Raw genomic sequence first — 112,477 nt, forward strand, 5'->3', positions numbered from 1 at the left:
GCTTCTACAACCACCAGCGCCGACACAGCGCGGCGGGCATGATGAGCCCGATCAACTACGAGAACACCGCGGCCCCCGACCGGGAAGCCGCATAGGGAAGCCCTCCACGATTCGGGGGGAACCACAGTCCGCCCAACTGCTCGTAGGTGAAGAGCAGGTCCGTCGAACGTGTCCGGACTGAGGCTTCCGCGCCCTCACGGTTGTTGATGAGCAGTTCGAGCGGCTTCGGAGGCGCGCCGGTGACGTCCTCGCGCGTAGCGCCGGGGTGCGTGACAACCAATGAGTGCATCCGACGCTGACGGTTCGCAGCAATCGTCACCAGGTCCTGCACTGCGCTGGCGCGCCTCAGCAGTTGGTCGAGCGGTTGGAGGTCGTCGAACTGCAACTCGAACCGCCGCGTTTGATGAATGCTGTCCTGACTTGCGTCGTCGCCACCGTCGGTTCGCCATCCGTACCGAAGCGTGACCGAGCCGAACGGCGCATCGACCGTTTCGGTAGGTATTGGATTGAGGGTGAGCGAGTACTGCATGGCGTCGGCTGGCTCATGCCGCCAGTCGCGCTCAACCGCCGTTCGTCCAATCCACTCGGGCGCTCCATCGACCTCGAACGAGATTGAGTTGAACTCCAACTCCCCGTCGTCGTCAAAGCAAGCGCCCTTGACGACCATGCCAACCGAGAGACGTTGCGTTCCACCGAACATCTGCGTGTGGACGGGGAAGCACCTGTCCAACGTCACGTAGTCGTCGTCCAGCATGCCGACGACGCGACGCGTGCCGCTGTCAGGCTCAAGAAGATTCTCGGGGACGTCTGGATTCGCATGCAGGGTCAGTTCACCACCTCCCTCGGTCGAGAAGCGCAGCGTGCCCGGGAAGCGACGGGACTCGTCGGAGGGGAGCCAAAACCATCCGAACTCAGACAGTTCATTCACCTGACGACTCCTTCAGCACCTCCGCTCGGAAGCGATGAATCTGCTCCGGCAAGACGAATAGGTAGGTAATGAGGTAGTCCAGCAAGTCGACCATCCTCCGGGCATCGTCAATTGAGGTCTCTATCTCGTCCGAAAAGTGGGCACCGAGGTTGCCCCCCTCGCGGAGAGTGTCCGACAACTCCAGCAGCGGTCGCGCCAGGGCCTCACGTTCGTTCGTCAACGCTTCGATGCGCCGCGCCAAGTTGGTCGTCTGGACGTCGGCGGGCAGCACCTTGCGAGTGATGCCCTCAAGCACCCGACGACATGTGACGGCAGTCGCCTCAGGCTCACCGATTGCCAGCACGTTTAACGCTGATTGATAAGCCTTCTTGAGGGCCGGCGAGATGACGTCATCTGGCACCAGGTCAAGGTCGGCCACGGGCGGGCGAGCCGGGTCCTCGGCATCGAAGTAGAGCCGCACATCGCCGGCCGCGACGCCGCCCAGTCGTATCAGAGAAACGGTGTCCCCGCACCGCGGGCACCTCACGTTGAGCGGCTGGCCTCGGACGGCATGCAGATTCGAAGCGTCACCCGGCACGAACGTCACCGACTTGCGGCAGACGGGACACACACTGTCGATGGCGACGGGGACCACATGACCGGTGGGTCCGTTGGCCCAGGAGACGACCGAGGTCGCGGGTAGTTGGTACACCATCTGAACCCTAGAGGCCGCCTAGTTTGCCCGCCCCAGAATCGCCAAGCGTCGCGTCACGGATTCGCAAGCGCCGAGTAGAGCGTCTGCCGACTCACACCCAGGTCCCGAGCAACCGCAGCCTTGGGAATGCCCAACTCCACGCGCTCGCGAGCCTCGGTCACCTGTTCGGTGGTCAGGGCCGGCTTGCGACCCTTGTAGACGCCACGAGCCTTGGCGAGTGCGATGCCCTCAGCCTGGCGCTCGCGAATCAGCGACCGCTCGAACTCAGCGATACCTCCGAGGATGGTCAGCATGAGTTGGCCGATGTTGTCGGACCTGTCGCCCGAGAACGTCAGACGCTCTTTCAGGAACTCCACCGTGACCCCGCGCTCGGTCAGCGTCTTGACGAGCGTCAATAGGTCAACTGTGTTGCGTGCGAGTCGGTCCATGCTCGGGACACGCAACGTGTCACCTTGACGGACGTAGTCGAGGGCAGCGTTCAACTCAGGGCGATTGGCGTTCTTGCCGCTCGCTTTGTCGATGAACAGGCGGTCGCAACCTGCCAGCGACTCAACCTGTCGAGCCTCGTTCTGCGAAATGCTCGAAACCCGCCCGTAGCCAACAACCTGTCCAGTCATGTCTAGACCCTCCGACACTTGCGTCTAACAAGTCCTGACCAGACTCTTGTTAGACACTATTTCAGGCGGAGGTATGGTGTCAAGTTAGTGTGTACCTCAGTTAGACGGTCGAGGGGCCTTCCTTTGTGGAGCCGACCTGCCCGACGCGCTCTGCCGCTAACCAGCATCGTCGATGTCTTCGATGGCGTCCGCCAACGAGCGCAGGACGCTGACGGCATCCATGTCAGGAACCCCCTCAGCGGTTATAAGCCTCATCGGGACGTGAACATTGATGTTTGCCTCTGTGGTGTCGCCGATGACGTTTCGGTCTATCTGATAGTCCGTGAAGCCGACCAACTGCAACGCGCCTTCGATGCGTGAGTAGTCGACCACCTTGGGCCACGTGACGACTACGCCTGCGGTACCACCAAGCAAGTTCGCCATGGTTACCCCACCTCCCGAAGTCTGGCTGAGCGCCGCCCTGTGAATCAGCCCGGTTGCCACGTCACGCTATCGGAATGGCTGCGTGTATTGGCCTACCGCTGCGACGATGCGCGCATGACCGACCAAGACCTAACAGGGGAGCGGGAGCAGCGAGTCGCTGCGCTTCTCGAGGATTGCGTTCGCGAGGAGGTGCGAGTCGTCAACGGGATGTTCGACCTGAACCTCAGTAGCGAAGCCATGGAGGCTCTTGTGCGGGGAGTCGCGTCCGGAGTGCTGCACGGCTTCACTGTCGATTGGTCACCTGGGTGGGCGAAAGACCCAGGTCAGGTGCATCGGTGGGAGGAGGCCGGCCAGTTCTTTGCGCGGTGCGGTGTTTGTCTTTTGGACTCTCCGCCCTCGCCGAATGAACTAGCCGCTGTGACTTGGGCGCAGAATCACGAGGACTCTCACGGGACGCTCACGACCTCCCGATAGATGCTCGCTGTACCTCACCTGGCCACGCCCAACGCTTCAGCGAGCGACTACGAAGCGAACGCAGGTCGTGTGCTTGGCAGGCCGCGTCTCAGGATGGCGGAGGCTGAAACCGGCGATGCTGCTCCCGCTGCTGATGCTGCTGCTCCCATTGGTAACGCTGCTGTTCGCTCTGCCAGCGTTGAAAGCGCTCGCGTTCCTCACGCTCCCTGTCCGCTGCCGACGGACCGAGCAAGAGCATCAGTAAACCGCCAACCAAGGCCACTACGCCAACGAGACCGCCGATGCCGACTCGGACGACACTCTGCTCCTGGCACTGTTGGGACAGGTACAGGTCTGTGCCGTCGTCGTACCCGAACATGCCGATGACTGGCGGGCCGCAGTCTGCATCCGTCCCGAAGACGCTCACAGATGTCGGCAGAAGCAAGAGCACGAGACCCACGATGAAGCCCACGACGAGAGTCAAAGCGCCCGCGACCTTCACGCGACTCAGGCTATCTGTTGTTTTGGCTATGCCGCTCGGCGTGCTCCGTTCGGCGACCCTGAGCGACCGGACTGACTACGCTTCCGGGATGCGTCTCGGTGCTCTCTGTCTCGGTTTGGCCTTGCTTCTATACCCCTGCCGGCCTCTGCTCATCACGACCCATACTGGGGTGACACGTCGAGACAAGTCGCTAACCACATCGGCTGCAAGAGGTTCCATGGGCAGGAGCGAGGGGACGCGTACCACTACACAGGCGTCTGCTATCTGAGGGGCAAGCGTGTCAACGTCATCACGTTCAGTGGTGCCCGCCAGCAGCGCGCGTGGAACGACTTTGCGCGGGCCGCTTTCGGGTCGAGGTTCTACTGGGCCAACGGGACCGGCGCGGTAGTAGTGGCCAGGAACGGCAATCGGCCAGCGGCACGCATCGGTGCTCGCCGTCTACCTGGCGACGTTAGGCATGGCTAGCCGGCTTCGTCCTGGGTCGTCCTGTAACTGAGTTGGACGCCGCACGCCGTAACCCGGCGCCCCACTTTGTCTGCGCCTAGAGTGCGCTTGTGACAGCCCGAATCCCCGTGTTTTTGTCGGCTCCGACCGCGCTTAGCCCGGCACAACAGGCGTCCTACGACAGCGTACGACTGCTGCTCGGAGACGAGGACCTCGAACCTCGCGCGCTCGGCCGCACAGACTTCGGAGTCGACTACCCCCTCAAAGAGGTCTACGCCATAGCCAGGCATTGCTCCGGCGGCGTCATTCTCGGGTTCACTCAGATGCGTGCCGAGCGACTGACTGTGAAGCCGGGCACCAGCGCGAGCCATGTTCTGGAACACGTCCCGATGCCAACACCGTGGAACAACTTGGAAGCGGGCCTGCTGTTTGGCTTGAAGGTGCCACTCATGGTCTTTCGCGAGGACGGCATTCATGGCGGCATCTTCGACCCAGGCGTTAGCGAGGTGTTCGTACAGCAACTTCCCGGTGATACGCCGACTGACGATGAACTGGCGGTCATGAGGTCAACCGTCAAGAACTGGTCGGGCAAGGTTCGTCAGCACTACAAGCAGTACTGAGTCTGGTTCGGCGGTCTGTTGGTCGACACTTGCAAGATGGCGGACGACGACAGTTCAGACGACCGAAGGCAGCCCGCTGAGTTGCTGCGACTGATGAGCGAGCACCCCGGCATGGAGGCGGTCCAACTCGGTCAGGGCGTGCGTCGAAGCCTCGAAGCCGTGCGCGGCAACGCTGACGAGTTGGTGCGATGGATTGACCTGCTCAACCAGGGCAACGCCGGCATGCTCATCATGGCCCAGGGCGGCATCGTGGAGCCGGGGGATGGCATCACCGAGTACCTGGACGAGTTGAGCCGGCTCTGGCACAACTTCATCGCGTCAGCCATGACCCTCGTAACTCACGTGACCCGCGTGCGGAAAAAGCAGTCCGCCGAGTTCCAGGCTGCGTACGACCAGGCTCGGCAGGAGTTGCTGAGCGACCCCGTAGTTGCGTTCGTGCAGGGCTTGCGCAACTACTGGCTCCACAAGTGGACCCCGTCCAACTTCGTGCGGATGAAGTTCGGCCGCGACGCGCCCCTGACCTACGTGGTGGGCTGCGCGTCCGACGCGCTATTGGAGGAGTGGGAGTGGACAGCGCCGCAACGCGTCTACCTTCAAGAACGAGACGAGTTTGTACTTCGCGACTCAGTCATCGAGTACGTCGAGCACATCGACCACTTCTACGAATGGTTCAAGGAGGCGTACCACGCCGAGCATGCTGAGGCGTTCGAGTCGCTGACGGCGTTAGAGGGGGAGTATGACGAGCAAGTACCTCAGCCGGCGCCCGTGTTCGGTGACCACTTGCCCTACTCGGAGGAGACGCTGAGGGCGGTCCTGCTGGCGGGGCATGAGCCAGCGCCACGGCTCTGGAAGCGCGTTTCGATGCGGCTGCGTTCTAGAAGCAGGAGACGGCGAAAGTAGGCCCGAGCCGCGCATCGCTTGATGATGACACTCGGAGTCGTCTGCCGAATCTCAGAGCAGTAGAGAGGCCTCGCAGCGTCCTGGGAGGCCTCTCCCGGCCCGAGTCACCCTGTAGGGGGTAAGTCCGTCAGTCCATCTCGGCGTGACGACGTTCCACGATGACGAAGCCCGTCATGTAGGGACTCGGGTCGTCCAACTCATCAGGGTCGTAGTGCCAGACGTACTCGTCTGTTCGGTAGTCGGTGTAGATGAAGTCATCGACCACCCAGGAGTCCGGCCCGTCGGCTACGTCCTGCCATCCGACCACATTCTCCACAACCAACCGAGCCCCGTCGGACTCCCTGTTAAGGGCATCGGCCATGAACTCGTCTCGAGTTCGGTGCTCGCCTTCCCAGTCCCAAGGCTGGGGCATGCCTGCTGTTGTGCTCCTCATGACGCACCGACCACGGTGAACGCCACAACCCACTTGCCGGGAGCGACCTGCATGAGAGGTAAGCCCCTGCTCTCCACCAGAGCCTTGGCGGTGCTTCCTGGAGTGTCTGCCCACTCGGCGGTGTCTCCTGAGTGGAACAGCATGCAAACGTCGTTCGCGCTCAGGTGTCCCAGCGGCACTGACCTGCAGGCCTCTTCGTACTGTTTCTCTCGTAGGACCTCGGGCTTGTTGCCCTCAATCCATCTCTGTACTTCGTTCATCTGCGTTTCCTCTTTCTCCGCCTGCGGCGGTACCGGCTACGCCGGTAGTGATTTTTGGTTTTTCCATGTGTCTCCTTCTCTTAACTTTGTTCACTTGCTTAACAAGCCTGCGAAGCAGGCCCGCGCCGAAGGCGCGTCGTAGGAGGTGAATCTGTTTTTGGGTACGGCAATCTACGGGTGTCACCCTCAACGGTGAGGATGTTCGGACTCCACTCACAGAGCGCCCGGAATGCCAATCGGTCACTGTCTATGCTCTGCTGTCGCTCAGACCCTCTGGGACGCCATGCCGCCCAGCGGTTTCCTCACACCGGCTCTCGTAGTATCTCGCCGGAGGCAGACAGGCTCTTGCTGCTAGGGAGACAACCCCATCACCTGCCGTCGTCGTGGTCCTGCCGTTGCTGGCTCGCCACAATGCCCTCCGCCCAGGTGCAAGACCCAGGCTTCGCGCTGTCCTTCTCGGGACATGAAAATGCCCCTGCAGGGGAAACCGGACCTAGCAGGGGCTGGACGACTGATACGACGGTCAGTCGCGACTCGTGGGTGTCGTGCAGCAGCCTTTCGACTCGGTTTCAACTACTACTAACAATAGTAGCACACTGGTTTTACTTTGTCAACGGCGAACGCGCCCTCACGCGCGCGCGAGGGACCGTCCAGCGGGAGATGGCGCATCCTTGGGACGAGCCTCGTGCAGCCTGGTTTTTAGCGGCGGCACTCGGAGCCGTGCCCATTTTTCGAGGCCGGCCTGACGGCTGTGAAGGCGCCTCAGGCATGTCGACCACACCCCCTGGCTGTGCCCTCAGGACTCAACCGACGCCTGGCTGGTGATGATGCGTTCGTTCAGCATGTCGAGGATGTGCGTGTCGTCGGTCGGAAAAAACTTGGCGTAGGTGTTCAGAGTGAACGCAGCGTCCGTGTGGCCAGCCCATGCCTTAACTCGCGGTAGGTCTACGCCTGCACGAATCCAGTGACTGATGGCCGTATGCCTTAGGTCGTGCACTCGGCACGTGATGCCTGTCCTCCTCAGTGCCGTGGCGAACGGGCGACGATTGAAGGCTCGAGGATTTACCTGCGCCCCGGTAGTCGTGGTGAAAACCCAAGGCGCACTAAGTCCGGCTCTGTGACTTCTCAGCGCCTCCGTGACGTGGTGGGGGAGCGGCACCGTTCTGCGCGCGGCAGCGGTCTTCGGGACAGTCAATTGCAATCCGTGTCCTGCGACCTCCGACGCGGTGTGCGTGACGACGACTTGACTGCGGTCGGCGTCGACATTCGACCAGCGCAACGCGCATGCTTCGCCGATGCGAAGCCCTGAGTAAGCGAGAAAGATGACCAGAGCGCGGTACTGAGGATTGATGGCGTCAGCCAGCCGAGCAATCTCATCGTGGTCAAGCACCCGCATCGGGTCGCGCTCGACCTGAGGCAGATTGACGCCCACGCAGGGCGTCTCCCGTAGGTAGCGAGCGACGACGGCCGCTTTCATGGCGCTCGCGAAGTCCTTGTAGCAGGCGATGATGGTGCTGCTGCTAAGCCTGTCTTCCCGCACCTGCTCAGCAACCCAGGTCTGCACCTCGGGCTGGCGGATGCGGTCTAGAGTCCAGTCGTCCCATCGGCTGATGTGGTTGACGTACAGACTCCGAGAGGTAGCGAGCGTTGCAGGCTTCAAGTTGACCCGCCCACGCATCCAGATGGGCCACCACTCTCGGAAGAGGACGCGTCCCATCACGGGGTCAATCGCATTCCCTGCGCGAGTCTCCGCCTCTACCTTGGCCTTGTGGTCGAGAGCATGTGCGTGGACGGTGAACGTCTTCTGGCGGCTGCTGCCGCCCACACGCCAGCGCACGACCCACTTGCCCTTGCGCTTGTCGATTGACGCCATGTACTCATTGTCTCACGTCAAGGGGACTATGGCTGTACGCCGCAACACAAGTGCAACACGCCGTAGCCTTGACGGGAGCACGACACGTCACCTGGCGTCTGACCAGGGCGAACGTCCGTGATTATCACGAATATGCCTGTGACCTGCAAAAACGCGAACTTGTCCGCTCCTTTTTGATGGCCCTTCCAGAGCCTCTGAAGGCACGTACACATCTCTGGGGGTCAAGGGGTCGCAGGTTCAAATCCTGTCAGCCCGACCGATCGAACCGGCTCTGACCTGCGGAAACGCGGATCAGGGCCGGTTTCGCGTGCTACCCGAACAGGGTACGGCGGATCCGGGTCCGCAGGTCGGTGCCAGTGTCCTGGAGCTCGGCGATGCGGGCTGCTCGGCGCAGGAGGCGCGCCTCCATCACCTCCGCCAGCTCGTCGACCCACTCCGGGTGCGCCTGCACCAGTGGGAGGTACGCCTGGCGGCCGATCTCGAAGACCAGGGTCTCCTCCACCGAGCGCACGGTCGCGGCCCGCGGAGCGCCGGTCAGCAGCGCCATCTCGCCCACCACGTCACCAGGTCCCATCGTCTCCACCAGCCACTCGCGACCGTCGGGCTCGCGCCGGCGTACCTCGACCGCGCCCTCGGCGACGAGGAACAGGGAGGTCCCGCGGTGACCTTGGACGACGAACCGCTGCGTCGGTCCGAAGAAAAGCGGTCGGGCGCCGACGGCGAGCTCGTGCAGCTGGTCCCGGTCCAGCATCCGGAAGACCGCCACCTCGCCCAGCAGGTCTTCGATCTCCTGGGTGGTGGGGGCCTCGGCCACGGCCGGCTCAGGGATCAGCAGGTCAGGGCCGAGACCGTCCTGTCGCTGGAGGACGGCCACCCGAGCCGGGTCGGCCCCGAGACTGTGCAGGAGGCTCACCGCGCGAGGGATGCACTCGGGCCCGGCGTGGTCCATCAGCTCCCGCCCCTTGGCCCAGTCGGCGACCTGGTTCATCGAGGTGCGGTACTGGTCGCACGCGGTGGGGTAGACGCCGCTCGCCCCGGCGAACCCGAGGCGCCGCCACAGGACGGCTTCGCGCGCCGCCGCCGGCAGGAACCCGAGCTCGGGGAAGCCGGCCGCGACCGATCGGAGCACGGCCCGCTCGGCGTCCCTGAAGACTCGCTGCCACGTCTCCTGCGCGTTGAACCGGTTGGGTCCGGCCAGCTCGATCGCGTGCTTGAGGTCCTCGTGATGGGCGTGGAGGAACAGCAGGGTCGCGTCGCGCTTGCGCAGCAGGTTCAGACCCGAGACCGGTCCCAGCCGCGGCGTACCGAAGCGAGCGAAGCTGAGGTCGCGCTTCTTCCACACCGCTCGCCAGGCGCTCGGGTCGATCCGCGCACGAATCTCGGCGAAGTGCCCACCCGTCTCCAGGGCAGCGCGCTCGTCGGGTTCGAGCAGGTCGCCGACGTCGTCCTTGACGGCCTCGATGATCCCGAGGCAGGTGAGGAGCTCGAGGTAGACGCCCACACGCAGCAACCAGACGGGATCGGTCAGGTGGTCCTTCTTGCCGACGATGTCGGCCTCGAGAGCGTCGGCGTAGCTCGCGACCTTCTGGGTGCCGATGAGGAGGACCGGGTACCACGGGTGATAGTCGACGCCGGGGCTCGCGACGCCCGCGGCCCGGGCTTGCCGTTCGGTGTCCGGCCCCACCAGCCGGTCCATGATCCGCTGGTACAGCGACCCGAGCAGCCGGACGTCGCAGACGTCGAGGCAGGTGGCGTCGGCTGCCAGTAGCTTGCCCTGGTCCACGGCACGGACCGTGACCTGCGCCTGCCGGAGCAACCCTGCCGTGAAAGTGAGGTCGACGCCGGCGAAGTCGACGTCGGGATGCAGGACGACCCGCTCGCGGACCCCGCCCGAACGAGGCACCGGCCGACGGTCCCAGCGGCCGATCGGCGCGCCGTCGAGGGTGACGGTCGCCTCGAGGGACGTCGTCTCAGGCAGGTCGGAGGTCTCGACGAGGATGACGGCCGTGTTGGTACGCCGACCGTCGGTGACCAGGGCAGCCCGGTCGCTCGACCCGAAGCCGGGCCAGCGATCCTCGTCCGTGGGCCGGCGTCCCGGGAGGAACGGCACGACTGCCAGGTGCATGACCCGAGCGTTGCAGGCCCGGGGTCCGCGCGACCGGGGAACGCGAAAGTCAGCCGCTCTCAGCCCGGCCCAGCAGGCCCTTGGCGACGTGGGTGATCTGGACCTCGTTGCTGCCGGCGTAGATCATCAGCGACTTCGCATCCCGGGCGAGCTGCTCGACCGGGTACTCCGACATGTAGCCGTTGCCGCCGAAGAGCTGGACCGCCTCCATCGCCACCTCCGTTGCCGCCTGGGAGGAGTAGACCTTCATCGCCGACGCCTCGGCCAACGCGGGCTGCTTGCCGTCCTTGGCCATCTCGAGGGTCCGGAAGACCATGTTCTGCACGTTCACCCGAGCGATCTCCATGTGGGCGAGCTTCAGCTGGATCAGCTGGTAGTCGGCGATGGGGTGGCCGAACTGGATCCGCTCCTTGGCGTACCTCGTGCACACGTCGAGACACTCCTCGATGATGCCGAGGCTCATCGAGGCGACACCGGTGCGCTCGGCGACGAAGCCGTTCTTGGCCGAGTCGCGACCGTCGCCCCCTTCGTGGTCCTCGGTCTCCCCGAGCAGGCGGTCCCTGCCGAGCCGGACGTCGTCGAAGAAGAGCTCGCCGGTCGGGGAGGAGTGGAAGCCCATCTTGCGGAAGGGCTTGCCGCGGGTGAACCCCTCCATGCCGGCGTCCAGGACGAAGGTCAGGATCTTGCGGTCGTGCGTCTCCACCCCGGGCTCGTCGAGCTTGGCGTAGACGACGGTGGTGTCGGCGTACGGGCCGTTGGTGATGAACGTCTTCTGCCCGTTGAGGACGTACTCGTCACCGTCGCGCCGGACGTAGGTCTTCATCGCGCCGAACGCGTCGGAGCCGGATCCGGGCTCGGTGAGGGCCCAGGCGCCGATCTTCTCGAGGGTGACGAGCGCCGGCAGCCAGCGCTCCTTCTGGGCGAGGGTGCCGCGCGCCAGGATCGTCGCCGCGGCGAGGCCGAGGCTCACGCCGAAGCAGCCGACGAGACCGGGGGAGACCCGGCACAGCTCCTTGACGAGGATGACCCCCATCCCGCCCTGGTCGCCGCCACCGGTCAGCGAACCGGCTGCCCGGTCGCCGCCGGACCGCTCCTTGTCGAGCATCGTCGCCAGGGCGTCGGATGCCATCGCGTCGATTCCGAACGTCGTCCAGAGCTTGCGGAGCACGTCGTACGGCGGAGTGTCGCCGAACTCGAGCTCCTCGCGACGTGGCCGGACCTCGGCGTCGACGAACTGACGCACCGCGTCCTGGATCGCGAGCTCCGTCTCGTTCCAGGCGTACATGGCTGCTCCCTCGGCCAGGTCTACGGCGCCTGGCTGGTGCCACCCTGGACGACGAGGTGCCGCTGGTCAACGAGCACCCGCGCTCCGGAGCTGCGAAGCCGGTCGGGCGTACGGCGGCACGCGTCGGCCAGCCAGCTGACGGTCACCGCGATGACCGGGATCCAGATCGGGATGAGCATGAAGGCGTAGACGCCGACCAGGGTGATCATCGGGAGATCCCGTCGCGGGAGGAGAGGGTGATCTGTCGCTTGTCGGCGTCGCGGAGGATGCCCTGGATCGTGGCATTGCGTTCCGTCCGGCGATCGAGCAGCGGGTTCAGCAGGCCACGCAGGACCGAGTAGACCGTCCAGCGCCTGGGCGCGATGATCCGCGGTGCACGGTCCTCGATGCCGTCGGCGACCGCCTTGCCGGCCTGCGCCGCGGTGAGGCGTCGCCGTAGGAACGACGGGAAGGTCGCCTCGAAGCGCTGTGCGACCGAGCTCGCGAAGCCTTCCTGGACCATGGCCGTGTCGACGAAGCCGAAGTACGCGACGCTCGCCGAGGCCCCGTGCTGGGCAAGCTCCCCGCGCAACGCCCGGCCGAACTGCTCGACCGCCGCCTTGGACATGGCGTACGGCGCCAGCATCACGCCGTTCACGAACGCGTAGACCGACGCGACGACGATGACCTGGCCCTTGTTCTCGACGACCTGGGGCAGTGCGGCGTGCACGGTCCGGTAGACGCCGAGTGCATTGACATCGAGGACCCGTTCGAAGAGGGCTGGGTCCATCGCTCGCACGGTGGCGGGCGCGGGTGCGATACCGGCGTTGGCCATCACGATGTCGACCCGTCCGAACGCATCGACAGCGCGTGCGACCACGTCCTGCATGGCGCCGATGTCGGTGACGTCGGCGCCGATGCCGATGGCTCGGGCGCCGAGCTCCTCGGCCGCGAGGATCGTGGCCTCCGGGTCGAGGTCGACGAGCACGACGCTGGCGCCACGCTCGTAGAGGTGTCGCGCGGTGGCGAGACCGATGCCCTGGGCGCCGCCGGTGACCAGCGCGACCTTGTCGGCGAGGGAGTACTTGCTCACGAGGATGCCTTCTCGTTGGAGCGGTGGGAGGGGACGGCGAGGTGCCGGTCGAGGAACGCGAGCTGGTCGGACAGGAGCTGCTGCTGGACGGGGCCGTCGTAGACGTCGAAGTGGTCCGCGGGATAGGCGCGAGCCTCGCCGTGCCGCCCGGCGCGTGCGGCGGTCCGCATCGCCGACGCCGGCGGGACCACCGAGTCACGTTCGCCGACCTGCACCAGCAGCGGGGCGCGCAGCCGTTCGGCGAAGCGGATCGGGCGGTTGAAGGCCACCTCGAGGGCGACCCGTGCGCAGACCTCGTTGCGCCAGGTGGGACCCGCCAGTGCCATGTAGCCCTCGAGCGCCCCCGGCCCGGCCAGGACCGCGGTCGTCCCGGGCTCCCCGACCACGGGGATGTGGTGCGGGGCGCGGCCGAGCAGGGCACGCACGGCGTCGCGGAGGCCGTGCGTGACGAGCGGCGCCAGCCTGCGCACGCCGCCGTGCCGGAACATGGCAACCAGGGCGGCCAGGCCGTCCATGGCCGGCGTCATCGACACGATGGCTGCGATCCGCCCGTCCGCCACCGCCACCGGCACGACGTGCCCGCCGGAGTACGACGTGCCCCAGAGCACGAGCCGCTCGGGGTCGACGCCGTCGAGGTGCCGCGCCGCCGCGATGGCGGCGGCGTAGTCGGCGCGCTGTCGGCGGAAGGAGACGTGTTGTCGCGGCGTGCCGTCCGAGTCGCCGAATCCGCGGTAGTCGAAGAGCAGTACGTCGAGACCGGCGGCGGCGAACCCCTCGGCGAACCCGAGGAGCCCGGTGTCGCGGGTGCCTCCGAAGCCGTGGGCCATGACCACGCAGGGTCGGCCGCTCTCGGTGGCGAACGCGTCGCCGCGGCCGTTGAGGTGCCAGGCCGCGCACGCAACGTCGTCGCTGAAGAAGGTGACGGGGGACATGTCAGCCGACCCTGGCCAGTGCCGGCCGGCGCGCTTCGAACTGCAGGTGACCATCCTCGATGGGGTCGTCCTGGAGCATCTTGCAGTCGTGGCCGTAGTCCATCGTGACCTTCCACGGGCCGCGCGAGCCCTGGCGCGGAAGGGTGTGCTTGGCGCGCTGCACGTAGCCGGACTGAAGCGCGTCGAGGATGCCCCCGCCGTCCGCCGAGGCATCGTCGTCGCGGGGCGTCGCGACGGCGTACCCGTTGTCCTCCATGTGCGCCAGGAGCCGACAGATGTACTCGCCCGCGATGTCGGACTTCAGCGTCCACGGCGCGTTGGTGTAGCCGAAGATCCAGGCCAGGTTGGGAACGTCCTCGACGAGCACGGCCTTGTAGGTCAAGCCGTCGTGGAGCTCGCGCGGCTCACCGTCGACGGTCAGCTTCAGGCCGCCGAGCATCTGCACCTGCAGCCCGGTGGCGGTGACGATGATGTCCGCCTCGAGCTCCCGTCCGGACTTCAGCTTGATCCCGGTCTTGGTGAACGTGTCGATCTGGTCGGTGACGACCGACGCCTCGCCGGCCTTCAGGGCGTTGAACAGATCGCCGTCCGGGACGGCGCACAGCCGCTCGTCCCAGGGCATGTAGGCCGGCGTGAAGTTGGCCATGTCGACGCTGGGCCCGACCTGGCGGCGGACGTGCGCGAGCAGGAAGCGACGCATCATCGTGGGCCAGCGGCGGCAGGAGACGTAGATGGCGCGCTGGAGGGCGATGTTGCGCTTGCGGGCGAGCCGGTTCACCAGCTTCTCCGGGAGGAACCTGTTCAGCACCGCAGAGATCTTGTCGAACGCCGGCACCGCGAAGATGTACGACGGCGACCGCTGCAACATGGTCACGTGCTCCGCCGTACCGGCCATCGAGGGCACCAGGGTGACGGCGGTGGCGCCGCTTCCGATGACGACGACCTTCTTGCCCGCGTAGTCGAGGTCCTCCGGCCAGAACTGCGGGTGGATCTGCTGGCCGTCGAACTGGTCGGACCCGGGGAAGGTCGGCAGGAACCCGGCGTCGTGGTTGTAGTAGCCGGTGGCGCTCACCAGGAAGCCGCAGGTGTAGGTGAGCTTCTCGCCGGTCGCCTCCCGCACGGCGGTGACCGCCCAGCGGGCCTCGTCGCTCGACCAGTCGGCCGCCACGATCTTGAGGCCGTAGTGGACCTTCTCGTCGATGCCGTGCTCCGCCGCGGTGTCGGAGATGTAGTCGCGGATCGCCGCGCCGGGGGCCAACACCTTGTAGTCGACCCAGGGCCGGAACTTGTAGCCGAAGGTGAACATGTCGGAGTCCGACCGGATGCCGGGGTACCGGAACAGGTCCCAGGTTCCGCCCAGCCGCTCGCGGCGCTCGAGCACGGCGATGGTCTTGTCGGGGTGCTGGCTCGCGATCTGGCAGGCCGTGCCGATGCCGGACAGGCCGGCGCCGATGATGATGACGTCGAAGTCGTGGTTGGTCATGACTCCAGGGTCCGCGCCGAAGGCATTGCAGGTCTTGACGGACAAGGACATACTTTTGTCATTTCCGGACACGAGCGGAGGCGCGATGGGCAGCTTGCTCCGCGCCACCAACCTGTGGGGCTACCAGAGCCTCGTGCGGGAGCTCGGCGGCCAGCCGGAGTCCCTCCTCTCGCGCTTCCACATCCCGCCCGGCATCGAGAACGAGGAGGAGGAGGCGTTCATCTCGCTGGGCGCGGCACTCCGACTGCTGGCCGCCAGCGCCGAGGAGCTGTCATGCCCCGACTTGGGGCTGCGCCTGTCACGCTGGCAGGGCCTGGGCATCCTCGGGCCGGTCGCGGTGATCGCCAGGAATGCCGAGACCGTGCAGGACGGGATGGAGGCGGTGGCGCGCTACCTCTACGTGCACTCACCCGGCCTCAAGCTGACGGTGGAGCCGCACGGCCCCGGGACCGACGTCAGGTTCACCTACGAGATGGTCGAGCCGCACGTCCCCGACATGCGCCAGGGTTACGAGCTGAGCCTGGCCAATGCCAGCCAGATCATCCGGCTCCTGGGTGGGCCGGAGGCGCGCCTCGGCGCAGTGTCATTCCTGCACGACCGCCTCGGCCCGGCAGCGTCGTACGACGAAGCGCTCGGCTGTCCCGTGCAGTTCGGTCAGACCTGGTGCGGGTTCGTCGTACCCGCTGATCTGGCGGGCCGTCCGATCGACAGCGCTGACCCGGAGACCCGAAGGATCGCGACGAAGTACCTCGAAGCCAACTACCTGCCCGCCACCGCCGGCATGGCGGAGCGGGTGGCGGAGCTGGCCCGCCGGCTGCTGCCGACCGGACAGTGCACCGCGGACGCCATCGCCGACCAGCTCGGGATGCACGTGCGGACCCTCCGGCGCCACCTGACGGCGGATGGGATCGGCTGTCACGAGGTCATCGACCGGGAGCGTCGGGCGCAAGCGGCGCGGTACCTCGCGGAGCCCCGGCTCCAGATCAGCCAGGTCGCGGCCCTGCTCGGGTATGCCGAGCAGAGCACCCTCAACCGGTCGTGCCGACGATGGTTCGGGATGACCCCCCGTCAGTACCGCGCCATGCTCACCGGCGGTCCGAAGAGCGACACGTAGCGAAGGGCGACCTCGACCTTGGCGGCGTTGTCGGTCAGCGGATGGCCGAGCAGCTCCTCGGCCCGCGCGAGCCGGTAGCGCACCGTGTTCTTGTGGACGAAGAGCAGGTCTGCGGTGGCTTCGACGTTCTGCCGCTGGCTCAGGTAGGCCAGGGCGGTCTCTCGCACCGGAGCGAGGTTCTTGTCCGCGCCGAGCAGCGGCCCGACCTCCCGCTGGACCATCCGCGCGAGCATCGGCTCGTCGGTGGACAGCAGGCAGAGCAGCTCCACGTCGGCGAACTCGACGACGGCCGGTGCCCGGGCCGCGGCCAGGCAGAGGCGCTGTACGGCGGCCGCCTCGGCGTGACCCGCGCGGAACCCGGCGACGGCGGGCTGCGGCGTCCCCACGGCGACGTGGGCGTGCAGCTCCTCGACGTCGGCAGCCAGCTCCTTGAGCGCGGCGGCGTCGGGGCGGGTCGGCGTCGCGACCCAGCACCAGACGTCGTGGGTCGAGATGGGGAGTGCCAGCGGGCGGGGGGCGCCGAGCAGCTGCGCCGCCCGGGCCGCAAGGTCGAGGAGCGGCTGCGAGCCCTGCCCGCGCGCGTCGCTGTCCCAGAGCACCAGCGCGGTCTGCCACTGGTTCAGCGGGTGGGCGAGGTCCCGCGACGCCGCATCGCTGTCGGCGGCCGGGTCGTCGAGCACCTCCTTGATCAGCTGCGAACGACGGATGAGAGCGCCCTCGGCGAGCAGCTGTCGTTCCTCGTAATAGGTCGCGATCAGGGTCTCGACCGAGTCGTCCAACCACTGCACCGCGCGGTTCCACAGGAGCTTCAGCGCCTGGTCGGGGGGCGGGTCCTGGTCGCCGAGTCGGTCGGTGACGTCGGTGAAGATCTCGAACACGGTGGGGTAGACGGTCCGGTAGACCTTGAGCAGGACGCCGAGGTCCTGGCCGCGACGAGCGAGGGACCGGGCCAGGTTGCCGGCGGGCCCGGGCAGCTCGAACTCGTAGGAGCGCGGCAGCCGGGCGAGGAACGCTTCCCACTGGGAGAACGAGCTCGCGGCGAGGTCCCGCCGCAGGGTCGGGTCCGCCGCGATCTCGGGGATCGCCGCCACGATGCTCTCGTCGACCCGGCGCGCGAATCCGCGGACGACGTCGTCGGCGCCGACCGTGGCGGCGTACTCGCGCACCCACGCCTCGAGGTCGCTGGCGGAGAAGTCAGCCACCGTTCACCTCCCGCCGATCGGTGACGGTCGCCACGCTGGTTGGACCTGGACACAATGCTCCACCGCAACGGTGGACGCAACGCCAAGCGGCCGGGCGTTCCGGACCGGCAAGATCTGTCCCATCGTTCCGACGCCTGAGGAGTGCAGATGACGAGCTACGACTACATCGTGGTGGGATCCGGGTCAGCGGGAGCAGTCGTCGCCGGCAGGCTGTCCGAGGATCCAAGGGTGAGCGTGCTGCTCGTCGAGGCCGGCGCGGCCAGGAAGCCGATGAACGTCCGGATCCCCGCCGCCTTCCCGACCCAGTTCAAGACCAAGGGCGACTGGGAGGTCTACACCGAGCCCGAGCCGCACCTGGACGGTCGGTCGATCTACCACCCACGGGCCAAGGTGCTCGGCGGCTGCAGCGCGATGAACGCCATGATCTACATCCGCGGCAACCGGGCCGACTACGACACCTGGGCCAAGGACGGCGCCACCGGTTGGTCGTACGACGAGGTGCTCCCGCTGTTCCGGCGGTCCGAGCACAACTCGCGCGGGGCCGGCGACTACCACGGCACCGACGGCCCCCTGTTCATCGAGGACCAGCGCAACCCCAGCCCGTTCACCGAGACCATGGTCGACGCGATGGTGACCGCCGGCCTCCCGCGCAACGGCGACTTCAACGGGGCCGAGCAGGAGGGTGTCGGTCACTACCAGGTCACGCACCGTCGCGGCATGCGCTGGACGACGGCCGACGGCTTCGTGCGCCCTGCGATGAAGCGGCCCAACTTCACCCTGCTGGCGGACGCCCAGGTCATGAAGGTGCGGATCAGCGACGGCCGCGCGGACGGGGTCGAGGTCGAGCACCACGGCCGCCGCGAGCTCCACCGGGCCGAGCGTGAGGTCATCCTCTCCGCCGGTGCCTTCAACACGCCGCAGCTGCTGATGCTCTCGGGCATCGGACCGGCCGACCACCTTGTCGAGCACGGCATCGACGTGGTGGTGGACAACCCGAACGTCGGCCAGCACCTGATGGACCACCCGCTCTACGTCTCCAACTTCGAGACCTCCGCGGCCGGCACCCTGGCGGAGGCGCAGTCGCCGGTGCACCTGGTGAAGTACCTCGCCGCCCGGCGCGGCCTCCTCACCTCCAACGTCGGCGAGGCCGGGGGGTTCTTCCACACCCGGTCGGGCGAGGAGGCACCGGACATGCAGCTGATCGGCGGACCGGCGTACTTCTGGGACAACGGGTTCGCGACCCACGACAAGCCGGCCTACACGCTCGGCCTCTCCCTCGTCGGCTCGAAGAGCCGTGGCCAGGTCCGCCTGCGCAGCGCGGACCCGCGGGACAGCGTCCGAACGACCTTCAACTACTTCGCCGAGCGCGCCGACATGGACTCGATGGTGGCCGGGATCGAGCGGGCTCGTGAGATCGCCGGTTCCGCCGGGCTGCGCGACCTCACGACCAGGGAGCTCCACCCGGGGCCCGGCGTCGGCAGCCGCGCGGACCTCGAGGCCGAGGTACGGCGCAACGTGATCCACACCTACCACCCGTCGTGCACGGCCCGGATCGGCACGGAGGCCGACGGCGTCGTCGACCCCGAGCTCTTCGTGCACGGCGTCGGCGGGCTCCGGGTGGCGGACACGTCGGTGTTCCCGACGATCCCGCACGGCAACACCCACGCCCCGGCCGTGATGGTGGGCGAGAAGGCTGCTGCGATGATCTCCGGGTGACCAAGCGGGGACTCGTCATCGGCGCCGGCGGCGTGACCGGCCTGGCGTGGTCCAGCGGCACCCTGGCTGCGCTCGAGGCCGCCACCGACTGGGACCCGAGGACGGCCGACCTCCTGCTCGGCACGTCGCAGGGAGCGTTCCTCTCCGGGCTGCTCGCCAGCGGGGTCGGGACCGACGATCTGCTCCGGTGGTACCGCCAGGAGCTTCCGGACACGCACCCGCTGCGGTCCCGAGCGGTCCGCCGGGAGCAGCCGGAGCGCCGACGGAAGGTTCCCGTCCCGGCATCGCCGACGCTCCTCGCCCGCGCGGTCGGACCGGGGCGGATCACACCGCTCGCCGCGATGTCCGGGCTGCTGCCTGCGGGCAGCGGATCCCTCGACTCCTTCCTCGCCCCGCTGGCCGCCGTCGTCGGCACCGACGACTGGGTAGGGCACCCCGCGACCTGGGTCACCGCACTCGACTACGACTCGGGCCGCCGCGTGTGCTTCGGCGCGCAGGGGCAGCCGCGGCCACCGATCCTCGAAGCAGTGCGCGCGTCCTGTACCGTCCCCGGCCAGTTCCCGCCGGTCCGGATCGACGGACGCCGCTACATCGACGGCGGCGCGCACTCGACCACGAACGCCGACCTGGTGGTCGACGCCGGCCTGGACGAGGTCGTCGTACTCGCTCCGATGGCGGGGGAGGGCGGCCTGTTCCGCCGGGTGGCACAACGACAGCTGCGGACCGAGTGCCGGCGGTTGGAGCGCGCGGGTGTGAAGGTGCAGGCCTTCATGCCGACGTACGACGACCGCGCATTGATGGAGGCCCGGCCGCTGGACGTGGCCGCGCGGATGGCGATCTTCGAGAACGCGTTCGCCAGCAGGTAGTGGCAGCCCCGGCCTAGTCTTGGATCGGAGGGGGTACGCATGCGACTCGGCATCGCTGTCCTGGTGCTGGCACTGGGAGCGTGCGCGGCCAGCGAGCCGGATCGGTCCGCGGCCACGCCGGAGCCTGCCCTCGCCCCGGTTGCCGGGTGCCCGGTCTTCCCGTCCGACAACTGGTGGCACGCGGACGTCTCCGACCTGCCCGTGCACGAGCGGAGCGCCGCCTGGCTCGCGCGGATGTCGCCGGCCAGCGAGCTGCATCCCGACTTCGGCCCGTCGTACGGCGACGGCCCCCCGTACGGCATCCCGGTCACCGTCGTCCGCAGCGACCACCGCAAGGTGCGGGTCCGGTTCACGTACGCCGACGAGAGCGACCGGGTGCGCTACCCCCTCGGCCGCGACACCCGGATCGAGGGCGGACGCCGGAGCGACGGCGACCGGCACGCGATCGTCGTCGACCGGGACCGCTGCCGGCTCTTCGAGACGTTCGCGACTCGGGTGCGCGACGGTCGCTGGCGGGCCGGGTCGGGCGCCGTGTGGAGCCTGCGGTCCAACGCCCTGCGCCCGGACGGCTGGACGTCCGCCGATGCCGCGGGCCTGCCGATCCTCCCCGGGCTGCTGCGGTGGCGCGAGGTCCGCGACGACACGATCGACCACGCGATCCGCTTCACCACCGACGAGACCAGCAGGTGGCACCTGTGGCCGGCCCGCCACGACGCCGGCGCGCACACGGACCGGCGCTACCCACCGATGGGCGCCCGGTTCCGGCTCGACGCCGGCTTCGACACGACGGGGTACGGCGGCTACGCGCGCCGGGTGATCCGGGCGATGCAGACCTATGGCCTGGTCCTGGCCGACAACGGCAGCCCCTGGTACTTCCAGGGGGAGCAGCACCGGAGGTGGCCGGAGCGGCTCATCGCGGACCTGAAGCGGATCCCGGCGGACGCGTTCGTCGCCGTCGACACCTCGTCGCTCCAGGTCGACCCCGACAGCGGGGCCGTGGGCTGATCCCGCGGTTCTCGCCCGATCGGCGGTAGTAAAGGGTCATTCTGGGGGCCTAGCATGCAAACGGCCGATCGGGCGGCTCTCCTGCGACTCCCCACGCCTTCAGGAGGCGACCCTGATGAGCCTGCCCGGATTCTTCGACGCTCTTTCCGACGAACACCGGGAGACCGTGGCGAAGCTCCTGACCGAGGTCGAGTTCGAGCCCGGCACCCGGATCTTCACCGAGGGCGACGAGGGCGACGCGGCGTACTTCATCGACGAGGGTGACGTGCGCATCGAGCTCGAGCTTCCCGAGGTCGACACCGAGTCGGTGCTCCGTTACGAGGGACCCGGCGCGACGCTCGGCGAGGTCGCGCTGCTCGACCGGCTCCCGCGGTCGGCGACCGCGATCGCCGAGACCCGGGTCCGGGCCCGGATGATCACGACGGCGGGACTCGACGAGCTGGCGGTGCGCGAGCCGGGCGCGGCGCTCGCCGTCACCCTCGAGCTCGCCCGCGACGCGACGGGCAAGCTCCGGCGCCTGACCGAGCAGGCGTCCGACCTGATGTTCGCCGCCGCGCCCGACCCCGTCGTCGACGAGCTGGTCAGCCGGTCGGTCGCCGCGCAGGCTGCGTTCGCGGACTGGCCCGAGCACCGGGTCGACGCCCTCCTCGGCCGGCTCACGACCAGCTTCGTCGAGCACGCCCAGGCGTTCGCCGACGCGACGGTCGAGGAGACCCACATCGGCAACGCCGTCGACAAGGGGCTCAAGAACTGGGTCGCTGCCCAGGGGGTCTACGACTCGCTCGTCGGCCAGGTCGGCTCCGGCCCGCTCGGTACCGACGAGCAGACGCAGGTCACCGAGATCGCCGAGGCGGTCGGCGTGATCTTCGGCCTGGTCCCGGTCACGAACCCGGTGGCCACCGCGTACTTCAAGACGCTGGTCAGCCTCAAGTCGCGCAACGCGATCATCCTCAGCTTCCACCACGCCGTGCTCGGTGTCGGCAGCCGCGTGGGCGAGCTCATCCACGAGGTCCTCGCGGCGGAAGGCGCTCCGGAGGACCTGGTGCTGTGGGTCAGGAAGCGGGGGAGCCGCAAGCTGACCCAGCAGTTCATGAGCCACCCCGACGTCGGGCTGGTCCTCGCCACCGGCGGCGCCGCGATGGTGCAGGCGGCCTACAGCTCCGGTACGCCGGCGCTCGGGGTCGGTCCCGGCAACGCCCCGTGCTGGATCGCGCCCGACGCCGACCTCACCGCTGCGGCGACCGCGATCGTGATGTCCAAGTCCTTCGACAACGGCGTCATCTGCGGGGCCGAGCACAACCTCGTCGTCGACACCTCGGTGCGCGACGACTTCGTGGCGCAGCTCGAGAGCCAGGGCGCCGCCGTACTCTCCCCGGTGGAGGCGGAGGGATTCCTGAAGCTCGCGGTCGACCCGGCGACCAACCGCTTCCGCGGCGAGACGATCGGCCAGTCGGCCGCGACCATCGCCGGGTTCACCGGCATCACCCGGCCGTTCGAGATCAAGGTGATCGTGGTCCCGGCCGCCTGGGACGGCGAGGACTCCCCGCTGGCCGGGGAGAAGATGACCCCGGTCCTGTCGCTGTTCGACGTCGCCGGCGACGACGAGGCGATCACCCTGTCCCGGCGGCTGCTGGACTTCATGGGCAGCGGCCACACGTCGATCGTGCACAGCCAGGACCCCGACAGGGTCGCCCGCTTCGGCGCAGCGATGCCGACCAGCCGGATCCTCGCGAACTCACCCGGTGCCCATGGGGTCTTCGGCGTGACCACGGGGCTGGTGCCCTCGCTGACGCTGGGGTGCGGCACATTCGGCGGTAACTCGACGACCGACAACGTGAGCTTCAAGAACCTCCGCAACGTGAAGCGGCTCGCACGAGTGATCCAGCCCGGAGCGAGCGATGCGGACAATCCGGGCTGAGCCGCGGCACGCGGTCGGGGCGCTCGCCGGCTGTGCGGTGTTCCGCGGCATGACCCACGAGCGGCTCGCGGAGCTCGCCCGGTCGATGGAGTGGACCGTGCTCGACCGGGGCGAGGCCCTGATGCACACCGGCGACCCCGGCGACGACCTCTACGTCGTCGCGGGCGGCCGTCTCAACGTCGCCATCGTCGGCGCCGACGGCACCGAGACCATCGTCCGGGAGATCGGCCGCGGCTCGACCGTCGGTGAGGTCGCGCTGCTGACAGGGTCGCGGCGTACTGCGACCGTGCGCGCGGTCCGCGACACCCTGGTCGGCCGGCTCTCGCGCGCGTCCTTCGAGCGGCTGATGGAGGAGGACCCGCGGAGCGCGCTCCAGCTCACCCGCGTCGTGGCCGGCTGGCTGCTGCCCGGGAGCCCGCCCCGCCGTACCAGCGCACCGGCGACCGTCGCCCTGGTGCCGGTCGCCGGCACGGACGTCCGAGAGGTGGCCGCGCGGATCGGTGCGGTCACGCCGCTGCGGGCGCTGGATCCCGAGACCGTCGACCAGGCCGTGGGTCCCGGCGCCGCCCGGTCGCCGGCCGGCTCACCCGACGAGCGGGCACTGGCGGACTACTTCGACACCGCCGAGGTGGAGCACCCGCTGATCCTGCTGCTCGCGGATCCGGATCCGGCGTCGCCGTGGACCGAACGGGTCCTCCGGCGAGCCGACCGGGTGCTGGTCGTCGCGCCGGGCGGCGTCCGACCCGACCGCCAGACCCGCCCCCAGCTGGCGCGGATCGCGGCGATCACCACGGACGTTCCCCGCGAGCTGGTGCTCGTGCGCGAGGCGGGCCGGCCCGCACCCGGGGTCACGGCGCTGTGGCGGGACGCCGGCGGCTTCACCCGGCAGTCGCACCTGCTGGCCGGCGCCGACGCCGACTGGCGGCGGCTCGGCAGGCACCTCACCGGAACGACGACCGGGCTGGTGCTCGGCGGCGGGGGTGCCCGCGGCTTCGCGCACATCGGCGTGCTCCGAGCGCTGATCGAGTCCGGCATCGAGATCGACCTGATCGGCGGCAGCAGCATGGGCGCCCTGGTCGGCGGTCTGTGGTCGACCGGCCTCGAGCCGGACGAGATCGTCGAGCACAACCGCGAGGTCTGGCACAAGATCCGGCCGCTCAAGGGGTTCACGTTCCCGTTCGTCGCCCTGCACGGCTCGCGCCGGAGCCGGACGGCGATGGACGGGTGCTTCGGCAGCCGGCAGATCGAGGACCAGGCCCGCGAGTTCTTCTGCACCTCGACCAACCTGACCCGCAACCACATCGTCATCCACAGCAGCGGACCGCTGGGCAGGTACGTCCTGGCGAGCATGTCGATCCCGGGGATCGTGGCTCCGGTGATCGACCGCGGCGAGCTGCTCGTCGACGGCGGCGTGCTCGACAACCTCCCGGTCGACCCGATGAGCCGCACCGGTGCCGGCGTGATCATCGCGAGCGACGTCTCGCCGCCGCGCACCTTCTCGGTGGGGATGCACTGGGAGCACGAGCCCGGCCTGCTCGACGTGCTCCGGCACCGGATGCGACAGTCCGCCGGCACGGCCTTCCCCAACATCGTGCGGATCCTCGAGCGCACCGCGACGCTGGCCAGCGACCGCGCGGCCGAGACCCAGCGGACGCGGAGCGACGTGCGCTTCATCGCGCCGCCGGTCGCCCGGTACGACACCTTGGACATGCGGCACCTGGACGAGATCGTCGAGGTCGGCTACCGGTCGGCGCTCGAGACGATCTCCGGTTGGACGGAGGAGAAGTGATGACGGCAGGGCAGCGTCCGCTGCGGGTGGTGTGCATCGGCGGGGGATGGACCGCGATCTACCTCGCGCGCTCGTTGAAGAAGGCGGTCAAGAGGGGCGACGTCGAGCTCACCATCGTCAGCCGCGACAACTTCCACACGTTCCACGGCTTCATCGCCGAGATGCTCACCGGCAAGGTGTCGCCCACCAGCATCACCAGCCCGAACCGGCGCCTGTTCCCGCCCGCCCGCTTCCACAACGCCGAGATCAAGTCGGTCGACGTCACCCAGCGGACCATCACGACGTCGCGGCTGCTGGACGGGAAGGAGAAGGTGCTGGAGTACGACCACCTCGTCGTCGCGCTCGGCTCGATCGACGACCTGTCCCGCTACCCCGGGATCGCCCAGCACGCCCTGCAGCTGAAGACCTTCTCCGACAACTTCAAGGCGCGCAGCCACCTGCTGGCGATGCTCGAGATGGGCGAGGTCGAGACCGACCCGGTCGAGCGCCAGCGACTGCTGACGTTCATCGTCGTCGGTGGCGGGTTCGGCGGCGTCGAGGTCTCCACCGAGCTGATGGACTACTTCCGGCGGCTGGCCCGCAAGGAGTACCCCGGCATCGACCCGGACGAGATCCGGGTCCTCCTGGTGCACTCGGGGGAGCGGATCCTCCCCGAGCTGGCCGCGCGGCAGCCGAAGCTCATCGGCTACGCCGAGAGGACCATCGCCAAGGGCGGCATCGAGGTGCTCACCGGCACCCGGATCAGTGCGGCGACCCGGGACGAGGCGATCCTCTCCGACGGCACCGTGGTCCAGACGCGGACGATCATCAGCTCCTCGGGCACCGCACTGTCGCCGCTGCTGGACCTGATGCCCTACGAGCGGGACGAGCGCGGACGGGTCATCACCGACGCGAACCTCCAGGTGCCGGGCACCGACAACGTGTGGGCCGCGGGCGACTGCGCCGCCGTACCCCACCCCCAGGGCGGAACCTGCCCGGCCGTCGCGATCTTCGGGATGTATGGCGGCCGGCAGATCGGGCGCAACATCGAGCGTCATGTCCAGGGCAAGCCGCTCAAGCCCTTCAGGTTCGCCGGGCTCGGTGACGCCTGCTCCCTCGGCCGGCGCAAGGCGGTGTCGCACCTCAAGGGGATGCGCTTCTACGGCCTGCCGGCGTGGATCCTGTGGCGCCTGTTCTTCTGGTGGTTCGTGCCGACCTGGGAGCGCAAGGCGGACATCGCGTTCGACTGGATGATGGCGCCGTTCTTCGGCCGCGACATCGTCAACGTGCAGGTCGCGACGCCGTACGGCCTGCGTCGTGAGCACTACGAGTCCGGGCAGGCGGTGGTGCGCCAGGGTGAGGTCGGGCAGCAGATCTATGTCATCACGGCCGGGACCGCCGACATCATCCGGGAGACGCCCGAGGGCGACGTCCTGGTGACGACCCTGGGACCGGGCGACCACTTCGGCGAGAAGGCGGTGTTCGAGAAGTCCCGCCGGACCGCGACGGTCCGCGCCACCTCGGCGCTCGAGGTCCTGTCGCTCGGCGAGAACGAGGCCCGGACGCTGGCCGAGACGATCCAGGTCTTCGGCGCCGCTGTGCGCGAGCTCCCCAACGAGCCCGAGCACAACCCGGCGCCGCTCCCGACCGACGCGGACCGGCCCGTCACCCCGGCTGGCTGAACCTGATCCTGGTCGCCCCGATGACGAGCTCGTCGCCGTCGGCGAGCGGCCGGGCGACGGTGACGCGCTCGTCGTTGACGGTGGTGCCGTGGGTGGACTGGAGGTCGGTCAGCACGAATCCGGCCGGGGTTCCCGTGATGGCGCAGTGGTGCCGGCTCACCAGGTTGTCGTTGAGCACCAGGTCGTTGTCGGGCATCCGGCCGATGCGGAGCCCGTTCTCGTTGAGGGTGAGCGTGCGGCCGTCCTCCATGACCAGCTCCGCGGCGGACACGTCGGCGGGCCGGTAGAGCGTGCGGGCCACCGCTGCTGCCGCCGCCCCGGACGTGCCGAGCGACTTGATCCGCGGGAACGACCTCAGCATCCCCTCCGCACGGACCTGGAAGAGGCGCTCCTCCTCGGCGAGGTCCTTCAGCGGATGGGTGCCGAGATCGGTGATCTCGAGGTCCTCGGGACGGGTCTCGAAGTCCTCGATCACGGCCTGCGACACGACCACCTGACCGCCGTTGGCGGTGCCCATGATCCGTGCAGCCCGGTGCACGTCGTAGCCGACGAAGCTGCCGTCGTACGACGACACCACGCCCACGTGGACGCCGGTCCGGGACCGGATCGGGCGTCCGCCGGGCCAGTCCGCCGCGGCGAGGTCGCGCTGGGCCTGGATCGCAGCGGCGACGGCGTCGCGCACGGTTGGGAACACGACGAAGAACCCGTCGCCGGCGGTGTCGACCTCGTGGCCCCGGTGGTCCTTCCACGCGCGCCGGCAGGTCTCACGATGCAGCCGGAGCACGTCCTTCCACTGGTCCTTGAGCCGGTTGGCGTGCAGCGTGGAGCCTTCGATGTCGGAGAACAACATCGCCAGGCGCTGCTGGGACAGCTCGGTCACGCGAGTCATTGAACCACCGGGACGGGCCGCTCCGTGGCGACTCCGGCAGCAATAGGCTCGACCGCATGACAGCACCGGACTGGACACCGCCGTCCACCCAGCCGCGTCCCTACCGGATCGAGGAGTTCGCGCAGCTCGCGTCGACACCGGCCTACGCCGGTCGGGACCTGGCCGGCGCGGTCGCCGGCGGCGGGGTCGAGGGGTACGACGAGCTCTGGCGCTGGTCCGTCGACGACCTGGACGGCTTCTGGCGCTGCGTCGCGGACTACCTCGGGCAGGGGCTGGTCGGGCCGGCGCTGACGGAGGAGCGGATGCCCGGCGCGGTGTGGTTCCCCGAGTCGCGGGTCAACTACGCCCGCACGGTGCTCGAGGGCCGGCCGGCCGACGAGGTGGCGATCGTCGGCCTGACCGAGGACCCCGGCGCCACCCGGACCCTGACCTGGGCTGATCTGCGGGCCGAGGTGGCCGGCCTCGCGGCGTCGTTCCGTTCGCTCGGGGTGGGGGAGGGGGACCGGGTCGTCGGCTACCTCCCGAACACCCCGGACGCCATCGTCGCCCTGCTGGCGACCGCCAGTATCGGAGCGGTCTGGTCCGTGTGCGGCATGGACTACGCCGCGTCGGCGGCGCTGGCCCGGTTCGAGCAGCTGGAGCCGACGCTGATGGTCCACGCGTCGTCGTACGTCCATGGCGGCAGGACCCACGACCGCTCCGCCGTGGTGGACGAGCTGCGGACGGCGCTGCCGTCCCTGCGCGCGACCCTCGAGGTCGGCAGCGTCGCGTGGGAGCAGGCGGTCGGCACGACGGCCGAGCTCGGCTACGTCGACGTGCCGTTCGACCGCCCCCTCTGGGTGCTGTTCTCCTCGGGGACGACCGGCAAGCCGAAGGGCATCGTGCACGGCCACGGCGGCGCGATGCTCGAGCAGGCCAAGGTCGCGGCCCTCCACTTCGACCTCGGCCCCGGCGAGCGGCTGTTCTGGTACACGACGCCGTCCTGGATGATGTGGAACTTCGTCGTCGCCGGCCTGCTGACCGGCGCGTCCGTCGTCGCGTACGACGGCAGCCCGGCCCATCCCGCGACCGACCAGCTCTGGGCGATCACCGCCGAGCACGGGGTGACCGCGACCGGCATGAGTCCGGCGTACGTCGCCGCCTGCCAGAAGGCCGGGGTCGGCCCGCAGGACCACGACCTCTCCCGGCTGCGGCGGGTCGGCATCTCCGGCTCGACGTTCCCCGCGGTCAGCCACCGTGCCCTGGCCGACGCCCTGCCGCCGGTCGTGCAGATCGCCTCGATCAGCGGCGGCACCGACGTCGTCAGCGCCTTCGTCGGGCCGGCGCCGACCATCCCCGTCTGGGCGGGGGAGCTGTCGCGTCCGTGTCTCGGCGTCGCCGTCAACGCGTACGACGAGAGCGGCGCGCCCGTCCGCGGGGAGGTCGGCGAGCTGGTCATCACCCGGCCGATGCCGTCGATGCCGGTGATGTTCTGGAACGACCCTGACGGCGCGCGCTACCACGACGCCTACTTCGACATGTTCCCCGGCGTGTGGCGGCACGGCGACTGGATCACCCTCACCGACCACGGCTCGGTCGTCATCCACGGTCGCTCCGACGCCACGCTCAACCGGAAGGGGGTCCGGATGGGCAGCGGCGATATCTACGAGCCGGTCGAGGCGCTGCCCGAGGTGCGCGAGGCGCTGGTGATCGGGATCGAGCGCCCGAACGGCGACTACTGGATGCCGCTGTTCGTGGTGCTCGCCGACGGCGTCGATCTCGACGACGCCCTCAAGACCAGGATCAACGACGCCATCCGCGCCCACGCCTCGCCCCGGCACGTGCCGGACGTGATCATCGCGGCGCCGGGCGTTCCGCACACCCGCACCGGCAAGAAGCTCGAGGTGCCGGTCAAGAAGGTGCTGCTCGGGCAGGACCTCAGCGGCGCGCTGGACCCCGGCAGTGTCGACGCTCCCGAGCTGCTCGACTGGTACGCCGAGGTCGGCCGCAGCCACTAGGCTTCAGCGACCATGACTCCTGGTCACCGACATCGATGACGACCGCCCTTCTCCTCCTCGCACTCGCGATCCTGCTGGTGCTCGCCTGCGGGATGTTCGTCGCCGCCGAGTTCGCGTTCGTGACCGTCGACCGGTCCCAGGTCGAGAAGGCCGCGTCCGAGGGAGACGCCACCGCTGCCGGCGTGCAGCGGGCGCTCCGCTCCCTGTCGACCCAGCTGTCGGGTGCCCAGGTCGGGATCACGGGGACCAACCTCGGCATCGGCTTCCTGGCCGAGCCGGCGATCGCCGAGCTGCTGCGCGACCCATTGGAAGCCGCCGGCGTCGCCGAGGGCGCGGTCGGCCCGATCGCGCTCACGACGAGCCTGGTCCTCAGCACGGTGCTGACGATGCTGATCGGCGAGCTGGTGCCGAAGAACATCGCGCTGGCGCTGCCGATGGCCACCGCCCGCGCCACCCAGGGACCGATGCGGGCGTTCACCACGGCGATCCGGCTGCCGATCCGGCTGCTCAACGGAGCGGCGAACGCGATCGTGCGGTGGTTCGGCATCGAGCCGCAGGAGGAGCTGCGGTCCGCGCGCAGCTCGACCGAGCTGGCCTCGCTGATCCAGCGAAGCGCCCATGTCGGGACGCTCGACGCCGACACCGCCGAGCTGATGGAGAAGTCCGTCGAGTTCGGCACCCGCACCGCCGGCGAGATCATGACGCCCCGGGTCCGGACCCGTTCCCTGGAGGTGGGCGACCGGGCCAGCGCGGTGATCGAGCTCGCCCGCGAGACCGGGCACTCCCGGTTCCCCGTGCTCGACGAGCACGACGCCGTCATCGGCACCGTGCACGTGAAGAACGCCGTCGCCCTGCCCGTCCCCGAGCGCGCGACCACCCGGGTCAAGCACCTGATGGCCAAGCCGATCGTGGTGCCCGACAGCCTGCGGCTCGACCCGCTGATGGGGCTGTTGCGCAAGGACGGCTTCCAGATGGCCGTCGTCCTCGACGAGTACGGCGGGCATGCGGGCATCGTCACGCTCGAGGACGTGGTCGAGGAGATCGTCGGCGACATCTCCGACGAGCACGACCGGCTCGGCTCCCGGGGCCGCCTCCGTCGCGACGGCAGCTGGTCGGTGTCGGGGCTGTTGCGGCCCGACGAGATCGAGGACCTGACCGGCTTCCAGCTGCCCGAGGGGGAGGACTACGACACTGTCGCCGGCCTGGTGCTGAAGGCGCTCGGCCGGATCCCCACGGCAGGGGAGCAGGTCGTCGTACCCCTCGTCGAGCAGCACGACGACGAGGACGCGCCCCGGCGCGACGCCGTACTGACCGTGGAGCACATGGACGGGCTGCGCATCGACCGGCTGTCGCTCCGGGTGCAGGAGGAGGCGCCCGATGAGTAGCGTCTCCGCGCTGCTGCTGACCGTGCTGCTGCTCGCCGGCAACGCGTTCTTCGTGGCGACCGAGTTCGCCCTCATCGCCGCCCGGCGCAGCCAGATCGAGCCGCGGGCCCAAGCGGGCTCGCGACTCGCGCGGACGACGCTGCGCGCGCTCGGCCAGATGCCGCACATGATCGCCGGCATCCAGCTGGGCGTGACCGTCTGCTCGCTGGTGCTGGGCGCGATCTCCGAGCCCGCCATCGCCCATCTGCTGGAGCCGCTGTTCGAGGCGGCCAACCTTCCGCACGACCTGCTGCACCCGGTCGGCTTCGCCGTCGCGCTGAGCATCGTCGGCTTCCTGCACGTCGTGCTCGGCGAGATGGTCCCGAAGAACGTCACGCTCGCCGGTCCCGACCGCGCTGTCCTGCTGCTCGCGCCGCCGATGCTGGCCCTGGTCACCATGATCAAGCCGGTGATCGTCGCGCTCGACGCGATGGCCAAGGCGATCCTCAAGCTGCTGAAGGTCGAGCCCAAGGACGAGCTCAGCTCGTCGTTCACCCGCGAGGAGGTCGCGGCGCTGGTCGAGGAGTCGCGCGGCGAGGGGCTGCTGGCCAAGGACGAGTACGACCGGCTCGCCGGCGCGCTCGGCTTTACGGAGAAGACCGTCGCGGGCGTCATGATGCGGCCGGAATCGCTCACCACCGTCCGCCGCGGCTCGACCGGAGCGGACGTCGAGGCGGTCTGTGCGGCCACCGGGTTCAGCCGGTTCCCGGTCGTCGACGAGGGCTCCGACGGCACGGACGAGCTGCTCGGCTACCTGCACATCAAGGACGTGCTCGAGCCCGACGAGGAACGCCGCAACCGGCCGGTCGCGGACCGGTGGGTGCGGCCGTTCGCGACCGTGGGGGAGGACGCGCTGCTCCACGACGTGCTCGAGCACCTGCAGCGCAGAGGCGCCCACATGGCGCGGGTCGTGACCGCCGACGGCGCGACGCTGGGCGTCGCCGCGCTCGAGGACGTGATCGAGGAGCTGGTGGGCGAGATCCGCGACGCGGCCCACTCCGACGAGGCCGGGTCATGACCACGGCGCTGGGAAACTAGGGTGTCGTTCGTGGCCCGCCCGACGACACGCGAGGACCCCGAGTCGAACCAGGGCTCGAACGCGGTCTTCACGGTCCCCAACCTGCTGAGCATGCTGCGGCTCGCGGGCGTGCCCCTCTTCCTGTGGCTGGTGCTGGGCCCGGAGGCGGACGGCTGGGCGCTGGCCGTGCTCATGGTCTCCGGTGTCACCGACTTCCTCGACGGCTGGCTCGCGCGCAAGCTCGACCAGCAGTCGGCGTTGGGCCAGATCCTCGACCCGGTGGCCGACCGGCTCTACATCCTGGCGGTCGTGGTGGGGCTCGCGCTCCGCGACATCATCCCGTGGTGGCTCGCGGCGTCGCTACCGCTGCGCGACCTGCTGCTGTGGGGACTGGTGCCGTTGCTGCGCACCCGCGGCTACAGCGCGCTTCCGGTGCACTTCCTCGGCAAGGCCGCCACGTTCAACCTGCTCTATGCGTTCCCGCTGCTCCTCCTCGGCGACGGCGAGGGGACGGTGGCGACCCTGGCCCAGCTGTTCGGGTGGGCCCTCGCGCTCTGGGGGATCGGCCTGTACTGGTGGGCGGGCGTCCTCTACGCCTGGCAGGTGCGCAAGCTGCTCGCCACCACCGAGCCGCGATCGAGTCGTGCGGGCGGCCCGTGATGACCGACGCCAGGGATGACGCCACCGCGCGGATGCGCACCCCGCTGCTCGCCCTGATCACGGCCGAGGCGCTCGAGCGCGACTACCAGATGGTCGCGCAGCGGCGCGTCGAGCAGGGCGGCGCGCCGCAGGGCAGCGCACGGATCCCCGGCCGCGTCGGCGTGGTCGCCGTGGTCGCGATCTTCGGCGTGCTGCTCACGGTCGCCGCGGTGCAGACCAATGCGAACGCCGACATCGAGAGTGCCAGTCGCGCTTCCCTGATCGACCGCATCGAGGCCCGGCGCGAGGCTGTGCAGGACCTCAACCGGACGCTCTCGGACCTCCGCGAGAGCAACGCCGACGCGGAGACGCGGCTGCTCGAGCTCGGCAACCAGGTCAACGATGTGGAGGGCGACGCGGCCGACCTCGGGGCGGTCACCGGGTTCACGCCGGTCGTCGGCGAGGGCATCCGGATCGAGCTCGACAACGCGGCGTACGCCGACCCCGACACCGAGCACATCCGCGACTCCGACCTCGCCCTGCTCGTCAACGCCCTGTGGTCCGCCGGCGCGGAGGCGATCGCGATCAACGGCCAGCGGATCTCGCCGCGCACCGCCATCCGCAACTCCGGCACGGCGATCGAGGTCAACTCGATGGGCATCGCGCCGCCGTACGTCGTGCAGGCCATCGGCAACAACGACACCCTCGCGGCCCGGCTCCTCGAGACGACCAGCGGTGCGGGCTTCGCCGTCCTGGCCGCCGACTACGGCTGGAGCCAGCTCATGGACAATGTGGACGAGATGCGATTGTCGGCTGCGCCGATTCGGCTGCGGCAGCTACGGTCGGCCTCGCAGGAGACGGACACGCGGCCCCCGCCAGAAGGAGACAGGTAGACGTGATCGCAGTTCTCGGCCTGCTCGTCGGCGTCCTGCTCGGGTTCCTCGTCCAGCCCGACGTGCCGCTCGGCCTGGAGCCGTACCTCCCGATCGCGGTCGTCGCCGCCCTGGACGCGGTGTTCGGCGCGCTCCGTGCCTACCTCGACGGCATCTTCGACGACAAGGTCTTCGTCGTCTCCTTCCTCAGCAACGTGGTGATCGCGTCCGGCATCGTCTACCTCGGCGACCGGCTCGGTGTCGGTGGCCAGCTGTCGACCGGCGTCATCGTCGTCCTCGGCATCCGGATCTTCACCAACGTCGCGGCCATCCGGAGACACGTGTTCCATGCCTGACCCGACGCCTGACCCGACGCCCGACCCGGACCAGCCGGAGGAGGTCGACCCAGGTCCGCGCCAGCGGATCGTGGCCGGTCTGCTCAAGCCCTCGCGCAGCCAGATCGTCGTCGGGCTGCTGCTGGCGGTGGTCGGCTTCGCCGCGGTCACCCAGGTGCGCGTCAACGAGACCGACGACACCTACTCCGGACAGCGCGAGCAGGAGCTCATCGACATCCTGTCCGCGCTCGCCGGCACCCGGCAGCGCGCCGAGGACGAGATCGCCGAGCTCGAGGAGGTCCGCGACGACCTCCAGGACGACACCAGCAAGCGGCAGGCCGCGCTGGAGCAGGCCCAGGAGGACGTCGACGAGCTCAGCGTCCTCGCCGGGCTGGTGCCCGTGACCGGCCCGGGGATCCGGATCACCATCGTCGAGGAGACCGGCCAGGTGTCGCTCTCCTCGCTGCTCGACACGATCCAGGAGCTGCGCACCGTGGGCGCGGAGGCGATGCAGCTCAACGGCACCGTGCGGATCGTCGCCCAGACCTCGTTCGAGGAGGCCGAGGGCGGGTTCCTGGTCGACGGCGACCTGGTCGAGGCGCCGTACGTCCTCGACGTCATCGGGGAGCCGTCGGTGCTCGCGCCGGCGCTGGAGTTCCTGCTCGGGCCGAAGGCGCAGCTCCAGGAGGACGGGGCGTCGCTCGAGGTCGACGAGCTGAGCTCGATCGACATCGAAGCGGTCCGGGAGTACGAGGAACCTGACTTCTCCACCCCGGACCCCGGTTAGTAGCCTTCAGCCTCATGACCCCTGACGACCTCAAGTACACCGTCGAGCACGAGTGGCTGCGCACTCCCGGCGAGCAGCCGGGCTCGGTCCGGGTCGGCATCACCGACTACGCCCAGGACGCCCTCGGTGACATCGTCTACGTGTCGTTGCCCGAGGTCGGGACCACCCTCACCGCCGGCAGCGCCTGCGGCGAGCTCGAGTCCACCAAGTCGGTCAGCGACGTCTACGCCCCGGTCGGTGGCGAGGTCGTCGCCCGCAACGAGGCGCTCGACGCGACGCCCGAGCTGGTCAACAGCGATCCGTACGGCGACGGCTGGCTGTTCGAGATCGTCGCGGCGGACGCCAGCGAGCTCGACCAACTGCTCGACGCGGCCGGTTACCAGGCACAGATCGGATCCTGACCGTGTAGGTTCGAACCATCGACCTCAACCTCACCCTGAGGGATAGCTCGAGGAGAACTGATGCCTTTCTGCACCGCTTGCGGACGACAGAACCCGGACGACGCCCGGTTCTGCTCCCAGTGCGGGACCCGCCTGGTCACCCCGGAGCCGACCATCGATCCCAGTGACGCCACCGCGACGATCAGCTTCGCGGGCGCCGACAAGGTCGAGACGTCCGACCGGCAGCTCAGTCCCATCGACGCGGCCGCGGTCGACGCGCTCCCGGTGGGCTCGGCGCTGCTGGTGGTCCAGAAGGGTCCGGGCGCCGGCAGCCGCTTCCTCCTCGACCAGGACGTGGTCAACGCGGGTCGCCACCCCGACAGCGAGATCTTCCTCGACGACGTCACTGTGTCCCGCCGCCACGCGGTCTTCAACCGCGCCGGGGACACCTACACCGTCAGCGACGTCGGCAGCCTCAACGGCACCTACGTCAACCGCGACCGGATCGAGACCGTGTCGCTGACCGACAGCGACGAGGTGCAGATCGGGAAGTACCGGCTGGTCTACTTCTCGGGCCACGAGGACGTCTGACACTCGTGGGGATCTCGTCCGCCGAGCGCCACGAGGCGCTTCTCAACATCGGCCAGGTCCTCGATCTGCTGCGCCCGGACTTCCCCGACATCACGATCCCGAAGATCCGGTTCTGGGAGGACCGGGGCCTGATCAAGCCCCAGCGCACGCCCGCGGGCTACCGCAAGTTCTCCGACGCGGACGTCGACCGGCTCCGCTACGTCCTCCGGATGAAGCGCGACCACTACCTGCCCCTCGACGTCATCCGTGAGCACCTCGACGCCATCGACCGCGGCCTCGAGCCGCCGCAGATCGACCCCGTCGTGCCGACGGTCCCGCGGGTCGCGCTCAACGCCGACGGGCTCCCGGCGCCGGAGTCGTTCAAGCGCAACGACAACTTCCGACTGTCCCGCAAGGAGCTGGTGAAGATCGCCGAGATCGGTGACGACCTGCTGGGGCAGCTCGAGGAGTTCGGGCTGATCACGGCCCTCCCCACCGGGCACTACGACACGGACGCGCTGGTGATCGCGCAGGCGGCCCGCGACCTCGCCGAGTTCGGCCTCGAGCCCCGTCACCTGCGTGCCTTCAAGACCGCCGCCGACCGCGAGGTCGGGCTCGTCGAGCAGGTCGTGGCGCCGGTCCGGCGCAGCCGGGACGCCACCGCGTCAGCCCGCGCCGAGGAGGCGATCAGCGAGATCGCCGCGCTGTCGGTGCGGCTGCACGCGACGTTGGTGAAGGCGGGCCTCCGCCGGCTCTGATCTACCGCTCGAGGAGTACGCTCGTTGCATGCGCGAGGTCGATGTGATGGGCGTAAGGGTGGAGATGCCGTCCAACCAGCCGATCGTGCTGCTGCGCGAGGTCTCGGGTGATCGCTACCTGCCGATCTGGATCGGTGCCGTCGAGGCGACCGCCATCGCGTTCGCCCAGCAGGGCGTGGTGCCGCCTCGCCCGCTGACGCACGACCTGATGAAGGACATCCTCGCGGCGACCGGCAACGAGCTGTCCCAGGTGCAGATCACCGACGTCAAGGACGGCGTCTTCTACGCGACCCTGGTCTTCGGGTCGGGTGCCGAGGTGAGTGCCCGGCCGTCGGACTCGATCGCCCTGGCACTGCGCACCGGCACCACGATCTACTGCTCCGACGAAGTGCTCGACGAGGCCGGATTGGCCGTTCCTGCCGAGCAGGAGGACGAGGTCGAGAAGTTCCGCGAGTTCCTCGACCACGTCTCGCCGGAGGACTTCGAAGCGCATTGAGGCGGCCGGTGACCAGCCCTCAACCTCAACTTGAGGGTGAGAGTTGCGACACGCCGGGGCGACGTCTTGGACAATGCCTGCTCCAGCGCCGTACCTTGAAGAGTCCGATCTGATCGGGCACCCCGACTTTCGACGGAGGACCGCGTGAACGAGCACCAGCCCGACGCAGGCAGCCAGGCTGCCGACGTCGCCGCCGGCGTCGCCGAGGAGCAGGGGCTGCTCTTCACCGACGACGTGTCGCCTCTTCCCAGCGACCTCGGCTACCGCGGTCCGACGGCCTGCAACGCGGCCGGGATCACCTACCGCCAGCTCGACTACTGGGCCCGCACCGGCCTGATCGAGCCGAGCGTCCGCGGCGCGAGCGGCAGCGGCACCCAGCGTCTCTACAGCTTCCGCGACATCCTGATCCTCAAGGTGATCAAGCGACTCCTCGACGCCGGCATCTCGCTGCAGCAGATCCGCACCGCCGTCACGCACCTGCGCGAGCGCGGCACCGACGACCTCACCCAGGTCACCCTGATGAGCGATGGCGCGTCGGTCTACTACTGCACCAGCAACGACGAGGTCATCGATCTCCTCCAGGGCGGCCAGGGCGTCTTCGGCATCGCGATCGGCGGGGTCTGGCGCGAGATCGAGGGCACCCTCGCCGAGCTGCCGAGCGAGCACGCCGCGCCCGAGTCGGGCGAGATGCTTCCGGGCGACGAGCTTGCTGCTCGCCGGGCCGCGCGAACCGCGGGCTGACGCCTCCGGGCTGATAGTCTCAGCCTGCTGATCCCGCGCGGGAGAGTCTGGGTTCGACCCAGCGCCGAAGGGGCAAATCCTCCCCGGAACCTCTCAGGCACCAGGACCGCGTGGCCGGGCAACTGTGGAGCCGCATCGCCGCGGTGACAGAGGGGGAGGGCGACGAGATCGATCGATCCTTAAGGTGCCCTCCTTGTCCGACCAGCCCACGCTTCCCGAGCTCGACGGCGCTCTGCCGTTCGTCAGCCGCCACCTCGGTCCCGACCAGTCCGGGATCGACACCATGCTCGACCGGCTCGGATTCTCGTCGCTCGACGCCCTGATGGACGCGGCCGTCCCGGCCGGGATCCGCACGACGGAGCCGCTCGACCTCCCGGCAGCGCTCAGTGAGGTTGCCGTGGCGGGGGAGCTGCGCTCCCTGGCGGGGGACAACCGGCCCGGTGAGCCGATGCTCGGTCTCGGCTACCACGCGACCGTCACGCCGCCCGTCGTACGACGGAACGTGCTCGAGGACCCGAGCTGGTACACCGCCTACACGCCGTACCAGCCGGAGATCTCGCAGGGCAGGCTCGAGGCGCTGCTCAACTTCCAGACGATGGTCAGCGACCTCACGGGGCTCCCGACCGCGGGCTCGTCGCTCCTCGACGAGGGCACTGCTGCCGCGGAGGCGCTGGCGCTCGTCCACCGGGCGCGCCGCAAGATCGCCGGCCCGTTCGTGCTCGACGCCGACGCGCTGCCCCAGACGATCGACGTGGTCCGCACCCGTGCCGACGCGATCGGCATGGATGTCGTCGTTGCCGACCTGTCGGAGGGGCTGCCGGACGGCGAGCTCGCCGGCGTCCTCATCCAGTACCCCGGCACCTCGGGTCGGGTGCTCGACCCCCGGCCGCTGATCGACGCCGTCCACGAGCGCGGCGGCCTGGCCGTCGTCGCGGCCGACCTGCTCGCGCTGACCCTGCTCGAGGCTCCCGGCGCCCTGGGAGCCGACGTCGTGGTCGGCTCTAGCCAGCGCTTCGGCGTCCCGCTGTTCTACGGCGGGCCGCACGCCGGGTTCATGAGCGTGAGCGCCGGCCTCGAGCGGCAGATCCCGGGCCGCCTGGTCGGGGTGTCGCTCGACGCCGAAGGGCGTCCGGCGTACCGGCTCGCCCTGCAGACCCGCGAGCAGCACATCCGTCGTGACAAGGCGACGTCCAACATCTGCACCGCCCAGGTACTGCTGGCCGTGACGGCGTCGATGTACGCCGTCTACCACGGGCCCGAGGGCCTGCGGCAGATCGCGACCCGCGCCCACCGCTACGCCGCGGTCCTGGCCCACGCGCTCGCCGAGGGCGGCTTCGCCCCGACACACGAGCGCTTCTTCGACACCTTGACCGTGCCCGTGCCGGGACGCGCCGCGGACGTGGTCAGAGCGGCACGCAGCCTCGGTGTGCACCTGCGCCTGGTCGACGCCGACGCCGTCGCGATGTCGACGTCGGAGTGCACGACCCGGGCCACGGTGAGCACCGTCCTCAAGGCGTTCGGCATCGAGGGCACCGACATCGACGACGTCGACCGGACCACGAGCGACGCCCTTCCGTCGGAGCTGCGCCGTACGACGACGTTCCTCGAGCACCCGGTCTTCAACACCCACCACAACGAGACGTCGATGCTGCGCTACCTGCACCGGCTCTCGAGCCGCGACTACGCGCTCGACCGCGGCATGATCCCGCTGGGCTCCTGCACGATGAAGCTCAACGCCACGACCGAGATGGAGCCGGTGTCCCTGCCGGGCTTCGCCGACCTGCACCCGTTCGTGCCGGCCGCGGACGCCGCCGGCTACCGGCAGCTGGTCGACCAGCTCGAGACCTGGCTGGCCGAGGTCACCGGGTACGACAAGGTGTCGATCCAGCCGAATGCCGGGTCGCAGGGCGAGTTCGCGGGGATGCTCGCGATCCGCGCCTTCCACGACGCCAACGGGAACCACGCCCGCCGGGTCTGCCTGATCCCGTCGTCAGCGCACGGCACCAACCCGGCCTCCGCCGTGATGGCCGGCATGACGGTCGTCGTCGTCAAGGCCGACGACGACGGCACCGTCGACCTCGAGGACCTGCGCGCGAAGTGCGAACAGCACGCGGACACGCTCGCCGCGATCATGGTCACGTACCCGTCGACGCACGGCGTCTACGAGGAGACGATCACCGAGCTGTGCGAGATCGTGCACGAGCACGGCGGCCAGGTCTACATCGACGGCGCGAACTTCAACGCCCTGCTGGGCTACGCCAAGCCGGGTCAGTTCGGCGGCGACGTCTCGCACCTCAACCTGCACAAGACGTTCTGCATCCCGCACGGCGGCGGGGGCCCGGGTGTCGGTCCGGTCGCGGTGCGCGAGCACCTGGCGCCGTACCTCCCTTCGCACCCGCTGCACCCCGAGGAGTCCAAGCGCGAGGGCGTCGGCGCGATCAGCGCGGCGCCGTACGGCTCGACCGGGATCCTCCCGATCTCGTGGGCCTACGTGCGGATGATGGGCGCCGAGGGCCTCGCCCAGGCGACTGCCGTCGCGGTGCTGTCGGCCAACTACGTCGCGGCGCGGCTCGGTGACCACTTCCCGGTGCTCTACCGCGGCGACACCGGGTTGGTGGCCCACGAGTGCATCCTCGACCTGCGGGAGATCACGAAGCAGACCGGCGTCAGCGTCGACGACGTCGCCAAGCGGCTGGTCGACTACGGCTTCCACGCGCCGACGATGTCGTTCCCCGTCGCCGGGACGCTGATGGTCGAGCCGACCGAGTCCGAGGACCTGGCCGAGCTGGACCGGTTCTGCGAGGCGATGATCGCGATCAAGGGCGAGATCGACCGGGTCGCCGCGGGCGAGTGGAAGCTCGACGACTCCCCGCTGCACCACGCCCCGCACACCGCGCGAGCACTGGTGGGGGAGTGGGACCGTGCCTACACCCGCGAGGAGGCCGTCTTCCCTTCGGGCATCAGCGGCGACAAGTACTGGCCGCCCGTCGCCCGCATCGACCAGGCGTACGGCGACCGCAACCTGGTCTGCTCCTGCCCGCCGGTCGACGCCTACTCGGAGTAGCAGCGCTTCGTCGGCGGCGTCGGGTTGGATGGAGACATGACTCAACTCGTCTTTCTCAGTGGTGCAGGACTTCCGGAGTGGATCTGGGACGAGGTTCGGCAGATCCTTCCCGTCGATTCGCTGGTGGTGGCCTATCCCAAGGGGTCAGCCTCGTTGCGTACCTACGCCGAGTCGGCGCTCACCCAGGCCCCCCAGCGCTTCACTCTCGTCGCCCACTCCGCCGGCGGCGTCGTCGGCTCTGAGATGTGTGCGCTCGCGCCGGACCGGGTCGAGGGTTTCATCGGGGTGAGCGCCTGCCTTCCGCCGGCCGGACGGTCGTTCGTCCAGGCCATGCCGATGCCGCAGCGAGCGATCCTCGGGTTGGTCCTTCGGCTTCTGGGCACCAAGCCGCCGGACAAGCAGATCAGGGAAGGCCTGTGCGCCGGGGTCTCCGACGACATCGCGGCCCGTGTCGTCGCTGACTTCGCTCCGGAGTCGAGGGCTCTTTTCACCGACGCCGTGTCGGCCCGGTCGTTCCCCGCGAGATCGGCCTACCTCGTGACCGAGGACGACAGGGAGTTTCCAGCACCCCTCCAGAGCAGGTTTGCGGCGGAGCTGGGCGGCCAGGTCGAGACGATGCGGACGGCGCACCTCCCGATGCTCGAGGATCCAGCCGAGACCGCCAAGCGGATCCTAGGAGCCCTGGCCTGACCTGCGACCGGCATCTGCGGGTCCTGGTCGCGTTCTCGTCGAGTTGCTGGGCCGTGGTCAGACGTTCGGGCCCGGGAGTAGCGTGCGGTTGGTGAGCGAGAAGGAGCCGGGCGTCGAGGAGCGGGAGTGGCCGAGGAGATGCCCGCACTGCCAAACCGAGCTGCAGACCGCGACCCAAGGTTTCAACCCTGCAGGTGAGGACGACATCGATCACGGCGAGATGGGCGAAGTCCTGGCCGTTGATTTCTGTCCCAACCCAGACTGCCCCGGCCAGCAGTGACTCGGGGTCGACGCCTACTCCGGGCGGGCGTCGGGCAGTCGACCGAAGACCTGGAGCGACGCGCGAGCGTGGCCGGTAGCCTCGAATAATGACGAGCGAGCCATCCGGCATGTTCGAGGCGATCTACGCGGGCGCGGAGGCCGGTGAAGCCAAGCCGCCCTGGGACTACGGCGCTCCCCGTCCACAGCTCGTGGAATGGGCTGAGGCGCGAGACCTGGCGGGCGGTGGCCGCGAGGCGCTGGTGGTGGGATGCGGCTACGGTGCCGACGCAGAGTTCCTTGCCCTGTTGGGATTTCGCACGACGGGCTTCGACTTCGCGCCGAGCGCGATTGCTGCAGCGCGGCGAAAGTACCCCGCCAGCAAAGTGAACTACTTCGTTGCCGACGTCTTGGATCTTCCGCGTGAGTGGCAGCGTAGGTTCGACCTGGTTGTCGAGAGTCTCACCGTGCAGTCGATGCCGCCTGAGCAGCACGCGGAAGCCGCGCAGAGCATCGCCGCTCTGGTGGCTCCAGTAGGCACTCTGCTGGTCCTAGCGACCACATGGGACGAAGGGTCCGAGGTGAAAGGACCGCCGTGGCCGCTGACCCGTGCAGAGCTCGAGGAGTTTGCGAGCGGCGACCTCACCCTGCGCAGCGTCGAACGGATCGAGGGTGGCAACTGGTGGCGAGCCGAGCTGTCGCGAGGGGCGGAAGGTTCGATGAGTCATGCGTCCCAGGTCTAGATCCGCTCCTGCCGCGCGTCACATGGCCTGCGAGACGCTCGACATGTTGAAGTCGGGGATCCGGAGCGCGGGGGTTGCGGTGCGCGGGAAGTAGTCGGCGCCCCACTCGCGGCTGAAGCTGCGGGTCGTGGCCGACGCGTGGGTGAACCGCCCGAGCAGGTCGACCGGGCTCTCGTTCCATCGGAAGTTGTTGACCGCGCCGGTGATCTCGCCGTTCTCGACCAGGTAGACGCCGTCGCGGGTCAGCCCGGTCAGCAGCAGGCTCTGCGGGTCGACCATGCGGATGTACCAGAGCGAGGTCACGAGGAGACCGCGCTCGGTGCCGGCCACCAGGTCGTCGATCGTGCCGGAGCCGGAGTCGATCTCCAGCACCAGGTTGTCGACGTACGGCGTCGCGGGCTGCTCGGTCATCGCCGCGGTCTGACGGGTCTGCACGAGCGCGGCCAGCTCGCCGTCGCGGATCCACTCGGTGCGGGTGAGGGGCAGGCCGTTGTCGAAGACCGAGTGCTCGGAGTCGGACGAGCCGACGACGACGAACGGCGTGCAGTCGACGCCGGGCAGGGTCGGGTCGGAGGCGAGGTGGACGCCCGGGGCTGTGATTCGCTGGCCGATCCGGGTGCCGGTCGGGCGCTGGCTGTAGACCGACTGGCCCTCCCAGGCATCACGCGCGCCGGCGTACCAGTAGGTGTCGACCATCAGGTCGGCGACGGCGGTGGGCGGCAGGATCGTGTCGTAGCGCCCGGCGGGCAGGTCGACGCGGCGCTCCGCCCATCCGAGGCGACGGGCGAGCTCGTCGTCGAGTGCGAGCGGGTCGATGTCGGAGAAGTCGCGCGTGGCGACGCCGATCCAGGCGCTGGTCGTGAGCGCGGAGTCCTTGGCCGTGCAGGCGAAGTGACCGCCGGGCTGCACGTGGCGCAGCCGCAGACCGGTGGTCGAGCCGAGGTAGGTCGTCGTCACCGCATGGTCGACGAACCCGTAGAGGAGCCGGCCCGCGCCGCCCGCGCGGCCGAACGCCTCGCCGAGCGCGGGGGCGACGGCGTCGTAGACGGTGATGTCGGTGGGTACGGCGGGGTCGTCCCAGTCCGGCGACGTGCGGTCCCGCTCGAGCGGGTTGGCGTCGTCCGCCGGTTGCGCTGCCCGCGCTGCTGCGTCGGCCGCCTCGACCAGGCCTGCGATCTCGTGGGTCGTGGTCGCGCTGCCGCTCGTGGACCCGTTGGAGGTGCCGCCGCCGGTCGCGACGAACGACACCACGGTCGCACTGCGCCTGCTCATCTGGCCATTGGTGGTGAGGGTGTTGTTGGCCCAACGGAGGTTGGCGCTGGTCGTGTCGCGGACGATGACGATGCAGTCGTCGGCGGTGGAGGTGGCGAGCGCGTGCTCGACGAGCTCCTGCGGGGTCGCGCTCACTGGCCGCCCTCCTCGGTCGTGTTCAGGATCCGTACGTCGCGGAACAGGGCGGTCGGGCAGCCGTGGCTGACCGCCGCGACCTGCCCGGGTTGTGCCTTGCCGCAGTTGAACGCACCGCCGAGCAGCCAGGTGTCGGGGCCGCCGACGGCCTCCATCGATCCCCAGAAGTCGGTGGTGGTCGCCTGGTAGGCCACGTCACGCACCTGGCCGGCCAGGGCGCCGTCGACGATCCGGAAGAACCGCTGGCCGGTGAACTGGAAGTTGAATCTCTGCATGTCGATCGACCACGACTTGTCGCCGACGACGTACAGGCCGCGCTCCACCCGCCCGATCAGCTCCTCGGTGCTCGGCCCGTCGGGCGCCGGCTGCAGCGACACGTTGGCCATCCGCTGGATGGGCACGTGGCCGGGGGAGTCCGCGTAGGCGCAGCCGTTGGACCGGCCGGCACCGACGTCGGCACTGAGCTCGGGCATCAGCGCCGCCATCGACCGGTCCAGCTGGAAGCCGGTCAACACTCCGTCGCGCACGATGTCCCACTGCTGGGTGGCGACGCCGTCGTCGTCGTACCCGATGGTGGCGAGACCGTGCTCGATCGTGCGGTCGCCGGTGACCTGCATGACAGGGCTGCCGTAGCGCAGCGTCCCGATCTGGTCGGGCGTCGCGAAGCTGGTGCCGGCGTAGTTGGCCTCGTAGCCGAGCGCCCGGTCGAGCTCGGTGGCGTGGCCGATCGACTCGTGGATGGTCAGCCACAGGTTCGACGGGTGGATCACCAGGTCGTAGCGGCCGGCCTGCACACTGGGGGCCTTGAGCTTCTCCGCCAGCAGCTCGGGGACCTCGTCGAGCTCGGCGTCCCAGTCCCAGGCGGTCGGTGCGTCACCCACGACGTACTCCCAACCGCGACCGACCGGAGGCGCGATGCTCGCCATCGAGTCGAAGACCGCGGACGTGCCGCCCATCGCCTCGAACCCGGGCTGGAGCCGCACCCGCTGCTGGGTGGTCCGGGTGCCGGCCAGGTCGGCGTAGTACTTGTTCTCCTGGACGGCGAGCAGCGACGCGGTCGCGTGGTCGACGGCGGCTCCGCGACAGAGGCGCATCGTCCAGTCCGCGAGGACCGCGGTCTTGTCGGCGGTGGCGACGGCGAACGGGTCGACGTCGTACGACGACACCCAGGTGACGTCGTCGTAGACCGGCTCGGGCGCCAGCTCGACGGGCGTCGTGGTCATCGCGGCCGCGACCCTGGCCACCGAGACCGCCGTCTCCGCGACGCGCCGGGCCTCGTCGTCGGTGAGGACGACGCCGGACGCGAAGCCCCATGCGCCGCCGTGGATCACCCGGACCGCGAAGCCGACGGTCGCGCCGTCCGCCGCGCCCTGCAGGGTGCCGTCGCGGACCAGGATCCGCTGGGAGCGGATCCGCTCGAACCGGAAGTCCGCGTGGTTCGCCCCGAGGTCGGCCGCACGGGCGAGCGCGACCTCGCCGAGCCGACGCTGGGGGAGCGCGAGGAAAGAGCTGTCGATCCCGGGCATGGCGGGGAACCTATCAACCTGCGCGGTGGTCCTCGCCAACGATTTCCGCGTCGACCGTCTCGAAGTCGAACGCGAGCTCGTCGCGGCCCAGGTCGGCGATCGCCTCGTAGTCCCCGCTCGTCAGCGCCCGCGGCGCCTCCTCGATCGGAGCCGGAGCCGGGATGGTGGAGAGCGGCTCAGCGGCGTTGAGCTTGCGCGCAGCAGGCAGCACGGAGCGCTCGAGAGAGCCGGTGAACGCGTTGTAGTCCTTGACGCTGCGCTGGATCGAGCGGCCGAGCTTCTCGACGTGCTCGGCGAGCTTCGCGATGCGCCGGTAGAGCACCTGGCCGAGCTCGAAGAGGACCTGGGCGTCCTCGGTCAGCGCCTCCTGCTTCCAGGTGAAGGCGACGGTCTTGAGCAGGCCCCAGAGGTTCGTCGGCGTCGCCAGCACGATGCCCTGCTGGAAGGCGTGCTCCATCAGCGACGGGTCGACGTCGAGCGCCGCGTTGAGCAGCTGCTCGTTGGGGATGAACGCCACCGTGAACTCCGGGCTCACCGGAAGACCCGTCCAGTACCCCTTGCGGGCGAGCGCGTCGACGTGGCCGCGCACCCTCTTGGCGTGGTCGACCAGGAGCCGCTGCCGGACCTCCGGCTCGATGCCCTCGCGGTGCGCGTCCATGAACGAGTTGTAGGGCGCCTTGGCGTCGATCGCCATCTGCTTGCCGCCCGGGAGGTTGATCACCATGTCGGGACGCCGATCGCCGGAGTCGGCCTCGACCGTGTGCTGCAGGGAGAAGTCGACGCGGTTGAGCAGGCCGGCGGTCTCGACCAGGGTGCGGAGCTGGGTCTCGCCCCAGGCGCCGCGGACCGCGTTGTTCTTGAGCACCGACGATAGGGTGTCGGCCGCCTTGCGGGACTCCTCGACGGAGTGCTGGGTGTGGCGGATCTGGGCGGCCAGCTCGGTGTGCTGGGCGACCCGGGACTTCTCCAGCTCGTCCACCTTGCGCTGCATCGCGCGCAGGTGCTCGACGACCGGCGTCAGGGTCTTGAGCACCTGCACCTGGCCGCTCTCCGACCGCTCGCGCTCCTGCTGCTGGGCGCGCTGGGCGGCGACGAGCTCGCGCTGCTGCTCCCGCGCCTGCTCGAGCGCGCGCCGCAGCGCCTCCTCCGAGGCCAGCGCGGCCGCGAGGTCGGCCTGGAGCTCGGCGCGCGCCTGGGTCGCGTCCTGCCGGACCTGCGCGACGAGCGCCTCGTGCCGGGCGATCAGCACCTCCGGCGGCTCACCGACCGCGGCCGGAGGCGGCGTCGTCCGGGCGCGGACCAGCCAGCCGACGACGACGCCGGTGACCAGACCGAGGAGGAGCAGACCGATGGTTTCCATGATGGAACCAGTCAATCAGCAGGGCCCGACTCAAACCGGGAACGCCGCGGCCACCGCGCGCCGTCGCTCCAGCTCGTGGACCCGGGCGAGCGTCGCCTTCCGACGAATTGCCTCGTCTCTCGTCAAAGAGCGCCCCCGGCGCGCCACCAGGACCCAGACTGGGCCCGGTTCGAGGCAACGTTTCGACCAGCCAGTGCGTCACACCTGGCAAGACCGCGTGACCCCCGCGCGGTCATCATTCGGGAGGACAGACACAGATGTCACGATTCGTAGGCCCGGCCGCACTGGCGCTCGGGTTGGCCTCACTCGCTCCGGTGCTGGCCCACAGCACCGCCCATGCCGCCGACCCGGCTCCCGACTGCGCGACCGCGTTCCCGGTCGCCGACCTCGTGGACGGCCAGACGGTCCACGGCCTGACGGTGAGCAGCGGCACCACGCCCGAAACGTTCACCGGTGAGGTCCTCGGCGTCCTCGAGGACGGCATCGCGCCCGGCGTCGACATGATCATGATGCGGCTCGACTCGCCGGCCCTCCAGGACGCGGGCGGCATCTGGCAGGGCATGTCCGGCTCGCCGGTCTACGACGACGCGACGGGCGACCTGATCGGGGCCGTCGCCTACGGACTGGCCTGGGGCACCACGCCGGTCGCCGGCGTGACGCCGTTCGAGGACATGGACGACTACCTGGCGGCTCCGCCGGCCGCGCGCACGGTCGACGTCACCCGCTCCGACGCCCGGGCGATCGCGGCGACGGGGGAGGGCACCGTCGCCCAGGCCGAGCAGGGCTTCCGACACCTCCCGGTGCCGATGGGGATCAGCGGCGTGGCTCCCGACCGGCTCGATGGTCCCCAGGCCCGGCCGTACCTCACCCCCAACGCCGTGAGCATCGGCCGTGCCAACCCGGCCGCCGCGGAGCCCGAGACGCTGATCGCCGGCGGCAACCTCGCCGCGGCGCTGTCGCTCGGCGACATCACCGCGGCCGGCGTCGGCACCGTGACGTCGGTGTGCGACGGCCGGCTCGTGGGCTTCGGCCACCCGATGCGCTTCGCCGGTCCGTCGAGCTACGGGCTGGCCGCCGCGAACGCGATCTACGTCCAGGAGGACCCGCTCGGCGTGCCGTTCAAGCTGGCGAACATCGGCACGCTCTCGGGCACGATCACCGACGACCGGCTCACGGGCATCTCGGGCAGTCTCGGCGCTGTGCCGGCCGCGACGCCGTACACCTCCGAGGTCACCTTCGGGGGCCGGAACCGGGTCGGCGCGACCGACGTCCTGGTGCCTGAGGCTCTCGCCGGCACCGTCTTCGCCGGCTCTCTCGGCAACCACGACCGGGTCTTCGACCAGATCGGTGACGGCTCGGAGGTCCAGACCTGGATGGTCGAGGGCACCGATCCGACGGGGGCTCCGTTCGCGATCGAGTTCGAGGACCGCATCCAGTCCTCGTTCGACCTGTCCTACGAGGCATCCTTCCCGCTGGCCGACCTGGTCTACGTGCTCGGGCAGTTCCCGGGCGTCGAGATCACCTCGGTGAGCAGCACCGCCGATCTCAGCTCCGACGCCGACAGCTACACGATCCGCAAGGTCGAGCAGCGCCGCGGCGCCCGCTGGTTCAACGTCGGCCGCCGGGCAGCCCAGGTCGCAGCGGGCAGCACGCTGCGGCTGCGCGTCACCCTGGCCTCGGCCGACGGCACGACGACCGTCCCGGTCAGGATCGACGTCCCGCGACGGCTCCGCGACACCCGGGGCAGCGTGTCGCTGTTCGGTGGCAACGAGTCGCAGCTGGCGGAGGAGGTCTTCGGTGCCGACACCTTCGAGGACGCGCTCGAAGTGGTCGACGGAGCGATCCGCAACGACCAGGTCGAGGCCACGGCACGCATCGGTCGCGGTGCGCGTCAGCTCCGCACGTCGGTCGTCACCGCTCCGGTGGACCTGGTGGTCAACGGCGGGAAGTTCGTCGACATCGTCGTGAGGTAGGCATCTCGGGTCGCCGAGCTTGTCGAAGTGCGGTCGCATGGCGCCGGGTGTGGAAGCCTGTGCGCCATGCGACCGTGGACTGCCGTGCCGCCCCAACGGGGGCGACGGTTCGTGATCACCGGGGCCAACAGCGGCGTCGGCCTCCAAGCCGCACGGATCCTCGGATCCCGCGGAGCCGAACTGGTGCTCGCCTGCCGAAACCTGGAGAAGGGTGAGGCCGCCGCGCGCCAGGTGCCCGGCCACGACGCCGGCCGGGTCGTCGTACGCCGCCTCGACGTCGCGGACCTCGGGTCGGTGCGGTCGTTCGCCGACGCGCTCCTGGTGGAGTACGACGGCATCGACGTGCTCATCAACAACGCTGGTGTCCTGGGCGCCCCGTTCGGCCTCACCGTCGACGGCGTGGAGACCCACTTCGCGACCAACCACCTCGGCCACTTCGCACTGACGAACCTGCTGCTGCCGCGGATCCGGGACCGGGTCGTGGTGACCAGCTCACGCGAGCACCGGCGCGGCAGGCTCGATCTCGACGACCTGACCTGGGAGAGCCGGCCGTACGGCGCCTTCGCCGCCTATGCCCAGTCCAAGCTGGCCGACCTGCTCTTCATGTCCGAGCTGCAGCGCCGGCTGACCGCCGCCGGGTCGGACGTCCGGGCGGTCGGGGCGCACCCGGGCGCGTCCGCCACCAACATCACCGGCGGCTCGGGCCACCCGATCAAGACCTGGATCGGCTACCACGGCCAGCGGCTGGTGAGCATGCCCGCCTGGCGCGGCGCGCTCTGCACCGTCTACGCCGCGACGATGGACATCCCCGGCGACACCTACATCGGGCCGCACGGCCGGCTCGAGCTGCACGGCTGGCCGTCAGCGGCCCGGCGCAGCCCGGCCGCCCGGGACGAGGCCACCGCCCGGCGGCTGTGGGAGGTCTCGGAGAGGCTGAGCGGCGTGACGTTCCCGGCCCTGTGACGCTGGGGGACCGCTGTGATCAGTCGAGCGTCGCCGTCTCGAACGTGATCTCGGTCTTCGGGCTGCCGTCCTCCGGACCCATCTGCGGGGTGACGCCGGCCTCGGCCGCCGTCGCGATCGCGTCGATGGTGGCCTGGTCGACGGTGCCGAACACGGTGTACTCCGGGCTGAGCAGGGTCTCGCCGTAGCAGATGAAGAACTGCGAGCCGCCGCTGTTGGGGTCGGTCGCCCGGGCCATGGCGAGGGTGCCGGCCGGATAGGTCTCGCTGCCGTCGAACTCCGCCGGGATCGTGTAGCCCGGGCCGCCGCTGCCGGTGCCCGTCGGGTCACCGCACTGGAGCACCTCGAAGCCCTGGCTCACCGTCATCCGGTGGCAGGTCGTGTCGTCGTAGAACCCCTGCTCGACCAGCGATGCGAACGAGTTGGTGGTGCACGGGGTGCGGTCACCGTCGAGGGTGAGGTGGAACTCGCCGATCGTGGTCTCGATCGTCACGCCGACCTCACCGCTGGTCGTCGGGTCGGCGGGGGGCAGCTCCACACCCGCGTCGGTGCCGTCGGGGACGTACTCGCAGGAACCGTCGGCCGCGCCCGTCTCCGTGACCGTGGCCGTCTCGGTGGGGGAGCCGGCGGTCTCCGTGGACTCGGACGTCTCGCTGGGCGACGTGTCGTCGCGGGCGTCGCTCTCAGGGTCCTCCTCGCCGCAGCCGGCGAGTCCGAGAACGAGGGCGAGGGACGCGGCGGCGAGAGCCGGACGGGCGAAGGGGCGTGAGCGCATGTCGGGCATCGTAGACAACGCGTCGTTGCGGTCCGCGTACGGTGGCCCTGTGGAACTCGGTGTTCACTACGCGAACTTCTCCTTTGCCGGCTGGGACGACCGCCTGACCGAGCACCTGGTCGGCACGGCCCGGGCGGCGGACGCCGGGGGAGCGGAGCTGTTCACCGTCATGGACCACTGGTTCCAGATGGAGAACTTCGGCGGCCCGTCCGCGCCGATGCTGGAGGCCTACCTGAGCCTGGCGCACGTCGCGGCCGTTACCGAACGGGTGCGGCTCAGCGCGTTGGTGACGGGGGCGACGTACCGTCATCCCGGGCTGCTGGCGAAGACCGTCACCACGCTGGACCGGCTGTCCGGCGGGCGGGCGATGCTCGGGATCGGCGCCGGTTGGTACGAACGCGAGCATCGCGGCCTCGGCGTACCCTTCCCGCCGACGGCCGAGCGCTTCGAGCGACTCGAGGAGACCCTGCAGATCTGCCTGCAGATGTGGAGCGAAGACGAGGGACCGTACGACGGCGCGCATTTCCGCCTCGCCGAGACGATCTGCGTGCCGCCGGCCGTCGCGCAGCCACACCCGCCGATCATGATCGGTGGCGCAGGGGAGAAGAAGACGCTCCGGATGGTGGCGCAGTACGCCCAGGCCTGCAACATCTTCGGCCTCTCGCCGGAGGTCATGGCGCACAAGCTGATGGTGCTGCGCGACCACTGCGAGTCGGTCGGGAGCGACTACGACGCGATCCGGAAGACGATGATCTTCGAGTCCTTCGACCCGCTGCTGGACGTCGAGGGATTCGTCGCGTTGATGGGGGAGTACGCCGCGCTCGGCATCGAGCTGGTCACCGTCATGGTCCACGGGGAGGACCCGGTGGCGTGGACGGAGCAGGTCTGCGCCGAGGTGCTGCCGGCGCTCCAGCAGCTCTGACCGGTGTGACGTTATGTCATTCCCGCTGTGCGGGCTGGAAGATCTCGACCAGGTTGCCGGCAGGGTCGGCCAGCAGGACCTGGCTGCCGCCAGGGCCGGAGACCAGGTCACTGACGAAGGTCAGGCCCGCGTCGCCCAGACGGGCCACCTCGCCCTCGAGGTCGTCGACGACCAGGTGGATCCGGTTCCGGCCAGGGGAGCCGGCGCGATCGGTCGGGGTCGCCTTCGCTCCCGAGCTGGCGGCTCCGGACAGCAGCAGCCGCAGGGGACCGCGTCGTACGTCGGCGAAGGCGCCGCCGGCGCTCATCTCGAGGCTGAAGCCCAGGTGCGTGGTGTAGAACGCGACCGCGGCCTCCACGTCGTCGACGAGGTAGCGGACGCTGGCGTGCTCCTCATGCGTGCTCATCTCTCCAGCCTAGATCGCTACGACGATCAGGCGCGTTGCCGGAGATCCGTCAGGAGTCGGGCGAGGCCGACGGCGGCGTACGGCCCCGTGACCAGGACCGCCATGGCGAGGCTGCGACGCGTCGGTCCGCTGCTCCTGACCAGCTCCGAGAGTCCCGAGACCGTGTCCGAGACGTCGACGCCCACGCACAGCCGCTGCAGGCGGGTGCGTTCGTCCGGACCGGCCAGGAGGTACGCCGTACCCAGCGCGACCGCGCGCGCCCCGAAGACCCGCGTCATGTAGTCGAGCTCCGCGGATCTCTGTGTCCCGAAGGTCCTGGCCATCGCGCCCGGCGCTGCCACGGATGCGGCCCCGAGCGCGATCCGTCCGACGGCCATGGCGAGCAGCGGCTTGGTGAGTGCGGGCGCGTGCGTCGTCGTCATGGAGCCGACGCTCGCAATCTGGAGGTCAGCCCGTCAACGTCCGAGGTCATCATCGGACGCTGCGGCCTAGCGGGAGCCGGCCGCGATGAGCACGGTGGAGAGGGGCTCGAGGTCCCTGACGAGCTGGTCGAGCTCGGCCCGCTCCAGGACGTGGTACGCCGGCGCGGCGAGCTCGTCGGTGCGCGCCTCGATGTGCTCCTTGGTCTCCCGGCCGGCGACGCTGAGCCAGCCGGCGGGGCCGACGAGGCCGCGGTCCCGCATCCCGTCGACCAGCGCGTCCAGCCGGGACGCGGGAAGGTGATGGATCCTGCCGAACCTCTCCGCGGGGATGCCCTCCGACAGGGCGTGCAGCACATGGGCCTCCAGGCCGCCGATTCCCGCGGTCAGCAGCGCTGCGACATGACCGTCCCCACGATGCTCGCGGAGCAGGGTGGCCGCGTGCCAGAGGCGGGCCATCGGCTGCTCGGGCACGGCGAGCGTCCGGAGCGCGGCGTACATGATCCTTCCCTCCGTCGAGGCGCTGGTCGCTGCCGTGGTGAGGACGTCGGCGGCGCGTTCGACTGCGGGTGAGTCGGCGAGGTCGCCGAGGATCCGCCGCAGGGCCGCCACGCTGCCCTGCTGGCGAGCGGCGATCGCCTCCTCAGGAGTCGTCAGGTCCCAGACCCGCGGGAGGTGGCGCGCGACCTCGCCCTCGGCGAAGTTGTAGAAGGCGGCGTGGACCACCTCGGCCGGGACCCGGCCCAGTGGGGCGGCGCGTCCGGCGAAGTAGCAGTCCCAGACGTTCCGGAGGCCGAGCGCCATCAGCGCCTCTGTCGGCTCGTCGGCCTGGTAGGTCACCAGTGCGACCGGCTCCACGAAGTGGTGGAGGCGGCGGGCGGTGGTGGCGAGCGCAGAACGCATACGACCATCCTCCCTGAGAACGATTTACGGCGCCTCGCGGTTGGCGCCGGGGCGCCCGGTGGAAGTATCCGGAGGTCCCGCCCAACTGGAGGTCCCTCGTGAAGCATGTCCCCGCCCGCCGTACCCGCCGTCTCCTGACAACGGCCGGTTCCCTCGCCCTGGTCTGCCTGCTCGTCGTTGGCTGTGGTGACGACGGGGGAGAGGCGGAGCCGCAGGAGACCGAGACCGTCACCGTCGACACCGACGGCAACCCCATCGACGACCAGGGTGACGACCAGGGTGACGACCAGACTGACGACGCAGCGGACGACTCCGGGCCGGCTCTGACCCAGGAGCAGCTCGAAGTCGTCGTGCTGACGCCGGAGAACCTCGGCGACGGCTGGATCGTCAGACCGGACGAGTCCGACGAGGACAGCGACGCGCCCGGCTGCTTCGGCGAGATCGAGGCGATCAGCGACGACCTCGACCCGCTGGAGGTCGCCGATCACGGCGTCGAGTACGGCTACGGCGACACGGGCGCTCCGCAGATCACCAGCAGCGCGTCGTCGTACGACGACGGCGACGTGGTCGCCCAGGCGTTCGACGAGCTCAGCGCGGTGCTCGGCTCTTGTACGTCGGTGACCGGGACCGACGGCGAGGGCAACACCTGGGACATGACCATCACCTCCGACGACACGGTGGTCAGCGACGCGACCGACGACCAGATCAACGTCACGGCATCGGGCACCTTCGCCGACTCGTCGGGGGCCGAGTTCGAGCTGACCCTCCACCAGTCGTACGTGCGGATCGGCAAGAACGTGATCACCATCGGCGTCACCGGCTTCGAGGACCAGTCCGCGCTCCAGGCGGCCTATGCCCAGATCGCCATCGACCGGCTGGTCGCCGTGATCATCGACTCCGAGCCCAGCCAGACGACCGGCCCCCAGCCGGCGTGACCTGCGATCTCCCCACGGCGGCAGGGGAGGCTCGAGCGCGTTCCACCCCGCCTCCTGTCGCTTCAATCTGACATAATGTTACTTATCGGCGAACATTCCCGGGTCGCAGTAGAGGTGACTACTCCTGAGCGCCCTGATGGGTGTCGGCCACCGCGAAATGCACTGCGTCGCAGCCTCGGAGAGCCAGCGAGCGCGCCAGGACTGCGGCTGCTGCGGCCAGGTCCACGATCAGGTCGATCTGATTGGCTGCGTGACAATTTGGCCGCCGCGCGGTTGTAGAACACGTACTCGTTTCGTTCCCCCCCACCGAAAGGCAACACCGTGTTCTCTCGGGTTCGTAGGTTCGCTCTCGTCGGCGCTCTCAGCCTGGTCGCGACCGGCTTCGCCGTGACCACCCACCCCGCAGCCCAGGGTGCGCCCACCTGGGCACCGGCAGCGACGGCCGCCATCACTCCTGGCGTCCAGACCAACACCGCGGGCTCGGGCCAGTGCACCGCCAACTTCGTGTTCACCGACACCGCCGGCAACGTCTACCTCGGACAGGCAGCTCACTGCTCCGGCACCGGCGCTGCGACCGACACCAACGGCTGCACCGCCGGCACCCTTCCGCTCGGCACGGCCGTGACCTTCAACCGCGGCGGCAGCCTGCTCAGCTCGGGGACGCAGGTCGGCGCGGGCACGCTCGCCTACTCCTCGTGGAACACCATGCAGGCGCGCGGCGAGACCGACGCCAACACCTGCGCCTACAACGACTTCGCCCTGGTGAAGGTCAACTCGGGCGATGTCGCGAAGGTGAACCCGTCGATCCCGTTCTGGGGCGGCCCGGTGGGCATCAACACCACGGGCACGGTGGCGGGTGACCGTGTCTACAGCTACGGCAACTCCGGCCTGCGGTTCGGCGAGGAACGGCTGTCGCCGAAGACCGGCACCAGCCTCGGCCAGGACCCGGCGGACGGCGGCTGGACGCACCCGCTCTACACCGTGACCCCGGGTGTGCCCGGAGACTCCGGGAGCGCCTTCCTGGACGCCTCCGGACGAGCGGTCGGCACCTTGTCGACCCTCGGCCTCGCACCGCTGCCGGCCTCCAACAACATCGGCGACCTGTCCCGGGAGCTCGCATACGCGCAGGCGCACTCGGGCATCGTCGGCCTCCAGCTGGTCCTCGGCACGGAGCCGTTCGACCCGCAGATCTGACGACCGCCGGTCGCATCCTCGGCTGCTCCCCCGAGGATGCGACCGGTGAGTTCGGGTATTGACATTCCTGCCGGGGCGGGCCTTCCCCGCCGGCTTTTGGGACAGGAGTCAGAAAATGGTCATCCTCGGAATCGTCTTGCTGGTCATCGGCCTCGTCGCCGGGATCCCAGTGCTCACCACGATCGGCGCGATCCTCATCGTCGTCGGCCTGATCCTGAACCTGGTGCCGATCAACGGCACGCGCCGGCTGTACTACTGACGCGTCGTCGAGGTGGGGCTCTACGCGTCGGCGTAGAGCCCCTCGATCAGATCGGCGTACTTGTCGCCGATCGGCCGGCGCTTCAGCTTCATCGTCGGCGTGAGCTCGTCACCACCAGGCAGCCAGTCCGTCTCCAGGATGCGGTGCTTCTTGATCTGCTCCACGCGCGACAGCCGCGCGTTGGCAGCTTCCACGGCCTCGGCGACCTGTGCCTGCACCCCGGGGTCCCGCGCCAACGCGGCGGCGGTGACATAACCGTCGTCGTCGGTCGTCGCGACGTCCCCGGTGTGTAGCCAGCCTTCGGCGTCGATGGTCTCGGCCGTCTTCTCGGGTTGGCCGCGGTAGCGATGCCGACCGTGTCGCCAGGCCTGACCCCCACGGACGCCAGGCCGCTCGCCAGCCGGCGCACCCGCTCGCCGTACTCCCACCAGCTGAGCTGATCTCCTGCGTCGCGCCCGGTGTGCGCAGCGCGATCGTGTCGCCGCAGCGTTCGACGGTGTTCTGGAAGGCCTCACACAGGCTGGCAACGTCGAGCTCGTCGCCCTCGACAGGGCTGGGATTGGCTGCAGTGGCGGTTCTGGAGAGATGCTGGCAGCGAGACCGCGCGCTCGCAACGGATTGCTCCCCCTCCGTTCTCAACGTATAGCGCACCAGGGGGCTTGCGGCAAGACCCCCGAGGCGGGGCAGAATCCCCGGCTCCACGTCCATCATCCTCAGACCCGGAGCCGACTTGACCCCTGTGACCACCCCTGTCTTCGCCCTTCCTGACCACCTGGGCGCCAAGGGAGACCCCGCGCTCGTCGCCGCCGACGAGGAGCACTTCTCCGCGATCGCCGCCAGCCTCGACCAGGCGATCGCCGAGCTGACCGACCGGCTCGACGCCGCGCGCAAGGCGCCGGGCGGCACCGGCCAGGAGGCGATGGACCGCGACCTGGAGGTCCACCGGATCAGCGCCCGGCTCCGGACGCTGCGCCGCTACACCCTCGATCTCTGCCTCGGTCGGATCGTCCCCGCCGACCAGGGCGAGCCGGTGTACGTCGGCCGGCTCGGCCTCACCGACAGCGAGGGCCGCCGGCTCCTGGTCGACTGGCGCTCCCCCGCCGCCGAGCCGTTCTTCGGCGCGACCCACGGCAACCCGATGGGCCTGGCCAGCCGGCGCAGGTATCGCTGGACGAAGGGCCGGGTCAGCGACTTCTGGGACGAGGTCTTCTCGTCGAACGGGCTCGAAGGACACGCGGCGCTCGACGACCAGTCCGCCTTCATCGCCAGCCTGGGCACCAGCAGGTCGCCGCAGATGCGGGACGTCCTCGGCACCATCCAGGCGGATCAGGACGCCATCATCCGGGCCGGTTCGCGCGGGGCGCTGGTGGTCGACGGCGGCCCGGGCACGGGCAAGACCGTCGTGGCCCTGCACCGCACCGCCTACCTCCTCTACTCCGACCCGCGCCTCGATCACAGCAGGGGCGGCGTCCTCTTCGTGGGGCCGCACCAGCCCTACCTCGCCTACGTCGCCGACGTGCTCCCCAGCCTCGGCGAGGAGGGCGTGCGCACCTGCACGCTGCGCGAGCTCGTGCCCGAGGGGGCGACCGCACGCGTCGAGGCCGATCCCGAGGTGCTGCGGCTGAAGTCGTCAGCCCTGATGATGACGGCGATCGAGCCCGCCGTCCGCCTGTACGAGGAACCGCCGACCCAGGGCATGGAGGTCGAGACTCCCTGGGCCGACCTCTGGCTCAGCGCCGACGAGTGGGCAGAGGCGTTCGACGCTCCCGATCCCGGGACGCCGCACAACGAGGCACGGGACCAGGTCCGCGATGCTCTGGTCGACATCCTGGTCGACAAGTACGACGACGAGGACGTCCCCACCGAGACCGTCCGCGGCTCCTTGCTGCGGCACCGGGGCCTCAACGAGACCCTCAACCGGGCCTGGCCGTTGATCGAGCCGACCGACCTCGTCGCCGACCTCTGGTCGGTTCCTGCCTACCTCCGCAGGTGCGCCCCCTGGCTCGAGCCGGACCAGGTTCGCGCTCTCCAGCGCGACGAACCGTACGCCTGGACCGCCGCGGACCTCCCCCTGCTGGACGCTGCCTACCGGCGGCTGGGCGACCCCGAGGCGTCCCGCCGCAAGCGCCGGCACGATGCCGCCGTCGCGGCCGAGCGCGCCCGGATGGACCGGGTCGTCGAGGACCTCCTCCAGCTCGACGACGAAGACGGCATGATGGCCCAGCTCCGCCAGGACGGCATCCGTGACGCGCTCGTCGACGAGGGCGCCCTCCCCCACGATGCCTCCGACACGCTTGCCGGTCCCTTTGCCCACATCGTCGTCGACGAGGCCCAGGAGCTGACCGATGCCGAGTGGCAGATGCTGCTCAGCCGCTGCCCCTCGCGGAGCCTCACCATCGTCGGCGACCGCGCGCAGGCGCGGCACGGGTTCACCGAGTCGTGGGAGGACCGCCTCGGCCGGGTCGGGCTCGACAGGATCAGCCAGGCGTCGCTGACCATCAACTACCGGACCCCGGAGGAGGTCATGGCGGCGGCGGAGCCGGTGATCCGCGCGGTCCTGCCGGACGCCAACGTGCCGACCTCCGTCCGCAGCAGCGGCGTGCCGGTCACCTACGGGTCAGTTGCCGACCTCGACGCGATCGTCACCACCTGGCTCACCGAGCACGCCGAAGGCGAGGGCATCGCGTGTGTCGTCGGCGACCCGACCTTCGCCGGGACTGCGCGGGTCCGCTCCCTGAGCCCCGAGCTCACCAAGGGGCTCGAGTTCGACCTCGTCGTGCTGGTCGAACCGGAGGCGTTCGGCACCGGCATCGAGGGAGCTGTCGACCGCTACGTCGCGATGACGCGAGCGACCCAGCGACTCGTGATCCTCCGCCGATGAGCGGGACAACCCGACGGGCCGGTCCGGGCCGGCTCGGCCTCAGCCGCGCTGGGCCCGATCACCTGAGGCGTGCCGCTGCAGCGCCGTGCCGAGCCGCGGCAGCGCCGCCTGCACGCGGCCCTCGGCCTTGCCACGCAGAGCCTTGTAGACCTTCTTGACCGGCTCCCGGCCGCTGGCCTGGACCTTGGCGTCGGTCACCGTCAGCAGCGCGGCCGACACCTCTGTGCCGCGGGCGGCCAGGTGCTGGCCGAAGTCACCGCCGCCCGAGGACTGGAAGCTCGCCCAGAACGGGTCGAGCGCGCGGGCGAAGTCCGGGAACAGCTTCTTGAGAGCGCGCTCGGTGAGGTTCGGGACCACCTTGTTGGCGGCGCCGTACCCGGCCTTGAGCGCGGTGCCGGACATGCCCTTCTTGGCGGCGACCTCCTGCTGGACCACCTCGACGAGGTCGGTGATCACGGCGGGCCGGGTCCGCTTCTTCAACAGCTGCTGCGACAGGGACATCGGAGTCATGGGACGCAACCGTAACGGCCGCGGGCGAACGACTGCCGACGCGGTCAGGAACGCTGGTCAGTCGAGGCAGAACTCGTTGCCCTCGGGGTCGACCATCACGATGTGGCCCGATCCCATCGGCAGCGCCGGCTCGAACCGCTCCACACGCGATGCTCCGAGGGCCACCAGACGGTCGCACTCGGCCTCGAGAGCGGCCATCCGCTCGTCACCCTCCAGTCCGGGCGCCGCGCGGACGTCGAGGTGCACGCGGTTCTTCGCGACCTTGTCCTCCGGGACCCGCTGGAAGAACAGCCGGGGCCCCTCCCCCGCGGGGTCCTCGACGGCCGAGGCACTGTTGCGCTGGTCCTCCGGGACACCGGAGCGCTCGAGGAACTCGTCCCACGCAGCCAAGGGATCGGCGTCCTCCGCGAGCTCGACGCCCGGGGGCGCGGGATGGACGTAGCCGAGCACGTCGCGCCAGAACGACGAGAGGGCCCGGGGGTCGTGCGCATCGAAGGTGACTTGGATCTGACGACTCATGGATCCATCCTTGCGCGCGCCACCGACAGCGCGGCCGACGCTCGGCGCGCGCCGTTCGGTTGCCTCGGTCAGCCGGCGACGTACTCCGCGAGGTGCTCGCCCGTGACCGTGGAGCGGTCCGCGACCAGGTCGGCGGGCGTGCCTTCGAAGACCACCGTGCCTCCGTCGTGCCCGGCGCCCGGGCCGAGGTCGATGATCCAGTCCGCGTGCGCCATCACGGCCTGGTGGTGCTCGATCACGATGACCGACTTGCCGGAGTCGACGAGGCGGTCCAGCAGGCCGAGCAGGTTGTCGACGTCCGCGAGATGCAGGCCGCTGGTGGGCTCGTCGAGGACGAAGACGCCGGCCTTGTCCGACAGGTGCATCGCCAGCTTGAGCCGCTGCCGCTCGCCTCCTGACAGGGTGTTGAGCGCCTGGCCCAGCTTGAGGTAGCCGAGTCCGACGTCCTCCATCCGGCCGAGGATCGCCGCGGCCGCCGGTGTCTTGGCGTCACCGTCCGCGAAGAACGTGTGCGCCTCGGCCACGGGCAGGTCGAGGACCTCGGCGATGTTGAGGCCGCCGAAGCGCAGCTCGAGCACGTCGGCCTGGAACCGCTTGCCGCCACAGTCCTCGCACACCGTCGCGACCGTCTCCATGAAGGAGAGCTCGGTGTAGATCATCCCGTTGCCGTTGCACGACTCGCACGCGCCCTCCGAGTTGGAGGAGAACAGCGCCGGCTTGACCCCGTTGGCCTTCGCGAACGCCTTGCGGATCGGCTCGAGGAGACCGGTGTACGTCGCCGGGTTGCTGCGCCGGGAGCCCTTGATCGCCGACTGGTCGATCACGACCACGTCGGTTTCGGCAGCGCCTCTCCCCTTGGCCAGGGAGCCGTGGATCAGCGAGCTCTTCCCGGACCCGGCCACGCCGGTGACGACGCACAGCACCCCCAGCGGCACGTCGACGTCGACGTCCTGGAGGTTGTGCGTGTTCGCGCCCCTGATCTCGATCGTGCCGGAGGCCGCCCGCACGGCCTCCTTGAGGCGCGCCCGGTGGTCGAGGTGGAGACCGGTGAGGGTGCCGCTCTTCCGGAGGCCCTTGACGGTGCCCTCGAAGCAGACCGAGCCCCCCGCCGTACCGGCCTCCGGGCCGAGGTCGACGACGTGGTCGGCGATCGCGATCGTCTCGGGCTTGTGCTCGACGACCAGCACCGTGTTGCCTTTGTCGCGCAGGCTCAGCAGCAGCTTGTTCATCCGCTGGATGTCGTGCGGGTGCAGGCCGATGGTGGGCTCGTCGAACACGTAGGTCACGTCGGTGAGCGCCGATCCGAGGTGCCGGATCATCTTGGTGCGCTGCGCCTCGCCGCCGGAGAGGCTGCCGGACGGACGGTCGAGCGACAGGTAGCCGAGGCCGATCTCGACGAACGAGTCGAAGAGGTGGAGCAGGTTGGCGACCAGGGGCGCCACGCCCGGGTCGTCGATGCTGCGGATCCACTCCGCCGCATCGCTGATCTGCATCGCGCACACGTCGGCGATGTTGATCCCCTTGATCGTCGAGGACCGGGCCGACTCGTTGAGCCGGGTGCCGTCGCACTTCGGGCAGGCGGCGAAGACGGCGGCGCGCTCGACGAAGGCCCGGATGTGCGGCTGGAGCGAGTCGACGTCCTTGCTGAAGATCGACTTGCGGATCTTGGGGATCAGGCCCTCGTAGGTGATGTTGATCTTCTCGACCTTCACCTTGCGGGTCTCGCCGTAGAGCAGGTCGTGGCGCTGCGCCTCGGTCAGGTCCTTGACCGGTACGTCGGGCGGGACGACCTCCTTGTACGGCGCGACCATCCACCCGTCCGCGGTGTAGCCGGGCACCAGGATCGCGCCATCGACGAGCGACTTCGACTCGTCGACGATCTCCGTCAGGTCCAGGTCGGAGATGGTGCCGCGACCCTCGCACTCGGCACACATGCCGCCGAGGTAGATCGCCTGTCGGACGACGTTCTTCTCGATCTTGCCGCCGGCCTTCTCGGTCGACATGACCCCGCTGGCCTTGCGAGTGGGGACGTTGAAGGAGAAGGCCGTCGGCGGTCCGATGTACGGCGACCCCAGCCGGCTGAACAGCACCCGGAGCATCGCGTTCGCGTCGGTCACGGTGCCGACCGTCGACCGGGCGTTGGCGCCCATCCGCTCCTGATCGACCACGATCGCCGGCGTGATGCCCTCGAGCACGTCGTAGTCGGCGCGGTTCAGGGACGGCATGAACCCCTGGACGAACGTGGAGTACGTCTCGTTGATCAACCGCTGCGACTCGGCCGCGATGGTGCCGAACACGAGCGAGCTCTTCCCGGAGCCGGACACACCGGTGAACACGGTGAGCCGTCGTTTCGGCAGCTCGATGTTGACGTCCTTGAGGTTGTTCTCGCGGGCGCCCTGGACGCGAATCAGGTCGTGGCTGTCAGCCGAGGGGGTGGCCATGGCTCAAATGAATATCAGGGACGTGGTTCAGCCGGGGTCAGCTTGCCTGCTGGATGCGGAGCTCGTTGCCGGCCGGATCGCGGAACGCGCAGTCGCGGACGCCGTACGGCTGGTCCATCGGCTCCTGGATCACCTCGGCGCCCCGGGCCTGGATGGTGTCGAACGTGTCGCCGACGTCGGTCGTCGCCAGGTTGACGCCGAAGTAGGTGCCCTTCGCCATCAGCTCGATGAGCATCCGGCGCTCGTCGTCCGTCAGGCCGGGGGTCGCACCCGGCGGGTGCAGCACGATGTTGGTGTCCGGCTGGCCCACCGGGCCCACCGTGATCCAGCGCATCCCTTCGTAGCCGACGTCATTGCGCACCTCCCAGCCCAGGACGTCGCGGTAGAACGCGAGGGACTCGTCGGGGTCGGAGTGCGGGAGGAAGCTGGCGTTGATCTTGAGGTCCATGCGCCCACGCTAGAGCGACGCACCGACCCGCCGCTTCTCGATTCCTGATCAGTCCTCGCGAGCGGCCGTCATCGCTCGTTCTTGTGCAGCCCGACGATCACCAGCGCCACGCCCAGGCCGGCGATCGCGGGCCCGGCGATGGCCCAGAACTCCACGTCGGTCATGGCGCTGCCGCCGACGTACCCGAGTCCCTGGAGGGTGAACAGTGAACCGGCCAGGACCAGCACGATCCCGGTGATCACGGCGAGCGGGTTGCGCATGGGGCGAGTCAACCACGGGCCCGGGCCGCGGCCGAGTCATGGAGCCGGTGCTGTTCGACTACGTCGCCGGACCTGACGACCGAGGTCCTCGTCAGGACTCCGTGACCCACTTCTCGCTGCGCTCCCACAGCTCGGCGGCCAGCTCCGGCGTCACGACCTTCGACGGCGCCTTCTCGCGCTGGTTGTCGTAGTAGCGGCCGGTGTCCCCGGCGACGTCGGGCGAAGTCGCGCAGTAGAGGGACGTCCGGGCACCCTGCTCGGTCGACTTCATGAAGAGCTTCATCACCTGACGGAGGCCGAACGGCACCTCCCGCCAGACGTCCGACGCGATCGCGCCCGGGTGCAGGGAGTACGTCGTGACGCCCGTCCCCTGGAGCTGCCGCCCCAGCTCCTGCGCGTGCAGCACGTTGGCCAGCTTGGACACGCAGTACTCGTCGAACGCGGTGCGGGTGACCGTCGGCCGCCGTACGGCGTCCCAGTCGATCCCCTTCGCCCGGTAGTGACCGGTGCTGGCGACGTTGACGATCCGGCCCGGTCCGCTGGCGACGATGTGGTCGCGCAGCAGCTCGGTGAAGAGGAACGGCCCGACGTGGTTGGTGCCGAAGGCCAGCTCGAAACCGCTCGGCGTCATGCCACGGGAGCCGGCCAGGCCGGCGTTGTTGATCAGGACGTGCAGAGGCTCACCGCTCGCCAGGAAGGTCGCCGCCGCGGACCGCACGGATGCCAGGTCACCCAGGTCCAGCGGGATGAAGTCGAGATCCGTGTTGCCGGTCTCGTCGGCGATCTCCTTCATCGCGGCGCGGTTCTTCTCCTCCGACCGCCCCGCCATCACGATCCGGGCGCCGCGACCGGCCAGGGCACGCACTGTCTCCTTGCCGATGCCGGTGTTGGCCCCTGTCACCAGGAAGGTCTGTCCGTTGAGGTCAGTCATGTGGTCCATCGTGCCCCGGTGCGGTCGAGCAGACGTCCGCCCAGGGTCGGAGATTCCTGCCCTCGGGCGGTATCAGCGGGTGTCCTCCGTCACTCCTAGGGGTGGCGCCCGATCCTGGGCGCGCCCAACTCCTGAGGAGCAGACATGTCCAACAGCACCACCACCGTCCTCAATGTGAAGTCCGACGTCTCCCTCGACGAGCTTCAGCGCGCGATCGCGGTCGCGGTCGACGTTGCGGGGTGTCCGGGCTGCGGCCTGAACGGTTTCGACCTGAAGTTCCAGATCGACCCCCGCGTCCGCTGGCAGACGATCCTCGACAAGCTGCCCGACCTGGTCCGCGACATCGACGTCGTCGTCAACCCCGCGTTCGACCAGTCCTTCGGACGCACGATCGGTCGATGACGGACGTGCAGCCCGATGCCCGGGGCGGGCGACCGCCCGCCCTGGGCGTCTCCTACGAGGGCCGCCCTCGCGCACTGTTGGCGGCCCTGGCGCCGATCGTGGACGTGGTCGAGGTGCTGCCCGACTGCCTCGTGGGCAGGGACGGCCGCCCTCACCGGGCCCTCCTCGACGACCTCGACGAGCTGGCTCCGGACGTCGGGCTGACCTACCACGGCATCGGCCTCTCGATCGGCACCACGTCCGGGTGGAACGAGGACTACCTGCGGCTGCTCGACACGATGTTCGCGTGGCGGGCGCCGCGGTGGCACAGCGAGCACCTCGGCTTCACGACGGTCGACGGCTCGTTCCTCGGCACCATGCCCGCGCTGCCGCCGACCCACGAGGCCTTGGAGCTCGTCATCGCGCGATCGCGGACGATGAGCGCGGCGTACGGTCGCGAGCTCATGCTCGAGCACGTCGCCACGCCGCTCGCCCGCCCCGGCGAGATGAGCCTGGCGTCGTTCCTCAACACCCTGGCAGCCGAGACCGGCAACCGGCTTCTCGTCGACCTCCACAACCTCGAGTGCGACGCCGACAACGGGCTCCTCGATCTCGACGACTTCGTCGGGGAGCTCGACTGGTCGCGGGTCGGCGAGATCCACCTCGCAGGCGGAGTCTGGTACGACGGTCGCCACCTCGACGTGCACTCCGGCCCGGTCGCCGACAGCACCCTCGACCTGCTCGACGTCGCACTGGCCCACGCGACCAACCTCGACCTCGTGCTCTACGAGGTGCTCGGTGAGGCCGTGCCGGGACTAGGGGTCGACACCGTCGTCGACCAGGTGGCGACGCTGCGACAGCGGGTCGCGCCGTGAGCCTCGATGCCTACGAACAGGTGGTCGTGTCGGCCCTTCGGTCCGAGGCCGACCTGGAGGGCGCGGACGTCGTCCGCTGGGCGGTCCGGTGCTGGGCGGCGACCTCGCTCGCCCAGGTGTGCCCGCTCACGTCCGCCGTGCTCGCCGGTCGGGATCGCTGGGAGGAAGAGGTCGACCTCCAGCTCGCGCAGGGCGACCGGCCGGCGGTCCTCCGCGAGTGGGGCAGGGACTTCGCCGTACGGCTGACGGACGACGCCGATCCGCTGGTGGCCGCCGCCGCCGGCCTGGAGGCCGCAGCCCTCAGCCGCGCTGCCGCACCGGGCGGGTGACCCTCTTCGCCACGCAGGCGATCATCCCCTCCGTCGAACGGTCGGGGTCGGCTCGGTAGACGCTCGGCGAGACGCCGACCAGCTCGGTGAACCGCGTGCTGAACGTGCCGAGCGACGAGCAGCCCACCGCGAAGCAGACGTCGGTGACGCTCATGTCGCCACGGCGGAGCAGCGTCATCGCGCGCTCGATGCGGCGGGTCATCAGGTAGGAGTACGGCGGTTCGCCGTACGCCTCCTTGAACTGTCGGCTGAGGTGACCGGCCGACATCCCCACGCCCTGCGCGAGCGCGGCGACGTCGAGCGGCTGGTCGTACTCGCGGTCCATCCGGTCCTTCACCCGGCGCAGCAGCGCGAGGTCGCGCAGCCGCTGGCTCTCGGCCGAGGTCGTAGTCACGCCCTGGATCGTGCCACGCGACACCGACTTCCCCAACGTCTCTTCGGGGTGCCGCTCAGTCGCCGAGGTATTGGTCCGCCCACGCGGAGATGATCCGCCCGGCCCGCTTCGCCTGACCGGGCTTGGTGAGCAGGTGGTCGGAGCCCTCGAGAGACACGAAGCTGCGGGGGTGGCGGGCGGTGCGGAAGATCTCGCTGGCGTTGGCGATCCCGACCGTGTTGTCGGTGGGCGAGTGCATCACCAGCAGCGGACGGCGCAGGGTCCGGATCGCCTCCCGGAGCTCGGCCCGCCGCATGTCCTCGACGAACGACCGGCGCAGGGTCAGCGCCCTGCCTCCGACCAGCCACTCGGCCTCACCCTCGGCGAGCACCCGGTCGACCAGCGCGTCGTACTGCGCCTCGGCGTGTGCCGGCTCGATCGGCGCGCCGATGCTCACGACGGCCCCGGCATCGGCCCGGCTCGCCGCTGCGAGCGCCGCGGCGCCACCGAGCGAGTGCCCGACGAGCAGGTCGATCGGCGTGCCGCGCTCGGCCAGGAACCGGGCGGCCTCGACCGTGTCGGCGACCTTCTGGGTGAACGAGCCGCTGCCCCAGTCGCCCTCGGAGTCCGCCAGGCCCAGGTTGTCGTAGCGCAGCATGCCGATCCCGTCGCTGGCGAGCTGCTTGCAGATCCGGGCGGCAGCCGGGCAGTCCTTGCCGAGGGTCAGCCCGTGGACGAAGAGCCCCCAGCCGCGCACGGGCTCCGTGGGCTCGTCGATCAGTCCCGCGAGCAGCGGACCGGTGCTGCTCGCGAACCGGACTCGGGTCGCCATGCGGGCAGCGTAGACCCCGCGTGGGGTCAGCTGGGTCAGCTTGCCTCGAGCCAGGAGCCCGTCTGCGAGACGACCACCCGCTGGTGGACCTCGCACATGCCGTGATCGGTGACCGAGCCGCGCTCGCAGGTCGGGAACCCGCAGCCTTCGATCAGTCCACCCGGCCCACCGGCCGGTCCCGCGTCGTACGACGATCCTGCCCCCATGGCGCTCCCCTCCCCTAGCTCCTGGCCCCATCATGCTCGCCCACCATGACCCCAAACCACGACGGGCGCCCGTCCACAAGGGTCCTGGTCACGACAGCCCAGGCCGGCCACCCGATCGGTGCGACCCGACCGGGCGGCTATCGGTGCCTCTCCGCCAACATGTCGAGGTCACGCTCGGCGTAGAGCCGGTGCTGCCACTCCTCGTTGAGCACGACCAGCAGCGGCTCGGAGAGCGGGATCTCCTCCGACGGCGGCCAGCTGTCGCCAGCAGGTGGGGTGATCACCGAGACGAGGGACTCGTCGGTCAGTCCGTCGATCACGCGCGCGACCATCGCCCGCCGCTCATCGCGCAGCGCGAGCACGGTGTCGAGGTCGGGACGGACGTCGCGGTCGCGCGGGATGCCCGGCTTGTCCGGCATGCCGTCCCAGGGCAGGTCGAGGGGGTGCCACGGGCTCGGGTCGCGGAGGATCCCGCGAGCCACCCACGCCGCGCTCGCGAACGACAGGTGGCGCAGGGTCTCGATGAAGGACCACTCCCCGTCGACGCGCTCGTGCAGGGCGTCGGGCGGCAGCGTTCGCGCCCGGTCGATCGTCCCGCTCCAGAGCATGCCCAGGATCTCCCACGCCTCCGCGAAGCCGGCCGCGGTGGTCGGCCGCATCTTCGCTCGTTGCGGATAGCGACGATCGAGCTCGGCCTCGACCAGCGGCGCGACATCGACACCGTTGATCCGGACGTTCCTGATCTCGGCGTTGATCTCGACGCCGTCGAGGATCGCCTCGTTGACGCGCATGCCGCTGAGGATCGCGTCGCGGATCTGGATGTCGTTGAGGTAGGCATCGGTGAACGTCGAACCCCGCAGGTCGACACGTTCGAACCGGGAGCCACTCAGGTCCTGCTCGATGAACTCGGCCATGCACGGAGCCTGCCAGTCAGTACCGACACCGTTCTACGGCTCCGACGTGATCATTTCGGGCCATGGCGGAAGACCTGACGGGTAGTTTCCGCGCGTTCTTCCACGCTCGGTGTATCAGGCGCCTAGCGTCGGAGTCAGTTGAGTAGGACCCGTCGCCGAGCGATGAGACACCAGCCCCCGACAGGTCTCAACTCTCATCCACCAGGAACCGCAGGAAAGGAGAAGTACCATGTGGGACACCACCCTCACGGCCACCCGTGAGATGCACCTGTCGCACGACCTGCCCTGCCCGAGCTGCGGGCACGGCGTCCACACCTATCTCCCCTGCGGCGACTTCTGCGACTGCCCGCGGGTCGTCCTGCCGGGCGAGTCTTCGTTCTGAGCTTCGATCCCGCAACGGCGTTCCGCACCGATCGCAGCGACAGGTGTGGGAACCTGACCGCGTGACCCGACGTCCAATCGGCGTGAAGACGATGCTTCTGGCACTGGCCGCCGTAATGGCCATGACGCTGTCCTCCTGCGGCGACGAGGAGCCGACCACGATGGCCGACGACGAGCCCGCAGCGGAGCTCTCACTCGACGACCTCGACGGTCGGGTGTTCGCCTCGGTCCGGGTCGACGGTCACCGACTCGTCGACCGCACCCAGATCCGGCTCGGCTTCGAGGGCGATCAGCTGTCCGCCGACGCGGGCTGCAACCACATGTCCGGAGCCGCTGCCCTCGACGACGACACGTTGACCGTGAGCAACCTCGCCGGCACCGAGATGGGCTGCCCCGACGGCCGCAACGACCAGGACGCCTGGCTGGGCACGTTCCTCGGCGGCGGCCCGACCGTCGACCTCACCGAGGACACCCTGACCCTCACCGGCGGCGGCGTCGTCATCGAGCTGGTCGAGCTGGAGGTCGACGAGCCGCCGATGGGCGATCCCGACGAGCCGACGTCGAACAGCGACGACACCATCGTCAAGAACCGCTGATCCTCAGGGCTGCAGCAGCACCTTGATCGCGCGCCGTTCGTCCATCGCGCGGTACGCCTCTGGCGCCTCGTCGAGCGGGAGGGTCAGGTCGAAGACCCGGCCCGGCTCGATCCGGCCGGCGAGGACCAGGTCCAGCAGCTCCGGCAGGTAGCGCCGCACCGGGGCCATGCCGCCGCGCAGGCCCACGTTCTTCTGGAACATCTTCCCGACCGGCAGCTCCACGCCGTGCGGCACGCCCACGAAGCCGACCGTCGCCCCGGGACGCGCGACCGCGAACGCCGTACCCATGGAGTCGTCGGTGCCGACGCACTCGAGGACGGCGTCGGCCCCCACTCCCCCGGTGATCTCCTTTACGAGCTTCGCACCCGAGCGGCCGCGCTCGGCGACCACGTGCGTCGCGCCGAACCCGGTCCCCAGCTGCTGACGGTTCTCGTGGCGCGACATCAAGATGATCGTCTCGGCGCCCATCACCGACGCGGCCAGCACGCCACACAGGCCGACCGCGCCGTCTCCGACGACGACGACGGAGCCACCGGCGGTGACGCCGGCCGAGACCGCGGCGTGCCATCCCGTCGGCATGACGTCGGAGAGCGCGAGCAGCGACGGGATCAGCGCCGGGTTCGGTACGCCGTCGGTGGCGACCAGGCTTCCGTCGGCCTGACCGACCCGGGCGTACTCACCCTGACCGCTGGTCGTCATGCCGAGGTTCACGCACGCCGACTGCACACCCGCGACGCAGTGCGGGCAGGTGTTGTCGCAGTGGCAGAACGGCACGATCACGAAGTCTCCGGGCCGGAATCCCGTCACCTCCGCGCCCACCTCCTCCACGACGCCGACGCACTCGTGGCCGATCGTGGATCCGGGCTGGCTGGGGTTCTCCCCTCGGTACGGCCACAGGTCGGAGCCGCAGACGCACCCGGCGACGACCTTCACGATGGCGTCGGTCGGGCGCTTGATCGTGGGATCCGGCACCTCCTCGACACGGATGTCACCGGGGGCGTGGATCGTGGTGGCGCGCATGCGCGCCATCCTGCCGTACGCACTGCCGGCAGACGTGTCCGCCGTGTCGGTTGGCGTTATCTCACATGTGAGTTACCTTCGTCGTATGACGATCTCACCCCAGGTCGAGCCCCAGACCGACTACAAAGGCCGGATCGGCAACCTGATCCGCGACGCGCGCAAGCACCGCGGTCTGACGCAGACCCAGCTCGCCGAGCGGCTCGGCACGAGCCAGAGCGCCATCAACCGGATCGAGAAGGGGCACCAGAACCTGTCCCTCGAGATGCTGGCCCGGATCGGCGCCGCCCTCGACTCCGAGATCGTCGCGCTCGGTGCCGGCCCGACCCACCTCCGGGTCAAGGGGCCCACCACGCTCTCCGGCACGATCGACATCAAGACCTCGAAGAACGCCGGCGTCGCCCTCCTCTGTGCCTCGCTCCTCAATCGCGGCCGCACCACGCTGCGCAAGGTGGCGCGGATCGAGGAGGTCAACCGGTTGCTCGAGGTGCTCGGCAGCCTCGGTGTGCAGACCCGGTGGATCAACGACGAGAACGACCTCGAGATCGTGCCCCCGAAGGAGCTCGACCTGACCCGGATCGACGAGGAGGCCGCGCGCCGTACTCGCTCGGTCCTGATGTTCCTCGGGCCCCTCCTCCACCGCGCCGACACCTTCGAGCTGCCGTACGCCGGCGGCTGCAACCTCGGCACCCGCACGGTCGAGCCTCACATGTCGGCGCTGCGCCCGTTCGGGCTCGAGGTGAAGGCCACCGACGGCTGGTACCACGGTCAGGTCAACCGCGCGATCGTTCCCGGCCGACCGATCGTGCTCACCGAGCGCGGCGACACCGTCACCGAGAACGCCCTGATGGCGGCTGCGCTGCACCCCGGCACCACGGTCATCCGCAACGCGTCGTCCAACTACATGGTCCAGGACCTGTGCTTCTACCTGCAGGCGCTCGGCGTCGACGTCGAGGGCGTCGGCACCACGACGCTCACCGTGACGGGCAAGACGGTCATCGACGTCGACGTCGACTACGCGCCGAGCGAGGACCCGATCGAGGCCATGTCGCTGCTCGCCGCGGCGATCGTCACGAAGTCCGAGATCACGATCCGCCGGGCTCCGATCGAGTTCCTGGAGATCGAGCTCGCGATGCTCGAGGAGATGGGCTTCCGCTACGAGCGCTCCGAGGAGTACCTCGCTGCCAACGGCCACACCCGGCTGGTCGACCTCCGGACGCTGCCCTCGGACCTGATCGCGCCGCGGGACAAGATCCACCCGATGCCGTTCCCCGGCCTCAACATCGACAACCTGCCGTTCTTCGCCGTCATCGCGGCGGTGGCCGAGGGCCAGACCTACATCCACGACTGGGTCTACGACAACCGCGCGATCTACCTCACGGATCTCAACAAGCTCGGCGGCCGGGTCAGCCTGCTGGACCCGCACCGGGTGATGATCGAGGGCCCGACGTCGTGGACCGGCGCGGAGCTGATGTGCCCGCCGGCGCTGCGACCGGCGGTCGTCGTACTGCTCGCGATGCTTGCCAGCAAGGGCACCTCGGTGCTGCGCGGGACCTACGTCATCCACCGCGGCTACGAGGATCTCGCCGAGCGGCTCAGCTCGCTGGGCGCCGACATCGAGACCTTCCGGGACATCTGAGCTCCCGGCACCGATGTATCTGGAGCAGGGGCGGGTCCTTGCGTTCGCCCACCGTGGTGGTGCCTACCACCCCGAGATCGAAGGGCTCGAGAACACCCTGGCGGCGTTCCGTCACGCGGCCGCCCTGGGCTACGACTATCTCGAGACCGACCTGCACGTCACCAAGGACGGCGCCCTGCTGGCCTTCCACGACGACGTGCTCGACCGGGTCACGGACGGCCGGGGCGCCATCAGGGACCTGACGCTCTCGGAGGTCCGCGAGGCCCGGATCGGCGGGCGCGAGGAGATCCCGACCTTCGGTCAGCTGCTCGATGCGTTCCCGGACGCCCGGTTCAACATCGACATCAAGTCGGCGGGTGCAGCCGCCGTGCTCGCCGACGTGATCCGGGAGCACGACCTCTGGGACCGGGTGCTCGTCGGCTCCTTCTCCCCCGCCCGGATCCGTGAGTTCCGGCGACTGACCGACGGCCGGGTCCCCACCGCCGCTCACGTGTGGGAGGTCCTCGCGTTCCGGTTCCTGCCGAGCGCGCGGCTTGCCGACCGGCTGGCGGGCCAGGACTTCGTCGCGTTCCAGATCCCCCACCGCCGGTACGGCGTGCGTGTCGTGACGCCACGGCTCGTACGGCGGGCGCATGCTGCAGTCAAGCAGGTCCACGTGTGGACCGTCGACGACCCGGACGAGATGCAGGCACTGCTCGACCTCGGCGTCGACGGCATCTTCACGGATCGCACCGACCTGCTCAAGGATGTGCTCGTGGCGCGTGGCCTGTGGGAGGGAACCCGATGAACACGACACCCCAGATCGCTGATCTCGGGCCGCTCAACCGCGCCCGCGAGCAGAAGGCGTGGTTCTTCTACGACTGGGCGAACTCGGCCTTCGCAACGACGATCGCGGGGGTCCTGTTCGCGCCGTACCTGATCACGATCGCCGAGCGGGCCGCGTGCGGGTTCGTCGGTGACGAGGACCGTCGGTGTCGCGAGAGCCTGGACATCCTCGGGGTCGCGATCTCGCCCGGCTCGCTGCCGTCGTACGTCATCACCCTCTCGACGGTGCTGGGCGCCGTCCTCTACCCGCTGATCGGCGCGATGGCCGACCGCACCGCCCGCAAGACCGACCTGCTGGCCGGGTTCGCGTGGGTCGGAGCGGGCGCCGCGGGGTTGCTGTTCTTCTTGACCGACGACCGGTGGTTGTTCGGCAGCCTGGTCTTCCTAGTGGCGAACCTGAGCTTCGGCGCCTCGATCGTGATCAGCGACTCGCTGCTCAACCTGATCTCGGAGGAGAACGAACGCGACAGGGTGTCGTCGGTCGGCTGGGCCTACGGGTACGCCGGCGGCGGGCTGTTGCTCGCCGCCAACTTCCTGATCGTCACGTTCCACGACTCGCTCGGGCTCAGCACCGAGATGGCGGTGCGGATCAGCCTGCTGTCCGGAGCGATCTGGTGGGCGGGCTTCACGCTGATCCCCTGGCGCGGGATCAAGGACCGGCCGCCCGCGGCCGTCGAGAACGCCCGTGGCGGCCTGGTCGCCCGTTCCTTCGGCCAGCTCTGGGCGACCCTGAAGGAGCTCCGCAACTACCCGGTCGCCGTCACCTTCCTGCTCGCCTACCTGTTCTTCAACGACGGCATCCAGACCGTCATCGCGTCCGCCGCGATCTTCGGCGAGAAGGAGCTCGGCTTCGACACCGGCATCGTGCTCGGCGCCTATCTGCTCGTGCAGTTCGTCGCCGTCGGCGGCGCGATCGGGTTCGGGAAGGCCGCCGTGAAGGTCGGCGCCAAGCGCGTGATCCTGGTCGGCCTGAGCTGCTGGATGGTGATCGTCACGCTCGCGCTCGTCGTGCCGGAGGAGAACCTGATCGCCTTCCTGCTCCTCGCCACGGCGATCGGGATCGTGCTGGGCGGGACGCAGGCGCTGGCCCGGTCCTACTTCTCGCTGCTGATCCCGCGCGGGAAGGAGGCCGAGTTCTTCAGCCTCTACCACGCGATGGACCGCGGCACGTCCTGGCTCGGCACCCTCACGTTCGGTCTGGTGTACCAGTTCAGCGGGTCCTACCGGCCCGCCGTCTTCGCCCTCATCGTGTTCTTCACCATCGGTGGCCTGCTGCTGCTCCGCGTCGACACCGAGCGTGGGATCCGGGATGCGGGCAACGAAAGGCCCGCGATCGCCTGATTTCGTCGCGTCCCCGGGTTATTTCGATGGGATTGCAACCTTTTGTTAGCGGGTAGCGTTGAACAAGAAGCGGCTGCGTCGGTCAACTGCGCCCGAGGAGATCCCTCGGCGACCACGCGTCGGACCCCGCCAGGAGCAGGGGTCAGGACATGGGAGGAAAATCATGGCGGAGCGCACCTTGCGAGGCGCACGACTGGGCGGCCAGTCCTTCGAGGACGAGCGCGGCATCGAGTTCGCGGCTCGCCAGCAGGTCGGGTACCTCTGCACCCACGGGCACTCGTTCGAGATCACGATGTCGATCGAGGCCGACGTCCCGGCTGTGTGGGAGTGCCCGCGCTGTGGCGCGGAGGCCGAGAGCACGTCTGGCATCGAGCGCGAGGTCAAGGTCGAGAAGCCGCAGCGCACCCATTGGGACATGCTGCTCGAGCGGCGCTCCGAGAAGGAGCTCGAGGACATCCTCACCGAGCGGCTCGAGCTGCTCCGCGGCGGCGAGATCGGTCCCGCTCACCTGCACCGCACCGGCCGCAAGCGGAAGGCCGCCAACGCCTGAGAGGCGCTGAGAACCTCAGTCCTCGACGACTTCGCCCCGGACGACGGCATCCCCAGCCGTCGGGCCGGGGCCTCGTTGTGCCCGGGCAGCCGCGACGGTGAGCCGCGAGCCCAGGTAGGCCGTGAGCAGCCGGCGGAAGATCGGCCGGGTGAACGGGAGGACGAGCAGGAAGCCGACCACGTCGGTCGCGAAACCGGGGGTGAGCAGCAGCGTGCCGCCGATCAGGATCAGCGCACCGTCCGCCAGCTCCTTGGCAGGCGGTCGATGGGTGCTGAGCGCGGTCCGCAGGGCCTGCCAGGCCCGCCGCCCCTCGCGCTTGACCAGCCACGCACCGACGAGGCTGTCGAGGATCAGCAGCCCGATCGTCCACCACGGGCCGATCGTCTGGCCCACCTGGATCACCACGTAGATCTCGACGAGCGGCACCACCACGAACGCGACGAACATCAGCCATGGCCAGAGCCTGCGCCTCGTCGTACTCACGGATCGAGCGTAGATCAGGCGCGGTGACGGGACCTGGCGCGCGCCTGCTCCCAGCGCTCGCGCACGCCCCACTGGGTGATCCGCTTCAGCGACTCGAGGGCGACCTGTCCGCTCATCTTCGACTCGCCGCGCACCCGCTCGATGAACTCGATCGGCACCTCGCGCACGATCATGCCCGCGCGCAGGCAGCGGGTGACCAGGTCGGTCTGGAAGACGTAGCCGGTCGACCGCACCGACCCGAGATCGATCTTCTCCAGCGCCTCGCGCCGGAACACCCGGTAGCCGGCGGTGGCGTCGCGGACGTCGATCCCCAGGAGCAGCCGGACGTACAGGTTGCCGCCCCGTGACAGTGCCTCTCGGCGCCGCGGCCAGTTGACCACGCTGCCACCGGGGACCCAGCGTGAGCCGATCACGAGGTCGGCGGAGTGCAGCGCTTCGAGCAACCGGTCCAGCTGCTCGGGCTGGTGGGAGCCGTCGGCGTCCATCTCGCCGACCACGTCGTAGCCGGCCGCGAGCGCCCACCCGAAGCCGGCGACGTACGCCGCGCCGAGGCCGCCCTTGGCGGCGCGGTGGAGGACGTGCACCTGCGGGTCCGCGGCAGCGAGCTGGTCGGCGATCGCGCCAGTGCCGTCAGGTGAGTTGTCGTCGACGACCAGCACGTCGACGGCGGGCTGGGCGCGCCGCATCCGGCCGACGATCCAGGCCAGGTTGGCCGCCTCGTCGTACGTCGGGATCACCACGACCACGCGGCCGAGCGCGGCGACCCGGTCGCCCTTCGTGGTGTCGTTGTCAGCCAACAGGAGCCTCATTCGGAGCGGGGGTTGCCTCGGGCTCCGACACATCGTCGGTGGCCCGAGCGGACCCGGCATCATCCCGCTGTCGACGGTACGCGATTCCGCCCAGCACGAGGCCGAGGAGCGACAGCCCGGTGAACAACCGCGCGGGCCAGACACCGAGCCGGGTGGCGGGCGTCAGCTCGCTGCTGAGGCCGACCTGCTCCACCAGGACCGCGGTGGTCCGCGGATCCGCCGAGGCGACGACAGTGCCGTCGGGTGCGATCACCCCGGTGATCCCGTTGGTCGCGGCGACGACCAGCCAGCGACCGGACTCGATCGCCCGGAGCCGGGTGATCGCGAACTGCTGGTCGATCTGGGTGGTGAAGATGAAGCTCGCGTTGCTGGTCTGGACGGTCAGCAGCTCGGCGCCGGCGCGCACCTGCTCCCGCATCACGTCGTCGTAGGCGACGTCGAAGCAGATGGCGTCGGCGACCTCGATCCCGGCCACCCGGAGCGGCTCGGTGCGCGTGCCGCTCTTCATGTCGCGGCCGATCGCGCGCAGTGCACCGAAGTTGGGGTCCCAGTACCGGCGGAACGGGATGTACTCGCCGTAGGCCACCGGGTGCTGCTTGGTGTAGCGATCCCCCGGTCCAGCGACGGGGTCCCACACGATCCCCTGGTTGAGGACGTGGTCCTGCCCGTCGTCGACCAGTCCCCCGACGACGACCGGAACGCCGATCGCGGTGACGGCCTCGCGGATGCCGTCGTTGACCTCGCCGTCCCGGAACGGGTCGACCGCGGTCGAGTTCTCCGGCCAGAGCACGAAGTCGGGGCGGACGCCGCTGTCCGCCAGGCCGATCGTCGCCTCGACGTGGTTGCGGGTGACGCCGCGGTGGTCGTAGAGGATGTCGTTGGCTGGTCCGGGCAGGTTGCCCTGCACCGCCGCCACGACCGCCGATCCCGTCATGTCCGTCTCGTACGGCGCCACCGCCGGGATCACCAGCAGCGCCACGATCGCGACGGCTCCCCCGAACGCGAGCTGACGGGTACGACGTACGGGTGCTCCAGCCCGTGGCAACCAGGTCTCGACCCCTGCCGCCAGCGAGAACCCGACCACGGCGAGCAGGAAGGACATGCCGGTCATGCCGATGTAGGCGAGCGCCGGTGCGACGGGGGTGTCGACGACTGCGAACGCCAGACGTCCCCACGGCATGCCGCTGAACGGCCATCCGCTGCGGAGCCCGTCGGCGGCGGTCCACACGGCCGCCAGCCAGACCGGCCAGGCAGGCAGCCGACGGACCAGGGGCACGGCGAGCCCCACCAGTCCGTAGAACAGAGCCTCGATCGAGGAGAGCGCCACCCACGCGTCCGGTCCGATCGACTCACGCATCCAGTCGATGTGGGTGAAGTAGAAGGCCACACCGAACACCAGGCCGACCAGTCCGGCGCGCCAGAACGGCAGGTCTCGCGTCGCGAGCGCAAAGGCCGCTACGCCGACCGGCACGAGGTAGGCGACGGCGATCGGCTCGAAGGCGGCGGTGAGGAGCAGTCCGCCCGCAACGGCGAGCAGGATGCGGGCGACAAGCACGCTGACAGCGTAGTGATCGCCCGCGAACCACCTGCGACCGGCGAGCACTCTCCGCGACACGCTGGGGCAGAGTGGAAACGGAAGAGCCGCCATCACCTTCGGACCATCCCGGAGTCCGACCGGCTGCCGGGACCGGGATGTTGTCTAGGGGGACAGCGACCCTTCCGTGTCACTCTCGAAGCGCGAACCGACCTCCGCGAACCGGGGCGGGAGGCGTTGGCGCTACACCCCCGTCTTCCGGCCACTCGGACGTCGGTCCGCCGACCACGACCTGCACGAGCAACGGTCACGTACTTTGGTCAGCAGAGCCTCAAGTGTCAACCGCCCGCTGACCTGCGCGGATGCGCGAAGGCGCAGGTCAGAGAGGGGTCGCGAGGCCCCGAAATTTCGCGAAAATCTGACGATCTGTCGGCGTGTCGCTGGCGACGCGCCGACGTGATCGGCATTAAGGGACGACGACGGTGCCGGTGGCGGTGGTCGCTACCAGCGGCGGGTCGAGGAGGGCGGCCGCTCCGGGCCGCTCCGGGGTCGCCGCTCCGCGGGCGACGACGGTCAGCGTGAACGCCATCACCCGCGAGCGCCGACCTGCCTTCACCAGCTCTGCGGTCGCCTCGACGACGTCACCCGCCCGCACCGGGGCGCGGAACTGGACGTCGTCGTACGACGCGAACAGGCCCTCGTCGCCGTCGGTGAGGATGCAGAGCTCGGTCGCCACGTCCCCGAACAGGCCGAGGCCATAAGCCCCGTCCACCAGGTTGCCGGCGTAGTGCGCGTGCGAGTAGGTCACGTAGCGACGCTGGGTCACCCGGGTGCCCACAGGCTGCTGGGGGGCGCTCACGAGGCCAGCCTATGGGCGAGGAAGCTCGCCACCTCGCCGGGCGTCGTACCTCTGCCGAAGATCCGGTCGACGCCCAGCTCCCCCGCCATCGCCTCGTCGAACCGCGGGCCACCGACGACGAGCAACGGCCGCTTCTCGGCGGGGAACGCCTCGCCGAACGCCGCCGACATCTCGCGGGTGTTGAGCAGGTGGGCGTCGCGCTGGGTGACGACCTGGGAGACCAGGACCGCGTCGGCCTGCTCGGCGACCGCCCGGTCGACCAGCTGCGGCACCGAGACCTGCGCACCCATGTTCACGACCTTGATCTCGCGGTAGTACTCGAGGCCCTTCTCCCCCGCGAACCCCTTGATGTTGAGGATCGCGTCGATGCCGACCGTGTGCGCGTCGGTGCCGATGCAGGCACCGAGTACGACGAGGCGCCGGCTCAGGCTGCGCTTGATCGCCGCGTTGACCTCCTTCGGGGTCAGCAGCGGGTAGTCGCGCTCGATCACCTCGACCGCGTCGAGGTCGACCAGGTGGTGCACCCGGCCGTAGACGACGAAGAACGTGAAGTCCGGACCCATCGGCCTGGCGTGGACGACCAGAGCCGGGTCGAGGCCCATCTTGGCCGCGAGCTGCTGGGCCGCGCCCTCGGCGCGCTTCGAGTGCGGCACGGGCAGGGTGAAGCTGATCTGCACCATGCCGTCGCCGGTGGTGTCGCCGTAGGGGCGGACCAGGGTGCTCACTTCTCCTCCAGGATCTCGGAGGCGGGGTTGTAGTAGTCCGCCGCCTTGCGGGCCACTCCCTCCAGGCCCTTGCCCGCGTCGGCCGGGCGTCGCATCAGGCCGAACGTCCCGTCCGCGATGGCGTCCAGCAGCCCCTCGTCCGCGATCCGCTCGAGGAGGTCGATCGTCTCCCCCAGCACCTGGCGGGCGCGGGTCGCGATCAGGCCGTCGGGAGCGGGGTGGAAGTCCTCCCGCAGCCCGCCTGCGGCGTCGAGGACGTAGCGGACGTTCTGCAGGGCCAGGTCGCGGTCGGACAGCCACGGCGTCACGACGGCCTCGGTCATCATGCCGACGAGCAGGATGCCCTGGCCGGTCATCGCGCCGACCAGGTTGAAGAACCCGTCGAGCAGGTAGCCGCGGAAGACGTCGCCGGTCATGTGCCGGGTCGGCGGCATCCACTTGAGCGGCGCCTTGGGGAAGAGCTCGCGCGCCAGCAGCGCGTGGGCGAGCTCCAGCCGGAACGACTCGGGGACGGCCGGGTCGATCTCGAAGGCATGACCGAGACCGAGCTGCCAGTCCTCGAGGCCGGCCTCCTTGGCGAAGTACTCGTTGAGGAGCTGGCTCGTCGTCACCGTGTGCGCGGCCTCGACCGCGTCGGCCGTGGTCAGGTAGTTGTCCTCGCCCGTGTTGATGATGATGCCGGCGCGGGCGTGCACCTGCCGGCTGAAGCGCTGGTCGACGAACGTGCGCACCGGGTTGATGTCGCGGAAGAGGATCCCGTACATCGAGTCGTTGAGCATCATGTCGAGCCGCTCGAGGCCGGCCAGGGCCGCGATCTCCGGCATGCACAGCCCGCTGGCGTAGTTCGTCAGCCGGACGTAACGGCCGAGCTCCTTGCTCGACTCGTCGAGCGCGGCCCGCATCAGCCGGAAGTTCTCCTGAGTGGCGTAGGTGCCGGCGAAGCCCTCCCGGGTCGCGCCCTCCGGCACGAAGTCGAGCAGGCTCTGTCCGGTCGACCGGATCACCGCGATGACGTCGGCACCTTCGCGGGCAGCCTGCTGGGCCTGCGGGATGTCCTCGTAGATGTCACCGGTGGCCACGATCAGGTAGATCCACGGCGCGCGCGGAGCATCACCGTGCCGCTTGATCAGACGCTCCCGCTCGGTACGGCGGCGGTCGATCTGACGGATGCCCGCACCGACCTGGCGCCGGCTGGCGGCGCGGACCCGCTTGGCCCGCGTGCCTTCGGGAAGGTCGAAGCGGACCGAGCCGGCCGACGCCTTCTGGGCCAGCGTCACCAGGTCCTCCGCCTCGCCGCGGGCGAGGGCGTCCCAGACCGGCAGCGCGACGCCGTGCTCGAGGCCCACGTCGGCCCGGACGGCGTCGAGCAGGCGGTTGGCCCACGGGGTGCCCTCGGAGTCGGCGCCACTCAGACCGGCCAGCCGCAGGGTGGCGCGCTCGACGGAGACCGTCGTGTGCTGGTGGGCCAGCTTCACGATCGGACGGCCGGCCTTGCGGGCCAGCGACCGTGCCTTCCGGACGGTGACCGGGTCGAGATCGAGCTTCCCGGTCACGACAGCCGGTCCTCGAACAGCCGCCGGACTCCGGCGTTGCTCCGGAGCAGGTCGAGCGCGAAGTCCGCGTGCCCCGGCACGTAGCCGTTGCCGACGAGCATGGTGACATCCGCGGCAACACCCTCGGCGCCGAGGGCGGCGGCGGAGAACGAGGTCGCCATGGAGAAGAAGATGACGGTCCCGCCGTCGGCGGTCGCGAGCACGGCACCGCCCTCACAGCCGGGTACGTCGACGCAGACCACCGTGATGTCGGCCGGCCCCCCGGCCGCCGCGACAGAGTCGCGGAGCGCGATCGGGTCGCGGGCATCGGTGACCACGACCTGGTCAGCCAGGCCGACGGACTCCAGCACGGCCGCCTCGCGGTCGGTCGGGACGATGCCGATGAGACGGCTCGCGCCTGCCGCATGGGCGGCAGCCAACGACAGCGAGCCCGACTTGCCGCCGCCGCCGATCACAGCGACCACGGGCGGCGTGGCCGTCGAGCCCGTCGAGACGCGGTCGACGTACTGCTGGACGACGCGGGCGGTCAGCGCCGGCGCGCCACAGACGTCCATCACGGCCAGGCTGAGGCCGGTCGGCAGGTCGTCGGGCAGCACGGCCGCGATCGAGCGGCCGAAGAGGACCGCGTAGCCCTCGCAGGGCACCTGCTCCGAGCGGCCGTCCCACGCGGCCAGGCCATCGGTGATCACCAACGGGGTGAGCGTGAGCGACACCAGGGTGGCGACCCGCTGACCGACCTCCAGGCCGAGGGGCGACTCCGGGCCGACCTCCTCGACGGTGCCGATGAGCATCCCGCCCGATCCGGTGACCGGGTTCTGCATCTTGCCTCGCTCGGCCACGATCGCGAGTACGGCGCTCCGCACCGCATCCCCGTCGCGGTTGTGTTCCTCTTCGAGCTGACGGAAGGACGCGGCATCGAGGTTGAGTCGCTCGACACGGATCCGCACCTCGTCCGGCCAGAGCTCGGGCCGGGTGTCGAGCCGGCGCGCGGCCTGCGGCAGCACCGTCGCCTCGTCCAGCACCCGATGCAGACCGGTCGCGTCACTCCGCTGTCTTACCGTCGACACTGCCTCTCCTTCGTCTCTAGGCCGCAAATCCTCCGGTGTGGCGATGTTGCGACCGGACGATCTTCACGTATTCTGGCACATATGAGCATCGACACCTCGATCGCTGCCGGCATCCGCGAGCCTGCCGGTCAGCCCTACCCCTACCGCCGGGTCGAGCTGACCGAACCCGACTGGACGCGCTTCCCGGGCTGGCGTGACGTCACCGCCGACGACTGGGCATCGGTCCAGTGGCAGCGCGCGCACTGCGTCAAGAACCTCAAGCAGCTCCGCGACCTGCTCGGCGACCTGGTGGACGAGCGCTTCTACGCCGATCTCGAGCGGGACCAGGCCGAGCGCGCGACCATGTCGATGCTGGTGCCGCCGCAGATGATGAACACGATGGTCCCGCACGTCCAGCCCTCCGGCCCCGGATCACTCACCGACGCGTTCTACGCCGACCCGATCCGCCACTACATGCTGCCCGTCTTCTCCGACCGGCGCACCGACTGGCCGTCGCACCCGCACGCCACCCGCGACTCGCTCCACGAGCACGACATGTGGGTCGCCGAGGGTCTCACCCACCGCTACCCCACCAAGGTGCTCGCGGAGCTGCTGCCGACCTGCCCGCAGTACTGCGGCCACTGCACCCGGATGGACCTGGTCGGCAACTCGACCCCCACGGTCGAGAAGCTCAAGTTCGTGGCCAAGCCGAACGACCGGCTCGCCGACATGCTCGACTACCTGCGTCGTACGCCCTCGGTGCGCGACGTCGTCGTGTCGGGTGGGGACGTCGCCAACATGCCGTGGCCTCGCCTCGAGGCGTTCCTGGACTCCCTTCTCCAGATCGAGAACATCCGGGACATCCGGCTCGCGACCAAGGCCCTGATCGGCCTGCCGCAGCACTGGGCGCAGCCCGAGGTCGTCGAGGGCGTCGGCCGGGTCGCCGCGACGGCGCGAAGCCGTGGGGTCTCGCTCGCGATCCACACGCACGCCAACCACGCGCAGTCGATCACGCCCGCGGTGGCCGACGCGTCGGCGGTGCTGCTCGATGCCGGGGTGCGCGACGTCCGCAACCAGGGCGTCATCCTCAACGGGGTCAACGCCGACCCCCACGCGCTCCTCGACCTGTGCTTCGCGCTCCTCGACGGCGCACGGATCATGCCGTACTACTTCTACATGTGCGACCTGATCCCCTACAGCGAGCACTGGCGGATCTCGGTCGGGCAGGCCCAGCACCTGCAGCACCAGATCATGGGCTACCTGCCCGGCTTCGCGACCCCGCGGATCGTGTGCGACGTGCCGTACGTCGGCAAGCGCTGGGTCCACCAGATCGCCGACTACGACGTCGAGCGCGGCATCAGCCACTGGACGAAGAACTACCTGACCTCGATCGAGGCCGGTGACCCCGAGGCGCTCCAGCGGACCTACGAGTACTACGACCCGATCCACACGCTCCCGGTCAGCGGCCAGGCGTGGTGGGCGAGCCACGCCAACCTCGACGAGTCGGCGCTGCGAGCGGCGGAGGTCGCCGAGGCGTCACGCCGTACGGCGGCGCTCCAAGCTCACTGAGGCACCGCATACCTTCAGCCGGTGACCGGCCGGTTCTCGTAGTACGTCGACAGGACGATCGTCGTACGGGTCGACACGTTCGCGGCGGAGCGGATCCGGGCGAGGAGCTCCTCGATCTCGGCCGGCGCGTGCGAGCGGACCTTGAGGATGTAGGACTCGTCGCCGGCCACGGACCAGCAGGACTCGATCTCCGGCAGGTGCTCGAGCCGGTCCGGGCAGTCGTCGGGCTGCGAGGGGTCGATCGGTCGGATCGAGATGAACGCGGTGAGCGGCAGGCCGATCTCGGCGTGGTTGACCGTCGCGCCGTAGCCGAGGATCAGGCGACGCTGCTCGAGCCGCTTCACCCGTTGGTGCACGGCCGAGGTGGAGAGCCCGGTCGCCTTGCCGAGGTCGGTGTAGGACATCCGGCCGTCCTTGGCCAGCAGTTCGAGGATCTGGCGATCGATGGCCTCGACGGCGGAGGAACTGCTGCTTTGGCTCACGATCGCCACTTTAGGGCATCCGTGAACAGGGTGGCCCTACGATCGTCGCGATGGACACCTCTCCTGGTCCCGGGCGCCTGATGCTCCTCGACACCGCCTCGATGTACTTCCGGGCCTTCTTCGGATCCCCCGAGATCCTGGCTCCCGACGGCACCAACGTGAACGCGGTGCGCGGCATGGTCGGCTACCTGGCCTACCTCGTCGAGCAGTACCGCCCGACCCACCTCGCATGCTGCTGGGACGAGGACTGGCGCCCGGCCTGGCGGGTCGACCTGCTGCCGTCGTACAAGGCGCACCGGGTCGTCGTACCGGTCGCCGGGGCGCCCGACATCGAGGAGGTGCCGGACCCCCTGGAGGTGCAGGTGCCGATCATCCGCGAGGTCCTCGAGGCGTTCGGGATCGCGGTCGTGGGCGCGGCGGGCTACGAGGCCGACGACGTCATCGGGACCCTCGCCACCGGCGCCGGGCAGCCGGTCGACGTCGTCACCGGGGACCGTGACCTCTTCCAGCTCGTCGACGACGACGCCGGGGTGCGCATCCTCTACATCGGCAAGGGCGTCGGGAAGCACGAGCAGGTCACCGAGAGCTGGGTCGAGCAGAAGTACGGCGTCAGCGCCCGCCAGTACGCCGACTTCGCCACGCTGCGCGGGGACGCGTCCGACGGCCTGCCAGGCGTCAAGGGGGTCGGCGAGAAGACCGCGGCGACCCTCCTCGAGCGGTTCGGCGACATCGACGGGATCGTCGCCGCCGCGGCCGACCCGGACAGCGACCTCGCGCCCGGCCCTCGGCTCAAGATCAAGGACGCCGCGGACTACCTAGCCGTGGCGCCGACCGTCGTCGCCGTCGCCCGCGACATCGACCTGCCCCGCGGCGACGCGCTCGCCCTCCCGGCTGCGCCTGCCGATCCCGACGCGCTGGCGGTCCTGACCGAGCGATGGGGCCTGACGACCTCGGTCGAGCGCCTCACGGGGATCCTCGCCGGGTGATCACACCCCTGCGAAGCGTCGTAACACCAATTTAATTCCATTTGGTAATAGTTCGAAACGCGTCCTCCTTACGTTCCTCGTCAACCGGGGGCACACCGCCGTGTCCCAGCAACGCGCACGGCGGCCCTTCGCCGTGCGGACGATCGAGAGGGCTGCCCAGTCGTGTTCTCACCACCGACCCGCCATGTGATCGGCACCGTCGTCGCCCTGACGGCGACGCTCAGCCTGTCCGCATGTGGCAACAAAGACGGAGACGGATCGGCAGCCGAGAGCTGCGTCGACACCTCCGGCGACTCCATCAAGCTCGGGTTCCTCAACTCCACCTCCGGCGCAATGGCGATCAGCGAGCAGACCGTGCGCGACTCGCTGACCCTCGCCGCGGAGGAGATCAACGCCGACGGCGGCATCCTCGGCAAGGAGATCGAGTTCGTCGAGGAGGACGGCGCCAGCGACCCCGCGGTCTTCGCGGAGAAGATCGACAAGCTGCTCACGAGTGATTGCGTCGCCGCGGTATTCGGGGGCTGGACCTCTGCCTCCCGCAAGGCGATGCTCCCGGTGGTCGAGGCCAACAACGGGCTCCTCTTCTACCCGGTCCAGTACGAAGGCCTCGAGGCGTCGGAGAACATCTACTACACCGGCGCCACGACGAACCAGCAGATCATCCCGGCGATGGACTTCCTCGCCTCCGAGGGCGTCGAGACGCTCTTCCTGGCGGGGTCGGACTACGTGTTCCCGCGCACGGCCAACAAGATCATCAAGCAGTACGCCGCCGAACTCGGAATCGAGATCGTCGGCGAGGAGTACGTGCCGCTGGACGACGATGACTGGACCACCCAGGTCGCCAAGATCGTCGACGCCGAGCCGGACTTCGTCTTCAACACCATCAACGGGTCGTCGAACGTCGGCTTCATCAAGGCGTACTACGAGCAGGGCCTCAGCCCGGAGACCTCCCCGATCATCTCCGTCTCCATCGCCGAGGAGGAAGCGCCGGCGATGGGCAAGGACGTCACCGGTCAGTACGCGGCCTGGAACTACTTCCAGTCGGTGCAGAGCCCGGCGAACGACGTCTTCATCAGGGCGTTCCAGGACCGGTTCGGCTCCGACCGGCCCACCTCCGACCCCATGGAGGCGGCCTACACCTCCCTCTACCTCTACAAGAACCTGGTGGAGGCTGCCGACTCGTTCGATGTCGACGACATCAACGAGTCGGCAGACGGTGTCTCCTTCGATGCCCCCGAGGGCACGGTCACGATCGACGGGGACAACCACCACATCGCGAAGACAGGACTGATCGGCCAGATCAACGCAGACAACCAGTTCGACATCGTGTGGTCGTCCGAGGAGCCGATCGAGCCCGACCCGTTCCTCGAGGGCTACGACTGGTGGGACCCGACCGCGGAGTGACGTCGGCCTGACGACCATCGTCCGCTCTTCCCCGAGGTCCCGCGCCGGCAACGGCGCGGGACCCCGGTACCAGCGCTTCAGGAGAGACCTCCGTTGGACTCCTTCACGACCCCGCTGCTCGCCGGAACCGCGACGGGCGCCTTGCTCCTCATCGCTGCCCTCGGCCTCGCACTCACGTTCGGCCAGATGGGCGTCATCAACATGGCCCACGGCGAGTTCCTCATGGCCGGCGCCTACACCGCGTTCGTCACCCAGCAGATCGTCACCAACGCCGACATCTCGATCGTGGTGGCCCTCCCCGCAGCATTCGTGGTGGCCGGCCTCCTCGGACTGCTGCTCGAGGTCACGGTGATCACCTGGATGTATCGCCGTCCGCTCGACACCCTGCTGGTCACCGTCGGCGTTGGCCTGGTCCTCCAACAGCTCGCCAAGGACATCTTCGGGGCCCAGGGCGACCCGGTGCGCACCCCGACCTGGCTCGACGGCAACATCGACGTCTTCGGGTACCACTGGCCGTACCGGCAGATGTTCACCATCGTGCTCGCGGTGATGGCACTCATCGCCCTCGCCGCGCTCCTGAAGTACTCCGCCTTCGGGCGCCAGATCCGCGCGACCGTGCAGAACCGGGACCTCGCCGAGACCGTCGGCATCCGGACCAGGGCAGTCGACCGGATCACCTTCTTCATCGGGTCGGGCCTCGCCGGGATCGGGGGCGTCGCGGTGTCCCTCATCTCCGGAACCAATCCACGGCTCGGAACCACCTACATCATCTCCGCCTTCCTCGTGGTCGTCGCCGGTGGTCTGGGCCAGTTGAAGGGCACCGTGATCGCGGCGTTCGCCGTCGGGATCGCGACCTCGTTCTTCGCCGACTGGACCAGCGCGAGCATGGCGCAGGTCGCGACGTTCGCGCTGGTCGTCGTTTTCCTCCAGCTCCGTCCACAGGGTCTGTTCGTCGTCCGCAGCAGGGGGCTGGCATGAAGTCGCTGGTGCGCACGTTCGGTCCGCTGGTCGCCATCGCGGTGCTCGCCGTTCTGCTGCTGGTCGTCGCGCCCGCGGTGCTCAGCCCGTTTCGCCTCAACAACCTGGGCAAGTACTGCTGCTGGGCGATCGCCGCCGTGGGGATCGGTCTGGCCTGGGGACGCGGCGGCATGCTCGTGATGGGCCAGGGCGTGTTCTTCGGGATCGGCGGCTACGCGATGGCCATGCACCTGAAGCTCGAGGCGGCCGGACCGGAGGGGATCCCGGACTTCATGCTGCTGTACGGCGACGGCACGATGCCGGGCTGGTGGGAGCCGTTCCGCAGCGGTGCGTTCACTCTGTTCGCGATCATCGCCCTACCTGCCGTCGCCGCAGCGATCCTCGGCTACGCAATCTTCAAGCGACGCGTCAAGGGCGCCTACTTCGCGATCCTCACCCAGGCACTCGCGGTCGTGTTCGCGACTCTCCTGATCGCGACGATCCAGGAGACCGGTGGGTTCAACGGCCTCAACCAGTTCACCTTCTTCTTCGGCTACAACCTCTACGACCCGGTCAACAAGAAGATGGTCTACTCGATCGCCGCGGGCCTGCTGATCGGGTGTCTCGTCCTGGTGTGGCAGCTCTACCGGAGCCGGTTCGGCGAGTTGTTGATCGCCACCCGTGACGCCGAGGAACGCGTCCGCTTCCTGGGGCACGATCCCGCGAACGTCAAGCTCGCCGCGTTCGTGGTCGCTGCAGTCATGGCGAGCATCGGCGGCGCCATGTTCGCGCCGATCGCCGGCATCATCTCGCCGTCCGACGTGGACGCAACGGCGTCGATCTTCCTGATCGCGGGCGTCGCACTCGGCGGGCGGGCGCTGCTCCTCGGCCCGGCGCTCGGCGCACTTGCCGTCGGCTACGGCCGCTCCACGCTTTCCGAGTCGTTCCCCGACCAGTGGACCTACTTCCTCGGGGCGCTGTTCATCGCCGTGATCCTCCTCTTCCCTGCGGGTCTGGCGTCTGCAGTGGGCAGGGCCGCACGGCTCGTGGTGCGACCGAAGGAGGCGACCCCGTGAAGATCGACCACCCGAGCCCCGACGACCTGGGGCAGGACTACCTGGAGATCCGGGGCCTGACCGTCGACTTCGACGGCTTCAAAGCCGTCGATGGCGTCGACCTGACGCTGCTGCAGGGCCGGGTGCACTTCTTGATCGGGCCCAATGGCGCCGGCAAGACCACGCTGGTCGACGCCGCCACCGGGTTGGTCCCAGCAACCGGGCTCGCCCGCTACCGCAACCAGGACCTGCTGAGCATGAGGTCGCACAAGATCGTCCGGGCCGGTGTCGGGCGGACGTTCCAGACGGCGACCGTCTTCGAGGAGCTCAGTGTCCTTCAGAACCTCGACATCGCCGGCGGCGTGCACCGGTCGCCGTTCGCACTGCTCCGGGCACGCCGCGGCGTGCCGTCCTACGTCGCCGAGGCTCTGGAGACGGTCGGCCTGGCAGACCTCAGGGATCGTCCGGCGGGAGTGCTCGCCCACGGTCAGAAGCAGTGGCTCGAGATCGGGATGCTGCTCGTCCAGGACGCGAGAGTGATGCTGCTCGACGAGCCCGTCGCCGGCATGAGTGCGGAAGAGCGGGAAGAGACCGGTGCGCTGCTCCAGCGGATCGGGGAGGAGCGCACCATCGTGGTCATCGAGCACGACATGGACTTCGTCAGGGAGTTCGCTGACGTCGTCACCGTGATGCACGCCGGCAAGGTGCTGATGGAAGGGTCGGTCACCGAGATCCAGGCCAGCCCCGAGGTGCAGGAGGTCTACCTCGGTCGGACAGTGGAGGGAACGTCCCATGCTTGAGCTGCGAGGAGTGACCGCCGGCTATGGCCGGACGATGGTCCTCGACGACGTCAGCATCGAGGTGCCGGTCGGCGGCGCGGTCGCAGTCATGGGCCACAACGGAGCCGGCAAGACCACCCTGCTCCGGGTCGCCGTCGGGCTGGTCCCGGTCAGGACGGGCAGCGTCCTCCTGGACGGCCAGGACGTGACGCCTCTCCGACCGAGCGCCCGGGTCAAGCGCGGGCTGGGCTACGTGCCGCAGGGACAGCAGTCCTTCGCGCACATGACGACGCTGGAGAATCTCCAGCTCATCACCACTGCCCGGTCCGCGATCGACGAGGTGCTCGACACGTTCCCCGCGCTGCGGGGACTGCTCAGTCGGCGTGCGGGACTGCTGTCCGGCGGCCAGCGCCAGCAGCTCGCCATCGCGCGCACGCTGCTGACGCGTCCGCGGATGCTCATCCTGGACGAGCCCACCGAGGGAATCCAGCCGAACGTGGTGACCGAGATCGAGGGGGTGATCTCCGGCCTCACCGATCGGGGCGACCTCTCTGTGCTGCTCGTCGAGCAGCACGTCGGGTTCGCGCTGAGGGCCACCGGCAGCTACTACGTGCTCGAGTCAGGTCGGGTCACATCTCGTGGCGAGGGCGGGCCCGCCGCGATCGACGCCGTTCGCGCGGCGATGGCAGTCTGACGCCATGCACCTCACCCCTGCGGACACCGAAAAGCTGCTGCTCGCCGTGGCCGGGATGGTCGCCCGTGACCGGCGCGCCCGAGGCATCCCGCTCAACTACCCCGAGACCGTTGCGCTCCTCAGCTGCTGGGTCATCGAGGAGGCCCGGGCCGGAGCGTCGGTCGTCGACCTGATGTCGCGCGGCAGAGAGGTGCTCGCGCGCGACGAGGTGATGGGAGGCGTCGCCGAGATGCTGTCCGACGTCCAGGTGGAGGCGACGTTCCCCGACGGCCGCAAGCTCGTCACCCTTCACCACCCCATCGTCTAAGGAGACACCGTGGCACTCACAACATCCGGACCCGGCGCGATCCGGGTGGCCGAGGGCACGATCGTGCTCAACGCCGACCGCACCGGAGACGAGAGGCTCCGGCTCGTGATCACCAACACTGGCGACAGGCCGGTCCAGATCGGCTCCCACATACACCTCCCCGACGTCAACGCCGCACTGGCTTTCGACCGTGCGGCGGCCGCCGGGTTCCGCCTGGACATCCCGTCGGGCACCTCGCGGCGGTTCGAACCGGGCGCTTCGCAGGAGGTCGACCTGGTCGCGATGCGCGGGCGCCGACTGGTCCCCGGCATCCAGGTCAAGCCGGCAGGTCAGCATGGCTGAGATCAGCCGGGCGTCGTACGCCGCCCTCTACGGGCCCACCGTCGGCGACCAGCTCCGACTCGGCGACACGGACCTCTGGATCGAGGTCACCGAGGATCGCACGACCGGGGGCGAAGAAGCTGTCTTCGGCGGCGGCAAGTCGATCCGCGAGTCGATGGCGCAGTCTACGGTGACGTCCGCCGACGGGGCGCTCGACACCGTGATCACCAACGCGGTCGTCCTCGACCACTGGGGCGTGGTGCGCGCCGATGTCGGGATCAAGGACGGACGGATCGTCGGCCTCGGCCGCTCGGGCAACCCCGACATCGCTGACGGCGTGCATCCCGCCCTCGTGATCGGCCCCGGCACCGACGTCGTGTCGGGCGAGGGCAAGATCCTCACGGCCGGCGCCGTCGACGTCCACGTCCACCTGCTGTCGCGCTCGCAGGTCCACGAGGCCCTGGCCACCGGCATCACCACGATCGGCGGCGGCGGCACCGGGCCCTCCGAGGGCTCGAAGGCCACGACCGTCACGCCCGGACCGTGGCACCTCGCGGCGGTCCATCGCGCGCTTGACGACCTCCCGGTCAACGTGCTGTTGATGGGCAAAGGCAACACGGTGAGCGCCCCCGGCCTCGCCGAGCAGGCGCTCGCCGGCGCGGCGGCGTACAAGGTCCACGAGGACTGGGGCTCCACTCCGGCTGCGATCGACGCGGCACTACGCGCCGCGGAGGAGTTCGGGTTGCAGGTGGCACTGCACTCGGACAGCCTCAACGAGGCCGGGTACGTCGAGTCGACGATCGGGGCGATCGCCGGCCGCTCCATTCACGCCTTCCACGCCGAGGGGGCCGGTGGCGGGCACGCACCGGACATCCTGACCGTCGCCTCGCTCCCCCACGTGATCCCCGGTTCCACCAACCCGACGTTGCCGCACACGGTGAACACGGTGGCCGAGCACCTCGACATGTTGATGGTCTGCCACCACCTCAACCCCCAGGTGCCTGAGGACCTAGCCTTCGCCGAGTCCCGGATCCGTGCGACCACCATCGCAGCCGAGGATGTCCTGCACGACAGAGGAGCGCTGTCGATCACGTCGTCGGACGCCCAGGCGATGGGGCGCATCGGCGAGGTCGTCTGCCGCACGTGGCAGGTTGCGCACGTGATGAAGGCGCGGTACGGCGACCATGCCGACCTGGGAGGCGGCCCCGCCGACAACCTGCGGGCCAGGCGCTACATCGCCAAGTACACGATCAATCCGGCGATCGCGCACGGGATCGGGCACGAGGTCGGCTCCATCGAGGTCGGCAAGCTCGCCGACCTGGTCCTGTGGGATCCCCGCTTCTTCGGCATCCGGCCGTCAGTGGTCATGAAGGGCGGGGCTCTCGTCTGGGGTGCGCTGGGCGATCCCAACGCCTCCATCCCCACCCCGCAGCCCGTGCTCATGCGGCCGACCCTGATGGCCGATGCGAGCGCGTACTCGGTCAGCTTCGTCGCACCGGCCGCGCTCGACGACGGACTGGCGGACCGGCTCGGGCTGCGCCGCCGCCTCGGCAGCGTCACGCCAACCCGAGCCGTCACCAAGGCAGAGATGATCAACAACGCCGCCCTCCCCCGCATCGACATCGATCCGGAGACGTTCGAGATCGACATCGACGGGGAGCGGGTCACGCCGGCGCCGGTCGAGTCGCTGCCCCTCACCCAGCTGTACGCGATGTTCTGATGCACCACGAACTGGTGATGATGCTCCTCGCTGACGCCCGGCTTCCGGCGGCCGGGCACACGCAGTCCGGCACCGTCGAGGCCGCGCTCGCTCACGGATTGACCACGCACGACGTCCCGGCGTACCTCCGCACCCGGCTCCGCAGCGTCACGCTGGTCGAGGCCGGGACTGCCGTTGTCGCACGCCATCGAGCCGGGCCCGGTGGCAAGCTCGCCGAGGTCGACGTGGCGTGGGCAGCCCGTACTCCGAGCAGCGCCCTTCGGCAGGCGTCCCGGAGCCAGGGACGGGCACTGCGGCGTCTCGCCGGCGCGCTGTGGCCGGAAGGACTGACGCCACTCCGCGACCTCGCCGCACCCTCCCGGGCGACCGTTCTCGGCGTCGTTGCCGGTCACCTCGGCCTTCCCGCCGGCTCACTCGCGCGCCTGGTCGGGTACGACGATGTGCAGACCGTGTGCGCAGCGGTGCTCAAGCTCGCGCCGATGGACCCGGCCGTCGCGACCGGGTGGGTCGCGGCCGCGCTGCCGGAGGTCACCGCTCTGGCCACACAGGTCGCCGACCTCACCACACCGGACCAGATCCCATCGGTCGGATGCCCGCAGATCGAGGTGTGGGCGCAGGCCCACTCCATCACGAGCAGGAGGCTCTTCCGTGCCTGAGCACGCACCCTACGACGAGGACAGCCACGACCGTGGACATGCCGACCGTGCTCTGCGCCTCGGTGTCTGCGGTCCGGTCGGCACCGGGAAGAGCTCGCTCATCGCGCTGCTCTGCCGCGAGCTCGCGGCAACGCTCGAGCTGGCCGTCATCACCAACGACATCTACACCGACGAGGACGCACGGTTCCTCCGTTCGGCCGGTGTGCTCGATGCCGAACGGATCCGGGCGGTCGAGACCGGCGCCTGCCCCCACACCGCCATCCGCGATGACATCAGCGCCAATCTGCTCGCGGTCGAGGAGCTCGAGGAAGAGTACGGCGACCTCGACGTCGTCCTGGTCGAATCGGGTGGCGACAACCTGACCGCCACCTTCTCTCCCGCTCTCGTCGACGCACAGATCTTCGTGCTCGACGTCGCCGGCGGGGGCGACGTCGCTCGCAAGGGCGGACCGGGGATCGAGCGCGCCGACCTCCTCGTCGTCAACAAGACCGACCTGGCGCCGTACGTCGGGGTCGACGTGCCCCAGATGATCGCCGACGCGAGGGCCGTGCGAGGGGCCCGCCCGGTTCTCGGTCTGTCCCGCACCGATCGGGCGAGCGTCAACGAGCTCGTCACCTGGCTCAGCGAGATCCTGGCCTCGCACCGCGCGGGCGCGCTGATACCCCGCGATCCGGGACCGATGGCGCGACACAGCCATGCTCACGAACACTGAGCGGGTCGGCCGGACCCGCGTCCGCGTCAGCTCGGATCCAGCCGGCGGCCGCTGCCGGGTTCGGACCGTCATGACCGGCTCCGACCCCTCCGCCGCTCTCGTGCGACCGATGGTCCTGCACCACGATTCCCGGGCCGCCCGGGTCAGCCTGGTGCCCGAGGGTGCGCTCCTTCTCGCCGGGGACGCGATCGAGGTCGACATCACCGTCGACGCCGGGGCCCGGCTCGATCTCGTGGAGCCGGGCGGCACGGTGGCGTTCGACATGCGCGGCGGCCAGGCCCGCTGGGACGTGCGGGTGCGGCTCGGCCGCGAGGCGGTCCTGACCTGGGCCGGCGAACCGTTCGTGGTCGCAGCCGGGGCCGGCGTCAGTCGTCGCCTCGACCTCGAGCTGGCCGCCGGGGCCTGGGTCGCGATGCGGGAGACCGTCGTCCTGGGCCGGTACGGCGAGCAACCCGGCCGGTTGCATCAACGCACCACCGTCGCGGTCGAGCGCAGCCCGGTGCTGGTCGAGGAGCTGCCGCTCGATGCAGCCACCGCGCCCGGGCTCCTCGGTGGACACCGTGTCCTCAGCTCGGTGCTCCTGCTCGGCAGGCAGCTCGCTCCCGACCCGACGGCGACCGAGCGCTACGACCTCGATGCCGGCGGGCACCTGTGGCGCCGGCTCGGCATCCAGGCGCACGAGACTGCCCTGCCCGACGCCTGGGTGGACGCCCTGCGAGCAATCAGCTGAGGTCCGTTCAATGGGCGCGCGCGATCTGCTGCTCGACGCGGAACTCGAGTCCGTCCGCCGCGGCGACATACACGTCCTGGTCGATCAGGTTGCCGTCGAGCCGCATCAGCCCACGAGGACTGGAGTAGAAGTGCCCGTCCCGCATCCGCCGCACGGCACCGACGTCGATCGACCCGCAGACCTCGCCGACCCGGGCAAGGAAGTACAGCGCCTCGTAGCAGGACTCGCCGACCGCGTTGAGCGTCGGGGCCCAACGGCCCCACCGCGCGTAGTAGGCCTGGGCGAGCTCAGCGCTCTCCGCGGTGCCGAGGGCGTCGAAGTACGCCGCGGCCGCGTAGATGCCCTCGTTGGCGGCCGCACCTCCCGCGAGCAACGTGTTCTCCTCGATCGCCGGGCTGAGCCGCGGCATGGCCGCGCTGAGGCCGGAGCGAGCGAACTGCCGGTTGAAGTGGACCGCGTCCTGACCCATCAGGAGCATGATCACGCCGTCGACCGGCTCTCGCGACAGGTGGGTGATGACCTGGTGGAAGCTCGTGGTGCCGAGCGGCACGTAGGTCTCACTGACGACCTCCGACGGAGTGTCCTGCAGCGCGAGACGCGCCGTCGCACCGGTCACCCGAGGAAAGACGTAGTCGTTCCCGACGATCGCCCAACGACCGATCGACAGCTCCTCCCGCATCCAGTGCGCCGCGGGGAGGAGCTGGTTGATAGGGCGTTCGCCGAGCATGAACACACCGGGCGTCTCGTCGCCACCCTCGTGCATGGCAGCGAACGCGTAGACGACCCGGCCGCCTACCCGCCGGGTGATCGCCTGGCGAACGGCCGAGATGTGCCATCCCGCGACGGCCTGGACCCGACCCCGGTCGACGAGTGCGCCCACGTCATCTGCGACGATCGCCGGCTCACGTCCCCCGTCGACGACGACGAGCTCGACCTGGCGCCCCGCGATGCCCGCCGTCGCATTGAGCTGCTCGACGGCAAGCTCACCGCACGCCAGGCACGACGGACCGTAGATCCCTGTCGGGCCCTGGAGCGGCACCACGAAGGCGATCGAGAGCTGAGAGTCGGGCAATGGACCTCCGAGCGCTGGTGGGCGGCAGCCCCTGGCGACGGTGCGAGGTGCGGTTCACCCAGACTTCTCGGGCGTGAACCTAGGATAGGGACGTGAACGGCGACGCGCCGACAAGTCTCGCTGTCCGACTGCGGCAGGCGGAGGCAGCGATCCGAGGCCGCCTGCTCCCTGTTCTGGTCGAGCACGGGCTGTCGATGGAGCACTGGCGGATCGTGGCCGTGGTCGATGATCATCCCGGCATCGGCATGAGCTCGGTCGCCGCCGCCGCGGTCGTCCCCGCGGCCACACTGACCCGGCACATGGACAAGCTCGTCGAGCTCGGCCTCGTCGTACGTCATGTCGATCCCGCCGACAGGCGGCGCGTCGTGGTGGCGCTGTCCCCCCGCGGTCGCGACCTGGCCGCCCTCCTGCGCGCGGAGGAACGGCTGGCCGCTCACCCAGCAGCCCTGGAAGTGACGGGGGCCGACACCCACCTTCAGGTCACCGGCTGATCCAGCACCTCGCGCAGGGTCGTCGCGAACGCCTCCGGGTCGTTGTTCGGGGACCACTCGCTGGCGACGAAGCCGCCGTGGTCACCGGGGAACTCGATCACCTCGACGCCGACCAGCGCGGCGAGGGCCTCGGCGCCGCGCCGCGGGACCTCGGTCCCGCTCGCCGCTCCGACTGCCGGCACGATCCGCACACCCGAGGCGCGGAGGGCCCCGCTGTCGGGGTGGTACGGCGGGATCGCCATGTTGTAGCCCAGCAGGGGGTCGTCACGGCTGCCGTCGTCCTCGGCGGAGAACCCGAACTGGGCAGGGTCGGGCGCTGGCTGGTCCAGGTAGTCCTCGGTGAGCACGCCGGCGTGCATGACGAGCTGGATGAACTTCGCCATCGCGGGCCCCTGGCCACTCCGCTGGTAGGTCTCGACGATGTCCTTGTAGACACGCTCCAGCACGTCGGCGTCCTCGAGCAGCGCCGTAAGAGGCGGCTCGTGCAGCACCACGGTCGCGACGTCGCCAGGGTGCGACAGCAGCCACGGCAGCGCCGCCACCGCTCCCCCGCTGGACGCGAGCACGTCCACCGGGCCGAGCCCGGTCGCCTCCACCACGCGGTGCACGTCGTCGCCGTGGATCTCGAAGCTGACCTCGCCGCCCTCCTCGAGCCGGCTCCGCTCTGCCATCCGCGGGTCGTAGGTGATCACGACGCGGTCGTCGAGGAGTGGCACGAGCTGGGAGAACCCGGACGCCCCCATCGGTGACCCGAAGACCATGACGGGCCGGTGCGGCCCCGCCTCATCGGGCTCGTGCACGTCGTACGTCAGCACTGCGCCGGGTACGTCGAGCGTGTGGGTGGTCGTGGTCGTCATCGGGGCCTCCTCCGCGTTGGTGTGGTGACGTTGACCGCGCTGGGGGCGCGGACTCATCGGCGGGTGGGGACTCAGTTCTTCGCGAGGCGGGACAGCGCCTCGGCGTGGACCTCGGGGTCGGACCAGAACCGGTCCCCGGGCTCGCCGTCGGGCCAGTAGACGACGACCTCGTCGAACCCGGCCTCATCGGCCCGCGCGACGGCGTCGAGGAACTGGTCGACGCTCTCGGCCGGCCGGAGCTTCCCGAAGCCGAGCAGGAGGGACCGCCGCAGGGACGCGGGATCGCGCTGTCGGCACTCACAGGCAGCCGTGAGGGCAGCGCTCTGGTCGCTCACCCGCGTCCAGAAGTCAGGAGTGGAGAGGTCCGCGACTCCCGGTCCCCCGAAGCAGCTCCAGCCGTCACCGGACCGGGCGACGAGATCGAGGCCCCGAGGGCCATGGGCCGCCAGCAGGAGGTGGGGAGGAGCAGTGCCAGGGGGCAGCGGAAGGGTCTCGACTCCTGCGAACGCCAACGCCTCGCCGCGCCAGTCGGCGGCACCTCGCCACACCTCGCGCAAGCCTTCCACCAGCTCCCCGAAGCGCTGCGTCATCTCTCGGAGCGACGGATGGGCCGCGCGGTCGGCAGCGGCGCACGCTGCGGAGCCGGCTCCCAGGCCGAGCACCAGCCGCCCCCCGGAGATGTCGGCCACCGTGGCCGCCGCGCGCGCCAGGGTCACCGGTGTCCGGTACGCCGACGACGCGACCAACGTGCCCAGCTCGAGACGGCTGGTGATGACTGCCGCCGCTGCCAGGGTGGTGAAGCCGTCACCGAGCCATTGGCCCGGCATCGAGGCGTGGGTCAGGTGGTCCGCCACGTAGGCGACGTCGTAGCCGACCTGCTCGATGTCGCGGAAGCCCGCGCTGAGCTGCTGCCAGGGACGAGTCTGCAGGACCATCGCACCCAGGCGCATGGCCCCGATGGTGGCACGGGCCGGGCGGGCCCGCAGCCGAACGACTCGTGCGACCGCCGCGGGAGCTCAGTCCGTCGAGACGATGCCTCGCCGGAGCAGCCCGATCGCCGCCCGCGCCGTCTTGCGGACCGGGGAGTCGCCGGCCGCGTCGGCGACCTGGCCGGCGAAGTCGACGAGCTGCTTCATCTGCCGCACGAAGTCACCAGCGGTGAGGTCGGCCCGGGTGAGCACCTCGTCGAGCGCGTCGCCCTCGGCCCACCGGTAGGCGGTCCACGCGAAGCCGGGGTCGGGTGCCCGCAGGAACGCCAGCTTGTGGTCCTTCTCGAGGCGCTCGAGCTCGCCCCACAGCCGCTGCATGCCCTCGATCGTCGCGGTCACCGGACCGCCGGGGAGCCGCGGGGCCGACTCGTCGGGCCGCCTGGCCTCGTAGACGAGGACCGAGAGCACCGACGCCAGATGGGCCGGCGACAGGTCGTCCCACATCCCCTCCCGCAGCGCTTCGGCGGCGACCAGGTCGAGGTCGGAGTAGATCCGCATCAGTCCCCGGCCGCGGTCGGTCACCCGGTCACCGTCGAGGTAGCCGAGGGCGTCGAGCACCTCGCAGACGCGATCGAACTCCCGCGCGACGGTGTTGGTACGACGTTCGACCCGCCGCGCGAGCGTCTCGGTGTCGCGCTGCAGCTTGAAGTAGCGCTCGGTCCAGCGCGCGTGGTCCTCCCGCTCAGGACAGGAGTGGCACGGGTGGGCCTTCATCCGGTCGCGCAGCGTGGAGATCTCGGCCGCGGCCGCGGGGTCGGGCACGGTCTTCTCCAGCCGCGGCCGGGTGACCGACAGCGGCAGGTCCCCGACGGCCTGGCGGACCGACTCGGCGACCTGCTTGCGGGTGTGGGGGTTGCGCGCGTCGAACTTCTTCGGCAGCCGGACCCGGCCGACCGCCTCCACGGGCACCGGGAAGTCCATGATCGCGAGCCGCTTCGCCTGCCGCGAGGCGGTCACGACGAACGGCCGGTGACCGTGCTCGGAGAGCCCCGGATCAACGATGACCGCCGGCCCGGCGAACTTCCCGGCGGGCACCACGATCACGTCGCCGGGCTTGAGCCGCTCGAGCGACGTGGCAGCGTCCTCGCGCTTCTCGGCGCGACGGGACCGGCTGGCGTCCTTCTCGAGCTCGTTGACCTGGCGGCGCAGGTCGGCGTACTCCAGGAAGTCTCCGAGGTGGCACTTGGCCGCTTCGGCGTACCCGGCCAGCGCGTCCTCGGCCTTGCGCAGCTGCCGTGCCAGCCCCACGACGGCGCGGTCGGCCTGGAACTGGGCGAAGGACTGCTCGAGCAGCTCCCGCGAGCGGTGCCTGCCGTACTGGTGCACCAGGTTGACCGCCATGTTGTACGACGGCCGGAACGACGAGCGCAGCGGGTAGGTACGGGTGGACGCCAGACCCGCCAGCTCGCGGGGGTTCATCCCCGGCTGCCAGAGCACGACGGCATTGCCCTCGATGTCGAGGCCGCGGCGTCCGGCGCGACCCGTCAGCTGGGTGTACTCCCCCGGCGTGATGTCGGCATGCGTCTCGCCGTTCCACTTGGTCAGCTTCTCGAGCACGACCGTGCGCGCCGGCATGTTGATCCCGAGGGCCAGGGTCTCCGTCGCGAAGACCACCTTCACCAGCCCTTGGAGGTAGAGCGCCTCGACGCACTCCTTGAACGCCGGCAGCATCCCGGCGTGGTGCGCGGCGACGCCACGGCTGACGGCGTCGAGGAACTCGTGGTAGCCGAGGACGTCGAGGTCGGCACCGGGAAGCATCCCGACGGTCTGCTCGACGAAGGAGATGGCCTGGTCCCGCTCCTCGGGGGTGTTCAGCCGGAGATTGGCGTCGAGGCACTGTTGTACGGCGGCGTCGCACCCGGCGCGGCTGAAGATGAAGACGATCGCGGGCAGCATCCGCTCGCGCTCGAGCCGCTCGATCACGTCGACGCGCCCCGGGATCCATACCCGGCGGCCGTTGCCGACGCTGCGCGGGTTCTTCGAGGAGCCTGGCTTGCCCTTGCGCGGGGACCGGCGGTCCCGCATCAGCCGGGTGCTGGCCCAGTCGTCCCTCGCGATCCGCATCAGCTCGTCGTTGACCGGCGCGCCCTCGCGCACGAATCCCGCCGACGCATCGACGTCGGACGACGCGAACAGGTCGAGCAGCCGCCGTCCGACCATGACGTGCTGGTAGAGCGGCACCGGTCGCCGCTCGGCGACGATCGTGCGGGTCTCCCCGCGCACGGTCTCGAGCCACTCGCCGAACTCCTCCGCGTTCGACACCGTGGCCGACAGCGACGCCACGGTCACCGACTCGGGGAGGTGGATGATCACCTCTTCCCAGGCGGCGCCGCGGGAGCGGTCGGCGAGGTAGTGCACCTCGTCCATGACCACGAAGCCGAGCCCGATCAGGGTGCGGGAGCCGGCGTAGAGCATGTTGCGCAGGACCTCGGTGGTCATCACGACCACCGGCGCCTCGCCGTTGACGCTGGTGTCGCCGGTCAGCAGGCCGACCTGTTCCGGGCCGTAGCGAGCCACGAGGTCGTGGTACTTCTGGTTCGACAGCGCCTTGATCGGCGTCGTGTAGAAGCACTTGCGGCCCGTCTCGACGGCCAGCTCGACGGCGAACTCCCCGACGACGGTCTTGCCGGCACCGGTCGGCGCGGCGACCAGGACGCCGTGACCCTCTTCCAGTGCCTGGCAGGCCCGCACCTGGAAGTCGTCGAGGTCGAAGGCGAAGGTCGCCGCGAACTTCTCGTAGATGGTGGTCACGCGAGCACCTGGAGCGCCTGCGGGACGCATTCCACGGTGAGCGGCAGGGCGCCGTACCGCTCGCCGTCGGCGTAGCCGACGATGCCCGGACACGCCACCGTGACCCGGCGGACCCGGCGGCGGGAGAACTGCGGATGGTGCACGTGGGTCCCCTTGAAGAGCTTCGGGTAGGTCCGGATCAGCTCCGGCTTGGTGATCGGGCCGATGACGACGACGTCCAGGAGCCCGTCGTCGAGCGATGCGCCCTCCGCGATCCGGAGGCCCCCGCCGAACGACGGTCCGTTGCCGACCGCGACAAGCATCGCGTCGAGCTGGACGTGCTCGCCGTCGAGGTCGAGCTCGTAGTGCAACGGCTCGAACGTCCGGAGCGCGGCCACGGTGGCGATGTTGTAGCGCATCTGGCCGCGCGGCCACGACATCTGGTTCGCCCGTTCGTTGACGACGGCGTCGAACCCGGCCGCGAGCACGGTGGCGAACCAGCGGTCACCCGAGCGTGCGAGGTCGATCCTCCGCGGCTCCCAGGCGAGCAGCCGGCGGGCCGCCGCGGCCGGGGCGCGCAGCGGGATGCCGACCGCGCGCGCAGCGTCGTTGCCGGTGCCGGCCGGAATGATGCCGAGCGGCACGTCCGTGCCGGCGACCACCTGCAGCGCGAGGTGGACCAGCCCGTCACCCCCGCACACCACCAGGGCCTCGACGCCGTCCGCGACCGCCTTGCGCGCCAGGTCGGACGCCTCGTCGGCATCGCGCCCCTCGAGCGTGCGGACCCGCCAGCCGGCCCCGTGGAGCAGCGGCAGCGATGCATCGCGCACCCGTACGGCGCTCCCCTTGCCCGCGGTGGGGTTGGTGAGGAGGGCGATCTCGCGGGTCACAAGGCCCAACCTATCCAGGCGGCTAACCGCCGCGGTCCCAGCCGGATCCGTCGCGAGCGACCCGCAGTCGTACGGCGAAGTGGTCGGGCGGCGCGCCGACGGCCTTGGCGAGCCGGCCGACCGCGTCGAGGACCCGCGGCGCGGTGAAGTCGGTGCCGGGGGCGCCGAGCGTGAGCCGCCCGCCCCGTCGTACGACGTGCACCTGCCCGTGCCGCCACGCCTGGTGGATCTGGATCCGAGTGGCCTCGTCGACCACGGCCACCGGGTAGGCGACATCGCCTGCCAACAGGTCGCACGCGAGCTCGACCCCGCTGGTGTCGCTGCGCAGCGAGCCGGGGACGATGCCGAGCTCGAGCGGACCGACGGCCGACCAGGTCACCGGGTCGGTGCCGAGCCACTCCGGTAGGTCGAAGGCGTCGACCGCGCTGCACGCCGGTCCGGTCACAGTGGCGAGGCCTCGTCCGGGCTCAGGCCGGCGTTGATGCTGCGCCGCTCCCGGCGTCGGTCGTTGAGCCGGGCGATGATCTCGGAGATCCCGAACAGGACCACCATCGGGACCGCCATGAAGGTCATCGTGAACGGGTCACCGGACGGCGTGATCACGGCGGCGAAGATGAACGTCCCGATGACGATCCACGGCCGGTGCGCTCCGAGTGTCCGCCCCTTCACGACCCCCGCCAGGTTCAGCATGACCACGAAGACCGGGATCTCGAACGCGATGCCGAAGGCGAGCAGCGTGCGGATGAAGAACGTGAGGTAGTCGTTGAACTCGACCAGGTTCGTGAGGTCAGCCGGGGTGAACCCGATCAGCACCTCGAGGCCCTTGGGCAAGGTGAGGTAGCCGATCGCGATGCCCAGGAGGAACAGCGGCCCGGCGATCACCCCGAAGATCGCGGACCACTTCTTCTCGTTGCGATGGAGCCCGGGCAGGATGAACGCCCAGATCTGGTAGAGCCACAGCGGGCTGGACCCGATCAGAGCTGCGAGCCCGCACAGCTTCAGGTAGAGCAGGAAACCTCCTGCGGCGCCCGCCGTGGTGGCTTCGGTGCGCCCATCCGGCAGCGACTTCTGAGCCTCGAGGTAAGGGTCGAGGACGAGCTGGAACAACGGGTCGAAGAAGAACAGCGCGAGGACGAACGAGCCCGTGATGACCAGCGCCATCTTCAGGATCCGGGCGCGCAGCTCACGCAGGTGGTCGGACAGGGCCATCCGCCCGTCGGGTCCGACGGGATGGACCGGTCTACCGACGAAGAGCTGGACAACCCCCGTGAGCGACAAGTGCGGTCCGGGATCAGGCGTTGTGCTTGTGCTCGTCGTCGACGATCTCGCCCTCGGCGACGTCGTCGGCGGCGTTCAGTGCGCCCTTCGGCTTCTCGTCGTCGTCAGCGAGACCCTTGGTCTCCGACTTGAAGATCCGCAGCGCCTGGCCGGTGCCGCGCGCGAGCTCCGGCAGCTTCGCCGCGCCGAACACCAGGACGAAGATGGCGAGGATGATCAGCCACTCCCAGCCCTGCGGCATGCCGATCAGGGGAATCATCAGCGGAACCAACTCTCGATTCGAGGAAACTCAGTCGTAAGTATCGTACGCCGCGGTCAGCGATACAGCGCGAGGGTGTCTTGTGCGGTCGCGGTGAAAGTCTCGGTGAACTCTTCGGGGGCGACCACGGTGGCGTACGGCGCCAGGCGCAGCAGCAGCCGCATCAGCCAGCGCGGGTCGGCGACCGGCAGGTCGACCTCGAGCACCCCGCCGTCCAGCGGCCGCACCTCTTGCATCGGGTAGTAGTGCGGCACCCAGTCGGCCTGGGGCTGCAGCAGCAGCGTGGCGATCGTCCCGCCCGCCGGGGCCTCGCCCGTCAACAAGCCCTCGCTGACCTCGCGTGGCGGCACCGGATCGGTCACGATCGGGGTGTCGAGGACGGTCGCCTCGGTGACCCGGTCCAGCCGGAAGAGGCGCTCGCCGCCGGCCGTGTGGCACCACGCGTCGAGGTAGCTGAACCGTCCGTGCGAGACCACCCCGCGCGGGTCGACGACCCGTTCGGAGAGCTCGTCGCGGGACGGGACGTGGTAGGTCAGCCGCACCTGCATCTGCTCGTCGGCCGCACGCTGGAGAGTGTCGGACAGTGCGAGCAGCGCGACCTCGCCCGACCGGGCGTCGACCGCGATCCGGCGCGACGCGGCGGCGGTCGTCGCCGCCGCCTCGAGCTTGGCGAGGACCCCATCGATGATGACCTGGGTGTCGCGGCCCGAGACGTCGCGCAGGGTGTGGAGCGCGACCATCACCGCGGACGCCTCGGTCGGGCTCAGCCGCAGCGGCCGGGCGAGATAGTCGGCGTTCTCGATCCGGATCACGCCGTCGCTGACCGGGCCGCCCTCGTCGGACTCGATCGCGTCGAGGTCGACGTCGATCAGGTCGTCGGGCAGCCCACCGGGCAGCCCGCACATGAACAGGACCTTGAGGTCGCCCAGCACCTGGGCCGGTGAGGTGCCGAGCAGGTCCGCAGCGTCGGCGAGGCGGACCTCGTCGCGGTGGTGCAGGAACGGCACCAGGGTGAGCAGGCGGGCGACCTGGTCACGGGCGCCCGGAGCGGCGGTCGTCGTCATCCGGCAACCGCCTCGAGCCGGCCGACGACCTGGGCGCGCAGCCCTGCGGGCTCGAGGAGTACGACGTCCGGCCCGTGGTAGAGCACCTCGTCGACGAACCCCCGCGCCGGGCGGTCGAGCTCGACGCAGTCCCAGGTCGTCCGGGTGTCGGGCCCGACGACGCCCTCCTCGACCCGCGCGGCCCGCCGCCGGAAGCTGTGGCCGGCCCCCCGTCGTACCAGCAGGACCGCACGCTCGGCCGCCGGCATCGGCGCCAGCCGGTCGATCACCTCCCGCAGGTCGGTGTCGGGTGGTACGTCGTAGGCCCGTGCCGCGCCGACCTTGCGCACCGCTCCGGTCACCCGGTCGAGGCGGAAGACGCGCTCCGCCTGCCGGTCGGTATCGAATCCGACGAGGTACCACCGCCCGGAGGTCCGCACCATGCCCCAGGGCTGGAGGTGCCGGCGCCGCGGCGTCGGCTCGTCGGGGCGCTGGTAGTCGAACTGGATCCGGGTCCGGTCGCACACCGCCTCCCAGCAGGTGGCGAACGCCGGCTCGTCGGCAGTGAGCCGGGGCTGCGCGATCTCCAGCGCCGTCAGGTCGACGTCGATGCCGGCGGCGTTGAGCTTGCGCACGGCGTCGGTCGTGGCCTGGGCCATCGTCGCCTGCTGCCAGACCCGGGACGCGAGGCTGACCACCGCCGCCTCCTCGGGGGTCAGCGACACGTCGGGCAGCGCGAACTGGTCGGGCGGGATCCGGTAGCCGACCTCGTCGTCGAAGAACGGATCGAGCTGGGCGACCTCGACGGGTACGCCGAGACTGCGCAGCTCGTCCTTGTCGCGCTCGAACATCTTCTCGAACGCGTCCGGACGCGAGTCGGGATACAGCAGCTTCCGGATCGGGTCCTTGGCGATCGGGCGCCGCTGCACGAGCAGCATGATGAGCAGATTGAGCAGGCGCTCGCTCTTCGGCGCGGGCATGGCTCGATTCTGCCTAGCGGATCATGCTGCGGCCAGGATGTCGACGACGAAGTACAGCGTCGAGTTCGCCGGGATGTCCTCGCCACTGCCCTGCTTGCCGTAGCCGAGCTTCGGCGGGATCCGGAGGAGCACCCTGCTGCCGACCTTCGCGCCGACCAGCCCGTCGTCCCAGCCCTTGACGACCGCGCCGACCCCGATCGTGAACGGCGACGGCTCCTTCCGCGAGAAGCTGTCGTCGAACGGCTTGGCGCCGCCGTAGGTCTGGCCGATGTAGTTGGCCACGAGCAGGTCGCCCTTCTCGACGACCGCGCCGGTGCCCTCGATGAGCACCGCCTTGGCGATCTCCTTCGCCTTCGGGTCCGGCTCCGGGAGACCGCTGGACTCGAGCGCCGACGGCTCCCCCTTGCGGACGGCGATGTCCGGCGCCCAGTTCGGGGCGGGGTTGCGCTTGCCCTCAGGTCCGTCCAGCGGCACCCCCTCCAGGTCGGCGACGACGACCATGCCGTCCTCGTTGCCGACGCCCAGCGACGTCAGCGCGAGCGCGACGTTGTCCTCCCACTCCTCCTGCACGTCGACGACGGCGGCGATCCGGGTGCCGAGCGTGGTGGTGCCGGGCTCGATCTCCTGGGAGATCAGCTCGGTCACCAGGTCGGTCGCCTGCTGGGGCTCCTTGTCCGCCCCGACCTCGAGCATCACCGCGCCCTGCTCGCCGAACGTGTCGTAGGTGACGTCCTGGCTCACGTCGTTGGACACCGCGAGGTTGATCAGCACCTGGTCGCCCTCCTCGATGACGGCGCCGTCGCCCTCCTCCACGACCTCGGTCTCGGTCTTGCCGGGCTTGAGCCGCGCCTTCCAGTCGATCTCAGGCACCTCACCGACCGAGCCGGAGATCGAGACGGCGTCGAATCCCGCGGCGGTCTTGCCCTCGGTCGACGAGTCGTCGCCACAGGCCGTGAGCACGGCGAGGGCGCACATCGAGACGGTGGCGAGCGCGGCGGGGCGGGTCAGTCGGCTGAGCACGCGCAAACCCTACAAGCCGCTAACTACATCCCGTCGATCAGGCGCTGGACGCGCTCGTCGTACGCCCGGAACGGGTCCTTGCAGAGCACCGTGCGCTGCGCCTGGTCGTTGAGCTTGAGGTGCACCCAGTCGACCGTGAAGTCGCGCCGGCGCTCCTGGGCCTTGCGGATGAACTCGCCGCGCAGGCGAGCGCGGGTGTTCTGCGGCGGCACCGACTTGGCCTCGAAGATCCGCAGGTCGGTGGTGACGCGTGCGACCGCGCCGCGCTTCTCGAGCAGGTAGTAGAGCCCGCGGTTGCGGTGGATGTCGTGGTAGGCGAGGTCGAGCTGCGCGACCCGGGCGTGGCTGAGCGGCAGGCCGTGCTTCGCGCGGTAGCGATCGATGAGCTTCCACTTGATCACCCAGTCGATCTCACGGTCCACCAGGCCGAGGTCGTCGGACTCGATCGCCTTGAGGCCGCGCTCCCAGAGATCGAGGGTGCGCTCGATCACGGGGGTGCTGATGCCGCGCCGGTCGACGAAGTCGCGGGCCTTGGCGAGGTACTCGCCCTGGATGTCCAGCGCGCTCGCCTCACGGCCGTTCGCCAGCCGCACCTTGCGCCGTCCGGTGACGTCGTGGGAGATCTCGCGGATGGCCCGGATCGGGTTCTCCATCGTGAGGTCGCGCATCACCACGCCCTCCTCGATCATCCGCAGCACCAGGTCGCAGGAGGCCACCTTGAGCATGGTGGTCGTCTCGCTCATGTTGCTGTCGCCGACGATCACGTGCAGCCGGCGGTACTTCTCGGCGTCGGCGTGCGGCTCGTCGCGGGTGTTGATGATCGGGCGGCTCCGGGTCGTCGCGCTCGAGACGCCCTCCCAGATGTGCTCGGCCCGCTGGCTGACCGAGTACGACGTGCCCCTCGGCGTCTGGGTGACCTTGCCCGCCCCGACGATGATCTGCCGGGTGACCAGGAACGGGATCAGCACGTCGGCGAGCCGGCTGAACTCGCCTGCCCGGCTCACCAGGTAGTTCTCGTGGCAGCCGTAGGAGTTGCCGGCCGAGTCGGTGTTGTTCTTGAAGAGGTAGATCTCGCCGGCGATGCCCTCGTCGTGGAGCCGCTGCTCGGCGTCGAGCAGCAGCCCCTCGAGGACCCGCTCCCCCGCCTTGTCGTGCGTCACCAGGTCGACGATGTCGTCACACTCGGGCGTGGCGTACTCCGGATGGCTCCCGACGTCCAGGTAGAGCCGGGCGCCGTTGCGCAGGAAGACGTTGCTGGACCGGCCCCAGGACACGACCTTGCGGAACAGGTAGCGGGCCACCTCGTCCGGGCTCAGCCGGCGCTGGCCCTTGAACGTGCAGGTGACCCCGTACTCGTTCTCGATACCGAAGATGCGGCGGTCCACATACCAGAGCCTACGGGTCGGGCGGTGCTACCGGGGGATGTCAGCGCACTGTCCTGATGGAGAAGCGGGGTCGACCCGCACCGGGTGGGTACCGCACCGCCATGACTTCGATGACGCCGCTCTGGCTCGACCGGCCACGATCGACCCATCCGACACTGACCTCGCCGGCGACGTACGACGTCGTCGTCGCGGGCGGCGGTGTCGTCGGACTGCTGACCGGACTGCTCCTGGCCCGGGCCGGCCGCCGGGTCGCCGTGCTCGAGGCACGCCAGGTCGGGGACGGGACCACGGGCCACACGACCGCGAAGGTCAGCCTGCTGCAGGGCACCCGGCTCAGCCGGGCAGTCCGCACCAACCCGCCGTCGGTCCTGCGCGACTACGTTGCCGCGAACCAGGAGGGCCAGGCGTGGCTGCGGCGGTTCTGCGAGGCGCACGACGTCGCCTACCAGGACCGTCCTGCCTACACCTACGCCACGACGCGGCCCGGTGAGCTGCGGGCACGGGCCGAGCTCTCGGTGGCGGGCCTGGCCGGGCTCGACGCCACCTGGGAGGAGAGCACCGAGCTGCCGTTCCCGGTCCGGGGCGCCGTTCGTCTCGCCGACCAGATGCAGCTGCACCCGATGGACCTGCTGGACGCCCTGGTCGCCCAGCTGGTGGCCGAGGGCGGGGAGCTGTATGAGCAGAGCCGCCTGACCGACGTCCACCACCGCGGTCCGACCGTGGCCGTCACGACCGAGCACACCACGCTCACCACCGATCATGTCGTGCTCGCGACGGGCCAGCCGGTGCTGCGAAGGCACGGGTTCTTCGCCCGCCTGAAGCCCGGCCGGTCGTACGCCGCGGCCCTCCGGTCCCCCACGGTGCCGACGGGGATGTACCTCTCGTCCGACCATCCCACGCGGTCGCTGCGATCGCTCCCTGTCCCCGGTGACGCCGAGCTGCTCCTGGTCGGCGGCAACGGGCACGTCACCGGACGCGAGGACTCGGCGGCGGGCCACCTCGAAGAGCTGCTGGACTGGGCGCGCGCCACCTTCGGCGGCGAGGTCACCCACACCTGGTCCGCCCAGGACCACGCGTCCGTCACCGGCCTGCCGTACGTCGGCCCGATGCTCCCGCGCGAGCGTCGGATCTGGGTCGCGACCGGCTTCGACAAATGGGGGCTCGCCGCGGCGCCCGCTGCGGCGCTGCTGCTCACCAAGTCGATCCTGGAACAGGACGGCGCGGGCGAGAAGCCGCCGTGGCACCGCGCCTTCAGCAGCTGGACGCCCCGTGAGACCGCAGGCGCGCCCCGCGCCGCGGGCTACACCGCGGGCGTCGGCCTGGAGGTCGCCAAGGACGTCGTGGGCCGGCGCTGGCGGGACGCGCAGCAGGCAGACCCCGCCGTCCGCGGGATCTGCACCCACCTCGGCGGAGTCGTCCACTGGAACGACGCCGAGCGGTCGTGGGACTGCCCCCTCCACGGCTCCCGGTTCGCCCCCGACGGCTCGGTCCTCGAGGGACCGGCCGTCTGCGGGTTGCGGAAGCTCGGGAGCTCTGGCTGAGGGGCCGGGGAGGGGCGGGCGTGGTGGCTGCGGTTTGGTCCCAAACCGCATCAAATTGCCGTCAGATCATGCCGTTCCTGACCATTCGACGACCCCGACGATCCGCCGCCATCGATTCATCACCCGCGCACGCCCGCGCTCGCCGTAGAGCGACTCGTCGATCATCGTTCGCCACCGCTGGATCCTGCGGAGGCTGTGCGGCCGGCCAAGGAGCCGGTCGAGCTCGTGCATCACCACGATGGGATGGTTCAGGAGGTCGTCAAGCGTGTAACCGCTCCGTGTGTACGGCGAGTTCGACCATCCGCGCTCGCGCCGGAGGTCCACGGTGTGCTGTCTGCGTTCGCGGTGACCCGCGCCGTCGTACTCATGGGCACGGTCCATGCCCGTGACCAAGAGGTCCACGACGCCGATGAGATGACCGTCGTGGTCGTAGATCGAGGCCTGCGGCTCGACGGGCACGTCCATCACCTCGTGAAAGATCCGGAGGACCGTCTCGCCAGCCGATTCAGCCCGGCCATCGGCCAGCGAATGAGCTCGCCTAAGTCTCACCGAGCCCGGACGACCGCTCGTCTCAAGGACGCCGAGCCGGGTCGGATCGACATGCCCAAGGCGGAGCGCCGAGTCGAGCAGGATGACCAGATCGATCACGCCGAGGTCGCGGGCGGCGCGCAGCAGGATCTCTTCTGCTGAATCGATCGGGAGACCATCGACGACAGCTACCTCCGACGGGAGCGTCAGCCGGGACGCGATAAGTCCATGGCGTCGAGGACGCCGGTCTCCGCGAACCGCGGCGAAGACTGGCACGTTGTCGGGGAGGTTCGGTAGTTGCCAGCGGAGCACGCGCGCCCCGGTCACATGGGTGAACGCCGCGTCGGTGGGCAGGATCAGCATGAGCGCTCGCAGGTCGCGCAGGAATGCTTGGTCCGCGCTGAGTCCTGGGCGCGTCGGCTGGTAGAGGCCGTGGCTCAAGCGCTCGAATCCGACGAGGCGTACCTGGCCGCGGATGGCATCGCCGTTGTTGTCCATGGCGCCGAAGCATGCGACCTCGAACCGACCGATGCCAGCCCTACCTCTGGCACTTGTGGATGGCCGTGGGATCTACCCGCCGCAGGCATGCCAGGCGAGACAGAACTTCGACCAACGATCGGGCACGAACGACAGCGCGGACCGCCAATTCGATGCGGTTTGGTCCCAAACCGCAACGCCCCGCCGGACCCGGCTGCCGCCCACGGCCGACAGCCTCTACAGCGGCGGCGCGATCGGAGGCTCGCCCGAGTCCGGGTCCTCGAGGGGAGGTACGTCGCCGCTGACCTGGTCCGTCGGGTCGGCGGGGTCGTCCTCGGCCGGCGCCGCATGCCGCGGTGGGGCCGCGGACGACGGGGCGTCGGGGCCGGGTTCCGGGGCGGCGTGCTGGGTGGGCCCGCGGTCACCGAGAAGCTCCTCGATCCGGGCCGGCCGGATCCGCGCGAACTTGCGCGGCTGGGTCCGGTTGCGGTCGAGCACGGCGACCTCGAGATCGGTCACCGGGATCACCCGGTCGGTGGTCTGTCCACCCTCGGTCGCGTGCCCGAGCGCCGCCACCGCGACCGCGAGAGCCTCCCCGAGCGACCCGCCGTCCCGATAGTGCTCGGCGAGGTACGACGACACCGTCTCGGCGTCGCCGCCCATCACGGCGAAGCCGTGCTCGTCGCCGACCCGACCCTCGTAGGTGAGTCGGTAGATCTGGTCGTCCTCGGCGCTGGCTCCCACCTCGGCGACGAAGATCTCCACCTCGTAGGGCTTCTCGCCACCGCTGGAGAAGATCGTGCCGAGGGTCTGGGCGTAGGCGTTGGCCAGGCCCCGGCCGGTGACGTCACGACGGTCGTAGGAGTAGCCGCGCATGTCGGCGAGCCGGACTCCGGCGATCCGCAGGTTCTCGAACTCGTTGTAGCGGCCGACAGCGGCGAAGGCGATCCGGTCGTAGATCTCGGACACCTTGTGGAGCGCCTGCGACGGGTTCTCGGTCACGAACAGCACGCCGTCGGCGTACTGGATCGCCACCAGCGAGCGCCCCCGGGCGATGCCCTTGCGTGCGAAGTCCGCCCGGTCCTTCATCAGCTGCTCGGGCGAGACGTAGAACGGCATGCTCATCGGGCCGTCTCCTCTCCGGGCAGGTTGAGGGAGGCGACCGGCCCGTCGGGGCGGGTCATCCGGGCCCCGACCACGCGGTCGGCGAGCTCGGCGATCTCGTCCTCGGGAAGCTTGCGACCGCCGTCGGCCGTCACGACGTGGATGATCGGGAAGATCCGCCTGGTCAGGTCGGGCCCGCCTGTCGCGGAGTCGTCGTCGGCGGCGTCGTACAGCGCCTGCAGCGCGAGCGTCACGCACTCGATCTCGGAGAGGTCGTCCCGGTAGAGCTTCTTCATCGCGCCGCGCGCGAACAGCGAGCCGGAGCCCACCGTGAAGAAGCTGTTCTCCTCGTGCCGACCGCCGGTCACGTCGTAGCCGAAGATCCGGCCCATGCCGCGGTCGAGGTCGAACCCGGCGAACATGGGGACGACGGCCAGCCCCTGCATCGCCATGCCGAGGTTGGCGCGGATCAGCGCCGACAGCCGGTTGGCCTTGCCGTCGAGGGAGAGGATGCTGCCCTCGATCTTCTCGTAGTGCTCGAGCTCGACCTGGAACAGCCGCACCATCTCCACCGCGAGCCCCGCGGTGCCGGCGATGCCGACCACGGAGAACTCGTCGGCCGGGAACACCTTGTCGATGTCGCGCTGGGCGATGACGTTGCCCATCGTGGCGCGCCGGTCGCCGGCCATGACCAGGCCACCCGGGAACGTCGCCGCGACGATCGTGGTGCCGTGCGGCGCCAGCTCGGCGGCACTGCCCGCGGGCAGCGAGCGCCGCGCCGGAAGCAGGTCCGGCGCGTTGGCGATCAGGAAGTCGCTGAACGAGGAAGTGCCCGGCTGCATGTACGACGCCGGGATCCGGGCGTCGTTCATTCGCCGCCCTTCTGGATGAACGACTTCACGAAGTCCTCGGCGTTCGACTCGAGCACGTCGTCGATCTCGTCGAGGATCGCGTCGACGTCGTCGTCGAGGGCTTCCTTGCGCTCCGCGACGTCGGACTCAGGGGCGACCTCGGTCGCGTCCTGCTCCTCACCGCTCTTGCGCGGCTGCTTCTGCTCCTGGGCCATGGTGAGAGCCTAGCGAGTCCCTATCGAGTGAGGGCAGCGACGAGGGCCTCTGCCGTGTCACAGGCGTCGATCAGCTGGCCGACATGGGCCTTGCTCCCCCGCATCGGGTCCATCGTGGGCACCCGCTGCAGCGACTCGCGGCCGGGCAGGTCGAAGATCACCGAGTCCCACGACGCTGCGGCGACGTGGGCGGCGTACTTCTCCAGGCACCGACCGCGGAAGTAGGCGCGGGTCTGCTCCGGAGGCTCGGTCATCGCCCGCTCGACCTCCTCGTCGCCGAGGAGCCGTTGGATCCGGCCGGCCTTGACCAGCCGGTGGTAGAGGCCGCGCTCGGGGCGGACGTCGGAGTACTGGTAGTCGATGAGCTGCAGCTTGGCGTCGTCCCACTCGAGGCCGTCGCGGGAGCGGTACTGCTCGAGCAGCTTCAGCTTCGCGACCCAGTCGAGCTGGTCGGCGAGCGACATCGGGTCGTGCTCGAGCCGGTCGAGCACGTCCTCCCACCGGGCGAGGACGTCGAGCGTCTGCTCGTCGGCATCGGCGCCGAGCCGGTCCTCGACGTACTTCTTGGCCAGGTCGAGGTACTCCAACTGCAGCTGGACGCCGGTGAGCCGGCGACCGTCCGCCAGCGTGATCGTCTGCCGGAGGGTCGGGTCGTGGGACACCGCCCGTAGCGACGCGACCGGCGTGTCGACGGTGAGGTCGTGGCCGATGAAGCGGTCCTCGATCATCGCCAGCACCAGCGAGGTGGTGCCGACCTTGAGGTACGTCGCGATCTCCGACAGGTTGGCGTCGCCGATGATCACGTGGAGCCGGCGGTACTTCTCCGGATCGGCGTGCGGCTCGTCACGGGTGTTGATGATGGGCCGCTTGAGGGTCGTCTCGAGCCCGACCTCGACCTCGAAGAAGTCGGCGCGCTGGCTGATCTGGTAGCCCTGCTCGCGACCGTCCTGGCCCTTGCCGACCCGACCGGCGCCGCAGAAGACCTGGCGGCTCACGAAGAACGGCGTCAGGTGGCGGACGATGTCGGCGAACGGCGTCGACCGCCGCATCAGGTAGTTCTCGTGGGAGCCGTACGACGCCCCCTTGTTGTCCGTGTTGTTCTTGTAGAGGACGATCGACGGGTTCCCGGGCAGCTGCTGTGCCAGTCGCGCGGCGTCGAGCATCACCTGCTCCCCCGCCTTGTCCCACCGGACGATGTCGAGGGGCGTGACGACCTCCGGCGTGGAGTACTCCGGGTGGGCGTGGTCGACGTACAGCCGGGCGCCGTTGGTGAGGATCACGTTGGCGAGGCCGAGGTCCTCGTCCGTCAGCTGGGTCGGGTCGGCGACCTGGCGCGACATGTCGAAGCCGCGCGCGTCGCGCAGCGGCGACTCCTCCTCGAAGTCCCACCGGGCCCGGCGGGCACGCACCGTCGCCGACGCGTACGCGTTGACCACCTGCGAGGACGCGACCATCGGGTTCGCGGTGGGCATGCCCTGGACCGAGATGCCGTACTCGACCTCAGTGCCCATCACGCGGCGGACGCTCATGCAGCCAGCCTACGCGGGCAGTCGGTGCCCTCGCGGCCTGCCATCCGCTCCGGCGTGTGAAGCGGCTCAACTCGGGAAGGGAAGCGCACATGAAGCGAACGATGACTCTGCTCGGGGCGGCGCTGATGGCTGCCGTGATGACGTTCTCCATGGCGACGCCCGCCGAGGCCGCGCGACAGCGGATCCGCGACGGCGCCGACGCCCCACGCCCGATCGACACCCGCGCCCTGTACATCCAGCGGCAGTTCCGGGGTTACGTCGTGACCACCTTCGCGAGCCCGACGTACGACGCCGGTCGGCGCTGGAACGGCCTGGAGGTCAAGTACGACTCCCGGGGCGACCGCCGCCTCGACTACCGCCTGCTCTGGGCGTTCCAGGGCGACGGTGACGGCTACGAGCTGTTCACGCTGGTACGCGGCAACGGGTCCCCCGTCGACTGCCCGAACGCGCAGGCGAAGACCCGGAAGAGGAACGGCTGGGCCTTCGTCTTCGTCTACGTGCCGCGGTCCTGCCTGTCGCTGACCAAGCGCGTCGGCGTCCAGGGCGTGACGTGGGACTACACCCGGTACAACAGCAGCGGCGTTCCGACG

General features: G+C 69.8%; 117 protein-coding genes and 1 riboswitch (1 of these 118 cut by a window edge). Of the genes, 57 read left to right on the plus strand and 60 right to left on the minus strand.

Annotated features, from left to right (window positions below):
- Positions 1-55: 55 nt before the first annotated feature.
- From D0Z08_RS19840 to D0Z08_RS19860, 5 genes are all read right to left on the minus strand, one after another.
- Entirely contained in the window at positions 56-928 is an 873-nt protein-coding gene (locus D0Z08_RS19840) for an ApeA N-terminal domain 1-containing protein (protein ID WP_118927003.1), read from the minus strand.
- Complete coding sequence (locus tag D0Z08_RS19845) at positions 921-1,622, minus strand: DUF4145 domain-containing protein (RefSeq protein ID WP_118927004.1); 702 nt, start codon at positions 1,620-1,622, stop codon at positions 921-923. Before D0Z08_RS19845 ends, D0Z08_RS19840 begins: the two co-directional genes overlap by 8 nt.
- Positions 1,623-1,675: 53 nt before the next feature.
- Positions 1,676-2,239, minus strand: a complete 564-nt coding sequence (locus D0Z08_RS19850; protein WP_118927124.1) for a recombinase family protein — start codon at positions 2,237-2,239, stop codon at positions 1,676-1,678.
- A 156-nt stretch (positions 2,240-2,395) separates the two neighbouring features.
- Entirely contained in the window at positions 2,396-2,662 is a 267-nt protein-coding gene (locus D0Z08_RS19855) for a hypothetical protein (RefSeq protein WP_118927005.1), read from the minus strand.
- Between the two features lie 562 nt (positions 2,663-3,224).
- The gene (locus tag D0Z08_RS19860) at positions 3,225-3,617 is read right to left on the minus strand and encodes a hypothetical protein (protein WP_118927006.1); all 393 of its coding nucleotides are present in this window, start codon (positions 3,615-3,617) and stop codon (positions 3,225-3,227) included.
- Positions 3,618-4,171: 554 nt separating this feature from the next.
- On the opposite strand from D0Z08_RS19860, the gene D0Z08_RS19865 reads away from it, so the two are divergent.
- Both D0Z08_RS19865 and D0Z08_RS19870 read left to right on the plus strand, forming a co-directional pair.
- The gene (locus D0Z08_RS19865; RefSeq protein ID WP_147381490.1) at positions 4,172-4,681 is read left to right on the plus strand and encodes a hypothetical protein; all 510 of its coding nucleotides are present in this window, start codon (positions 4,172-4,174) and stop codon (positions 4,679-4,681) included.
- Positions 4,682-4,717: 36 nt separating this feature from the next.
- On the plus strand, positions 4,718-5,581 hold the full coding sequence (locus D0Z08_RS19870) for a hypothetical protein (protein WP_118927008.1): 864 nt from the start codon (positions 4,718-4,720) through the stop codon (positions 5,579-5,581).
- Between the two features lie 127 nt (positions 5,582-5,708).
- Here D0Z08_RS19870 and D0Z08_RS19875 read toward each other — a convergent pair whose 3' ends face one another.
- From D0Z08_RS19875 to D0Z08_RS19910, 9 genes are all read right to left on the minus strand, one after another.
- The gene (locus D0Z08_RS19875) at positions 5,709-5,993 is read right to left on the minus strand and encodes a hypothetical protein (protein WP_118927009.1); all 285 of its coding nucleotides are present in this window, start codon (positions 5,991-5,993) and stop codon (positions 5,709-5,711) included.
- A 17-nt stretch (positions 5,994-6,010) separates the two neighbouring features.
- A complete protein-coding gene (locus tag D0Z08_RS31715; RefSeq protein WP_147381491.1) occupies positions 6,011-6,274 on the minus strand; it encodes a hypothetical protein in 264 nt (87 codons plus the stop codon).
- A 796-nt stretch (positions 6,275-7,070) separates the two neighbouring features.
- Positions 7,071-8,147 carry a tyrosine-type recombinase/integrase gene (locus D0Z08_RS19880; protein ID WP_118927010.1) on the minus strand — a complete coding sequence of 359 codons (1,077 nt, stop codon included), beginning with the start codon at positions 8,145-8,147 and terminating at the stop codon, positions 7,071-7,073.
- A 310-nt stretch (positions 8,148-8,457) separates the two neighbouring features.
- Positions 8,458-10,272: a cyclic nucleotide-binding domain-containing protein gene (locus D0Z08_RS19885; RefSeq protein ID WP_118927011.1), complete on the minus strand. Its 1,815-nt coding sequence runs from the start codon at positions 10,270-10,272 to the stop codon at positions 8,458-8,460.
- 49 nt (positions 10,273-10,321) lie between these two features.
- Positions 10,322-11,557: an acyl-CoA dehydrogenase family protein gene (locus D0Z08_RS19890; protein ID WP_118927012.1), complete on the minus strand. Its 1,236-nt coding sequence runs from the start codon at positions 11,555-11,557 to the stop codon at positions 10,322-10,324.
- 20 nt (positions 11,558-11,577) lie between these two features.
- Positions 11,578-11,766, minus strand: a complete 189-nt coding sequence (locus tag D0Z08_RS19895) for a hypothetical protein (RefSeq protein WP_118927013.1) — start codon at positions 11,764-11,766, stop codon at positions 11,578-11,580.
- Entirely contained in the window at positions 11,763-12,629 is an 867-nt protein-coding gene (locus D0Z08_RS19900) for a short-chain dehydrogenase/reductase (protein ID WP_118927014.1), read from the minus strand. The genes D0Z08_RS19895 and D0Z08_RS19900 overlap by 4 nt, the downstream gene beginning before the upstream one ends.
- The gene (locus D0Z08_RS19905) at positions 12,626-13,561 is read right to left on the minus strand and encodes an alpha/beta hydrolase (RefSeq protein WP_118927015.1); all 936 of its coding nucleotides are present in this window, start codon (positions 13,559-13,561) and stop codon (positions 12,626-12,628) included. Before D0Z08_RS19905 ends, D0Z08_RS19900 begins: the two co-directional genes overlap by 4 nt.
- 1 nt (position 13,562) lies before the next feature.
- Positions 13,563-15,044: a flavin-containing monooxygenase gene (locus tag D0Z08_RS19910; protein WP_118927125.1), complete on the minus strand. Its 1,482-nt coding sequence runs from the start codon at positions 15,042-15,044 to the stop codon at positions 13,563-13,565.
- Between the two features lie 85 nt (positions 15,045-15,129).
- On the opposite strand from D0Z08_RS19910, the gene D0Z08_RS19915 reads away from it, so the two are divergent.
- Positions 15,130-16,158: an AraC family transcriptional regulator gene (locus D0Z08_RS19915; RefSeq protein ID WP_118927016.1), complete on the plus strand. Its 1,029-nt coding sequence runs from the start codon at positions 15,130-15,132 to the stop codon at positions 16,156-16,158.
- Here D0Z08_RS19915 and D0Z08_RS19920 read toward each other — a convergent pair.
- The gene (locus D0Z08_RS19920; RefSeq protein ID WP_118927017.1) at positions 16,113-17,360 is read right to left on the minus strand and encodes a PucR family transcriptional regulator; all 1,248 of its coding nucleotides are present in this window, start codon (positions 17,358-17,360) and stop codon (positions 16,113-16,115) included. The genes D0Z08_RS19915 and D0Z08_RS19920 overlap by 46 nt on opposite strands.
- Before the next feature lie 147 nt (positions 17,361-17,507).
- Here D0Z08_RS19920 and D0Z08_RS19925 point away from each other — a divergent pair, with 147 nt between their 5' ends.
- The 6 genes from D0Z08_RS19925 (at position 17,508) to D0Z08_RS19950 (ending at position 26,315) form a co-directional block, all read left to right on the plus strand.
- A complete protein-coding gene (locus tag D0Z08_RS19925; RefSeq protein WP_245994154.1) occupies positions 17,508-19,076 on the plus strand; it encodes a GMC family oxidoreductase in 1,569 nt (522 codons plus the stop codon).
- Positions 19,073-19,942, plus strand: a complete 870-nt coding sequence (locus D0Z08_RS19930; RefSeq protein ID WP_118927019.1) for a patatin-like phospholipase family protein — start codon at positions 19,073-19,075, stop codon at positions 19,940-19,942. Before D0Z08_RS19925 ends, D0Z08_RS19930 begins: the two co-directional genes overlap by 4 nt.
- A 39-nt stretch (positions 19,943-19,981) precedes the next feature.
- Positions 19,982-20,947, plus strand: coding sequence for a hypothetical protein (locus tag D0Z08_RS19935; protein WP_118927020.1), 966 nt, complete (start codon positions 19,982-19,984; stop codon positions 20,945-20,947).
- 115 nt (positions 20,948-21,062) lie between these two features.
- Positions 21,063-22,865 (plus strand): aldehyde dehydrogenase family protein, encoded by a 1,803-nt coding sequence (locus tag D0Z08_RS19940; RefSeq protein ID WP_118927021.1) that lies wholly within the window; start codon positions 21,063-21,065, stop codon positions 22,863-22,865.
- A complete protein-coding gene (locus D0Z08_RS33470) occupies positions 22,846-24,654 on the plus strand; it encodes a patatin-like phospholipase family protein (RefSeq protein WP_118927022.1) in 1,809 nt (602 codons plus the stop codon). The genes D0Z08_RS19940 and D0Z08_RS33470 overlap by 20 nt, the downstream gene beginning before the upstream one ends.
- Entirely contained in the window at positions 24,654-26,315 is a 1,662-nt protein-coding gene (locus D0Z08_RS19950) for an FAD-dependent oxidoreductase (RefSeq protein WP_118927023.1), read from the plus strand. Before D0Z08_RS33470 ends, D0Z08_RS19950 begins: the two co-directional genes overlap by 1 nt.
- On the opposite strand, the gene D0Z08_RS19955 is transcribed toward D0Z08_RS19950, so the two are convergent.
- Positions 26,299-27,195 (minus strand): adenylate/guanylate cyclase domain-containing protein, encoded by an 897-nt coding sequence (locus D0Z08_RS19955; protein WP_182481400.1) that lies wholly within the window; start codon positions 27,193-27,195, stop codon positions 26,299-26,301. The two genes, D0Z08_RS19950 and D0Z08_RS19955, sit on opposite strands and share 17 nt — an antisense overlap.
- Positions 27,196-27,260: 65 nt before the next feature.
- On the opposite strand from D0Z08_RS19955, the gene D0Z08_RS19960 reads away from it, so the two are divergent.
- The 16 genes from D0Z08_RS19960 (at position 27,261) to D0Z08_RS20035 (ending at position 41,976) form a co-directional block, all read left to right on the plus strand.
- Positions 27,261-29,201, plus strand: coding sequence for an acetoacetate--CoA ligase (locus D0Z08_RS19960; protein WP_118927025.1), 1,941 nt, complete (start codon positions 27,261-27,263; stop codon positions 29,199-29,201).
- A gap of 35 nt (positions 29,202-29,236) precedes the next feature.
- The gene (locus D0Z08_RS19965; RefSeq protein WP_118927026.1) at positions 29,237-30,586 is read left to right on the plus strand and encodes a hemolysin family protein; all 1,350 of its coding nucleotides are present in this window, start codon (positions 29,237-29,239) and stop codon (positions 30,584-30,586) included.
- On the plus strand, positions 30,579-31,643 hold the full coding sequence (locus D0Z08_RS19970; protein WP_118927027.1) for a hemolysin family protein: 1,065 nt from the start codon (positions 30,579-30,581) through the stop codon (positions 31,641-31,643). Before D0Z08_RS19965 ends, D0Z08_RS19970 begins: the two co-directional genes overlap by 8 nt.
- A gap of 30 nt (positions 31,644-31,673) precedes the next feature.
- Positions 31,674-32,303, plus strand: coding sequence for a cardiolipin synthase ClsA (gene clsA, locus D0Z08_RS19975; protein WP_281271760.1), 630 nt, complete (start codon positions 31,674-31,676; stop codon positions 32,301-32,303).
- Positions 32,303-33,175, plus strand: coding sequence for a DUF881 domain-containing protein (locus tag D0Z08_RS19980; RefSeq protein ID WP_118927028.1), 873 nt, complete (start codon positions 32,303-32,305; stop codon positions 33,173-33,175). The genes clsA and D0Z08_RS19980 overlap by 1 nt, the downstream gene beginning before the upstream one ends.
- Before the next feature lie 2 nt (positions 33,176-33,177).
- The gene (locus D0Z08_RS19985; RefSeq protein WP_118927029.1) at positions 33,178-33,510 is read left to right on the plus strand and encodes a small basic family protein; all 333 of its coding nucleotides are present in this window, start codon (positions 33,178-33,180) and stop codon (positions 33,508-33,510) included.
- Entirely contained in the window at positions 33,503-34,276 is a 774-nt protein-coding gene (locus D0Z08_RS19990; RefSeq protein WP_118927030.1) for a DUF881 domain-containing protein, read from the plus strand. Before D0Z08_RS19985 ends, D0Z08_RS19990 begins: the two co-directional genes overlap by 8 nt.
- Positions 34,277-34,290: 14 nt before the next feature.
- Positions 34,291-34,677 carry a glycine cleavage system protein GcvH gene (gene gcvH / locus D0Z08_RS19995; protein ID WP_118927031.1) on the plus strand — a complete coding sequence of 129 codons (387 nt, stop codon included), beginning with the start codon at positions 34,291-34,293 and terminating at the stop codon, positions 34,675-34,677.
- 60 nt (positions 34,678-34,737) lie between these two features.
- Complete coding sequence (locus D0Z08_RS20000; RefSeq protein WP_118927032.1) at positions 34,738-35,247, plus strand: zinc-ribbon and FHA domain-containing protein; 510 nt, start codon at positions 34,738-34,740, stop codon at positions 35,245-35,247.
- A gap of 5 nt (positions 35,248-35,252) precedes the next feature.
- Positions 35,253-35,984 carry a transcriptional regulator FtsR gene (gene ftsR / locus D0Z08_RS20005; protein ID WP_245994156.1) on the plus strand — a complete coding sequence of 244 codons (732 nt, stop codon included), beginning with the start codon at positions 35,253-35,255 and terminating at the stop codon, positions 35,982-35,984.
- 28 nt (positions 35,985-36,012) lie between these two features.
- Positions 36,013-36,480 carry a bifunctional nuclease family protein gene (locus D0Z08_RS20010; protein WP_118927033.1) on the plus strand — a complete coding sequence of 156 codons (468 nt, stop codon included), beginning with the start codon at positions 36,013-36,015 and terminating at the stop codon, positions 36,478-36,480.
- 144 nt (positions 36,481-36,624) lie between these two features.
- On the plus strand, positions 36,625-37,221 hold the full coding sequence (locus D0Z08_RS20015) for a MerR family transcriptional regulator (RefSeq protein ID WP_118927034.1): 597 nt from the start codon (positions 36,625-36,627) through the stop codon (positions 37,219-37,221).
- A 28-nt stretch (positions 37,222-37,249) separates the two neighbouring features.
- Positions 37,250-37,340: riboswitch (glycine riboswitch) on the plus strand.
- 74 nt (positions 37,341-37,414) lie between these two features.
- A complete protein-coding gene (gene gcvP, locus D0Z08_RS20020) occupies positions 37,415-40,285 on the plus strand; it encodes an aminomethyl-transferring glycine dehydrogenase (protein WP_118927035.1) in 2,871 nt (956 codons plus the stop codon).
- Positions 40,286-40,321: 36 nt separating this feature from the next.
- Positions 40,322-40,975 carry an alpha/beta fold hydrolase gene (locus D0Z08_RS20025; RefSeq protein WP_118927036.1) on the plus strand — a complete coding sequence of 218 codons (654 nt, stop codon included), beginning with the start codon at positions 40,322-40,324 and terminating at the stop codon, positions 40,973-40,975.
- A 91-nt stretch (positions 40,976-41,066) separates the two neighbouring features.
- The gene (locus D0Z08_RS20030; RefSeq protein ID WP_147381492.1) at positions 41,067-41,255 is read left to right on the plus strand and encodes a hypothetical protein; all 189 of its coding nucleotides are present in this window, start codon (positions 41,067-41,069) and stop codon (positions 41,253-41,255) included.
- Between the two features lie 88 nt (positions 41,256-41,343).
- On the plus strand, positions 41,344-41,976 hold the full coding sequence (locus D0Z08_RS20035; RefSeq protein WP_118927038.1) for a class I SAM-dependent methyltransferase: 633 nt from the start codon (positions 41,344-41,346) through the stop codon (positions 41,974-41,976).
- Positions 41,977-41,994: 18 nt separating this feature from the next.
- On the opposite strand, the gene D0Z08_RS20040 is transcribed toward D0Z08_RS20035, so the two are convergent.
- Genes D0Z08_RS20040 through D0Z08_RS20050 form a run of 3 tightly spaced genes read right to left on the minus strand, consistent with a single transcriptional unit; the run spans position 41,995 to position 46,269 of the window.
- Complete coding sequence (locus tag D0Z08_RS20040) at positions 41,995-43,383, minus strand: metallopeptidase TldD-related protein (protein WP_118927039.1); 1,389 nt, start codon at positions 43,381-43,383, stop codon at positions 41,995-41,997.
- Positions 43,380-44,909, minus strand: coding sequence for a TldD/PmbA family protein (locus tag D0Z08_RS20045; protein WP_118927040.1), 1,530 nt, complete (start codon positions 44,907-44,909; stop codon positions 43,380-43,382). The genes D0Z08_RS20040 and D0Z08_RS20045 overlap by 4 nt, the downstream gene beginning before the upstream one ends.
- 13 nt (positions 44,910-44,922) lie before the next feature.
- The gene (locus D0Z08_RS20050) at positions 44,923-46,269 is read right to left on the minus strand and encodes a DNA recombination protein RmuC (RefSeq protein WP_118927041.1); all 1,347 of its coding nucleotides are present in this window, start codon (positions 46,267-46,269) and stop codon (positions 44,923-44,925) included.
- A 257-nt stretch (positions 46,270-46,526) separates the two neighbouring features.
- Here D0Z08_RS20050 and D0Z08_RS20055 point away from each other — a divergent pair, with 257 nt between their 5' ends.
- Both D0Z08_RS20055 and D0Z08_RS20060 read left to right on the plus strand, forming a co-directional pair.
- Positions 46,527-48,242 (plus strand): SpoIVB peptidase S55 domain-containing protein, encoded by a 1,716-nt coding sequence (locus D0Z08_RS20055; RefSeq protein ID WP_118927042.1) that lies wholly within the window; start codon positions 46,527-46,529, stop codon positions 48,240-48,242.
- Between the two features lie 66 nt (positions 48,243-48,308).
- A complete protein-coding gene (locus tag D0Z08_RS20060; protein ID WP_118927043.1) occupies positions 48,309-49,205 on the plus strand; it encodes an oxidoreductase in 897 nt (298 codons plus the stop codon).
- Between the two features lie 19 nt (positions 49,206-49,224).
- On the opposite strand, the gene D0Z08_RS20065 is transcribed toward D0Z08_RS20060, so the two are convergent.
- Positions 49,225-49,980 carry a peptidylprolyl isomerase gene (locus tag D0Z08_RS20065; protein ID WP_118927128.1) on the minus strand — a complete coding sequence of 252 codons (756 nt, stop codon included), beginning with the start codon at positions 49,978-49,980 and terminating at the stop codon, positions 49,225-49,227.
- 49 nt (positions 49,981-50,029) lie between these two features.
- On the opposite strand from D0Z08_RS20065, the gene D0Z08_RS20070 reads away from it, so the two are divergent.
- Complete coding sequence (locus tag D0Z08_RS20070) at positions 50,030-50,902, plus strand: LLM class F420-dependent oxidoreductase (RefSeq protein ID WP_220454266.1); 873 nt, start codon at positions 50,030-50,032, stop codon at positions 50,900-50,902.
- 16 nt (positions 50,903-50,918) lie between these two features.
- Here the strand turns inward: D0Z08_RS20070 and D0Z08_RS20075 are convergent, their stop codons facing one another.
- The 3 genes from D0Z08_RS20075 to D0Z08_RS20085 form a co-directional block, all read right to left on the minus strand.
- Positions 50,919-51,308 (minus strand): VOC family protein, encoded by a 390-nt coding sequence (locus D0Z08_RS20075; RefSeq protein WP_118927045.1) that lies wholly within the window; start codon positions 51,306-51,308, stop codon positions 50,919-50,921.
- A gap of 26 nt (positions 51,309-51,334) precedes the next feature.
- Positions 51,335-51,730, minus strand: a complete 396-nt coding sequence (locus D0Z08_RS20080; protein WP_118927046.1) for a hypothetical protein — start codon at positions 51,728-51,730, stop codon at positions 51,335-51,337.
- A 66-nt stretch (positions 51,731-51,796) separates the two neighbouring features.
- Positions 51,797-52,630 carry an SCO6745 family protein gene (locus tag D0Z08_RS20085; RefSeq protein ID WP_118927047.1) on the minus strand — a complete coding sequence of 278 codons (834 nt, stop codon included), beginning with the start codon at positions 52,628-52,630 and terminating at the stop codon, positions 51,797-51,799.
- Positions 52,631-52,728: 98 nt separating this feature from the next.
- On the opposite strand from D0Z08_RS20085, the gene D0Z08_RS20090 reads away from it, so the two are divergent.
- The 3 genes from D0Z08_RS20090 to D0Z08_RS32250 all read left to right on the plus strand — a co-directional run bounded on the left by D0Z08_RS20090 (position 52,729) and on the right by D0Z08_RS32250 (position 55,018).
- Positions 52,729-53,565: a sensor domain-containing protein gene (locus D0Z08_RS20090; protein WP_118927048.1), complete on the plus strand. Its 837-nt coding sequence runs from the start codon at positions 52,729-52,731 to the stop codon at positions 53,563-53,565.
- Between the two features lie 321 nt (positions 53,566-53,886).
- Entirely contained in the window at positions 53,887-54,759 is an 873-nt protein-coding gene (locus D0Z08_RS20095) for a chymotrypsin family serine protease (RefSeq protein ID WP_118927049.1), read from the plus strand.
- A 115-nt stretch (positions 54,760-54,874) separates the two neighbouring features.
- Positions 54,875-55,018 (plus strand): hypothetical protein, encoded by a 144-nt coding sequence (locus D0Z08_RS32250; protein ID WP_182481401.1) that lies wholly within the window; start codon positions 54,875-54,877, stop codon positions 55,016-55,018.
- An 88-nt stretch (positions 55,019-55,106) separates the two neighbouring features.
- On the opposite strand, the gene D0Z08_RS33475 is transcribed toward D0Z08_RS32250, so the two are convergent.
- Positions 55,107-55,505, minus strand: coding sequence for a hypothetical protein (locus D0Z08_RS33475; RefSeq protein ID WP_425454068.1), 399 nt, complete (start codon positions 55,503-55,505; stop codon positions 55,107-55,109).
- Positions 55,506-55,748: 243 nt separating this feature from the next.
- On the opposite strand from D0Z08_RS33475, the gene helR reads away from it, so the two are divergent.
- Entirely contained in the window at positions 55,749-57,899 is a 2,151-nt protein-coding gene (gene helR / locus D0Z08_RS20105) for an RNA polymerase recycling motor ATPase HelR (protein WP_118927051.1), read from the plus strand.
- Positions 57,900-57,938: 39 nt separating this feature from the next.
- Here helR and D0Z08_RS20110 read toward each other — a convergent pair whose 3' ends face one another.
- From D0Z08_RS20110 to D0Z08_RS20135, 6 genes are all read right to left on the minus strand, one after another.
- Complete coding sequence (locus tag D0Z08_RS20110; RefSeq protein ID WP_220454267.1) at positions 57,939-58,409, minus strand: DUF6918 family protein; 471 nt, start codon at positions 58,407-58,409, stop codon at positions 57,939-57,941.
- A 57-nt stretch (positions 58,410-58,466) separates the two neighbouring features.
- On the minus strand, positions 58,467-58,928 hold the full coding sequence (locus D0Z08_RS20115) for a VOC family protein (protein WP_118927053.1): 462 nt from the start codon (positions 58,926-58,928) through the stop codon (positions 58,467-58,469).
- A 68-nt stretch (positions 58,929-58,996) separates the two neighbouring features.
- Positions 58,997-61,369: an ATP-binding cassette domain-containing protein gene (locus tag D0Z08_RS20120; protein WP_118927054.1), complete on the minus strand. Its 2,373-nt coding sequence runs from the start codon at positions 61,367-61,369 to the stop codon at positions 58,997-58,999.
- A gap of 37 nt (positions 61,370-61,406) precedes the next feature.
- Positions 61,407-61,817 carry a VOC family protein gene (locus tag D0Z08_RS20125; protein WP_118927055.1) on the minus strand — a complete coding sequence of 137 codons (411 nt, stop codon included), beginning with the start codon at positions 61,815-61,817 and terminating at the stop codon, positions 61,407-61,409.
- Positions 61,818-61,885: 68 nt separating this feature from the next.
- Positions 61,886-62,077 (minus strand): hypothetical protein, encoded by a 192-nt coding sequence (locus D0Z08_RS20130; RefSeq protein ID WP_118927056.1) that lies wholly within the window; start codon positions 62,075-62,077, stop codon positions 61,886-61,888.
- Between the two features lie 91 nt (positions 62,078-62,168).
- Positions 62,169-63,008 (minus strand): SDR family oxidoreductase, encoded by an 840-nt coding sequence (locus D0Z08_RS20135; RefSeq protein WP_182481402.1) that lies wholly within the window; start codon positions 63,006-63,008, stop codon positions 62,169-62,171.
- Between the two features lie 144 nt (positions 63,009-63,152).
- Between D0Z08_RS20135 and D0Z08_RS20140 the strand changes: the two genes are divergently transcribed.
- From D0Z08_RS20140 to D0Z08_RS20150, 3 genes are read left to right on the plus strand one after another with little or no spacing between them, the layout of a single operon-like run.
- A complete protein-coding gene (locus tag D0Z08_RS20140; RefSeq protein ID WP_118927058.1) occupies positions 63,153-63,410 on the plus strand; it encodes a hypothetical protein in 258 nt (85 codons plus the stop codon).
- A complete protein-coding gene (locus D0Z08_RS20145; protein WP_118927059.1) occupies positions 63,407-64,264 on the plus strand; it encodes an MbnB/TglH/ChrH family RiPP precursor modification enzyme in 858 nt (285 codons plus the stop codon). The genes D0Z08_RS20140 and D0Z08_RS20145 overlap by 4 nt, the downstream gene beginning before the upstream one ends.
- The gene (locus tag D0Z08_RS20150; protein WP_118927060.1) at positions 64,261-64,593 is read left to right on the plus strand and encodes a hypothetical protein; all 333 of its coding nucleotides are present in this window, start codon (positions 64,261-64,263) and stop codon (positions 64,591-64,593) included. Before D0Z08_RS20145 ends, D0Z08_RS20150 begins: the two co-directional genes overlap by 4 nt.
- Here the strand turns inward: D0Z08_RS20150 and D0Z08_RS20155 are convergent.
- From D0Z08_RS20155 to D0Z08_RS20165, 4 genes are all read right to left on the minus strand, one after another.
- Positions 64,565-64,987 carry a helix-turn-helix transcriptional regulator gene (locus tag D0Z08_RS20155; protein ID WP_182481403.1) on the minus strand — a complete coding sequence of 141 codons (423 nt, stop codon included), beginning with the start codon at positions 64,985-64,987 and terminating at the stop codon, positions 64,565-64,567. The two genes, D0Z08_RS20150 and D0Z08_RS20155, sit on opposite strands and share 29 nt — an antisense overlap.
- Positions 64,988-65,042: 55 nt before the next feature.
- A complete protein-coding gene (locus tag D0Z08_RS20160) occupies positions 65,043-65,798 on the minus strand; it encodes an alpha/beta hydrolase family protein (RefSeq protein WP_118927061.1) in 756 nt (251 codons plus the stop codon).
- Positions 65,799-65,833: 35 nt separating this feature from the next.
- Positions 65,834-66,004, minus strand: coding sequence for a hypothetical protein (locus tag D0Z08_RS32255; protein ID WP_182481404.1), 171 nt, complete (start codon positions 66,002-66,004; stop codon positions 65,834-65,836).
- A 137-nt stretch (positions 66,005-66,141) separates the two neighbouring features.
- On the minus strand, positions 66,142-66,918 hold the full coding sequence (locus tag D0Z08_RS20165) for a DinB family protein (protein ID WP_118927062.1): 777 nt from the start codon (positions 66,916-66,918) through the stop codon (positions 66,142-66,144).
- 229 nt (positions 66,919-67,147) lie between these two features.
- Between D0Z08_RS20165 and D0Z08_RS32260 the strand changes: the two genes are divergently transcribed.
- Complete coding sequence (locus D0Z08_RS32260) at positions 67,148-67,300, plus strand: hypothetical protein (protein WP_182481405.1); 153 nt, start codon at positions 67,148-67,150, stop codon at positions 67,298-67,300.
- 61 nt (positions 67,301-67,361) lie between these two features.
- Positions 67,362-67,895, plus strand: coding sequence for an META domain-containing protein (locus D0Z08_RS20170; protein WP_147381493.1), 534 nt, complete (start codon positions 67,362-67,364; stop codon positions 67,893-67,895).
- Between the two features lie 3 nt (positions 67,896-67,898).
- Here the strand turns inward: D0Z08_RS20170 and D0Z08_RS20175 are convergent, their stop codons facing one another.
- Positions 67,899-68,915 carry a zinc-dependent alcohol dehydrogenase family protein gene (locus tag D0Z08_RS20175; RefSeq protein WP_118927064.1) on the minus strand — a complete coding sequence of 339 codons (1,017 nt, stop codon included), beginning with the start codon at positions 68,913-68,915 and terminating at the stop codon, positions 67,899-67,901.
- Between the two features lie 85 nt (positions 68,916-69,000).
- Between D0Z08_RS20175 and D0Z08_RS20180 the strand changes: the two genes are divergently transcribed.
- The 4 genes from D0Z08_RS20180 to D0Z08_RS20195 all read left to right on the plus strand — a co-directional run bounded on the left by D0Z08_RS20180 (position 69,001) and on the right by D0Z08_RS20195 (position 73,267).
- Positions 69,001-70,551: a helix-turn-helix domain-containing protein gene (locus tag D0Z08_RS20180; RefSeq protein WP_118927065.1), complete on the plus strand. Its 1,551-nt coding sequence runs from the start codon at positions 69,001-69,003 to the stop codon at positions 70,549-70,551.
- Positions 70,552-70,564: 13 nt separating this feature from the next.
- Positions 70,565-71,338 (plus strand): glycerophosphodiester phosphodiesterase family protein, encoded by a 774-nt coding sequence (locus D0Z08_RS20185; protein WP_118927066.1) that lies wholly within the window; start codon positions 70,565-70,567, stop codon positions 71,336-71,338.
- Complete coding sequence (locus D0Z08_RS20190; protein ID WP_118927130.1) at positions 71,335-72,717, plus strand: MFS transporter; 1,383 nt, start codon at positions 71,335-71,337, stop codon at positions 72,715-72,717. Before D0Z08_RS20185 ends, D0Z08_RS20190 begins: the two co-directional genes overlap by 4 nt.
- A 163-nt stretch (positions 72,718-72,880) precedes the next feature.
- Positions 72,881-73,267, plus strand: a complete 387-nt coding sequence (locus tag D0Z08_RS20195; protein WP_118927067.1) for an RNA polymerase-binding protein RbpA — start codon at positions 72,881-72,883, stop codon at positions 73,265-73,267.
- A gap of 15 nt (positions 73,268-73,282) precedes the next feature.
- Here the strand turns inward: D0Z08_RS20195 and D0Z08_RS20200 are convergent, their stop codons facing one another.
- From D0Z08_RS20200 to kdd, 7 genes are all read right to left on the minus strand, one after another.
- Entirely contained in the window at positions 73,283-73,750 is a 468-nt protein-coding gene (locus D0Z08_RS20200) for an FxsA family protein (RefSeq protein WP_245994161.1), read from the minus strand.
- Between the two features lie 14 nt (positions 73,751-73,764).
- Positions 73,765-74,547: a polyprenol monophosphomannose synthase gene (locus D0Z08_RS20205; protein WP_245994164.1), complete on the minus strand. Its 783-nt coding sequence runs from the start codon at positions 74,545-74,547 to the stop codon at positions 73,765-73,767.
- Positions 74,540-76,114: an apolipoprotein N-acyltransferase gene (gene lnt, locus D0Z08_RS20210; protein WP_245994166.1), complete on the minus strand. Its 1,575-nt coding sequence runs from the start codon at positions 76,112-76,114 to the stop codon at positions 74,540-74,542. The genes D0Z08_RS20205 and lnt overlap by 8 nt, the downstream gene beginning before the upstream one ends.
- 445 nt (positions 76,115-76,559) lie before the next feature.
- On the minus strand, positions 76,560-76,952 hold the full coding sequence (kal, locus tag D0Z08_RS20215; RefSeq protein ID WP_118927071.1) for a 3-aminobutyryl-CoA ammonia lyase: 393 nt from the start codon (positions 76,950-76,952) through the stop codon (positions 76,560-76,562).
- A complete protein-coding gene (gene kamE, locus D0Z08_RS20220; RefSeq protein ID WP_118927072.1) occupies positions 76,949-77,677 on the minus strand; it encodes a lysine 5,6-aminomutase subunit beta in 729 nt (242 codons plus the stop codon). The genes kal and kamE overlap by 4 nt, the downstream gene beginning before the upstream one ends.
- Positions 77,674-79,230 (minus strand): lysine 5,6-aminomutase subunit alpha, encoded by a 1,557-nt coding sequence (gene kamD, locus D0Z08_RS20225; protein WP_118927073.1) that lies wholly within the window; start codon positions 79,228-79,230, stop codon positions 77,674-77,676. The genes kamE and kamD overlap by 4 nt, the downstream gene beginning before the upstream one ends.
- Complete coding sequence (gene kdd / locus D0Z08_RS20230; RefSeq protein ID WP_118927074.1) at positions 79,227-80,297, minus strand: L-erythro-3,5-diaminohexanoate dehydrogenase; 1,071 nt, start codon at positions 80,295-80,297, stop codon at positions 79,227-79,229. The genes kamD and kdd overlap by 4 nt, the downstream gene beginning before the upstream one ends.
- A gap of 81 nt (positions 80,298-80,378) precedes the next feature.
- Between kdd and D0Z08_RS20235 the strand changes: the two genes are divergently transcribed.
- Positions 80,379-81,845, plus strand: coding sequence for a KamA family radical SAM protein (locus D0Z08_RS20235; RefSeq protein WP_118927075.1), 1,467 nt, complete (start codon positions 80,379-80,381; stop codon positions 81,843-81,845).
- 14 nt (positions 81,846-81,859) lie between these two features.
- Here the strand turns inward: D0Z08_RS20235 and D0Z08_RS20240 are convergent, their stop codons facing one another.
- The gene (locus tag D0Z08_RS20240; protein WP_245994169.1) at positions 81,860-82,327 is read right to left on the minus strand and encodes an Lrp/AsnC family transcriptional regulator; all 468 of its coding nucleotides are present in this window, start codon (positions 82,325-82,327) and stop codon (positions 81,860-81,862) included.
- 50 nt (positions 82,328-82,377) lie between these two features.
- Here D0Z08_RS20240 and D0Z08_RS20245 point away from each other — a divergent pair, with 50 nt between their 5' ends.
- From D0Z08_RS20245 to D0Z08_RS20300, 12 genes are all read left to right on the plus strand, one after another.
- The gene (locus tag D0Z08_RS20245; RefSeq protein WP_245994171.1) at positions 82,378-83,313 is read left to right on the plus strand and encodes a 5'-3' exonuclease; all 936 of its coding nucleotides are present in this window, start codon (positions 82,378-82,380) and stop codon (positions 83,311-83,313) included.
- A gap of 162 nt (positions 83,314-83,475) precedes the next feature.
- Entirely contained in the window at positions 83,476-84,717 is a 1,242-nt protein-coding gene (urtA, locus tag D0Z08_RS20250) for an urea ABC transporter substrate-binding protein (RefSeq protein WP_118927076.1), read from the plus strand.
- Positions 84,718-84,810: 93 nt separating this feature from the next.
- Positions 84,811-85,695, plus strand: a complete 885-nt coding sequence (urtB, locus tag D0Z08_RS20255; protein ID WP_118927077.1) for an urea ABC transporter permease subunit UrtB — start codon at positions 84,811-84,813, stop codon at positions 85,693-85,695.
- Positions 85,692-86,750 carry an urea ABC transporter permease subunit UrtC gene (gene urtC, locus D0Z08_RS20260; RefSeq protein WP_118927078.1) on the plus strand — a complete coding sequence of 353 codons (1,059 nt, stop codon included), beginning with the start codon at positions 85,692-85,694 and terminating at the stop codon, positions 86,748-86,750. The genes urtB and urtC overlap by 4 nt, the downstream gene beginning before the upstream one ends.
- Positions 86,747-87,529 carry an urea ABC transporter ATP-binding protein UrtD gene (gene urtD / locus D0Z08_RS20265; RefSeq protein ID WP_245994175.1) on the plus strand — a complete coding sequence of 261 codons (783 nt, stop codon included), beginning with the start codon at positions 86,747-86,749 and terminating at the stop codon, positions 87,527-87,529. The genes urtC and urtD overlap by 4 nt, the downstream gene beginning before the upstream one ends.
- Positions 87,522-88,202: an ATP-binding cassette domain-containing protein gene (locus tag D0Z08_RS20270; protein WP_118927079.1), complete on the plus strand. Its 681-nt coding sequence runs from the start codon at positions 87,522-87,524 to the stop codon at positions 88,200-88,202. The genes urtD and D0Z08_RS20270 overlap by 8 nt, the downstream gene beginning before the upstream one ends.
- A 4-nt stretch (positions 88,203-88,206) precedes the next feature.
- Complete coding sequence (locus tag D0Z08_RS20275; RefSeq protein ID WP_118927080.1) at positions 88,207-88,509, plus strand: urease subunit gamma; 303 nt, start codon at positions 88,207-88,209, stop codon at positions 88,507-88,509.
- Positions 88,510-88,518: 9 nt separating this feature from the next.
- Positions 88,519-88,851 carry an urease subunit beta gene (ureB, locus tag D0Z08_RS20280; protein WP_118927081.1) on the plus strand — a complete coding sequence of 111 codons (333 nt, stop codon included), beginning with the start codon at positions 88,519-88,521 and terminating at the stop codon, positions 88,849-88,851.
- The gene (locus tag D0Z08_RS20285) at positions 88,844-90,550 is read left to right on the plus strand and encodes an urease subunit alpha (protein WP_118927082.1); all 1,707 of its coding nucleotides are present in this window, start codon (positions 88,844-88,846) and stop codon (positions 90,548-90,550) included. Before ureB ends, D0Z08_RS20285 begins: the two co-directional genes overlap by 8 nt.
- Complete coding sequence (locus D0Z08_RS20290) at positions 90,550-91,206, plus strand: urease accessory protein UreF (RefSeq protein ID WP_245994178.1); 657 nt, start codon at positions 90,550-90,552, stop codon at positions 91,204-91,206. Before D0Z08_RS20285 ends, D0Z08_RS20290 begins: the two co-directional genes overlap by 1 nt.
- Positions 91,199-91,918, plus strand: a complete 720-nt coding sequence (gene ureG / locus D0Z08_RS20295) for an urease accessory protein UreG (protein WP_118927083.1) — start codon at positions 91,199-91,201, stop codon at positions 91,916-91,918. Before D0Z08_RS20290 ends, ureG begins: the two co-directional genes overlap by 8 nt.
- A gap of 70 nt (positions 91,919-91,988) precedes the next feature.
- On the plus strand, positions 91,989-92,648 hold the full coding sequence (locus tag D0Z08_RS20300) for an urease accessory protein UreD (RefSeq protein ID WP_182481406.1): 660 nt from the start codon (positions 91,989-91,991) through the stop codon (positions 92,646-92,648).
- 7 nt (positions 92,649-92,655) lie between these two features.
- Here the strand turns inward: D0Z08_RS20300 and D0Z08_RS20305 are convergent, their stop codons facing one another.
- Entirely contained in the window at positions 92,656-93,720 is a 1,065-nt protein-coding gene (locus D0Z08_RS20305; protein WP_118927085.1) for a substrate-binding domain-containing protein, read from the minus strand.
- A 92-nt stretch (positions 93,721-93,812) separates the two neighbouring features.
- On the opposite strand from D0Z08_RS20305, the gene D0Z08_RS20310 reads away from it, so the two are divergent.
- On the plus strand, positions 93,813-94,211 hold the full coding sequence (locus tag D0Z08_RS20310) for a MarR family winged helix-turn-helix transcriptional regulator (protein WP_118927086.1): 399 nt from the start codon (positions 93,813-93,815) through the stop codon (positions 94,209-94,211).
- Here D0Z08_RS20310 and D0Z08_RS20315 read toward each other — a convergent pair.
- The 11 genes from D0Z08_RS20315 to pafA form a co-directional block, all read right to left on the minus strand.
- Positions 94,196-95,068 (minus strand): alpha/beta fold hydrolase, encoded by an 873-nt coding sequence (locus D0Z08_RS20315; protein ID WP_118927087.1) that lies wholly within the window; start codon positions 95,066-95,068, stop codon positions 94,196-94,198. The two genes, D0Z08_RS20310 and D0Z08_RS20315, sit on opposite strands and share 16 nt — an antisense overlap.
- A gap of 71 nt (positions 95,069-95,139) precedes the next feature.
- Entirely contained in the window at positions 95,140-96,018 is an 879-nt protein-coding gene (locus D0Z08_RS20320) for an LLM class flavin-dependent oxidoreductase (protein ID WP_118927088.1), read from the minus strand.
- Between the two features lie 66 nt (positions 96,019-96,084).
- A complete protein-coding gene (locus D0Z08_RS20325; RefSeq protein ID WP_118927089.1) occupies positions 96,085-98,838 on the minus strand; it encodes a DEAD/DEAH box helicase in 2,754 nt (917 codons plus the stop codon).
- A complete protein-coding gene (locus D0Z08_RS20330; RefSeq protein WP_118927090.1) occupies positions 98,805-99,677 on the minus strand; it encodes a diacylglycerol kinase in 873 nt (290 codons plus the stop codon). Before D0Z08_RS20330 ends, D0Z08_RS20325 begins: the two co-directional genes overlap by 34 nt.
- 22 nt (positions 99,678-99,699) lie before the next feature.
- On the minus strand, positions 99,700-100,122 hold the full coding sequence (locus D0Z08_RS20335) for a hypothetical protein (protein WP_118927091.1): 423 nt from the start codon (positions 100,120-100,122) through the stop codon (positions 99,700-99,702).
- Positions 100,119-100,886: a twin-arginine translocase subunit TatC gene (gene tatC, locus D0Z08_RS20340; RefSeq protein WP_245994184.1), complete on the minus strand. Its 768-nt coding sequence runs from the start codon at positions 100,884-100,886 to the stop codon at positions 100,119-100,121. Before tatC ends, D0Z08_RS20335 begins: the two co-directional genes overlap by 4 nt.
- An 82-nt stretch (positions 100,887-100,968) precedes the next feature.
- Positions 100,969-101,214 (minus strand): Sec-independent protein translocase subunit TatA, encoded by a 246-nt coding sequence (locus D0Z08_RS20345; RefSeq protein ID WP_118927093.1) that lies wholly within the window; start codon positions 101,212-101,214, stop codon positions 100,969-100,971.
- Positions 101,215-101,270: 56 nt separating this feature from the next.
- Positions 101,271-102,278, minus strand: a complete 1,008-nt coding sequence (locus D0Z08_RS20350) for a helix-turn-helix transcriptional regulator (protein ID WP_118927094.1) — start codon at positions 102,276-102,278, stop codon at positions 101,271-101,273.
- A complete protein-coding gene (locus tag D0Z08_RS20355) occupies positions 102,275-103,237 on the minus strand; it encodes a helix-turn-helix transcriptional regulator (RefSeq protein WP_118927095.1) in 963 nt (320 codons plus the stop codon). The genes D0Z08_RS20350 and D0Z08_RS20355 overlap by 4 nt, the downstream gene beginning before the upstream one ends.
- 21 nt (positions 103,238-103,258) lie before the next feature.
- Positions 103,259-104,257 carry an FKBP-type peptidyl-prolyl cis-trans isomerase gene (locus D0Z08_RS20360; protein WP_118927096.1) on the minus strand — a complete coding sequence of 333 codons (999 nt, stop codon included), beginning with the start codon at positions 104,255-104,257 and terminating at the stop codon, positions 103,259-103,261.
- 23 nt (positions 104,258-104,280) lie between these two features.
- A complete protein-coding gene (gene pafA / locus D0Z08_RS20365) occupies positions 104,281-105,642 on the minus strand; it encodes a Pup--protein ligase (protein WP_118927097.1) in 1,362 nt (453 codons plus the stop codon).
- A gap of 101 nt (positions 105,643-105,743) precedes the next feature.
- Between pafA and D0Z08_RS20370 the strand changes: the two genes are divergently transcribed.
- Positions 105,744-107,183, plus strand: coding sequence for an FAD-dependent oxidoreductase (locus D0Z08_RS20370; RefSeq protein ID WP_220454268.1), 1,440 nt, complete (start codon positions 105,744-105,746; stop codon positions 107,181-107,183).
- A 66-nt stretch (positions 107,184-107,249) separates the two neighbouring features.
- On the opposite strand, the gene D0Z08_RS20375 is transcribed toward D0Z08_RS20370, so the two are convergent.
- The 5 genes from D0Z08_RS20375 to dop all read right to left on the minus strand — a co-directional run bounded on the left by D0Z08_RS20375 (position 107,250) and on the right by dop (position 111,887).
- The gene (locus D0Z08_RS20375; RefSeq protein WP_118927099.1) at positions 107,250-108,209 is read right to left on the minus strand and encodes a hypothetical protein; all 960 of its coding nucleotides are present in this window, start codon (positions 108,207-108,209) and stop codon (positions 107,250-107,252) included.
- Between the two features lie 216 nt (positions 108,210-108,425).
- Positions 108,426-109,313 (minus strand): proteasome subunit alpha, encoded by an 888-nt coding sequence (prcA, locus tag D0Z08_RS20380; RefSeq protein WP_118927100.1) that lies wholly within the window; start codon positions 109,311-109,313, stop codon positions 108,426-108,428.
- On the minus strand, positions 109,310-110,164 hold the full coding sequence (gene prcB, locus D0Z08_RS20385; protein WP_118927101.1) for a proteasome subunit beta: 855 nt from the start codon (positions 110,162-110,164) through the stop codon (positions 109,310-109,312). The genes prcA and prcB overlap by 4 nt, the downstream gene beginning before the upstream one ends.
- On the minus strand, positions 110,161-110,358 hold the full coding sequence (locus tag D0Z08_RS20390) for a ubiquitin-like protein Pup (protein ID WP_118927102.1): 198 nt from the start codon (positions 110,356-110,358) through the stop codon (positions 110,161-110,163). Before D0Z08_RS20390 ends, prcB begins: the two co-directional genes overlap by 4 nt.
- Before the next feature lie 20 nt (positions 110,359-110,378).
- The gene (gene dop, locus D0Z08_RS20395; RefSeq protein ID WP_118927103.1) at positions 110,379-111,887 is read right to left on the minus strand and encodes a depupylase/deamidase Dop; all 1,509 of its coding nucleotides are present in this window, start codon (positions 111,885-111,887) and stop codon (positions 110,379-110,381) included.
- A gap of 89 nt (positions 111,888-111,976) precedes the next feature.
- Between dop and D0Z08_RS20400 the strand changes: the two genes are divergently transcribed.
- A protein-coding gene (locus D0Z08_RS20400; protein WP_118927104.1) for a hypothetical protein crosses the window boundary here: on the plus strand, positions 111,977-112,477 show its 5' portion. Its footprint extends 45 nt past the window's final position; only the first 501 of its 546 coding nucleotides appear in the window; the start codon lies at positions 111,977-111,979; the stop codon falls past the right edge of the window.

The sequence above is a fragment of the Nocardioides immobilis genome (genome assembly GCF_003515065.1).
Classification (GTDB): domain Bacteria; phylum Actinomycetota; class Actinomycetes; order Propionibacteriales; family Nocardioidaceae; genus Nocardioides; species Nocardioides immobilis.

Coding starts and splice junctions, on each gene's coding strand:
- D0Z08_RS19845 (WP_118927004.1), bottom strand. CDS start 1,622: ATGGTGTACCAACTACCCGCGACCTCGGTCGTCTCCTGGGCCAACGGA.
- D0Z08_RS20175 (WP_118927064.1), bottom strand. CDS start 68,915: ATGCGCGCCACCACGATCCACGCCCCCGGTGACATCCGTGTCGAGGAG.
- D0Z08_RS20055 (WP_118927042.1), top strand. CDS start 46,527: ATGTCACGATTCGTAGGCCCGGCCGCACTGGCGCTCGGGTTGGCCTCA.
- D0Z08_RS19895 (WP_118927013.1), bottom strand. CDS start 11,766: ATGATCACCCTGGTCGGCGTCTACGCCTTCATGCTCATCCCGATCTGG.
- D0Z08_RS20085 (WP_118927047.1), bottom strand. CDS start 52,630: ATGCGTTCTGCGCTCGCCACCACCGCCCGCCGCCTCCACCACTTCGTG.
- D0Z08_RS20370 (WP_220454268.1), top strand. CDS start 105,744: ATGACTTCGATGACGCCGCTCTGGCTCGACCGGCCACGATCGACCCAT.
- D0Z08_RS19970 (WP_118927027.1), top strand. CDS start 30,579: ATGAGTAGCGTCTCCGCGCTGCTGCTGACCGTGCTGCTGCTCGCCGGC.
- D0Z08_RS20285 (WP_118927082.1), top strand. CDS start 88,844: ATGGCTGAGATCAGCCGGGCGTCGTACGCCGCCCTCTACGGGCCCACC.
- D0Z08_RS19950 (WP_118927023.1), top strand. CDS start 24,654: ATGACGGCAGGGCAGCGTCCGCTGCGGGTGGTGTGCATCGGCGGGGGA.
- D0Z08_RS19850 (WP_118927124.1), bottom strand. CDS start 2,239: ATGACTGGACAGGTTGTTGGCTACGGGCGGGTTTCGAGCATTTCGCAG.
- D0Z08_RS20145 (WP_118927059.1), top strand. CDS start 63,407: ATGACGGACGTGCAGCCCGATGCCCGGGGCGGGCGACCGCCCGCCCTG.
- D0Z08_RS20140 (WP_118927058.1), top strand. CDS start 63,153: ATGTCCAACAGCACCACCACCGTCCTCAATGTGAAGTCCGACGTCTCC.
- D0Z08_RS19890 (WP_118927012.1), bottom strand. CDS start 11,557: ATGTACGCCTGGAACGAGACGGAGCTCGCGATCCAGGACGCGGTGCGT.
- D0Z08_RS20060 (WP_118927043.1), top strand. CDS start 48,309: ATGCGACCGTGGACTGCCGTGCCGCCCCAACGGGGGCGACGGTTCGTG.
- D0Z08_RS20120 (WP_118927054.1), bottom strand. CDS start 61,369: ATGGCCACCCCCTCGGCTGACAGCCACGACCTGATTCGCGTCCAGGGC.
- D0Z08_RS20050 (WP_118927041.1), bottom strand. CDS start 46,269: ATGGAAACCATCGGTCTGCTCCTCCTCGGTCTGGTCACCGGCGTCGTC.
- dop (WP_118927103.1), bottom strand. CDS start 111,887: ATGAGCGTCCGCCGCGTGATGGGCACTGAGGTCGAGTACGGCATCTCG.
- D0Z08_RS20375 (WP_118927099.1), bottom strand. CDS start 108,209: ATGGACAACAACGGCGATGCCATCCGCGGCCAGGTACGCCTCGTCGGA.
- D0Z08_RS20065 (WP_118927128.1), bottom strand. CDS start 49,980: ATGCGCTCACGCCCCTTCGCCCGTCCGGCTCTCGCCGCCGCGTCCCTC.
- D0Z08_RS20115 (WP_118927053.1), bottom strand. CDS start 58,928: ATGAGTCGTCAGATCCAAGTCACCTTCGATGCGCACGACCCCCGGGCC.
- D0Z08_RS20345 (WP_118927093.1), bottom strand. CDS start 101,214: ATGATTCCCCTGATCGGCATGCCGCAGGGCTGGGAGTGGCTGATCATC.
- D0Z08_RS20270 (WP_118927079.1), top strand. CDS start 87,522: ATGCTTGAGCTGCGAGGAGTGACCGCCGGCTATGGCCGGACGATGGTC.
- D0Z08_RS19910 (WP_118927125.1), bottom strand. CDS start 15,044: ATGACCAACCACGACTTCGACGTCATCATCATCGGCGCCGGCCTGTCC.
- D0Z08_RS19925 (WP_245994154.1), top strand. CDS start 17,508: ATGACGAGCTACGACTACATCGTGGTGGGATCCGGGTCAGCGGGAGCA.
- D0Z08_RS20130 (WP_118927056.1), bottom strand. CDS start 62,077: ATGCGCAACCCGCTCGCCGTGATCACCGGGATCGTGCTGGTCCTGGCC.
- D0Z08_RS19885 (WP_118927011.1), bottom strand. CDS start 10,272: ATGCACCTGGCAGTCGTGCCGTTCCTCCCGGGACGCCGGCCCACGGAC.
- D0Z08_RS20290 (WP_245994178.1), top strand. CDS start 90,550: ATGCACCACGAACTGGTGATGATGCTCCTCGCTGACGCCCGGCTTCCG.
- D0Z08_RS20185 (WP_118927066.1), top strand. CDS start 70,565: ATGTATCTGGAGCAGGGGCGGGTCCTTGCGTTCGCCCACCGTGGTGGT.
- D0Z08_RS20275 (WP_118927080.1), top strand. CDS start 88,207: ATGCACCTCACCCCTGCGGACACCGAAAAGCTGCTGCTCGCCGTGGCC.
- gcvH (WP_118927031.1), top strand. CDS start 34,291: ATGACCCCTGACGACCTCAAGTACACCGTCGAGCACGAGTGGCTGCGC.
- D0Z08_RS33470 (WP_118927022.1), top strand. CDS start 22,846: ATGCGGACAATCCGGGCTGAGCCGCGGCACGCGGTCGGGGCGCTCGCC.
- D0Z08_RS20160 (WP_118927061.1), bottom strand. CDS start 65,798: ATGGCGACCCGAGTCCGGTTCGCGAGCAGCACCGGTCCGCTGCTCGCG.
- D0Z08_RS20080 (WP_118927046.1), bottom strand. CDS start 51,730: ATGACGACGACGCACGCGCCCGCACTCACCAAGCCGCTGCTCGCCATG.
- D0Z08_RS32260 (WP_182481405.1), top strand. CDS start 67,148: ATGTGGGACACCACCCTCACGGCCACCCGTGAGATGCACCTGTCGCAC.
- D0Z08_RS19965 (WP_118927026.1), top strand. CDS start 29,237: ATGACGACCGCCCTTCTCCTCCTCGCACTCGCGATCCTGCTGGTGCTC.
- D0Z08_RS19880 (WP_118927010.1), bottom strand. CDS start 8,147: ATGGCGTCAATCGACAAGCGCAAGGGCAAGTGGGTCGTGCGCTGGCGT.
- D0Z08_RS20195 (WP_118927067.1), top strand. CDS start 72,881: ATGGCGGAGCGCACCTTGCGAGGCGCACGACTGGGCGGCCAGTCCTTC.
- D0Z08_RS20035 (WP_118927038.1), top strand. CDS start 41,344: ATGACGAGCGAGCCATCCGGCATGTTCGAGGCGATCTACGCGGGCGCG.
- D0Z08_RS20075 (WP_118927045.1), bottom strand. CDS start 51,308: ATGAGCACGCATGAGGAGCACGCCAGCGTCCGCTACCTCGTCGACGAC.
- D0Z08_RS19935 (WP_118927020.1), top strand. CDS start 19,982: ATGCGACTCGGCATCGCTGTCCTGGTGCTGGCACTGGGAGCGTGCGCG.
- D0Z08_RS20135 (WP_182481402.1), bottom strand. CDS start 63,008: ATGACTGACCTCAACGGACAGACCTTCCTGGTGACAGGGGCCAACACC.
- D0Z08_RS20180 (WP_118927065.1), top strand. CDS start 69,001: ATGACGATCTCACCCCAGGTCGAGCCCCAGACCGACTACAAAGGCCGG.
- D0Z08_RS20045 (WP_118927040.1), bottom strand. CDS start 44,909: ATGCCCGGGATCGACAGCTCTTTCCTCGCGCTCCCCCAGCGTCGGCTC.
- D0Z08_RS20235 (WP_118927075.1), top strand. CDS start 80,379: ATGAGCATCGACACCTCGATCGCTGCCGGCATCCGCGAGCCTGCCGGT.
- D0Z08_RS20390 (WP_118927102.1), bottom strand. CDS start 110,358: ATGGCCCAGGAGCAGAAGCAGCCGCGCAAGAGCGGTGAGGAGCAGGAC.
- D0Z08_RS32255 (WP_182481404.1), bottom strand. CDS start 66,004: ATGGGGGCAGGATCGTCGTACGACGCGGGACCGGCCGGTGGGCCGGGT.
- D0Z08_RS31715 (WP_147381491.1), bottom strand. CDS start 6,274: ATGAACGAAGTACAGAGATGGATTGAGGGCAACAAGCCCGAGGTCCTA.
- D0Z08_RS20190 (WP_118927130.1), top strand. CDS start 71,335: ATGAACACGACACCCCAGATCGCTGATCTCGGGCCGCTCAACCGCGCC.
- D0Z08_RS20245 (WP_245994171.1), top strand. CDS start 82,378: ATGGACACCTCTCCTGGTCCCGGGCGCCTGATGCTCCTCGACACCGCC.
- D0Z08_RS19940 (WP_118927021.1), top strand. CDS start 21,063: ATGAGCCTGCCCGGATTCTTCGACGCTCTTTCCGACGAACACCGGGAG.
- D0Z08_RS20110 (WP_220454267.1), bottom strand. CDS start 58,409: ATGACTCCGATGTCCCTGTCGCAGCAGCTGTTGAAGAAGCGGACCCGG.
- D0Z08_RS19990 (WP_118927030.1), top strand. CDS start 33,503: ATGCCTGACCCGACGCCTGACCCGACGCCCGACCCGGACCAGCCGGAG.
- D0Z08_RS20025 (WP_118927036.1), top strand. CDS start 40,322: ATGACTCAACTCGTCTTTCTCAGTGGTGCAGGACTTCCGGAGTGGATC.
- D0Z08_RS20010 (WP_118927033.1), top strand. CDS start 36,013: ATGCGCGAGGTCGATGTGATGGGCGTAAGGGTGGAGATGCCGTCCAAC.
- D0Z08_RS20355 (WP_118927095.1), bottom strand. CDS start 103,237: ATGCCCGCGCCGAAGAGCGAGCGCCTGCTCAATCTGCTCATCATGCTG.
- D0Z08_RS19870 (WP_118927008.1), top strand. CDS start 4,718: ATGGCGGACGACGACAGTTCAGACGACCGAAGGCAGCCCGCTGAGTTG.
- D0Z08_RS19980 (WP_118927028.1), top strand. CDS start 32,303: ATGACCGACGCCAGGGATGACGCCACCGCGCGGATGCGCACCCCGCTG.
- tatC (WP_245994184.1), bottom strand. CDS start 100,886: ATGGCCCTGTCCGACCACCTGCGTGAGCTGCGCGCCCGGATCCTGAAG.
- D0Z08_RS19915 (WP_118927016.1), top strand. CDS start 15,130: ATGGGCAGCTTGCTCCGCGCCACCAACCTGTGGGGCTACCAGAGCCTC.
- urtC (WP_118927078.1), top strand. CDS start 85,692: ATGAAGTCGCTGGTGCGCACGTTCGGTCCGCTGGTCGCCATCGCGGTG.
- D0Z08_RS19875 (WP_118927009.1), bottom strand. CDS start 5,993: ATGCCCCAGCCTTGGGACTGGGAAGGCGAGCACCGAACTCGAGACGAG.
- prcA (WP_118927100.1), bottom strand. CDS start 109,313: ATGAGCATGCCGTTCTACGTCTCGCCCGAGCAGCTGATGAAGGACCGG.
- D0Z08_RS20300 (WP_182481406.1), top strand. CDS start 91,989: ATGACCGGCTCCGACCCCTCCGCCGCTCTCGTGCGACCGATGGTCCTG.
- D0Z08_RS19855 (WP_118927005.1), bottom strand. CDS start 2,662: ATGGCGAACTTGCTTGGTGGTACCGCAGGCGTAGTCGTCACGTGGCCC.
- D0Z08_RS32250 (WP_182481401.1), top strand. CDS start 54,875: ATGGTCATCCTCGGAATCGTCTTGCTGGTCATCGGCCTCGTCGCCGGG.
- D0Z08_RS20325 (WP_118927089.1), bottom strand. CDS start 98,838: ATGCGTCCCGCAGGCGCTCCAGGTGCTCGCGTGACCACCATCTACGAG.
- D0Z08_RS19960 (WP_118927025.1), top strand. CDS start 27,261: ATGACAGCACCGGACTGGACACCGCCGTCCACCCAGCCGCGTCCCTAC.
- D0Z08_RS20165 (WP_118927062.1), bottom strand. CDS start 66,918: ATGGCCGAGTTCATCGAGCAGGACCTGAGTGGCTCCCGGTTCGAACGT.
- D0Z08_RS20350 (WP_118927094.1), bottom strand. CDS start 102,278: ATGACGACGACCGCCGCTCCGGGCGCCCGTGACCAGGTCGCCCGCCTG.
- D0Z08_RS20320 (WP_118927088.1), bottom strand. CDS start 96,018: ATGCGCCTGGGTGCGATGGTCCTGCAGACTCGTCCCTGGCAGCAGCTC.
- D0Z08_RS20125 (WP_118927055.1), bottom strand. CDS start 61,817: ATGGACCTCAAGATCAACGCCAGCTTCCTCCCGCACTCCGACCCCGAC.
- D0Z08_RS20315 (WP_118927087.1), bottom strand. CDS start 95,068: ATGACGACCACGACCACCCACACGCTCGACGTACCCGGCGCAGTGCTG.
- D0Z08_RS20000 (WP_118927032.1), top strand. CDS start 34,738: ATGCCTTTCTGCACCGCTTGCGGACGACAGAACCCGGACGACGCCCGG.
- D0Z08_RS19905 (WP_118927015.1), bottom strand. CDS start 13,561: ATGTCCCCCGTCACCTTCTTCAGCGACGACGTTGCGTGCGCGGCCTGG.
- prcB (WP_118927101.1), bottom strand. CDS start 110,164: ATGAACGACGCCCGGATCCCGGCGTCGTACATGCAGCCGGGCACTTCC.